The organism is Maritalea mobilis (assembly GCF_004363175.1).
GTDB lineage: Bacteria > Pseudomonadota > Alphaproteobacteria > Rhizobiales > Devosiaceae > Maritalea > Maritalea mobilis.
This window is the reverse complement of record NZ_SNYR01000002.1, coordinates 737873-853215: the sequence shown is the minus strand read 5'-3', so window position 1 is coordinate 853215 and position 115343 is coordinate 737873. Positions and strand designations below refer to the sequence as shown.

At 52.8% G+C, this 115343-nt stretch carries 108 protein-coding genes and 1 riboswitch (2 of these 109 running past the window's edge); of the genes, 68 read left to right on the top strand and 40 right to left on the bottom strand.

The window, feature by feature from the left end:
* The 3 genes from lanM to ATL17_RS11955 all read right to left on the bottom strand — a co-directional run.
* Positions 1 to 2793: the 5' portion of a type 2 lanthipeptide synthetase LanM gene (gene lanM / locus ATL17_RS11965; protein ID WP_133573022.1), read on the bottom strand. Its footprint begins 435 nt before the window's first position; the window shows 2793 of its 3228 coding nt (coding positions 1-2793); it begins with the start codon at positions 2791 to 2793; its stop codon lies off the left edge, out of view.
* Positions 2794 to 2847: 54 nt separating this feature from the next.
* Positions 2848 to 3072 carry a mersacidin/lichenicidin family type 2 lantibiotic gene (locus tag ATL17_RS11960; protein ID WP_166639018.1) on the bottom strand — a complete coding sequence of 75 codons (225 nt, stop codon included), beginning with the start codon at positions 3070 to 3072 and terminating at the stop codon, positions 2848 to 2850.
* A 241-nt stretch (positions 3073 to 3313) separates the two neighbouring features.
* A complete protein-coding gene (locus ATL17_RS11955; protein ID WP_133573020.1) occupies positions 3314 to 4000 on the bottom strand; it encodes a TetR family transcriptional regulator C-terminal domain-containing protein in 687 nt (228 codons plus the stop codon).
* 191 nt (positions 4001 to 4191) lie between these two features.
* On the opposite strand from ATL17_RS11955, the gene ATL17_RS11950 reads away from it, so the two are divergent.
* The 4 genes from ATL17_RS11950 to ATL17_RS11935 all read left to right on the top strand — a co-directional run bounded on the left by ATL17_RS11950 (position 4192) and on the right by ATL17_RS11935 (position 7976).
* Complete coding sequence (locus ATL17_RS11950) at positions 4192 to 5025, top strand: transporter substrate-binding domain-containing protein (RefSeq protein WP_133573019.1); 834 nt, start codon at positions 4192 to 4194, stop codon at positions 5023 to 5025.
* Positions 5026 to 5039: 14 nt separating this feature from the next.
* Positions 5040 to 5954 carry an amino acid ABC transporter permease gene (locus ATL17_RS11945; protein ID WP_246028695.1) on the top strand — a complete coding sequence of 305 codons (915 nt, stop codon included), beginning with the start codon at positions 5040 to 5042 and terminating at the stop codon, positions 5952 to 5954.
* A gap of 21 nt (positions 5955 to 5975) precedes the next feature.
* A complete protein-coding gene (locus ATL17_RS11940) occupies positions 5976 to 6626 on the top strand; it encodes a glutathione S-transferase family protein (protein WP_133573018.1) in 651 nt (216 codons plus the stop codon).
* Positions 6627 to 6761: 135 nt separating this feature from the next.
* Positions 6762 to 7976, top strand: coding sequence for a potassium/proton antiporter (locus tag ATL17_RS11935; RefSeq protein WP_133573017.1), 1215 nt, complete (start codon positions 6762 to 6764; stop codon positions 7974 to 7976).
* A gap of 7 nt (positions 7977 to 7983) precedes the next feature.
* On the opposite strand, the gene ATL17_RS16945 is transcribed toward ATL17_RS11935, so the two are convergent.
* Both ATL17_RS16945 and ATL17_RS11930 read right to left on the bottom strand, forming a co-directional pair.
* Positions 7984 to 8157, bottom strand: coding sequence for a hypothetical protein (locus ATL17_RS16945; RefSeq protein ID WP_166639016.1), 174 nt, complete (start codon positions 8155 to 8157; stop codon positions 7984 to 7986).
* 207 nt (positions 8158 to 8364) lie between these two features.
* Positions 8365 to 9054, bottom strand: a complete 690-nt coding sequence (locus tag ATL17_RS11930) for a Crp/Fnr family transcriptional regulator (RefSeq protein ID WP_208111192.1) — start codon at positions 9052 to 9054, stop codon at positions 8365 to 8367.
* Positions 9055 to 9391: 337 nt separating this feature from the next.
* Between ATL17_RS11930 and ATL17_RS11925 the strand changes: the two genes are divergently transcribed.
* Positions 9392 to 11974 (top strand): HWE histidine kinase domain-containing protein, encoded by a 2583-nt coding sequence (locus ATL17_RS11925; RefSeq protein WP_133573015.1) that lies wholly within the window; start codon positions 9392 to 9394, stop codon positions 11972 to 11974.
* Here ATL17_RS11925 and ATL17_RS11920 read toward each other — a convergent pair.
* Positions 11966 to 12322 (bottom strand): response regulator, encoded by a 357-nt coding sequence (locus ATL17_RS11920; RefSeq protein WP_166639015.1) that lies wholly within the window; start codon positions 12320 to 12322, stop codon positions 11966 to 11968. The two genes, ATL17_RS11925 and ATL17_RS11920, sit on opposite strands and share 9 nt — an antisense overlap.
* Before the next feature lie 91 nt (positions 12323 to 12413).
* Here ATL17_RS11920 and ATL17_RS11915 point away from each other — a divergent pair, with 91 nt between their 5' ends.
* From ATL17_RS11915 to ATL17_RS11875, 9 genes are all read left to right on the top strand, one after another.
* Positions 12414 to 12968 carry a biliverdin-producing heme oxygenase gene (locus ATL17_RS11915; RefSeq protein ID WP_133573013.1) on the top strand — a complete coding sequence of 185 codons (555 nt, stop codon included), beginning with the start codon at positions 12414 to 12416 and terminating at the stop codon, positions 12966 to 12968.
* Between the two features lie 285 nt (positions 12969 to 13253).
* Complete coding sequence (gene dctP / locus ATL17_RS11910) at positions 13254 to 14264, top strand: TRAP transporter substrate-binding protein DctP (RefSeq protein WP_133573012.1); 1011 nt, start codon at positions 13254 to 13256, stop codon at positions 14262 to 14264.
* Positions 14265 to 14273: 9 nt separating this feature from the next.
* A complete protein-coding gene (locus tag ATL17_RS11905; RefSeq protein WP_133573011.1) occupies positions 14274 to 14813 on the top strand; it encodes a TRAP transporter small permease in 540 nt (179 codons plus the stop codon).
* Positions 14813 to 16105: a TRAP transporter large permease gene (locus ATL17_RS11900; RefSeq protein ID WP_133573010.1), complete on the top strand. Its 1293-nt coding sequence runs from the start codon at positions 14813 to 14815 to the stop codon at positions 16103 to 16105. Before ATL17_RS11905 ends, ATL17_RS11900 begins: the two co-directional genes overlap by 1 nt.
* 13 nt (positions 16106 to 16118) lie before the next feature.
* Positions 16119 to 16517, top strand: coding sequence for an OsmC family protein (locus tag ATL17_RS11895; RefSeq protein ID WP_133573009.1), 399 nt, complete (start codon positions 16119 to 16121; stop codon positions 16515 to 16517).
* 45 nt (positions 16518 to 16562) lie between these two features.
* Positions 16563 to 17750 carry a cytochrome P450 gene (locus tag ATL17_RS11890; RefSeq protein WP_133573008.1) on the top strand — a complete coding sequence of 396 codons (1188 nt, stop codon included), beginning with the start codon at positions 16563 to 16565 and terminating at the stop codon, positions 17748 to 17750.
* Between the two features lie 84 nt (positions 17751 to 17834).
* Positions 17835 to 20327: a heavy metal translocating P-type ATPase gene (locus tag ATL17_RS11885; RefSeq protein ID WP_133573007.1), complete on the top strand. Its 2493-nt coding sequence runs from the start codon at positions 17835 to 17837 to the stop codon at positions 20325 to 20327.
* Between the two features lie 20 nt (positions 20328 to 20347).
* Positions 20348 to 20677, top strand: coding sequence for a hypothetical protein (locus ATL17_RS11880; RefSeq protein WP_133573006.1), 330 nt, complete (start codon positions 20348 to 20350; stop codon positions 20675 to 20677).
* Positions 20678 to 20724: 47 nt separating this feature from the next.
* A complete protein-coding gene (locus ATL17_RS11875; protein ID WP_133573005.1) occupies positions 20725 to 21204 on the top strand; it encodes a c-type cytochrome in 480 nt (159 codons plus the stop codon).
* A 40-nt stretch (positions 21205 to 21244) separates the two neighbouring features.
* Here ATL17_RS11875 and ATL17_RS11870 read toward each other — a convergent pair whose 3' ends face one another.
* Positions 21245 to 22024, bottom strand: a complete 780-nt coding sequence (locus tag ATL17_RS11870) for an IclR family transcriptional regulator (RefSeq protein WP_133573004.1) — start codon at positions 22022 to 22024, stop codon at positions 21245 to 21247.
* A gap of 172 nt (positions 22025 to 22196) precedes the next feature.
* Here ATL17_RS11870 and ATL17_RS11865 point away from each other — a divergent pair, with 172 nt between their 5' ends.
* From ATL17_RS11865 to ATL17_RS11850, 4 genes are read left to right on the top strand one after another with little or no spacing between them, the layout of a single operon-like run.
* Positions 22197 to 23912, top strand: coding sequence for an IlvD/Edd family dehydratase (locus ATL17_RS11865; protein ID WP_133573003.1), 1716 nt, complete (start codon positions 22197 to 22199; stop codon positions 23910 to 23912).
* Positions 23912 to 24682: an SDR family NAD(P)-dependent oxidoreductase gene (locus ATL17_RS11860; protein WP_133573002.1), complete on the top strand. Its 771-nt coding sequence runs from the start codon at positions 23912 to 23914 to the stop codon at positions 24680 to 24682. The genes ATL17_RS11865 and ATL17_RS11860 overlap by 1 nt, the downstream gene beginning before the upstream one ends.
* Before the next feature lie 11 nt (positions 24683 to 24693).
* Positions 24694 to 25695 carry an aldose epimerase family protein gene (locus ATL17_RS11855; protein WP_166639013.1) on the top strand — a complete coding sequence of 334 codons (1002 nt, stop codon included), beginning with the start codon at positions 24694 to 24696 and terminating at the stop codon, positions 25693 to 25695.
* Between the two features lie 18 nt (positions 25696 to 25713).
* Complete coding sequence (locus ATL17_RS11850; RefSeq protein ID WP_133573000.1) at positions 25714 to 27621, top strand: beta-galactosidase; 1908 nt, start codon at positions 25714 to 25716, stop codon at positions 27619 to 27621.
* Here ATL17_RS11850 and ATL17_RS11845 read toward each other — a convergent pair.
* The 6 genes from ATL17_RS11845 to ATL17_RS11820 form a co-directional block, all read right to left on the bottom strand.
* Positions 27618 to 28643, bottom strand: a complete 1026-nt coding sequence (locus ATL17_RS11845; protein ID WP_133572999.1) for a serine hydrolase domain-containing protein — start codon at positions 28641 to 28643, stop codon at positions 27618 to 27620. The genes ATL17_RS11850 and ATL17_RS11845 overlap by 4 nt on opposite strands.
* Before the next feature lie 4 nt (positions 28644 to 28647).
* Entirely contained in the window at positions 28648 to 29487 is an 840-nt protein-coding gene (locus tag ATL17_RS11840; RefSeq protein ID WP_133572998.1) for a carbohydrate ABC transporter permease, read from the bottom strand.
* A gap of 3 nt (positions 29488 to 29490) precedes the next feature.
* Positions 29491 to 30447 carry a carbohydrate ABC transporter permease gene (locus tag ATL17_RS11835; protein WP_133572997.1) on the bottom strand — a complete coding sequence of 319 codons (957 nt, stop codon included), beginning with the start codon at positions 30445 to 30447 and terminating at the stop codon, positions 29491 to 29493.
* Between the two features lie 4 nt (positions 30448 to 30451).
* Entirely contained in the window at positions 30452 to 31543 is a 1092-nt protein-coding gene (locus tag ATL17_RS11830) for an ABC transporter ATP-binding protein (protein WP_133572996.1), read from the bottom strand.
* A gap of 101 nt (positions 31544 to 31644) precedes the next feature.
* A complete protein-coding gene (locus ATL17_RS11825; protein ID WP_133572995.1) occupies positions 31645 to 32868 on the bottom strand; it encodes an extracellular solute-binding protein in 1224 nt (407 codons plus the stop codon).
* 226 nt (positions 32869 to 33094) lie between these two features.
* Positions 33095 to 33946, bottom strand: a complete 852-nt coding sequence (locus tag ATL17_RS11820) for a MurR/RpiR family transcriptional regulator (RefSeq protein WP_166639012.1) — start codon at positions 33944 to 33946, stop codon at positions 33095 to 33097.
* Between the two features lie 106 nt (positions 33947 to 34052).
* On the opposite strand from ATL17_RS11820, the gene murQ reads away from it, so the two are divergent.
* The 3 genes from murQ to ATL17_RS11805 all read left to right on the top strand — a co-directional run bounded on the left by murQ (position 34053) and on the right by ATL17_RS11805 (position 37741).
* Positions 34053 to 35003 carry an N-acetylmuramic acid 6-phosphate etherase gene (murQ, locus tag ATL17_RS11815; RefSeq protein ID WP_133572993.1) on the top strand — a complete coding sequence of 317 codons (951 nt, stop codon included), beginning with the start codon at positions 34053 to 34055 and terminating at the stop codon, positions 35001 to 35003.
* Positions 35004 to 35009: 6 nt separating this feature from the next.
* Positions 35010 to 35888: a glucosamine kinase nucleotide-binding domain-containing protein gene (locus ATL17_RS11810; protein ID WP_133572992.1), complete on the top strand. Its 879-nt coding sequence runs from the start codon at positions 35010 to 35012 to the stop codon at positions 35886 to 35888.
* 218 nt (positions 35889 to 36106) lie between these two features.
* The gene (locus ATL17_RS11805) at positions 36107 to 37741 is read left to right on the top strand and encodes a peptide ABC transporter substrate-binding protein (RefSeq protein WP_133572991.1); all 1635 of its coding nucleotides are present in this window, start codon (positions 36107 to 36109) and stop codon (positions 37739 to 37741) included.
* Between the two features lie 72 nt (positions 37742 to 37813).
* Here the strand turns inward: ATL17_RS11805 and ATL17_RS11800 are convergent, their stop codons facing one another.
* The 4 genes from ATL17_RS11800 to ATL17_RS11785 all read right to left on the bottom strand — a co-directional run bounded on the left by ATL17_RS11800 (position 37814) and on the right by ATL17_RS11785 (position 43748).
* Complete coding sequence (locus ATL17_RS11800; RefSeq protein ID WP_133572990.1) at positions 37814 to 38656, bottom strand: IclR family transcriptional regulator; 843 nt, start codon at positions 38654 to 38656, stop codon at positions 37814 to 37816.
* Between the two features lie 80 nt (positions 38657 to 38736).
* Entirely contained in the window at positions 38737 to 39852 is a 1116-nt protein-coding gene (locus ATL17_RS11795; protein ID WP_133572989.1) for an NAD(P)/FAD-dependent oxidoreductase, read from the bottom strand.
* 85 nt (positions 39853 to 39937) lie between these two features.
* Positions 39938 to 43093: a 2Fe-2S iron-sulfur cluster-binding protein gene (locus ATL17_RS11790; protein ID WP_246028694.1), complete on the bottom strand. Its 3156-nt coding sequence runs from the start codon at positions 43091 to 43093 to the stop codon at positions 39938 to 39940.
* A 205-nt stretch (positions 43094 to 43298) separates the two neighbouring features.
* Positions 43299 to 43748 carry a MarR family winged helix-turn-helix transcriptional regulator gene (locus ATL17_RS11785; protein ID WP_166639011.1) on the bottom strand — a complete coding sequence of 150 codons (450 nt, stop codon included), beginning with the start codon at positions 43746 to 43748 and terminating at the stop codon, positions 43299 to 43301.
* Positions 43749 to 43864: 116 nt separating this feature from the next.
* Between ATL17_RS11785 and ATL17_RS11780 the strand changes: the two genes are divergently transcribed.
* The 10 genes from ATL17_RS11780 to ATL17_RS11735 all read left to right on the top strand — a co-directional run bounded on the left by ATL17_RS11780 (position 43865) and on the right by ATL17_RS11735 (position 54826).
* Positions 43865 to 44881: a TRAP transporter substrate-binding protein gene (locus tag ATL17_RS11780; RefSeq protein ID WP_133572986.1), complete on the top strand. Its 1017-nt coding sequence runs from the start codon at positions 43865 to 43867 to the stop codon at positions 44879 to 44881.
* Between the two features lie 3 nt (positions 44882 to 44884).
* Positions 44885 to 45379 carry a TRAP transporter small permease gene (locus ATL17_RS11775; protein WP_133572985.1) on the top strand — a complete coding sequence of 165 codons (495 nt, stop codon included), beginning with the start codon at positions 44885 to 44887 and terminating at the stop codon, positions 45377 to 45379.
* Positions 45376 to 46680, top strand: coding sequence for a TRAP transporter large permease (locus tag ATL17_RS11770; RefSeq protein ID WP_133572984.1), 1305 nt, complete (start codon positions 45376 to 45378; stop codon positions 46678 to 46680). Before ATL17_RS11775 ends, ATL17_RS11770 begins: the two co-directional genes overlap by 4 nt.
* Positions 46681 to 46749: 69 nt before the next feature.
* Complete coding sequence (gene mnmC2, locus ATL17_RS11765; RefSeq protein WP_133572983.1) at positions 46750 to 47460, top strand: tRNA (5-methylaminomethyl-2-thiouridine)(34)-methyltransferase MnmC2; 711 nt, start codon at positions 46750 to 46752, stop codon at positions 47458 to 47460.
* A gap of 22 nt (positions 47461 to 47482) precedes the next feature.
* Positions 47483 to 47698, top strand: a riboswitch (cobalamin riboswitch).
* 45 nt (positions 47699 to 47743) lie between these two features.
* Positions 47744 to 48793: a cobalamin biosynthesis protein CobW gene (cobW, locus tag ATL17_RS11760; RefSeq protein ID WP_133572982.1), complete on the top strand. Its 1050-nt coding sequence runs from the start codon at positions 47744 to 47746 to the stop codon at positions 48791 to 48793.
* On the top strand, positions 48793 to 52506 hold the full coding sequence (gene cobN, locus ATL17_RS11755; protein ID WP_133572981.1) for a cobaltochelatase subunit CobN: 3714 nt from the start codon (positions 48793 to 48795) through the stop codon (positions 52504 to 52506). Before cobW ends, cobN begins: the two co-directional genes overlap by 1 nt.
* Positions 52503 to 53132, top strand: a complete 630-nt coding sequence (gene cobO / locus ATL17_RS11750; RefSeq protein WP_133572980.1) for a cob(I)yrinic acid a,c-diamide adenosyltransferase — start codon at positions 52503 to 52505, stop codon at positions 53130 to 53132. The genes cobN and cobO overlap by 4 nt, the downstream gene beginning before the upstream one ends.
* A gap of 22 nt (positions 53133 to 53154) precedes the next feature.
* Positions 53155 to 54051, top strand: coding sequence for an ornithine cyclodeaminase family protein (locus ATL17_RS11745; RefSeq protein ID WP_133572979.1), 897 nt, complete (start codon positions 53155 to 53157; stop codon positions 54049 to 54051).
* 74 nt (positions 54052 to 54125) lie between these two features.
* Entirely contained in the window at positions 54126 to 54419 is a 294-nt protein-coding gene (locus tag ATL17_RS11740; protein ID WP_133572978.1) for a GNAT family N-acetyltransferase, read from the top strand.
* 14 nt (positions 54420 to 54433) lie between these two features.
* Positions 54434 to 54826: a rhodanese-like domain-containing protein gene (locus ATL17_RS11735; RefSeq protein ID WP_133572977.1), complete on the top strand. Its 393-nt coding sequence runs from the start codon at positions 54434 to 54436 to the stop codon at positions 54824 to 54826.
* Here the strand turns inward: ATL17_RS11735 and ATL17_RS11730 are convergent.
* Both ATL17_RS11730 and ATL17_RS11725 read right to left on the bottom strand, forming a co-directional pair.
* Positions 54823 to 55665, bottom strand: coding sequence for a GNAT family N-acetyltransferase (locus ATL17_RS11730; RefSeq protein ID WP_133572976.1), 843 nt, complete (start codon positions 55663 to 55665; stop codon positions 54823 to 54825). The genes ATL17_RS11735 and ATL17_RS11730 overlap by 4 nt on opposite strands.
* A gap of 12 nt (positions 55666 to 55677) precedes the next feature.
* Positions 55678 to 56163 carry an Lrp/AsnC family transcriptional regulator gene (locus ATL17_RS11725; protein ID WP_133572975.1) on the bottom strand — a complete coding sequence of 162 codons (486 nt, stop codon included), beginning with the start codon at positions 56161 to 56163 and terminating at the stop codon, positions 55678 to 55680.
* 109 nt (positions 56164 to 56272) lie between these two features.
* Here ATL17_RS11725 and ATL17_RS11720 point away from each other — a divergent pair, with 109 nt between their 5' ends.
* Positions 56273 to 59662, top strand: coding sequence for an indolepyruvate ferredoxin oxidoreductase family protein (locus tag ATL17_RS11720; RefSeq protein WP_133572974.1), 3390 nt, complete (start codon positions 56273 to 56275; stop codon positions 59660 to 59662).
* 521 nt (positions 59663 to 60183) lie between these two features.
* On the opposite strand, the gene ATL17_RS11715 is transcribed toward ATL17_RS11720, so the two are convergent.
* The 6 genes from ATL17_RS11715 to paaA all read right to left on the bottom strand — a co-directional run bounded on the left by ATL17_RS11715 (position 60184) and on the right by paaA (position 64412).
* Positions 60184 to 60486 carry a nucleoside/nucleotide kinase family protein gene (locus ATL17_RS11715; RefSeq protein WP_342775940.1) on the bottom strand — a complete coding sequence of 101 codons (303 nt, stop codon included), beginning with the start codon at positions 60484 to 60486 and terminating at the stop codon, positions 60184 to 60186.
* A 266-nt stretch (positions 60487 to 60752) separates the two neighbouring features.
* The gene (locus ATL17_RS11710; RefSeq protein ID WP_133572973.1) at positions 60753 to 61832 is read right to left on the bottom strand and encodes a 2Fe-2S iron-sulfur cluster-binding protein; all 1080 of its coding nucleotides are present in this window, start codon (positions 61830 to 61832) and stop codon (positions 60753 to 60755) included.
* Positions 61833 to 61844: 12 nt separating this feature from the next.
* Entirely contained in the window at positions 61845 to 62357 is a 513-nt protein-coding gene (paaD, locus tag ATL17_RS11705) for a 1,2-phenylacetyl-CoA epoxidase subunit PaaD (RefSeq protein ID WP_133572972.1), read from the bottom strand.
* Between the two features lie 5 nt (positions 62358 to 62362).
* Positions 62363 to 63115, bottom strand: coding sequence for a 1,2-phenylacetyl-CoA epoxidase subunit PaaC (gene paaC / locus ATL17_RS11700; RefSeq protein WP_133572971.1), 753 nt, complete (start codon positions 63113 to 63115; stop codon positions 62363 to 62365).
* Entirely contained in the window at positions 63115 to 63399 is a 285-nt protein-coding gene (gene paaB, locus ATL17_RS11695; RefSeq protein WP_133572970.1) for a 1,2-phenylacetyl-CoA epoxidase subunit PaaB, read from the bottom strand. Before paaB ends, paaC begins: the two co-directional genes overlap by 1 nt.
* A gap of 11 nt (positions 63400 to 63410) precedes the next feature.
* Entirely contained in the window at positions 63411 to 64412 is a 1002-nt protein-coding gene (paaA, locus tag ATL17_RS11690) for a 1,2-phenylacetyl-CoA epoxidase subunit PaaA (protein ID WP_133572969.1), read from the bottom strand.
* A gap of 86 nt (positions 64413 to 64498) precedes the next feature.
* Here paaA and ATL17_RS11685 point away from each other — a divergent pair, with 86 nt between their 5' ends.
* Positions 64499 to 64933 (top strand): PaaI family thioesterase, encoded by a 435-nt coding sequence (locus tag ATL17_RS11685; protein ID WP_166639010.1) that lies wholly within the window; start codon positions 64499 to 64501, stop codon positions 64931 to 64933.
* Between the two features lie 367 nt (positions 64934 to 65300).
* On the opposite strand, the gene ATL17_RS11680 is transcribed toward ATL17_RS11685, so the two are convergent.
* From ATL17_RS11680 to ATL17_RS11665, 4 genes are read right to left on the bottom strand one after another with little or no spacing between them, the layout of a single operon-like run.
* Positions 65301 to 66164, bottom strand: coding sequence for a PaaX family transcriptional regulator (locus ATL17_RS11680; RefSeq protein WP_133572967.1), 864 nt, complete (start codon positions 66162 to 66164; stop codon positions 65301 to 65303).
* A gap of 5 nt (positions 66165 to 66169) precedes the next feature.
* Positions 66170 to 68209 carry a phenylacetic acid degradation bifunctional protein PaaZ gene (paaZ, locus tag ATL17_RS11675; RefSeq protein WP_133572966.1) on the bottom strand — a complete coding sequence of 680 codons (2040 nt, stop codon included), beginning with the start codon at positions 68207 to 68209 and terminating at the stop codon, positions 66170 to 66172.
* Between the two features lie 10 nt (positions 68210 to 68219).
* On the bottom strand, positions 68220 to 69437 hold the full coding sequence (locus ATL17_RS11670) for a cytochrome P450 (RefSeq protein ID WP_133572965.1): 1218 nt from the start codon (positions 69435 to 69437) through the stop codon (positions 68220 to 68222).
* Positions 69434 to 71467: an FAD-dependent oxidoreductase gene (locus ATL17_RS11665; protein ID WP_133572964.1), complete on the bottom strand. Its 2034-nt coding sequence runs from the start codon at positions 71465 to 71467 to the stop codon at positions 69434 to 69436. Before ATL17_RS11665 ends, ATL17_RS11670 begins: the two co-directional genes overlap by 4 nt.
* A 137-nt stretch (positions 71468 to 71604) precedes the next feature.
* Here ATL17_RS11665 and paaG point away from each other — a divergent pair, with 137 nt between their 5' ends.
* From paaG to ATL17_RS11625, 8 genes are all read left to right on the top strand, one after another.
* Positions 71605 to 72396, top strand: a complete 792-nt coding sequence (paaG, locus tag ATL17_RS11660; protein ID WP_133572963.1) for a 2-(1,2-epoxy-1,2-dihydrophenyl)acetyl-CoA isomerase PaaG — start codon at positions 71605 to 71607, stop codon at positions 72394 to 72396.
* Positions 72396 to 72830 (top strand): hydroxyphenylacetyl-CoA thioesterase PaaI, encoded by a 435-nt coding sequence (gene paaI / locus ATL17_RS11655; RefSeq protein ID WP_133572962.1) that lies wholly within the window; start codon positions 72396 to 72398, stop codon positions 72828 to 72830. Before paaG ends, paaI begins: the two co-directional genes overlap by 1 nt.
* Positions 72827 to 74029 carry a 3-oxoadipyl-CoA thiolase gene (gene pcaF / locus ATL17_RS11650; RefSeq protein ID WP_133572961.1) on the top strand — a complete coding sequence of 401 codons (1203 nt, stop codon included), beginning with the start codon at positions 72827 to 72829 and terminating at the stop codon, positions 74027 to 74029. The genes paaI and pcaF overlap by 4 nt, the downstream gene beginning before the upstream one ends.
* 20 nt (positions 74030 to 74049) lie before the next feature.
* The gene (gene paaK, locus ATL17_RS11645; RefSeq protein ID WP_133572960.1) at positions 74050 to 75360 is read left to right on the top strand and encodes a phenylacetate--CoA ligase PaaK; all 1311 of its coding nucleotides are present in this window, start codon (positions 74050 to 74052) and stop codon (positions 75358 to 75360) included.
* A 5-nt stretch (positions 75361 to 75365) separates the two neighbouring features.
* Entirely contained in the window at positions 75366 to 75968 is a 603-nt protein-coding gene (locus tag ATL17_RS11640) for a TetR/AcrR family transcriptional regulator (protein WP_133572959.1), read from the top strand.
* A 69-nt stretch (positions 75969 to 76037) separates the two neighbouring features.
* Positions 76038 to 77054: a TRAP transporter substrate-binding protein gene (locus tag ATL17_RS11635; RefSeq protein WP_133572958.1), complete on the top strand. Its 1017-nt coding sequence runs from the start codon at positions 76038 to 76040 to the stop codon at positions 77052 to 77054.
* Positions 77055 to 77125: 71 nt separating this feature from the next.
* Complete coding sequence (locus ATL17_RS11630) at positions 77126 to 77632, top strand: TRAP transporter small permease (protein ID WP_133572957.1); 507 nt, start codon at positions 77126 to 77128, stop codon at positions 77630 to 77632.
* A complete protein-coding gene (locus tag ATL17_RS11625; RefSeq protein ID WP_133572956.1) occupies positions 77625 to 78938 on the top strand; it encodes a TRAP transporter large permease in 1314 nt (437 codons plus the stop codon). Before ATL17_RS11630 ends, ATL17_RS11625 begins: the two co-directional genes overlap by 8 nt.
* A gap of 29 nt (positions 78939 to 78967) precedes the next feature.
* Here the strand turns inward: ATL17_RS11625 and ATL17_RS11620 are convergent, their stop codons facing one another.
* Entirely contained in the window at positions 78968 to 79702 is a 735-nt protein-coding gene (locus tag ATL17_RS11620; protein WP_133572955.1) for an HAD family hydrolase, read from the bottom strand.
* Positions 79703 to 79733: 31 nt separating this feature from the next.
* Between ATL17_RS11620 and ATL17_RS11615 the strand changes: the two genes are divergently transcribed.
* The 3 genes from ATL17_RS11615 (at position 79734) to ATL17_RS11605 (ending at position 81321) form a co-directional block, all read left to right on the top strand.
* Positions 79734 to 80270 (top strand): DUF1697 domain-containing protein, encoded by a 537-nt coding sequence (locus tag ATL17_RS11615; RefSeq protein ID WP_133572954.1) that lies wholly within the window; start codon positions 79734 to 79736, stop codon positions 80268 to 80270.
* Positions 80271 to 80348: 78 nt separating this feature from the next.
* Positions 80349 to 80771 (top strand): MerR family transcriptional regulator, encoded by a 423-nt coding sequence (locus ATL17_RS11610; protein ID WP_133572953.1) that lies wholly within the window; start codon positions 80349 to 80351, stop codon positions 80769 to 80771.
* A 22-nt stretch (positions 80772 to 80793) separates the two neighbouring features.
* Positions 80794 to 81321, top strand: coding sequence for a hypothetical protein (locus ATL17_RS11605; RefSeq protein WP_133572952.1), 528 nt, complete (start codon positions 80794 to 80796; stop codon positions 81319 to 81321).
* A 1-nt stretch (position 81322) separates the two neighbouring features.
* Here the strand turns inward: ATL17_RS11605 and ATL17_RS11600 are convergent, their stop codons facing one another.
* Complete coding sequence (locus ATL17_RS11600; RefSeq protein WP_133572951.1) at positions 81323 to 82090, bottom strand: GGDEF domain-containing protein; 768 nt, start codon at positions 82088 to 82090, stop codon at positions 81323 to 81325.
* Positions 82091 to 82377: 287 nt separating this feature from the next.
* Between ATL17_RS11600 and ATL17_RS11595 the strand changes: the two genes are divergently transcribed.
* Genes ATL17_RS11595 through cobM form a run of 7 tightly spaced genes read left to right on the top strand, consistent with a single transcriptional unit; the run spans position 82378 to position 88827 of the window.
* On the top strand, positions 82378 to 82566 hold the full coding sequence (locus ATL17_RS11595; RefSeq protein ID WP_133572950.1) for a DUF6732 family protein: 189 nt from the start codon (positions 82378 to 82380) through the stop codon (positions 82564 to 82566).
* Complete coding sequence (locus ATL17_RS11590) at positions 82566 to 83696, top strand: sirohydrochlorin chelatase (RefSeq protein ID WP_133572949.1); 1131 nt, start codon at positions 82566 to 82568, stop codon at positions 83694 to 83696. The genes ATL17_RS11595 and ATL17_RS11590 overlap by 1 nt, the downstream gene beginning before the upstream one ends.
* Positions 83696 to 84325, top strand: coding sequence for a precorrin-8X methylmutase (locus tag ATL17_RS11585; RefSeq protein ID WP_208111191.1), 630 nt, complete (start codon positions 83696 to 83698; stop codon positions 84323 to 84325). Before ATL17_RS11590 ends, ATL17_RS11585 begins: the two co-directional genes overlap by 1 nt.
* Positions 84322 to 85539, top strand: coding sequence for a precorrin-6y C5,15-methyltransferase (decarboxylating) subunit CbiE (gene cbiE / locus ATL17_RS11580; protein ID WP_133572947.1), 1218 nt, complete (start codon positions 84322 to 84324; stop codon positions 85537 to 85539). The genes ATL17_RS11585 and cbiE overlap by 4 nt, the downstream gene beginning before the upstream one ends.
* Complete coding sequence (gene cobI / locus ATL17_RS11575) at positions 85536 to 86240, top strand: precorrin-2 C(20)-methyltransferase (RefSeq protein ID WP_133572946.1); 705 nt, start codon at positions 85536 to 85538, stop codon at positions 86238 to 86240. The genes cbiE and cobI overlap by 4 nt, the downstream gene beginning before the upstream one ends.
* On the top strand, positions 86228 to 88024 hold the full coding sequence (locus ATL17_RS11570; protein WP_133572945.1) for a bifunctional cobalt-precorrin 5A hydrolase/precorrin-3B C(17)-methyltransferase: 1797 nt from the start codon (positions 86228 to 86230) through the stop codon (positions 88022 to 88024). The genes cobI and ATL17_RS11570 overlap by 13 nt, the downstream gene beginning before the upstream one ends.
* Entirely contained in the window at positions 88021 to 88827 is an 807-nt protein-coding gene (cobM, locus tag ATL17_RS11565; RefSeq protein ID WP_133572944.1) for a precorrin-4 C(11)-methyltransferase, read from the top strand. Before ATL17_RS11570 ends, cobM begins: the two co-directional genes overlap by 4 nt.
* On the opposite strand, the gene ATL17_RS11560 is transcribed toward cobM, so the two are convergent.
* Positions 88806 to 89546 (bottom strand): cobalt-precorrin-6A reductase, encoded by a 741-nt coding sequence (locus ATL17_RS11560; protein WP_133572943.1) that lies wholly within the window; start codon positions 89544 to 89546, stop codon positions 88806 to 88808. The two genes, cobM and ATL17_RS11560, sit on opposite strands and share 22 nt — an antisense overlap.
* Before the next feature lie 21 nt (positions 89547 to 89567).
* The gene (locus tag ATL17_RS11555) at positions 89568 to 90671 is read right to left on the bottom strand and encodes a cobalt-precorrin-5B (C(1))-methyltransferase (RefSeq protein ID WP_133572942.1); all 1104 of its coding nucleotides are present in this window, start codon (positions 90669 to 90671) and stop codon (positions 89568 to 89570) included.
* A gap of 46 nt (positions 90672 to 90717) precedes the next feature.
* On the opposite strand from ATL17_RS11555, the gene cobA reads away from it, so the two are divergent.
* The 4 genes from cobA to cbiB are packed head-to-tail and all read left to right on the top strand — an operon-like array spanning position 90718 to position 95292.
* Positions 90718 to 91548, top strand: coding sequence for a uroporphyrinogen-III C-methyltransferase (cobA, locus tag ATL17_RS11550; RefSeq protein ID WP_133572941.1), 831 nt, complete (start codon positions 90718 to 90720; stop codon positions 91546 to 91548).
* Positions 91548 to 92837: a cobyrinic acid a,c-diamide synthase CobB gene (locus tag ATL17_RS11545; RefSeq protein ID WP_133572940.1), complete on the top strand. Its 1290-nt coding sequence runs from the start codon at positions 91548 to 91550 to the stop codon at positions 92835 to 92837. Before cobA ends, ATL17_RS11545 begins: the two co-directional genes overlap by 1 nt.
* Before the next feature lie 6 nt (positions 92838 to 92843).
* The gene (locus tag ATL17_RS11540) at positions 92844 to 94325 is read left to right on the top strand and encodes a cobyric acid synthase (RefSeq protein WP_246028693.1); all 1482 of its coding nucleotides are present in this window, start codon (positions 92844 to 92846) and stop codon (positions 94323 to 94325) included.
* Positions 94326 to 94335: 10 nt separating this feature from the next.
* On the top strand, positions 94336 to 95292 hold the full coding sequence (gene cbiB, locus ATL17_RS11535) for an adenosylcobinamide-phosphate synthase CbiB (protein ID WP_133572939.1): 957 nt from the start codon (positions 94336 to 94338) through the stop codon (positions 95290 to 95292).
* Between the two features lie 9 nt (positions 95293 to 95301).
* On the opposite strand, the gene ATL17_RS11530 is transcribed toward cbiB, so the two are convergent.
* From ATL17_RS11530 to ATL17_RS11520, 3 genes are all read right to left on the bottom strand, one after another.
* The gene (locus ATL17_RS11530; RefSeq protein WP_133572938.1) at positions 95302 to 95682 is read right to left on the bottom strand and encodes a hypothetical protein; all 381 of its coding nucleotides are present in this window, start codon (positions 95680 to 95682) and stop codon (positions 95302 to 95304) included.
* Between the two features lie 140 nt (positions 95683 to 95822).
* A complete protein-coding gene (gene cobU, locus ATL17_RS11525; RefSeq protein ID WP_133572937.1) occupies positions 95823 to 96347 on the bottom strand; it encodes a bifunctional adenosylcobinamide kinase/adenosylcobinamide-phosphate guanylyltransferase in 525 nt (174 codons plus the stop codon).
* Position 96348: 1 nt separating this feature from the next.
* On the bottom strand, positions 96349 to 96729 hold the full coding sequence (locus ATL17_RS11520) for a DUF1636 family protein (RefSeq protein ID WP_133572936.1): 381 nt from the start codon (positions 96727 to 96729) through the stop codon (positions 96349 to 96351).
* Between the two features lie 180 nt (positions 96730 to 96909).
* Between ATL17_RS11520 and ATL17_RS11515 the strand changes: the two genes are divergently transcribed.
* The 5 genes from ATL17_RS11515 to ATL17_RS11495 all read left to right on the top strand — a co-directional run bounded on the left by ATL17_RS11515 (position 96910) and on the right by ATL17_RS11495 (position 102549).
* Positions 96910 to 97776: a glucosamine kinase nucleotide-binding domain-containing protein gene (locus tag ATL17_RS11515; RefSeq protein ID WP_166639009.1), complete on the top strand. Its 867-nt coding sequence runs from the start codon at positions 96910 to 96912 to the stop codon at positions 97774 to 97776.
* A gap of 50 nt (positions 97777 to 97826) precedes the next feature.
* On the top strand, positions 97827 to 99320 hold the full coding sequence (gene zwf, locus ATL17_RS11510) for a glucose-6-phosphate dehydrogenase (RefSeq protein WP_133572934.1): 1494 nt from the start codon (positions 97827 to 97829) through the stop codon (positions 99318 to 99320).
* An 8-nt stretch (positions 99321 to 99328) separates the two neighbouring features.
* Entirely contained in the window at positions 99329 to 100030 is a 702-nt protein-coding gene (pgl, locus tag ATL17_RS11505) for a 6-phosphogluconolactonase (protein ID WP_133572933.1), read from the top strand.
* A 48-nt stretch (positions 100031 to 100078) separates the two neighbouring features.
* Positions 100079 to 101905, top strand: coding sequence for a phosphogluconate dehydratase (gene edd, locus ATL17_RS11500; RefSeq protein ID WP_133572932.1), 1827 nt, complete (start codon positions 100079 to 100081; stop codon positions 101903 to 101905).
* Between the two features lie 62 nt (positions 101906 to 101967).
* Entirely contained in the window at positions 101968 to 102549 is a 582-nt protein-coding gene (locus tag ATL17_RS11495; RefSeq protein WP_133572931.1) for a hypothetical protein, read from the top strand.
* 1 nt (position 102550) lies between these two features.
* Here the strand turns inward: ATL17_RS11495 and ATL17_RS11490 are convergent, their stop codons facing one another.
* Genes ATL17_RS11490 through ATL17_RS11475 form a run of 4 tightly spaced genes read right to left on the bottom strand, consistent with a single transcriptional unit; the run spans position 102551 to position 106958 of the window.
* Complete coding sequence (locus ATL17_RS11490) at positions 102551 to 103318, bottom strand: class I SAM-dependent methyltransferase (RefSeq protein ID WP_133572930.1); 768 nt, start codon at positions 103316 to 103318, stop codon at positions 102551 to 102553.
* A gap of 3 nt (positions 103319 to 103321) precedes the next feature.
* A complete protein-coding gene (locus tag ATL17_RS11485) occupies positions 103322 to 104797 on the bottom strand; it encodes a hypothetical protein (protein ID WP_133572929.1) in 1476 nt (491 codons plus the stop codon).
* Positions 104798 to 104806: 9 nt separating this feature from the next.
* Positions 104807 to 105736, bottom strand: a complete 930-nt coding sequence (locus tag ATL17_RS11480; RefSeq protein ID WP_133572928.1) for a DUF6384 family protein — start codon at positions 105734 to 105736, stop codon at positions 104807 to 104809.
* 34 nt (positions 105737 to 105770) lie between these two features.
* Positions 105771 to 106958 (bottom strand): cell surface protein, encoded by a 1188-nt coding sequence (locus ATL17_RS11475; protein ID WP_133572927.1) that lies wholly within the window; start codon positions 106956 to 106958, stop codon positions 105771 to 105773.
* Between the two features lie 132 nt (positions 106959 to 107090).
* Here ATL17_RS11475 and ATL17_RS11470 point away from each other — a divergent pair, with 132 nt between their 5' ends.
* The 8 genes from ATL17_RS11470 to ATL17_RS11435 all read left to right on the top strand — a co-directional run.
* Positions 107091 to 107585, top strand: a complete 495-nt coding sequence (locus ATL17_RS11470; protein WP_133572926.1) for an SRPBCC family protein — start codon at positions 107091 to 107093, stop codon at positions 107583 to 107585.
* A 132-nt stretch (positions 107586 to 107717) separates the two neighbouring features.
* Positions 107718 to 108971 (top strand): ABC transporter substrate-binding protein, encoded by a 1254-nt coding sequence (locus ATL17_RS11465; RefSeq protein WP_133572925.1) that lies wholly within the window; start codon positions 107718 to 107720, stop codon positions 108969 to 108971.
* Positions 108941 to 110689, top strand: a complete 1749-nt coding sequence (locus ATL17_RS11460) for an ABC transporter permease (protein WP_246028692.1) — start codon at positions 108941 to 108943, stop codon at positions 110687 to 110689. Before ATL17_RS11465 ends, ATL17_RS11460 begins: the two co-directional genes overlap by 31 nt.
* Complete coding sequence (locus tag ATL17_RS11455; protein WP_133572924.1) at positions 110690 to 111334, top strand: ATP-binding cassette domain-containing protein; 645 nt, start codon at positions 110690 to 110692, stop codon at positions 111332 to 111334. It abuts the gene before it with no gap.
* 210 nt (positions 111335 to 111544) lie between these two features.
* Positions 111545 to 112561: a BMP family lipoprotein gene (locus ATL17_RS11450; RefSeq protein WP_133572923.1), complete on the top strand. Its 1017-nt coding sequence runs from the start codon at positions 111545 to 111547 to the stop codon at positions 112559 to 112561.
* A gap of 30 nt (positions 112562 to 112591) precedes the next feature.
* Positions 112592 to 114169 (top strand): ABC transporter ATP-binding protein, encoded by a 1578-nt coding sequence (locus tag ATL17_RS11445; protein WP_133572922.1) that lies wholly within the window; start codon positions 112592 to 112594, stop codon positions 114167 to 114169.
* Between the two features lie 23 nt (positions 114170 to 114192).
* Complete coding sequence (locus tag ATL17_RS11440) at positions 114193 to 115311, top strand: ABC transporter permease (RefSeq protein ID WP_133572921.1); 1119 nt, start codon at positions 114193 to 114195, stop codon at positions 115309 to 115311.
* 2 nt (positions 115312 to 115313) lie between these two features.
* On the top strand, positions 115314 to 115343 hold the 5' portion of the coding sequence (locus ATL17_RS11435; protein ID WP_133572920.1) for an ABC transporter permease. It continues 939 nt past the right edge of the window; 30 of the gene's 969 nt are visible here — the first part of the coding sequence; it begins with the start codon at positions 115314 to 115316; its stop codon lies beyond the right edge, outside the window.

Below are 115343 nucleotides of genomic sequence, written 5' to 3'. Positions count from 1 at the left end.
CCGCTCACCATCGAATTCGCTTTCGGGTCTAAACCGTTCCCAGTTCCCATGTTCGGGCGAATAAGCGCTGCGCTCATATATAAGTGCCGCGTTTGCCAGCGCCAAAAACTGATCATTTTGGGTGAAGCGTGCATATTCACTCAGAAACAATGCAAATCCGGATGAACCATGAGAAAAGCCAGCGAATGCTGGATTTTCTGGCGATGGGGTTTGCCCTTTGCTTGGCCAAACTGCACCGCCGTCGGGAAGCTGAATGGCCTCGCGCATTAATCTTTCAGCACATTCTGTTGCCAGCCTTAAAGCACCGGAGCCGGGGAAAACACATTCAACCGAAAGGCACGATAGTCCAAGACCAGCTAACCCGGAATAGATGTCGAACTCTGCCTCATGTTCAATAAGTTTTTGGGTCCGGTTTAGCCAATTGGGCAGGTGAGGGCGTAGATCAAAAATGCCAAGTTGATGCAGCCGACTGCCGACCCACAAAGCGCCCCCATTACCCGAATATCCGCCAGTCGACTCGGTTTCATGCAAGAACTCATTCACGATTGCCAAAAATGTGTTGGCGGCTTGCGCGGTCAAATCCGTTTCGGTGCCTGTGACCCGGTCATATTCAGCTAAGAAAAGCGCAATGCCTGCTATGCCGCGCTCCAGGCTTAGTCCGGAAAAAGCAGGCCCTTCCATCGTGGCAAGTGAAAGCCAAACCGTGTGTTTATCGCTTTGCAGCGCGCCATCGCGCAGCATTGTCACCACGTTGCTACATGCAGATAAAAGCCGGTCCTGCCTTGTGGCCCCCGTCACAGAAATGTGGTCACGATGCCGAAGCGTGGTTGGCGAGCGGTCATCTTTTATCGATTGAACGGTTTGCAGATCGTGATTATCCAAGAAAAATGATGACGCGATGAAGTCAATTTGTTGCGCTAAATCCATTTCGCCGACACGTGATAGCCGTTCCTTGGTATGATCCCATCCACTGCGTTGCAACACGCCTGAAATGCTTTTGCCGCGCGCATCAAAAATATCAGCTTCCGTTGGTTTTGCGCCAAACCAGGGAACATCGCCAGATTGAAGATCATCTAACTCCGACAACAGAACCTTTTCCAAAAAGGCGCTAATATTATTGGGGCTGATCAACTGGCTGAAATGCTTTTCCAGATCAAACGCATCCCGCAAAAGGGTGGGATGAGCAGTTTCAGATAGGACAACCGCATATGTTTTTGTATTTCTAATTAATATGCGGATATCGACGCCAGAAAGCGCGTCAAATACTTCGTTCAATGCGCCTGTTGAGAGCCCGTCAGCGAGCGATCTATAGGCAGCTTCGAAACCTGCAATAATGTCTTTAAGATGCGTTGCTGCGTAAACTGGCTTGCCGTTTAAGCGGATGATGTTTTTATTGTCTTCCATCTGAACAAGCGTGCGTTCATAGCGCATCTCATTCGTACCCACCTTTTGAAGCGTCTGGCTGATCATTTGACCGCCTTTATCGCTATCGGCAATGCCGGAAAGGCCACGCATAGATGATTCTTGCCCTACAGGAATGAGGCCCGTTGTCACTACGCTATCTCTGATAAGCGGCACAAAAGGTGCGTATACATTCGGAACGAGTTCCAAAGGCGGAGATAGGATTGTTTCAAAGTCAATAACGGCAGGAAATTCGCCAAGCGCCAGCATATTTTCATGATGCAGGTCCACAGCACCCAGAAAATTCATAACTGCGAGCAAATGGCCCACGCGCACATAATAGCGTTTGATCTGATCTTGCGTGGTGCAATCTACCGTGGATAAGAATTCAACCCAGCCATAGTCTGATCTCTCCAGCAGTGCCCAAGTTTTGAGATCAGTCACGCCCAATTTATTTGCAGCGCGAAAAACATCATGCACACGACGCTCAACTTCAATTGATCGCGGTTTGTAAACCACCCGCTGTCCATCGTTCAGATGTACAACAACAACGGATAGGCCACCTTTGTGCTTATCGCCAGAATCTCCTTCCACCTTCTCGATTTGGCTGTCTTTTGAGAAATGGAAAGTCTCGATCAACGCATCCCAATCATGATCAAGTCGCTGGATAAGCAAAGCCGTTGCGCGGACCCAATTTTCACAGCTGATGTCCAACCGCCGCGCGAGCACGGGAAAACGACCAAGTAGATCGGCTCTATAAGTAGCCGTATCGAGCATTTTCAAAAAGGCTTGATAGCGATCTATATCAGTTTCGCCTTCAAGCTGGCGGCTTAAATTCCGCGCTTGAAATTCCACAAGTAGAACGCGCGCTGATTGTGTAAGAAGTGTCTCGATTAAACCTTTTAGCGCGGAGGAGATTACACGCTCTTTTCCGTCTAAGTTTAAATCTTTGGTGTGTGCAAAAACACGCTGTGCAGCATGAAGCGCAAAAGCGCGAATGAATGGCATAAAATCTGCTGGCTCGACATGCCGCGCTGCAGCTTCGAAATCAAGTTCAAATCCAAGCGCGGGACAATCTAAGCTGGCCTGAATGCGTTCCACCCACTTTGGAGGGGCAACATCAACAGCAAGAAATTCTGGATCAATGCCAAGAATATCAATTGCCTCTGGCTGGCTTAAGCCGAGGACATTGAGGTAATTTCCGAGCAGGCTTTTTGGTTGGTCGCCAATCGATAAAAGACCACTATCCCAAGCAGCAATACGCTTGGTGCCGAGTTCAATGTCAGAAGATATGTCAGGATTTTTTTGTCTTAAAAGTTTGCGTTCTCTTAAATTTAATGCTGCTGGCCAAGTCTTATCCAACGATACAATCTTACTACGCGATGCATCCATTTTACTTCCAGTATAAATAAAAATGGCGCGCAAAACTGCGCGCCAAATAATGTGCTAGCCAGAGACTTTTGAATCGCCTTTTGGGCAACCAACAGTTGTCGAGTAGCAGCAAGCACAGCCAGTGCATGATGCGGCCATTCTCGCGCCTGAGACAGAGCCAAGCGCCGCCATAGATAGATCGATTGACCCGGCCGGATTCGCTGGAACTTCAGCTTTTTGCATGTCTGTCAGTGAATCGAAATACTCAGAATCGGTCCAGGCTTTAAATACATCAACCATATTGATCTCCTTAGTTTTAAAGTAATGCATAAAGAGCGAGCGCGAGTATATGCGAACGCTGCTTAATTCGATTATGAGACTAGATTGAGTTACAACTGTCAATGCAATATTTGAATCGAAATTGAACGGACGGAGATTGCGAAAATGCCGTTTGGTTTTGTAAAAATACTTATAAATTAGTTGCTTATGGGACGGAGTCCGGCACTTAGTTTTCCATGACCTGCCTTACCACAGCAAAAGCCTAGTCGTGATAAACGATATTGCGGCCTGCAGCGCGTTCTTGCAGCCATTGCTCGTTGGTGCCGCAGAATAGAAAACCGTCTAATAGGCCGTAGCAAGCCAGCTTGGCATCTTCGAGTGAAAAGCCTTGCGGGTTAACGCTGCGTTCAAGCCATAATCCATCAACCAACGAGGTGAGGCTGATGGCGACAAGGCCCGCGTCAACTTCGTCAGCATTGCCTTCAACTTGTGCGACCTGCTCGATCACTTCAATGAGTTCCTTGCGATATGCAGCGAACATTTTGGTGGCAGGGGCCCGAATTTCAGGTGTGTGGCGCAGCTCGCTCCAAAAGGCCAGCATCATTGCGAGGCGATGTTCCGATGAGCCATCAGCGCTAAAACACGCTTCAACAAAGGCAGCCAATCGCTCGCGCGGTTCTTTGTCACCTTCGCGAACAGCATCAAGCAAGCTCGCAATAAAGTCATTTAGCAATCGCTCATAAGCATGAAAGATGAGTTCAGCTTTGCCGGAGAAATGAAACCGCAACAGTCCTGGCGAAACCTCTGCACGCCGGCAAATTTCCCGCACCGTTGTCGCGGAATAGCCCACTTCGCCCACCGCTTCGATGGTCGCCAAAATCAATTTTTCGCGCCGCACCTCTGCGTCGAGGCGCTCATATTTCGGCGAATGTTTTGCTTTAGCAGGCAAGTCGCTTTCTCGCAGTTCAATCTAACAACATATCCAAACTATCAAGCTGCAATCAGTTTGCAACCTCAAACAATCTGAGCGGAAAACAATTCACTTATTATACAGATGTAAAATAATTCTTGCCAACCAAAACTGCCTCGCATAGTTTTAACGGTGGGACAAAGAAGAAGGCTGTTTTGGAAGAAATAAAAATGAAAAATCTAGCAAAATTGATGGCGGGCATTGTTGCCGCAGCGGCACTAACTTCATTCGCACAGGCGGGCGAAGTGTTGGATAAAGTTATGGCCGAAAAGAAAATGATCGTGGCGACGAACTCCGAATATCCGCCTGCATCATATTTGAATGCACAGGGTGAATTTGAAGGTTTTGACGTTGATGTAGCCAAAGAACTTGCTGAGCGCTTGGGCGTTGAAGTGAGTTTCATCAACCCAGCATGGGAGGCGATCACCTCTGGCAAATGGGGCGGGCGCTGGCAAGTGGCCATTGGGTCGATGACGCCAACGCCTGCGCGTGCTGAAGTGCTTAATTTCCCTGCCGTTTATTACTACACACCTGCCGCGCTTTATGTGCATAAAGATGCGCCTTACACCTCAGTTGAAGACGTAATGGGCAAGAAAATCGGCGCCAGCGCTGGCTCTACCTATGAGTCATATCTGAACCAAACCCTCAAACTCGACGAAGAATATTCGCCTGCGTTTGAGTTTCTCATCGAGCCAGGCGAAATCCGCACATATGAAACCGATACAAACGTAATGGACGATTTGCGTCTGGGCGATGGCGTTCGGTTGGATGCGGGCGTTTCTTCTGTGCCAAACATTATGGAAGCGGTGAAAAACAACTATCCTTTGCGCATTGTGGGCGAACCTTTGTTCTTTGAGCCATTGGCAGTTGTTGTTGCAAAAGGCGACGATGAGTTCTCGCAAAAAGTGGGCGCGATCATTGAAGAAATGCGCGCAGACGGCACATTGAAAGAGCTGTCAGTGAAATGGTTTGGTGCGGACCTTGTGTCCACACAAGCCGAATAATCTGGGGCACGCTTGTGGCTAGCCTCATTTCAATCATGCAACACGCGCTTGTTCGGCGCGTGTTGTTGTTTGCTGTTCTTTTCGCGGTGCTGATCAATTTCAGCTTTCCCGAAAGTTGGATCATTTCCGGCCCAATCGCAGCGGCGCTCATTGCAGCGCTGATTATGCTCAATGTGCACTTGGTACTCTTCTTGCCATTTAGGTGGCAAGTCATCGTGTTTTGGCTTGAGCTTTTAGCGCTGTTTTTGGTGTTCTTTTATTCGTTCAACCTGTCTTACACATTCATTGTTGAACGGTTGCCGCTGCTCATTTTTACAGGCGTTGGATACACTTTGCTGGTGTCGGGCCTGTCGATTACCATCGCCAGCATCATCGCCTTATGCGGCGCGCTTATGCGCCTTTCAAAAAATGGCGCAGCCTTTGCGATCTCAACATTTTACGTGTCATTCTTCCGGGGCACCCCTTTGTTGCTACAGGTCTATCTGATCTATCTTGGCTTGCCACAACTCGGCATTATTTTAGATGCCATTCCGTCAGGTGTGATCGCACTGTCCTTATGCTACGGCGCTTATATGACCGAAATTTTCCGGTCAGGCATTCAAGCTGTGCCGGAAGAGCAAACAGAGGCGGCTTTGGCGCTGGGGCTAAAACCATGGCAAATCATGCTGAAAGTTGTGTTGCCACAGGCCATTCGCATCATCATCCCGCCCACCGGAAACAATTTTATCGCCATGTTGAAAGATTCCTCCTTGGTTTCCGCCATGGGGATTATGGAGCTGATGTATTTGGCGCGCACTTTGGGTCGTTCCGAGTTCAAGCATTTTGAAATGCTGATCACTGCGGCGCTGATCTATTGGTTCATCAGCTTTGTGTTCGAGCTGTTCCAAGGGCGGCTAGAAGCTCATTTTGGAAAATCTGACAGACGCTAAGACCGAAATTTAAAGGATAATATGACCTACAAATTATACTGGTACGCTGGCAGCGCAGCCATGGCGCCGCACGCTATTTTGCACGATATTGGTGGCGAATTTGAGCTGATCAAAGCCGAAGGCGCTTATCTTAAAAGCGAAGCCTATCGCAAACTCAATCCAAACAGCACTGTGCCTGTTTTGATCCATGGCGATGGAAAAGCGATCTATGAAAGTGCTGCAATTTGCCAATTTCTGGCTGAACAACATCCAGAAACGGGCCTAAGCCCCGCCCCGGATGATCCACTTAGAGGGCAATATCTGCAATGGATGACACACCTCACCAACACGGTGCAGGAAGCTATGACAATTTGGTGGCATCCAGATCATTATACTGAGATTGAAGAGGTTCAGCAAAAGCTCGTACGTGAGTCTGAGGCACGTTTGGACAAGCTGTGGCAGGTGCTTGATCGGCATTTGCAAGAAAACGGACCTCACCTTTGTGGCGAACGGTTTTTTGCGTGTGATTATTACCTTGCCATGTTGATCCGCTGGACCCGTGAAATGGAGAAGCCGGGCGAACATTATCCGCACCTGAATCACTTGGTACACCTCGCCATGGCCCGTCCCGCCTATCAAAAGATGCTGGATGATCAAAATATCGATCAAAATTTGCTGCCCGATATGATTTGAAAATTGTGCAACTTCGCACAGACCAGTTCAGATTTAATGCGATAAGCGGCAAATGAATTGTGGCATACTGCGTGCAAAGGTTGGTAAAGGCTCAATTTCACCAACCCGACATGCTGGCCAAACTAGGGAACCGAAGTGTATCCAACTTTAACGCTGATCGCCTTTTTGATTTTGCTGAGCCTCATCGTCTTTCCATTGGCAAGACGCTCTGGCACACCATTTTTGTTGATCGTTTTGGCCATCGGCATGCTGGCTGGCGAAGATGGGCCGGGTGGTATTGAATTTAACGATTTTGGCCTTGCCTATGATCTGGGCAGTATCGCACTGGCCGTGATCCTTTTTGCCGGTGGCGTCGAAACCGAACGGCGCATCCCCAAAAAGGTGATTATTTCAGCGCTGCTTTTGGCTGTGCCGGGCGTGTTGATCACAGTTGGTGTTGTTGGTGGCTTAACCCATTTGGCGCTGGGCATCCCAATTTTAACCGCCCTCTTGCTGGGCGCTGTTGTGGCCCCAACTGATGCGGCTGCCACCTTTATGCTTTTTCAACACGGCAATGTTAGCGTGCCGAAAAAAGTCAAAGATACGCTGTTTTTAGAGTCTGGGCTAAACGATCCTGTTAGCATTGGGTTGACCGTGGCGCTCACGGCCTTCATTGCAACCTCCAATCATTTCGACACCAACAGCCTGTTGGGATCGTCCTATATCGTGATCGTGCAAATCGTCAGCGGCATCATTGGCGGTTTGATCGGCGGGTGGTTGCTCACCACTTTGATGAACAAGCTTCCGGTCCCCGTGGGGCTTTATCCGGTGCTGGCCTTCGTTGGTGGCCTATTTATCTTCGGCTTTGTGGGCATGCTCGGCGGTTCTGGTTTTATGGCAATTTATATTGCCGGCGCCGTTGTTCGAAACAGGCTCGTGCATCCGGTTGATCGGATTTTGAATTTCAGCGAAGGTTTGCAATGGATTGCGCAGCTTCTTGTGTTCCTGCTGCTCGGTTTGTTGGTGACCCCAAGCCAGCTCTCAACCACCCTTATTCCGGCTTTAATCTGCGCAGCAATCCTAATGTTTGTTGCGCGCCCCATTTCCGTGTTTGTCACCTTGGGCGCATCGCGCTTTTCGTTCAAAGAACTGACATTTATAAGCTGGATGGGCCTGCGCGGCGCGGTGCCGATCTTGCTTTCAATTTACCCGATCATCGAACCGGGGCCGATCTCTCAAGTGTTCTTCAATATCGTCTTTGTTGTCGTGGTCTCATCCTTGCTGCTGCAAGGCTTTACCGCATCTTACCTCGGCAAAAAACTCGCATTGGATCAGGAAGAGGATAGCCTCCGTTCTTCTCAGAACGACTAAGCAGACCTTAAATATCTGTCGGGGTTGAAATATCGAACACTTCTTCTGGCTTATTGCGCAACAGCAATTGAATTGTGTGCAACGCCCAAACCAAGAGGCCGATGACCGAGCAGGAAGCGACGATGAAGCCCGCCTTGGAAATTGTATCCAGCGATGAGTACATCGCCAGAAATGCAGTCATTGCAATCATGACCACGATGAATGCTATTCCGATGACGGATAAGCACTTTAAAAGCTTTTTGTTTTTCATGTTCTCAGCTCAAAGGGCGGAAATGAAACTATCTCAGGCTTTTAAAGTTAAATCAATCATTTAGATCATTGTCGGACAATTATTTTATGTTTCTGCGTGCCGCAAGATTTCGCAAAAAACGGTAAGCTATTGTCGATGTTACATTAAAGGGCGCACCATTATGTCTGGCTTCGCGTCCAGCTTGGCCAATTTACACAGCCCTTCATAGTCTTTCACATGCAGCACACCATCTTGCCAGGCGGCGACGCCTTGGTCCTTCAGTTTTTGCAGGGTCTTGTTGGTGTGCACCAAAGAAAGCCCAATGGCGTCCGCCAAATCCTGCTGGCGATAGGGGAGGGGCAGTTTATTTTCTTTCACCATGCCCAATGCAAAGGCGCGATCATGAACACGCACCAGCGCCCGGGCCACACGTTCTTTGCCGCTCATATGGCCAACAATGGCGAGACTTTCGCCCAACAGATGTTCCTCCACCGCAGAAATCCATGTGGGGTCATACGCCCGCTCAGGGTGATGCTCAAACAGGGTCCACAATTCGCTGCGATTAAAAACACATAATTTCATAGGAGTGGAAGCTTCAACCGAATGCTGCATCTCCTTCATCAAACCGGCTTGCAGGCCGATAAAATCACCGGGAAACACAAAATTGATGACCTGCCGTTTGCCGGTTTCCAGTGTTTTGTAACGCAGTCCCATCCCTTCAATCGGGGTATACATGTGCGGACTTGTAGCGCCCTCAAGCATAAGCGTTGCGCCAGCTTCCACTTCCAGCTCGCCAGATTTAAATCGTTCCATAAAACTCAGCTCGCGCCCAGTCATGGGCACAAACATATCCAAATCCCGAAGGGGGCAATGTTTGCAAGAGATCATCAATTTTCCCGTCCTGCTATGTCATAGTTTAATGCAGTACACCCAATTCTGTTCCATGGTGCCGCTAGGAAACACATAAAATTTAAGAGGTGTTTGGTCGGGTTAAGGCGTTAGGCATCGGGTTTTTGGCGCTAACTCGAATAGATTTTTGAAAATTCTACTCAGGCAATCGCTTGATTAATTCACCTTCAGGTGAGGTCTGCGCACACGGCAACGCCCCTGCATTTCTTATTTTCTCAATCAACACTGGACCATCTGCCAGATTTCTATCGCGCAACCGCGCACAGGAGAAAAATATATGGTGGACTCTTCAGAGCCACAAATGACGGTCGATTTAACAAATTGCGATCGCGAACCCATTCACCTGCTTGGTCGAGTGCAAACTTGCGGGTTTCTTGTTGCAACAACGGCTGATTGGTTGGTGAGCAATGTCTCGGCCAACATCTCCGATTTTGTTAAGGCGGATGTTAATACGCTCATTGGCGCTCACATTTCGAACCTTATTCCACCAGACATCATCCACACCCTGCGCAATCGGCTACAAAATCTAACAGCGAACGCCATTCCTGCCGTCGTCTCAAATATTGAACTGGCGGGGGCAAATCATCGCTTTGATATCAATATTCATATCTCTGGCAAAAAGATCATTTTGGAATTTGAGCCAGCGCTCGCCCAAAAGGATCTGGAGCGAGATTTGGAAACGGTGCAGCAATCGATAAATCGAATGTCTGCCCTGACAGATGTGAACGCGATTTTGAAATTCGCCACAAGATTTTGCGCCGCACTCACCGGTTATGACCGGGTGATGGCTTATGTATTTCGTGAAGATGATAGCGGCGAGGTGCGTGCCGAAACCTGTGCGCCAGATATGGAGCCATATTTAGGGCTGCGATATCCTGCGAGCGACATTCCGAAGCAAGCGCGGGAACTCTACAAACGCAGTCCGGTGCGCTCTATCAATGATAGTAATTCCATTGGCGTGCCGATTTTGCCGGCCCCAATGCATCAAGGCGATGCGGTTGACCTATCAAACGCCGTTCTGCGCAGCGTGTCGCCCATCCATTTAGAATATTTGCGCAATATGGGCGTTGCGGCCTCTTTGTCCATTTCGATTGTGGTGGAAGGCGAGCTATTCGGCTTGATCGCGTGCCATCACCGCAAGCCAAAACATTTGCACCAGTCGCACCGCAGTTCGATGGTGCTGTTTGCACAAATGCTCTCGCTGATCATTGAGGGCAAACTCACCGCTCAATCCAACAATTACAAAGAAGCAGCCAGCGATCTGATCAATAGCTTTTCGCGTTCCGCAACCACCACGGGCGACATCTCGACGGTGATTTTGGACCAATGTGATAAAGCCATGGAGTTAATGTCTGCTAACGGTATTGCAGTGGTTAGCGACGATACAATCAAACTCGCGGGCAAAACGCCGAGCGCGGATGAAGTGAAAATTTTGGCGAAGCGCTTGAACACACAGCCTTCCGGTAAAATTTTCAGCAGCCATGAATTGGCAACATTCTTGCCCGAAGCAGCAGATTTTGTGCCCCGTGCAGCGGGGATGCTTTCCATCCCGATTTCCAAAAGCCCGCGCGATTACATTATGTTTTTCCGGCAGGAGGTGGTGCAAAGCGTAAACTGGGCGGGCAACCCGGAAAAACCAGCCTCACTCGGCCCCAATGGTGTGCGCCTCACCCCGCGCAAAAGCTTCCAAACATGGCGCGCATTGGTGGAAGGGCAGTCAGAAGCTTGGACTACGTCTGAAATTGCGGCCGCAGAACAATTCCGCGTCACTGTTTTGGAGCTGGTGCTAAAGCTGGTGGATGACGCAGTTGTTGAGAAAAAGAAGGCGAACGAAAAACAAGAATTGCTGATCGCCGAACTGAACCATCGGGTGCGCAATATTCTTGGGTTGGTGCAAAGTCTTATTTCCCAAACCTCAAAAAAAGAAGCCACGGTAAGCGATTTTGCCAAAGTGCTGGAAAGCCGCATTCAATCTTTGGCCCGTGCACATGATTTGATCACCAAGCAAAACTGGTCGTCGGCCTCGTTTAAAGAGCTTATTCAGACCGAAACCAAAGCCTATCTGCATCAAAAATCAACCCGCGTGCAAATAATGGGGCCTGACATTGAAGTCGCGCCGGTGGCTTTTTCAACGCTGGCATTGGTGATGCACGAATTGATCACGAACTCGGCCAAATATGGCTCTTTGTCAGATCAAAGGGGCGCAGTGAAGCTGGGCATTTCGGTGCGGGATGATGGCTCGCTAGACATTAGCTGGCGCGAGGTCGGCGGCCCTGCGGTTAAGGCACCAACCCGCCGCGGCTTTGGCAGCGTGATCACGGAAAAATCTATCCCGTTTGAGCTGAACGGTGAAAGCAAGATTGATTATCATATCGCGGGTGTACGAGCCAAATTCTGGATTCCCGCATCCCACATCACCAAAGTGGTGCACGGTGCAGACCTGAGGCAGGCGGAAGCACCTGAAACCGACAGCGCAGAAACAGCCGTTAAGGAAACAGTGCCGTTCCCCAAAAATATCCTACTGGTGGAAGACAATATGATCATCGCAATGGACACGGAAGGTGTGTTGATTGAGCTAGGTGCGCAGTCTGTTCGGGTCTGCGCGGACGTTGAAACCTCGCTGGATTTCATCGGCAAATCCAAATTTGACTTCGCAATTCTGGATGTCAACCTGGGCAGCGAAACTAGCCTTGAGGTGGCCCACAAACTCAACGCGATCAACATCCCCTTCATCTTTGCATCCGGCTATGGCGAAAGCCAGATTTTGAATGCCTTCGACACCAAGGTCGACACTATCAGCAAACCTTATGACAAGGAGCGTTTGAAGAAAGCCATTTTAGACAATGCCAAATCAGGTTGAGGATAACAGTGTTTCCGCGATTTCGGCATAGTTCACAGGTTTGGTGAACACAGGTGCCTCGAACCCGGTCGCGGCGAGAATTTCTTGTTTGCTGCGGCCGCTGACAAAGCAAAATGGCGTGCCTTGTGTCGCCAATTGTTGGGCGATGGGCACACTGTTTTCCTGCTTCAAATCAAAATCGAGCAGGGCGCAAGAGCAGGGGCGAGATTGCAAGATGCTATCCGCACTTTCGCAATCGCTGGCCACAAGGCACTCCACGCCAAGGCTCGCCACGGCATCACAGGCGTCCATAAGCACAAACGGGTCGTCTTCAACGATAAGAACTGAGTTGCTGATAAAATTTGTCATGCACATTTAACGAAACCAAACCGAATTGGTTTCATGGAATAAAATAAAGGGCAAACATGCTTAAAAAAATAATAAAATTGTATCAGCCGCTATGAGCAATGAACTGATCAATATGCTCCGGCGGGCCACACAAGAATTGCATCAGCAATTGGATCGTGGATTTGCGACAGGTCACTTCGCCAATCGAGCCGCTTATGTTTCTTTCTTGCAGATGCATGCCCAAATCGTGCCGGACATTGAACAGCAATTGGCTATCCGCAGCGAGTTTCAAACTCTGGACCATTGGCAAGTAAGGCTAAGAAGCCCTGCTTTGTTGGATGATTTAAAATGTCTGTCAGTTGCACCACCGCCCATAGCACCGTTTGTCATGCCCTCTGCGCCGGGCAGCGTGGCGGGCATCACTTATGTTATGGAAGGCTCGCGGTTGGGCGGGCGCTTAATCGCCAAGCAACTTAATGAGGCTGGGCTTGGGCATTTGCCAGCTAGCTTTGTCACCCACGGGGCAGAACAACGATATTGGCAAAGCTATTTGTCTTGGTTGGCCGAACGGCCAACATTTGCAACTTATCAGCAAAACGCCATAGCGGGCGCCAAAGCGCTGTTCCAGCACTATATCAATATCAGTGCCTATCAACTCAGCGCTTAAGATTGTCAAAACAGTGCGTGCCGAAACTTCGCAATAATATTGGCAGAGTAAATTTCCCGTGAGGGAACCAGTCTAATCGAATTGCACTAAGTATGCCGATGAAGACTATGTTAGACTGCGGGCAGGGGATGAATGCTTCTGCCCACAAAACATTCAAATTTTGTGATCAGATCACAGCCATTTGTCTAAAAATTCGATCAAATGCATAAAAATGAATGGCATTTTTGATCATTTTTAGGAAAAAGTTTGTCCTCACCCAATGTACGATTCTTCAAGGAGGACATCATGAAGAAAATTATTCATACAGTTTCCGCAAGCCTTATCGGCTTGGCGGCGTCGCTGCAAGGCGGCATTGCTGAAGAATGGCGTTTAAACAATTTCTTGCCTGAAACACGGCCTGAAACTGCTGAGCTTGAGCAATTTGTAACCGAGGCTAATGCAGCCATCGAAGGTGACATCGAAATCAAGATGTATAGCGGTGGCTCTCTTGGCTTGCCCAACACAGACGCGTTGCGTTTCTTGCCACGCGGTGCGGTGGAAATGAGCTTGCTTTGGGCCAACTATTTGGGCCGCGACGCACCCGCATTGAGTTCTGTTGTGGTGCAAGGCACCATCGGCTCCATTGAAGATTTTGAAAAAGCCATCCCAGTGGTGCGCGAAATCTACGAAGAAGAGTTTGCAGATTGGGGCGTTAGCTCAGTTGGCTATGTGGCGATCCCAATGTTGTCAGTATCCGTATTCTGTCGCGACGAACCTGTGCGCACTTTGGAAGATTTGAAATCGAAAAAACTGCGTGTTTGGGCCCGTGATCAGGTTGAAACCTTCACCCGCTTGGGCGTTGCCGCACAAATCATCCCACAAGAAGAAATGTATGTGGCGATGAAAACAGGTGTTGTGGATTGCGCGCTTTACCCAGCGCTTTATGCTCACACTGTGTCGTTGCAAGAAGTGGCAAGTCACGCATCTTACCTCTATCCAATGGCATCTGGCCCATATGTAATTGGTGTGGCCACCGACAAATGGAACGCGACAGACGAGCAAACCAAAGCGGCGATCACTGCTGCTGCAGAAGATTTGTGGAACCGCACAAATCAGTATGAAGACGATTTTGCACGTGAGCTTGAAGCCCGTGAAAAATTGGCAGCTGATGGCATCAACTGGGTTGAAGACTTCTCAGAAGAAGACCGCGCAACTTTCGTCAGCTCAGTGACAGAAACTTGGGAAATGCTGGCGAAAGAAGCAGGCGGCAACGCACCTGCTTACCGTGAGCGTGTTCTCGAAGCGCTTGGTCGCTAAGCCAGCTTTATGTCAAAGCTTGGCAAAAAATACATTGCACAAGGGCTGGAAAAGCTAGCCCTTGTGTGTTCCTGGGCCGCTGCCCTCAGCATGGTGGGGATTGTGGTTCTCATCGTCACCAGCGTGTTGATGCGCAAAATTGCAAACACGCCCATTCACATAACTGAGGAAGTTGTGGGCCTTATGCTCACCGTCTCGCTTTTCTTGGGCGTGCCGCTGGTTACGCTTAAATCCAAACATGTCAAAGTCGCTCTGATTATCGACCAACTCAAAGGCCGCACCCGTACAGTTGTGCAAAAAGTCGCCATATTGATTGGCATTGCCTTTTTCATGTGGCTGATTTGGGAAGCCGTGCCGTGGTTGGAATTTGCGTTCAAACGCAATCTGAAAACTGAAACCAGCCGCATCCTGCTTTATCCATGGATGTCGACCATGTTCTTTTCCCTTGTGCTTACCTTGCTGGTGTTCATCGGGCGTTTATTCGGCCTGTTTGATGCGGATGCCGCGCGCGAGGAAGCCATGCCAACCCTTAAGGATGAGGTGTCCTAATGCTGTTTTGGGCAACATTAATCGGCGGTCTTATGACCACCGCTGGCACCAGTGTGGCTTTGGGGGCTGCCTTGGGTCTCACCGGATTGATCATCCTGCATTTCTTCTCCAACGGCGCGACCTCGCTGGCCGTTGATGCGATTTGGAATGTTTTTAACTCCTTCACCCTTAGTGCAGTGCCCATGTTTATTCTTCTGGGCGAAATCCTTTTGCGTAGTGGGATCAGCCAAAAAGCCTATTCCGCTTTTTCCCCGATCTTTCGAAGAGTGCCCGGCGGCCTACTTCACACCAACATTGCCGTTTGCACCTTGTTTGGCGCGGTCAGTGGCTCCAGCCTCTCCACCGCCGCAGCCATTGGCTCGGTCGCCTATCCTGAAATGACACGCCGTGGCTATGATAAAGACACGGTAGTGGGCAGCTTGGCCGGGGGTGGCACATTGGGGCTGCTCATTCCGCCCAGCCTCTCATTTCTGATTTTTGGCGCACTCACCGAAACCTCAATTGGTCGCCTATTCGCCGCGGGTATCATTCCCGGCTTGCTGGTTGGCTTTATGTTTATGGCCTATTTGTTTGTCAGATGCGTCAGAAACCCTGCCTTGGCACCAACCGACAATGAACGCACACCCTTTTGGGAAATCTTGGCGGGCTTCAAGCAAATTTGGCCGCTGCTTGCCCTCATCATTGCCGTGATCGGAAGCATTGTAGGCGGCTGGGCCACACCAACAGAAGCCGCAGGCGTTGGTGTTGTGTTGGCGGTGATCATCTCATCCATCTGGGGCGATCTCACCTTCGCCAAATTGCTCGAGGCGATCAAACAGTCGGTCCTGCTGTTCTCCGCCATTGGATTTTTGGTGCTCGGCGCAACCATTCTCGCGCAGTCGGTCAGCATCCTCGGCGTGCCACAGCAAATCCTAATTGCAGTAGCAGATAGCGGCTTAGGTACATATAGCGTGCTGTTGATTGTGGTCCTGATCTATTTGATTTTGGGCTGCTTCTTTGACGGCTTGTCGCTGATGATCATGACGCTTCCAGTAGTGTTTCCGCTGCTCACCGGCCTTGGGTTTGATCCCATCTGGGTGGGGGTAATCATCACGATTGTTATCGAAATCGGTCAGGTCACGCCACCGGTTGGTTTGAACCTATCGGTGCTGACTGCGCTAACCAATAATGAAGTGAGCTTGGGCCGCGTGGCCGTGGCGACGGTGCCATATTGGCTGATCCATTTGTTTGCGATCTTGATGCTCACAATTTTCCCCGCATTGGCGCTGTTCCTGCCCAATCTGCTTTTCTAACAGGGATTTTTAGATGGCTATGAAACTAAAACCAAAAACCTTTGGTCCGATCTATGTGTTCCATGACGGTAGCGACCAGATGAAATTCGCCTTTGGCGATCCGACACAAAAAACGGATCATCCGCCATATAACACACCAGTAGACACAATGATCTCATCGCTGGGATCATGCATTGTGAAATCGATGGTCTGGAGTGCGGCGCAACATAAAGCTGAGTTGCATAATTTCCACGTGATTGTCACTGCCGTCAAAGCCGCAGATTTGCCGTCACGCGTGGGTAAAATTTCGCTCGAAGTTGTGGGCAAATTTGTTGACGATGACGCGCTGGTGCCAGAAATCATCAAACAGGCAAAATCAGTTTGCACAGTAAGCAACAGCATGAATTGTGAAGTTGAAATCACAACTTCATAAGCGCAAACTGCGCGCCTATCAGATAAATATGTAACGTGAGAAACTATGACCGCGATTGATGTGCCAATTGATGAGACCATCACTTTTGAGATGCTGGATCGTGATCCAGCATCGGTCTATCAGCGCTTGCGACGCGAAAACCCAATTGTGCGCATCAAAGCGATCAACCGCATTGTGCTCACCAAAGCGGATCATGTTTATCTGGCCAAAACCGATATGGTGCATTTCGGGTCGGAAGATGACCAAACACCAATGCAACGCGCATTTGGTGGCCACACCTTAATGCGCAAAGATGGCGAAGCGCATTTGAAAGAACGCGCCGCGATGACGGAAACGTTCAAGGTCAATCACTGGGCGTGCGATTGGAAAAATCGATTTGCTACCCACATCGATCAGGTCTTGGACCAACTGCCAACATCAGGCGAACTAGAGCTGAGCGGAAAATTTGCCAAGCCACTGGTTGCGCGTATATTGAATGATCTGTTGGGTATTGAACCTGATAGCGAAGAGCAATTGTTCAGCTGGGCCAAATCGCTGATCACGGGTGCGATGAACGCTAGCTTTGACGAAAAGGTGTTCGCCATAAGCGATCAAGCCAATGCCGAAATGAATGCCTGCTTTGATCGGATGATTGAACAACACCGCGCTGCACCGAATCCATCAGTCCTCAGCGTAATGGCCAACGCGGAAAATCCGCTGCCCTTAAGCCAAATCAGAACCAACATGAAAATCTGCATTGGTGGGGCCGCCATCGAAATGCGCGATGCGCTGCTCACCGTGTTGCACGGGCTTTTGCAACATCCGGATCAATTGGCGTCCTGCCAGCAATCGCGAAGGTGGGATCTGGCATGTGAAGAAGGCTTGCGCTGGGTCGCACCTATTCAGGCTAGCCCCCGGATTGTGAAAAAAGAAATCGAGCTTGATGGCGTCCGGCTGCCTGCAGGGGAAACCATCATGGCGGTGCAAGGCTCCGCCAATTATGATGAAGATTATTGGCAGAATCCCGAGCAGTTTAATATGCACCGCCCCTTTGCCGCGCATCAAACCTTTGGCGCGGGCCCCCATCGCTGCATGGGCGAAAATATCTATCGCCGGATTATGAGCGAATTGATCCTACCAAAATTCTTTGCGCGATTCCCAAACGCCAAACCTGCGCAAAATAGCAAAGTTGAGTTTCGCGGCTTTGCCTTCCGTGGCCCGCTGGAATTACGGGTAAAACTGGCCGAAAATTAAGTGCAAATTTGGCGCTTGACCTTCCATTCACTGGAAGGATTACAGTGTATTCAGTCTTCAAGAATTTGAACTGAAAGTACGACCATGACCGCACAGGCTAAAAAAGACGATCAAGTCACCAAACTCACCATCTCAGGTTTAACCTGCGCTTCCTGCGTCAAGCGCGCGGAAGCTGCGATTTCAAGTGTGGAAAGTGTTTCGGATGTTTCGATCAATTTGGCGACGGAAACGGCGCATATCCAAATGGCAGATCGAAATGGCCTGCCAGCCGTTATTCAATCTATTGAACAGGCAGGCTATAGCGTTCCCACCAAAACAATCACCCTTGATATTGAGGGGATGACATGCGCCTCCTGTGTGAGGCGGGTGGAAGATGCGCTGAAATCGGTCGAAGGCGTTGTGAAAGCGAGCGTCAATTTGGCGACAGAGAGCGCACAAATTGAAGTCGCGTCCAACTTTTCAATTGGCGATGCCATTGCTGCCACACAAAAAGTGGGCTACCCGGCAAAATTGCAAGAAGGTACAAGCGACGCGCTGGAAGATCGTGCGGCGGCAAAAGAGGCCGAATATAATGGTCTAAAGCGCAACCTTACCATTGCCGCCATCTTTACGGTGCCGCTTTTTGTGCTCGAAATGGGGTCACACTTTATCCCCGGCATGCACGAATTGCTGATGCAGTCTTTCGGGCGGCAAAATCTTTATTATTTCTACTTTGTGCTGGCCACCATCGTACAGTTCGGGCCAGGCATGGTGTTTTATAAAAAAGGCATCCCAGCGCTCCTTCGCCTCGCACCAGAAATGAACTCATTGGTGGTGCTCGGCTCCTCCGCAGCATGGGGCTTTTCTGTGGTGGCAACTTTCGCTGCCTTCCTGCTGCCCGCGGGCACAGCCAATGTCTATTATGAGGCCAGCGCCGTGATCATCACGCTGATCCTTTTGGGTCGTGTGCTGGAAGCGCGCGCCAAAGGCCGCACCAGTGAAGCCATCACCAAGCTAATGCAGTTGCAGGCTAAATCTGCCCACGTGTCACGTGATGGTAACTTCATCGAAGTGCCTTTGCATGAAGTGGTGGCAGGTGACATTGTGCGCGTGCGTCCGGGTGAAAAAGTGCCCGTGGATGGCGAAGTGATCAAAGGCAGCAGCTTTGTTGATGAAGCCATGATCTCTGGCGAGCCCGTGCCCGTTGAAAAAGAAGTAGGCAGCGAAGTTATCGGCGGCACCATCAATAAAACCGGCAGCTTTGAATTCCGCGCCACAAAAGTGGGTGCTGACAGTGCCTTGGCGCAAATCATCAAAATGGTTGAAAATGCCCAAGGGGCGAAACTGCCGATCCAGGCCTTGGTGGACAGAGTCACTGCAATCTTTGTGCCCATCGTGATGCTGGTTGCAGCACTCACGGTTGGTGTGTGGTTGATCTTTGGGCCAGACCCAGCTGTATCTTTTGCCTTGGTCAATGGTGTCGCAGTTTTGATCATTGCTTGTCCATGTGCCATGGGCTTGGCCACACCAACTTCCATTATGGTTGGCACAGGCCGCGCCGCTGAATTGGGTGTATTGTTCCGGAATGGTGAAGCGCTGCAGGATTTGAAAAACACCGACATTGTCGCTGTTGATAAAACAGGCACCTTGACCCTAGGTCGCCCAGCACTAACAGACTTCACCGTGTTGAACGGCTTTGATGAAGGTGAGGCCTTGGCACTTGTGGCCGCTGCTGAAAATAATTCAGAGCACCCGATTGCGGAAGCCATTGTAATCGCCGCGAAAGAGCGGGGTTTGACTGTGCCAGAAACCACCAGCTTCAACTCAGTCACAGGTTACGGCATTGAAGCGGAAGCCAATGGCCGCAAGGTCGAAGTCGGCGCTGATCGCTATATGCAAAAGCTTGGCCATGATTTGAGTGCTCATGCGGATATTGCAAAACAATTGGGTGATGAAGCAAAAACCCCGCTTTATGCTGCGATTGATGGCAAATTGGCCGCCATTGTGGCTGTGGCCGATCCGGTGAAAGAAACCACACCACAAGCCATCGAAGCGCTACATAGTTTGGGGCTGAAAGTGGCCATGATCACTGGCGACAACAAAGCCACAGCTGAAGCCATTGCCCGCAAATTGGGCATCGACACAGTGATTGCGGAAGTGCTGCCTGCGGGCAAAGTGGATGCGATCAAGCAATTGCAGCAGAACAATACTCATGTGAGCTTTGTGGGCGATGGCATCAATGATGCGCCGGCCTTGGCGCAAGCCGATGTGGGCATTGCCATTGGCACGGGCACAGATATCGCCATTGAAAGTGCCGACGTGGTGCTGATGTCTGGCGATATGCGCGGAGTGGCGAACGCGATTGGCCTGTCCAAAGCATCGATCAAAAACATCCACCAAAACCTGTTCTGGGCCTTTGCTTACAATGCAAGCCTGATCCCGGTTGCTGCAGGTGTGCTTTATCCATTCACGGGCACCTTGTTGTCGCCCATGTTGGCGGCTGGCGCGATGGCACTTTCCAGCGTGTTTGTTTTGGGTAATGCGTTGCGATTGCGGCGCTTTAACCCGCCAGCGCAAACAGGGCTTGCAAAGGCGTAAAGTTTGGTCAAACTGGTCGAATGATACGATTTTTCACCTTTCTGACCATCATCACCTTGTTGGTTGGTCAACTGAACATTGCAACCGAAGCAGCGCAGGGTTTTTACCCTGCGTCTGCGCATGTTCAAGGGGTCGAGGCCGTGCATGGTTGTTGCGACATGGATATGTCGACCTATGCTATGGATGATTGCGCCAAATATTGCGCACAAGCGGTTTTGGCTGATGAACTTTCCAGCTTGTCCGCAAAACCGCGAGAAGTGATTACACAAGAAATTTTACCATTAAAATCTGTGTTGGATTGGCCCACTGGGCCACCACCCATTGTACGCCACACATCATTCGAATTTTAATCTAACTTTGCCAGCGCTTGCGTTTGGCACAAATAATGTGTGGTACAATGAAAAACACAAATAAATGGGCCCTAGCGGTCATATTCATATTGGTTTTGGCTGGCGGATATTGGGGATATACCCAATTTGCAACGCCCCAGGTAGACCAGAAAACGGGCCTTTTGGCCTATAAAAATCCGCGCGTGATCGCTGCGGGACAAGAGATCTATCAAGCCAATTGCGCTGCCTGTCATGGCGATAATTTGGAGGGCGAGGCCAACTGGCAGCAGCCCAAACCAACGGGGCGCATGCCTGCGCCGCCGCACAATGAAACAGGTCACACTTGGCACCATAGCGACGAGCTACTGTTCAACATCACCAAATATGGCATTGCACGGCTCAGCAACAATCCAAACTATCAAACCGACATGCCGATCTATGAAGACATCCTGTCGGACGATGAGATTGTCGCAGTGCTGGCCTATATCAAATCAACATGGCCGACCGAAGTGCAACAAAGGCACGACCAAATAAATGCGGGCAGCTAATTTGCCACTACAGGGGCGGCCATCTGGTCGCCTCTTTTCGTTAAACAGGCGCATGCCATGCCGCCGCCGCGTCACCAATCTGGGTGGCGGTTTTCAGCAATTCGGCTTTGTGAGCAGTTAGTTCCCCCAAGCTTTTTCGCGCAGTTGACGTGGCAATAGAAATCGCACCAAGCAATCGCTGGCCATGGCCAAAGATCGGTGCGGCGATGGAGATTGTGCCAACTTCATGCTCCTCGCGATCATAAGCAACGCTTTCTGCTTTGATGGTGCTTAACTCCTGCAGTAACGCGTCGGTGGATTGTAGCGTGGCAGGCGTAAAGGCGTGAAATGCTTGTTGCTGCAAAGCTGTTTGCAACTGGTGGGGCGGTAAAAATGCCAGCATGGCTTTGCCCACCCCCGTGCAATAGGCTGGGGCCACATTGCCAACCTGTGCCAAAGTTTCAAACCGATCATCGGCCTTGCGCTTATCAATATAAAGCACTTGCCCCGCATCAAACTGTGCCAAATGCACAATGTCACCTGTCTGCTGCGCCAGTGCGTCAACAAATGGCCGCGCCAACGGGGCCAGTGAGCTGGATTTCCATGCCGCATGGGCCAACCGCACCACCCGCAAGCCCACTTGATAGGTACCTTGATCCGCATCGAAGGCCAACATGCTTTGATGCACCAATGTTTGCAGCAAGCGATAAAGGGTGGCTTTGGGAAAAGGGCTCTGCTCAAGCAGCTGGTTGAACTTCACCGGCTGACCAAATGCCGCCACCATATCCAACACGCTAAGCGCTTTGCCCACGGTGCCATCGCCTGATGATTTCTCGCGCATCTAAACCTTGCCCCGGCCGCTGGATGATCTTGACAAAACTCGACCCATCTTCCAATATTTCAATAAATGGAAATAAGTTTCATTATTTGAAACTAAATTGCCAAAGAACTGATGTCAAGCGCGGGCCAGATATTGGTGGCGAATGTCTAGTTGGTGGGCAAAGGAGGCAGAATTGAGCGATAAGAAAAAACGCCGCAGCCAGGCATGGTATGGCAAGCAGGATAAGGATGGATTCATCCATCGCTCTTGGATGAAAAACCAGGGCTTCCCCGATCACGTATTTGATGGTCGCCCCATCATCGGCATTTGCAACACATGGTCGGAACTTACACCTTGCAATGCAGGGCTCAGAGATTTGGCAGAAGCCGTAAAGCGCGGCGTGTGGGAAGCAGGCGGTTTTCCAGTAGAATTTCCGGTGATGAGCTTGGGCGAAACCCAAATGAAGCCCACCGCCATGCTGTTCAGAAACCTCCTCTCCATGGATGTGGAAGAAAGCATCCGTGCTTATGGCATTGATGGCGTGGTGTTGCTGGGTGGTTGCGATAAAACCACGCCCGGCCAGTTGATGGGCGCGGCATCGGTCGATCTGCCCACCATCGTTGTGTCCTCCGGCCCCATGCTCAACGGCAAGTTTAAAGGTCGCGACATTGGCTCAGGCACCGATGTGTGGAAATTTTCCGAGGATGTTCGCGCAGGCGAAATGAGCCTGAAGGACTTTATGTCCGCTGAATCGGGCATGAGCCGTTCGGTCGGTGTGTGCATGACCATGGGCACCGCATCCACCATGGCATCGCTGGTGGAAGCGATGGGGCTTTGCCTGCCCACAAATGCAGCATTGCCCGCAGTTGACGCGCGCCGTGCCGCATTGGCTCACCTAACTGGTAAGCGCATTGTGGAGATGGTGGAAGAAGACCTCACCTTCTCCAAAGTGGTGAAAAAAGAAAACTTCGAAAATGCCATTCTCGCAAACGCGGCCATTGGCGGTTCCACCAATGCGGTGGTGCATTTGCTGGCCATCGCGGGGCGCGTCGGCGTTGATCTCACACTGGAAGATTTCGAACTGGGCAAGGATTTGCCGCTACTGGTGAACTGCATGCCGTCCGGCAAATATTTGATGGAAGATTTCTGCTATGCAGGGGGCATGCCCGCTTTGATGAAAGAGCTGGCACAACACATTCGCCCGTCCAACACGGTGCTGGGCAAAGACATCACATCCTACTTTGAAGATGCAGAATGCTATAATCGCGATGTGATTTTCGCCTATGATGCACCAATCAAGCCAAAGGTTGGCCTGCGCGTGCTCAAAGGCAGCTTGGCGCCAAACGGGGCCATCATCAAGCCGTCAGCCGCAACGCCAGAACTACTGCAACATGAGGGCGAAGCCTTTGTGTTTGAAAATATCGAGGACATGAAAGCCAATATTGACCGTCCCGATTTGCCCGTCACCAGCGAGACGATCTTGGTGCTTAAAGGGTGCGGACCAAAAGGCTATCCCGGCATGCCGGAGGTGGGCAACATGCCTATTCCGCGCAAACTGGTTGAGCAGGGCGTGCGCGATATGGTGCGGATTTCCGATGCACGAATGTCCGGCACTGCGTTCGGCACGGTGGTGTTGCACACCTCGCCCGAAGCAGAAGCGGGCGGGCCTCTGGCCCTTGTTAAAACGGGTGATCGCATTAAGCTCGACACTGAAAATGGTCAGCTTGAACTGCTGGTCCCAGAAGAAGAGCTGGCCGAGCGCCGCGCCAACTGGCAACCAACACCACCGCATTATAAGCGCGGCTATGCTAGCCTTTATATTGATCGGGTTTTGCAAGCCGAAAAAGGCGCAGATCTTGATTTCCTTGTGGGCAAAGATACACGCCCCGTCACGCGGGAGAGCCACTAATGCAAACCTATGCAACATTTCATGATTTGAAAGATAAAAGCGTATTCATCACCGGGGGCGGTTCCGGCATTGGCGCAGCGCTCACCGAAGGTTTTTTGGCCCAAGGCGCAAAAGTCGCTTTTGTGCAGCGGTCAGATGCCACCGCATTTGCTGAAGAGATGGGCGAAAAATATGGCCAAAAGCCACTCTTTTTGCCATGCGACATCACCGATATTGATGCGCTGAAAAAGGCAATGGCCGACAGCGCCGAAGCCCATGGCGATATAGCAGTGCTGGTGAACAACGCCGCCAATGATCAACGCCACAGTTTGGAAGAATATGGGATTGAGGATTGGGACAAATCTCTCAACATCAACTTGCGCCCGCATTATTTCACCGCCCAAGCCGCAGCGCCGGGCATGAAGAAAATGGGCGAGGGCGCCATCATCAATTTTTCTTCTGCATCCTACCTGATGGGCAACGCGGGCTATAGTTCCTATGTCGCGGCTAAAGCGGGCATAACGGGTCTCACCCGTGCATTGGCGCGTGAATTAGGGCCAGATAATATCCGCGTCAACGCGCTGGTGCCGGGCTGGGTGCTCACCCAAAAACAGTTGGACATGTGGGCAACTGAAGAAGGGCTTAAAGAACATCTCGAGAAACAATGTTTGAAAGAACATTTGGTTGAGCAAGACATTGTCGATGCCACCCTGTTTTTAGCCTCTAAAACCAGCCGCATGATGACCAGCCAAGCTTTGGTGGTTGATGGCGGTGTGGTGATGACCGGATAGAGGTAATAAAAGTGACTGTCGAGCTATTCGACAATTTACCCGATGGAAGCAAAGTAGATAAGATAGAGCTTCGCTCCGGTAATAGCCAATGTTCCATTTTAACTTATGGCGCAACAATACAATACTTGAACTTCGGGTTTTCTGATGTTTCTATTGTGGTGGGTGCAGACCATATTGCCCCGTACTTAGAAGAACTGAGATACTTTGGCGCCAGCATTGGACCGGTGTCTAACCGCATTGCAGGCGGGAAATTTGTACTTGCCAACAAAATATACCATTTAACTAAAAATGAAGAGGGCCGTCATTGCCTACACAGCGGCTCGAATGGTGCACACAATCGTCTGTGGAAGATTTTGGATAAAACTAGAAATGCGGTGCGATTGTGGACTCGTTTTGCAGATGCCGAAGATGGATTTCCGGGGGAACGGGACGTAACGGCTTCATTTGTTCTGGAAGATGGCGTGTTGGGCATCACTTATTGGGCAATCACAGATCAACCTACTCCTATTAGCCTGACCAGCCATGCCTACTTCAATTTGTCGGCAGACGAAACCATTATCGATCACCTTCTCGAGGTGAAAGCTCAGCATTACCTGCCCGTAAATGCAGAAAAAATACCAACTGGCGAAGTGTCCGTTGTTTTTGATACTCCATATGATTTTTCTGAACTGAGGCAAATTAGCGCTCGACCTTATGATCATAATTTTTGCCTACAAAAAACAAGCGGTGAGCTTTCACTTGCTGCTCGATTGGTAGCACCAGAAAGAAATGGGGGGATAGAACTTTGGACTACAGAGCCCGGTGTTCAAGTTTACACATATACACACGGGAAACAGGCTGAAAAAAAAGATGGTTTTTCCCACAAAATAGTACCTTATTGTTCAATTGCTTTGGAGCCTCAAAAATGGCCCGATGCAATCAACCAGCGAAATTTTAATTCGCCCGTTATAGTGCCTGGTGAGACTTACGAACATCAAATAAGGTTTAAGGCATTTACTGACAGAGATGATTGAGTTTTCGAAAGACACATTATGACCCAAAAAGGCCTCGGCGTTTGCTATTATCCTGAACAATGGCCCAGCCATATGTGGGCCAGCGATGCCCAGCGCATGGCTGAGCTCGGCCTCACATGGGTGCGCATTGGCGAGTTTGCGTGGAGCAAGATTGAGCCTAAACCCGATCAGTTGGAGTGGGCATGGCTCGATCAAGCAATTGATACCCTTGCAAATGCCGGGTTGAAGATTGTGTTGGGCACGCCCACTGCAACGCCGCCGCGCTGGATGCTCACCAAACATCCCGATATGTTGGCTGTTGATGCTGAAGGGCGACCGCGCAAATTCGGCTCCCGCCGACATTATTGCTTCTCCCACGAGGGCTACAAACAGGAATGCGCCCGCATTGTTGGCTTATTGGCCGAACGATATGGCGATCATCCTGCCATCTGCGCATGGCAGACAGACAATGAATATGGCTGTCATGACACAACCATTTCTTATTCTGACGCAGCACGCGACGCTTTTCAGCACTGGTTGAAAACCCGATATGGCACCGTCGAAGCGCTCAATCAGGCATGGGGCAATGTGTTCTGGTCGATGGAATATGGCGCATTTGATGAGGTGGATTTGCCCAACCTCACAGTCACTGAGCCAAACCCGGCGCACCAAATGGCGTTTCGCCGTTTTTCCTCAGATCAGGTGGTGGCTTTCAATAAGCTGCAAGTGGATTTAATTCGCGCGCAAACAGACGCGCCGATCATCCATAATTATATGGGCCGCATCACCGATTTTGATCATTTCAAAGTCGGCCAAGATTTAGACATTGCCAGTTGGGATTCCTATCCGCTGGGCTTTCTTGAAGATCGCATCAATGAAGACGAAGCGTTCAAAGCCGCTTATTTCAAACAAGGGCATCCTGACTTCCAGGCTTTCCATCACGATCTATATCGTGCGGTGGGTCGCGGGCGATGGTGGGTTATGGAGCAACAGCCGGGGGCAGTGAATTGGGCACCTTACAATCCTGCTCCCTTGCCGGGCATGGTGCGCCTATGGGCGACAGAAGCTTTCGCCCATGGGGCAGAAAGTGTGCTCTATTTCCGCTGGCGACAAGCGCCGTTCGCGCAAGAACAAATGCATACAGGTCTTTATCTGCCCAATGATCACCCAAACATCGCTGCCCACGAGGCGGAGCAAGTCGTTCGCGATTTGTCGATTTTGCAAACTGATCAAATCCAGCCTGCACGCGTGGCGCTCATGTTTGATTACGAAAGCCAGTGGGGCACCGAAATCCAACCACAAGGCCAAGGATTTGATTATTTCGACTTGGTCTTTCACCATTACAAAGCGCTTCGCCGCCTCGGCGTGAACATTGATATTGTGCCGCCCAACGCAGAGAACCTCGCCGCTTATGACATTATCTTCGCCCCCGGCGTGATGACACTTAGTGCCTCGCAACAAGCCGCATTGCGCGACAGCGGCGCCAAAGTGGTGCTCGGACCACGCACAAATGCCAAAACCGAAGAATTCGCCATCCCACAAGCGCTAGCGCCAGATATCGACGGCCTGCCACTGCGCATCACCAATATAGAAAGCCTGCGTCCTGGCGCTCTCGTCCCCCTCGCAAATGGCGGCAGCTTCTTGCATTGGTTCGAGCATCTGGAAGGCAAAGTCACCACTCTGCTGACCACAATGCAGGGCCAGCCTGCCATCGTGGAAAAAGACAATCTGATCTATTGCGCGGGATGGTTAGACGTTGGGTCACTTCAAGAATTTATCGGCACGCTCTTACAAGCCGCTGAAATCCGCACCCAACCTTTGCCCGATGGCCTACGCCGCCGCGAGACCGACCAGCACATCATCTACATGAATTATAGTGCCCACGCCGTCGCCCACAATGGCCAAACCTTCGCGCCAGCAGATGTCATCTTTAAGCGCAAAGATTAAAGGTGCTGTGCGATAGAGTGTAAATCAATGCGGAATTGACGCATGGCGGGAATGGTGCCGCGATAAGAAGAATAGACCCGGTTGGTGAGCGCAATCACAATCAATTTTGACATGGGGTCCAGCCAAAGCGAAGTGCCGGTAAAGCCGGTATGCCCAATGGCACCGTGAATAAAATTATCGCCACAGCTTGCGCCCGGAAAGCGCAAATCATGATATTCAAAACCGATTGTGCGCGGCGTTAGTCCAGACCGATTGCCATTTTCAAAAATCAGCGGGTCATATTGATCCAACAAATGAAGCGCGATTTTGTGTAGCTCTTCTGCAGTGGAGAACAGGCCTGCATTTCCCACTTTGCCGCCAAGGCAACGTGCGGTGCTGTCATTCACCATGCCGCGGATATAACCGCTTGGCCGGATGTTCGGTACAGTCGGCACAATCGGCGGCAGCTTGCCGCTCGCTTCCAATGGTGTGAACATTGTTTGCGTCAGCCCAAGCGGCTTCGCGATCATTTGCGCGAATGCCTCGTCAATTGGCATCTTGGTCACACGTTCAATAATTTGTCCCAACAGCAAATAGCCAAGGCAGGAATAGACCATCTGAGTGCCCGGCAGATAGGCCAATTCCATCTCGAATAGCGCGCGCCAGGCAGCATCAATGCTTGTGGCATTTTTCGCAAACGGATCGTCAGCCGCAAAGCCTGCTTGGTGCAACGCCAATTGCCGCACAGTAAACGCATGTTTTTGGCCTGCTTTGAGCTCAGGCAAATAATCACGCGCTGGCGCATCGAGATCGATTTGGCCCTTTGCCGCAAGCGCCACCAACAGCTGAGCTGTGGCCAGAGGTTTGGTCAAAGAGGCAAGGTCAAACAAAGCGCCCTTATGAAGGGGCGCAATGTCGCTGCCTTCCATAAAGCCATAGGCTTTGTGCAGGTCGATCCTTTGCCCATGGGCCACCAGCACTTCACCGCAAGGGAAAGTGCCGCTGGCCATATGTTGGTTTACCAGCCGATCAATGCTGTCCATGGGACTACTTAATGGCACCCGCAGTCATGCCCGCAATAAAGCGGCGAGACTGCACAATAAACACCAGCATAATGGGCAATGCAGCAAGCGTCAGGCCAGCATAAAGCACGCCATAATTGATCGAATATTCGCCAAAGAAAGCGGTCAAACCTTGCGCCAATGTTTTCCATTCTGGCGATTGAATAAAGATCAAGGGGAAGAAGAAATCGTTCCAGATCGGCACTGCGTTATAAATGCCTGCAATCACCATCGCTGGGGTGATCAAGGGCACCATAATTTCCACCATAATGCGGAATTCGCTTGCCCCATCCATGCGGGCACTGTCTTCCAATTCAGAAGGCAATGAGCGCAAGAAGCCAGTCATAATGAAAACGGTGGCCGGCAGGGACATGGCCGTATAAATGCAAATCAAACCCAAGAGATTGTCCACCAAACCAAGGGTTTTCAGCTGAATAAACAGCGGAATAATCGCCAAACGCAGGGGCAACATCAGGCCGCTCAAAAAGAACAGCGAGATCATAATATTGCCTTTGAATTTGTATCGCGACAATGCATAGGCGGCCATGGTCCCCACCACCAACAACACCAAAACCGAAAGCCCGGTCACAATGGTGGAGTTGATGAAATAACGCGGCACATTGGTTTCGTTCCAAATCACCGCAAAATTATCCAAGCTAAAGCTTTGCGGCAGGCTGAAGGGAGAGGAGAAAATCTCCTTATTGGTCTTAAAGCTCGAAAGCGCCATCATGATGATCGGATAGAGCATAATCACAGCATTTACGCCGAGAAAAATATGCATCAACCATGTGCCAAGGTCGCCGGATTTTTTGTTCATTGTGCTCATGATTTAGCTCAGCTCCACTTCACGGCTGGTGAGATAGCGCGTGGCGATCGTTGAGAAGGTGAAAATGAAGATAAAGATCAGAACGGCAAGGGCGGAGCCTGTGCCAAAGTCTGAATTGCCTGCGCTGACCGAACCAAACGCCGTGCGATAGAACAGCAGGCCCAACATGTCAGTTGAATAAGCAGGCGCGCCTTCAAGGCCACCCATAATGTAGGGAATTTCAAACCAGTTGAACGACCCGATAAAGGTCAACACCACGATGATGGTCACCGCAGGCGCCATCAAGGGCCAGATAATATCGCGGGCAATCATCCACTCGCTGGCACCATCAAGGCGCGCGGCTTCAATCAAATCTTTTGGAATGCGGTGAATGGCGGCGAGGAACACGAGGGTCGGAAAGCCCACCCAGTGCCAAGCATTCACCAAAATCATAGAACCAAGCGCCGTTTCAGGCAGCCCCAACCAAGGCATCGCCCAATCGCCCAAACCCACATTGCGCAGCAACGTGTTCACCAAACCAAAGATCGGGTTGAGGAACAGCTTCCACTGGAAGCCGATAATAACCGTTGAAAGGATCACCGGCAAAAAGAAGGCGATTTGATAAAAGCGATAGCCCTTTGGCTCGCGTGCCAACAGCAAGGCTAGGGTCAGCGCCAAGCCATTTTGAACAATCATTAAGGCGATAAACACCTTCACATTGTTGAAAAAGGCGTTGATCAAAAACTTGTTGTTACGTGCGTCAAACAACACTTCCTGGAAATTCGCGAGGCCAACAAATTCGCCACGCACGAGCCCGTCCCAATCATAAACCGAATACCAAACGGCCGATGCCATGGGCAAAAACACAAAGGTCAGCAAAATGGCCATGGCGGGAAACAGCAAAAAGGCAAGCCAGAGCTTGCGCAAATTGCGCCGGCGGGCCACGGCATTCTCATATGTGGTGTCGATCGCTTGGGCCATAATTTTATCCGTCAAACTCTATGCGTTGCTCGTCTGGGCCAAACAAATGGCAGCTTTCAAGGTTAAAGCTCACCTCGATCTCCTCGCCCGATTGCACGTCCAAATCCCCCGCATGGTGGATAATCATGCTCTCTTTGATTGGCGAGCTGAGATAGACATATGTCTGTGCGCCTAACCGTTCCACGGCGGTGGCTTTGCCAACAATTTTGCCCGAGCCGTCTTGGTTCGGTTGCAAATCTTCTGGCCGTACGCCGAGATCAATCTTGTCCTCAGCGTTCAAAAGGCCAGCCTTGGTTTTGAATTTAAATTGCGCGCCATTGTCGAGCTGGGCTTCATATGCCCCTTCATTTGCGCTGATGATTTTCCCTTGGAAAAAGTTCATTGCCGGAGAGCCGATAAAGCCCGCAACAAACTTGTTTACTGGCTTGTTGAACAATTCAAGCGGTGCGCCAACTTGTTCAATATGGCCATTGCGCATCACCACAATTTTGTCGGCCATGGTCATGGCTTCCACCTGATCGTGGGTCACATAAATCATGGTGGACTGCAATTGCTGGTGCAAATTGGTCAGCTCAATGCGCATTTGCACCCGCAATTTCGCATCAAGGTTAGACAAGGGCTCGTCAAACAAAAACACTTTTGGGTCGCGCACAATCGCCCGGCCAATGGCCACACGCTGGCGCTGACCGCCAGAAAGCGCTTTCGGCTTACGGTCCAGCAATTCAGTCAACTGCAAAATCTCTGCCGCGGCGTGCACTTTGGCTTCAATTTCCTGCTTGCTCTTTTTGGCAACTTTGAGCGCATAAGACATGTTTTGAAACACAGTCATATGCGGGTAAAGCGCGTAAGATTGGAACACCATGGCTAAGCCGCGCCGCGCTGGGGGCAAATGGTCCACGCGTTCGCCATCAATATGGATTTCGCCTGAGCTAAGTTCTTCAAGCCCGGATAAAAGGCGCAGCAATGTTGATTTGCCGCAGCCAGAAGGACCGACAAAGACCACAAATTCATTGTCTTCAATAGACAAGTTCGCGCCATGAATAACTTGTACACCGCCAAAGTCTTTGGTCACGTCGCGCAATTCAATTGTTGCCATTTTAGTCGCCCTGAAATTCTAATTTGGAATGGGGTGGCCGCCACATTGGGGCTTGGCCAGCAAAGCCAAAGGGGGCAATCCCCCTTTGGCTGATTAGTCGATTACTCAGCGCTTTTAATGCCAGCGCTAATATCGGCAGCCACTTCAGCAGCTGTCTTTTTGCCAGTGAACAATTCTTGCAAGCCATTTTGCAGCAAGGTTGAACCTGTTGGTGTGTTGAAGCGGAACGCAACCAACATGATGTATGGTGTTGCTTCCGCATGGAAGTCAGACACTTTCGCCAACATTGGGTCAGAAATGTCAGCACCATCAACCGCAGGCACGTTGGCCAGCTTGTCAGTCAACATTTGTGCAAATGGCTGTGTTGCAGTGAACTGGATGAATTTCAGCGCAGCTTCTTTGTTTTCAGAAGCAGCATTCACACCATAGCCACCGTCAAGCCAAGTTGCCACCATGCGTGGGCCACCTTCTTCAGCCGCAGGGCCTTGCATAATGTCAAAGTTCACGCCTGAAGAAACGAATGTTGGAATGTCGAAAGAACCGCCAACAAACATGGCCGCTTGGCCAGCGCTGAACAATTGCTTCATGGTTGCATAGTCAACGCCTTCATAACCTTGCGGCATGTAGTCTTTCAACGCAGCAAATTTCTCAAGCGCGTTTACAAAGCGCTCATCTTCAAAGTCTGTTGCGCCAGATGTCACTTCACCAAAGAAGTCTTTGCCATAGAAGTTTGGCAAGAACGCACCAGACATAATTTCCATGGTCCAGGCATCAGCCAAGCCGTTGGCCAATGGGATCACGCCTGCATCTTTGAACTTTTGCGATGCAGCCAAAAACTCGTCCCAAGTTTCAGGCAAGGCAACATCATGCTGTTCAAACAAATCTTTATTGTAGAAAACAACAATGGTTTGCGATGCGAAAGGCACAGCATATACATGGCCATCAGCGCGCAATGTGGTGCCCAAAAGCTCATCAGCGCTTAGAGCTGAAAGGTCAATTTTGCCATCAAGTGGCTCCAAATAACCTGGCGCCGCAATCGCTTCCAATGAACCATATGAGCGGGTGTGCATAATGTCTGGGCCCGCACCGCCGGCTAGGGCAGTGGTCAAAATGGTGTTGTAGCTTGTGGCTTCGTGCGCAGTGAACGTCACTTTAATGTCAGGATTTTGCTCTTCGAATGCAGCAATAATCTCATTATAGGCTTTCACATCTTCCTGACGCCAAGACCAAAAGTCCAGCTCAGTTTGGGCCAGTGCTGTGCCTGCATATGCAAAAGTTGCTGTGCTAAGCACCGCCATGCTGGCGATTTTACGAAGTGATTTCATATTCAGTTCCCTCCCTCTATGTGATTTTGGCGTTCGGGATGCCAATTGTTGGGGTGAAGAGAAAGGTCAACAGCGTCTGTTGCAAACGATCGTGCGGGAATTTTTTATTCCGATATGCCGATAATTATGCCGTAAGAAGCTGTCTATTCCTCCTGCTAGGAATATTAAATTCTAAAATGACAATGTCAATAATAAAAAATCACTGACCCGCTAGATGTGGAATAATCTATTTGATCCGATTGACCAGCGCTTGGCTGTCTTGAATCTTGCTTGGCATATCTTCTGCACGTTGTGCGAGCAGAATAAACAGCAGGTCGGTGATCGCCAATTGGGCAGTGCGGGTGGAGATAGATGAAGAGCGCACCAAATTCTCGCTGGCCACGCAGTGCAACTCCAATTCGTGGGATTCAGGTGTGATATTGGCACTTGGCCCCACAAGATAGATGGTGGGGATATTATGTTGTCGCGCATATTCTGCGGCGGCTAGCACTTCCTTTGACTTACCTGAATAAGAAATCAGCACCAACAAGTCATTCTCTGTGAAGCGCGCCAAGTTTGCGAGATGGATATGGGCATCCATGCCTTGCAACACGGCGGTGCCCAGCTTGGTGAGTTTGGAACCGAAATCCATCGCCACCAGCGCAGAACCGCCAACACCCAAAATGATAATGCGATCTGCAGCAACCAACCGATCAACAGCCGCGCCCAGTTGCGCACTTGTATTGCCTTTCAAGGTTTCCGACAGGGCGGCAACCTTACTGTTATACATCTTTTGCGCCACTTCACTCAGCGGGTCATCGCTGAAAATATCGCCGTGAATCTGCTCGGCATCCTGCGCACGGGCCACATCGGCGCTCAACGCGATCTTGAGTGCGGGAAAACCAGAAAGCCCGATCTTCTTGCAGAATTTGATGATGCTGGATTGGCTCACGCCGCATTGCTGCGCCAAATCCTGCGAGGTCATGGTCGTCACTTTTGATGGGTCGTTCAAAATCCAGTGGGCGATCCGCTGTTCATTCTGCGACAAATCCTCAACAATAGCGTTGAGATGGGAAATCAAATTTTGCGCATTTTGCATGAAACCCGTGCTTTCATTTCTTGATGTGTTGACCCAAGCGTGCAAAAGATGCATCTAAGAATAATAAATTCTTGACGTAAATTTTTTAGGAATACATAATTCCATCATGACTGCTGACCATAACAAACTCGCCCAAGATAATCTATTGCTTCTATCGTCAACCCTTGAAGGGCTGACCTCAGAAGGCATAAATGCCCGTTCTGAACGGCTAGATCAAATGTCGGCGCTGGAAATTGCGCAAGTGATGAACAGCGAAGACCAAACGGTGGCCAGCGCTGTTGAAAAAGTGCTGCCCCAAGTGGCCAAAGCCATTGATGCTGCCCATGCCGCACTGAAAGCAGGCGGGCGCATTATCTATGTGGGCGCCGGCACAAGCGGCCGCCTGGGCGTGTTGGATGCGTCAGAAATTCCGCCAACCTTTTCCGCACCGCCAAGCCTATTTCATGCAATTATCGCGGGTGGACAGCCTGCGATTTTTCAGGCGCAGGAAGGGATCGAAGATGATCGGGAGCAAGGTGCGTTAGATTTGGCCGATGCCCAAGTCAGCGAAAATGATCTTGTCATTGGTTTGGCCGTTTCTGGCCGCACACCCTATGTGTTGGCCGCGTTGGAAGAGGCGCATAAGCGCGGCGCTGTCACCGTCGGCATTTCATGCAATCCCGGCAGTGCGTTGGAAGAACTGGCAAAAATCGGTATCACGCCGGAAGTTGGGCCGGAAATTCTTGCAGGCTCCACCCGGTTGAAATCCGGCACCGCGCAAAAGATGGTGCTGAATATGATCTCCACGGGCGCCATGGTGCGCTTGGGTAAATGCTATCAAAACCGCATGGTTGATCTCAACGTCACCAATGAAAAGCTGCGTGCACGTGCGTTGAACTTGGTGCGCGAATTGACCGACGCTGAAAAAGAAACCGCATTGCGGGCCTTGGTTGCTGCCAATTGGGACGTTAAAGTCGCTATTGTTATTTGCAAAACTGGCATGGATGCAGCGGCAGCACAGTCTCAAATTGAGCAGGCGGGTGGCCATTTGCGCCAAGCCCTGAACGAGGCAAAATAGACCTTTATGACGCGCTCTGATTCTTGCGTGCTGTTGATCGATGGCGGGGGCAGTGGTGCCCGGGCGCGCTTGTGCACTTTGTCTGGCGAGGTGCTGGCCACTGGCACGGCAGGCCCGTCCAATATCAGCACAGATTTTGAAGCGGCAGCCGCCAATCTTATGGGGTTGGCCCATGCCGTCTATGCGCAAGCGGGTCGCGATATCACCTCCTTCGCAAATGATTATGCATTTGTAGCCTTGGCGGGCGCCGGAGCTAGCGCTCAGCGACAAGAACTCATTGATCGCTTTGGCTTTAGACGCATGATTCTGGCCACCGATATTGATGTGACATTGGCCGCCGCGCTCGGCACCGAGCAAGATGGTCTGGTGGCCATGTTGGGCACAGGGTCCTTTTTTGTTTGGCGAGAGCAGGGGCAAGTGCGCCGGGTTGGCGGTTGGGGCTTTATCTTGGGCGACGAATGCGGCGGCGCATGGCTGGGGCGCGAACTGCTGCGCGACACGATCAAAGCCTATGATGGGGTTGGCCCTTCCAGCAATCTGACGCAGAAAGTCTTGGATCATTTTGGCGGCACGCCGAAAAATATGGTGCCTTTCGCCCGTGACAGCAAAGCTGCCGACTTTGCAAAATTTGCACCTTGGATTACCGAAGCTGTTGCAGCTGGCGATGTTGTTGCACAGCAAATCGTGAATCGCGCCGTGCAGCAATTGTGCGACACCATTGGCCCAGCCCACAACGTGCCGCAACAACATCTTTGCTTCTTGGGTGGTCTCGGCCGCTTTTATCAAAGCCAAATGCCAGCGGAATATCAGGCCATCTGCCATTCAGCCAAGGGTGAGGCGCTAGACGGTGCCTTTTGGCTCGCTCAAAAAGAATTTGGTTTTTAGATACCAGCCACACATCGACCTGAAAAACCGATAGGCAGCACTAAGCTGCGCGGTAAATCACATAATTCCCCCATTCTACGAAAGTATGCGCCTTGAGCAGCCACAGGCGCAGAACACACCTTGTCAGGCTTAAATTATTTAAATACAATAATATATATTGCAATGTAATACATGCAATTAAGTGCTGATATAAAGCACGTACATAATCGGAGGGACATATGAATTTTTCAAAACTGTTTAAAACAGTGTCGCTGGGGGCATTGCTTGCCGCTGGCCTCACGATGACGGCCCATGCCGCTGGCACCCATCCAGAAACAGGCGAACAACTTGCTGAGGAACAAGTGTTCACCTATCGCTTGCTGGATGGCATTCCATCGCTTGATCCACAAATGATGGAAGACACCATTGGGTTCGCCTTTTCGCGTGACCTGTTCGAAGGCCTGCTCAATCAAGATGCAGACGGCAATTTGATCCCAGGCGTTGCCAAAAGCTGGGACGTGAACGAAACCAATGATGTTTACACATTCCATCTGCGCGACGATGCCAAATGGTCAAATGGTGATCCTGTCACCGCGCATGATTTTGTTTATGCGTGGCAGCGCTCAATCGATCCAGAATTGGCCTCGCCCTACGCGTGGTATGTGGAATTGATGGCCCTAGAAAATGCCAGCGAAATTCTGGCTGGCGAAAAAGACAAGTCTGAGCTTGGTGTGCGTGCAGTTGATGACCTCACTTTCGAAGTACGTCTCACAACGCCACTCCCATATTTCGCATCTATGACTGTGTTGGCCACCGTGTTCCCTGTGCACAAAGCAACTGTGGAAGCCCATGGCACAGATTGGACACAGCCAGAAAACATGGTTTCCAATGGCGCCTATAAATTGACCGAATGGGTGTTGAATGAGCGCACCGTGCGCGAGCGCAACCCATATTATTGGAACAATGATAAAACCATCATCGACAAAGTAGTCACCCATGTCATCAGCGAAGAAAATGTGGCCTTCACCCGCTACAATGCTGGCGAGCTAGACATGACAGCCGTGCCGTCTGGTCAGTTCATTCGCTTGAAAGCAGAACGTCCAGACGAAACTTTGTCACTGCCCTATTTGGGGTCATATTATTACAGCTTCAACATGGCGGAAAATGGCCCAGAAGCCTTTAAAGATGTGAATGTTCGCAAAGCATTGTCTTACGCCGTTGACCGTAAAGTCATTGTTGAAAACATCCTGCAAGGCGGCCAGCGCGAAGCTTATAATGTGGTGCCTTTGGCCACTGCTGGCTTCACCGATCCAGACACCGATTACGGCAATTGGACACAAGAAGAGCGCGACGAAAAAGCGCGTGAGTTGCTGGCAGAAGCGGGATATGGCCCAGACAATCCATTGGAATTCAAACTGCTTTACAACACATCTGAAACCCACAAAAAAATTGCAACTGCAATTGTTCAAATGTGGAAACAGAAGCTGAATGTGAATGCTGAGTTGAACAATATGGAATGGCGGACCATGCTGGAAACAGCACGCAACGATGAGTTTGACATGGTGCGCTATGCTTGGATCGGCGACTATAACGAAGCGTCCACCTTCCTTGATCTTTACACCTCAGACAGCCCACAAAACTGGGCCAACTATGAAAATCCAGAGGTGGATCAAATGATGGCAGACGCCAAAGTGTCCTCAAACCCGGGTCCGATCTACACAGATATTGAGAAGATTTTGGCGCGGGATATGCCTGTTATTCCAATCTACCACTACACCTCTGTGATCATGTTGAACACACAGGTGAAAGGCTGGCCAATGAATAATATTCAGCAAAACTGGTACAGCCGTGACCTTTATAAGGTCGCGCAATAGGTCAAGCACTCTCCCAAAGGGGCTAACCCAAAACTAACCCCCAAGGGGCCGGTCTTCGGACTGGCCCTTTTTTTAGCTGAAGTTGGGGTTGTTCGACACTGCTTCGGTGATTTGCCGGGCGGTATGCAGCAGCAAATCGCCATAGGTTTTGTCCACCTTCGCCATTGTCCAATCATTGCCATAAACGCAGATGTTCATCGAGGCGATCACACGGCCAAACCGATCATAAATCGGCGCCCCAATTGTCCGTTCGCCCACAATGCATTCCTGATCAGCGCTGGCAAACCCGCGCTGTCGCGCCACCTCAAGCGAGGCTTGAATATCTTCTAGTTCGGTCAATGTGTGTGGCGTGAAGGGTTGCAAGGGAGATTGCGCCAAAATCGCGTCACACTCTTCGCGCGGCAAGGCTGCCAAATAAGCGCGGCCGCTTGCTGTGCAGAACATGGGAACACGGCCACCAACTGGCGGGTTGCCATATGGGCTGTCCTCATAGGTTTGCCGCATCACATAAACAACGTCAGTGCCGCGCGGCAGCGCCAAGTTCACTGCCTTGTTGGATTTTTCGCGCGCCCGTAGCAGGAAAGGGGCCGCAGCAGAAATAATCGGCTCTGAAATGGAATAGCTGAAACCAAGCTCAAGCAAACGCACCGCAGGTTTCAATTGGCGGCTGCGCGGGTCGCGTTTTAAATAGCCCAGTTCAACAAGCGTATGGCAAAATCGTTGGGCCGCGCTTTTGCCCAAGCCGGTGGTGATGGCCACCTCAGAAAGACTAAGCGCGCTATGGCCACGAAAGGCTTCTAAAACCATAAAGGCCTTTTCAACTGAACCCACAAAAAGCGCATCACGCGGCTTGCTTTCTTGCGCCGGTTGTTGCGCGTTTTTGAGCCTGTGCGAAAGGCCGTCAGAATTGGTCATTTATACTTCCTGCTATTGGGCCTCGCCCCACGCGGCCCTAAAAGTGAATCCTATCACAGATGATTTTTCTGCCGCAAATATCATGCGCTTAATCTGTGGATGGGTTGAAATGGTTCTGGTATTTCAGGCGCTGTTGCGTCCGCGCAAATGCAGCCCAAAACGGATTGTGCCATCAAATGGGCAATCCCGAAGCTGATTTTGAAACCGCCCGTGGCCACATAAAGCCATTCTTTTTCTGGCAACGCGCCAACCAGTGGATCACGGCCTTGTGCCTGTGGTCGCACACCTGCCCAACGTTCAATCACGGGCGCGTCTTTAATCAATGGGCTAAGCGCTCGTGCTTTTTCGATGACCTCATCCAGCAAATGATCGGTTTCGCGACCGGCACTAAATTCTTTTTCGCTTGTCGAGCCAATGGCAGTGGTGCCGTCATCATGTACAATCAAGTAAACACCGTCAGAATATATAATCGGCAAATTCGGGTCCAAATTGGTGCCCAACACCGCCGCTTGGCCTTTCACCCCGCGTCCTGCGATGGTCGGGGCATAAGGGCGCAGCATATCAAAGCTAGCCAGCCCGGCGCTCACCAAAATTTTGTCGCCATGCAAAACACTGCCATCGCCTAAGGTCACCTGTTGTTCGCCTAAAAAGGCGGCGCGGGTGCCAAAGCGCATGTCGATGCTGCCGTGCAATGCGCCCGCCAGCGCCATGATCAATTTGCGGGGCGCAAGGCGTGCACTCAGATTATCAACCGCCACTCCAAATGGCATTGCAGCGGCAGCAGGCCAATTTTCCGCCAGGCCAGCTTCCATATGCTTCATGGCAAAATTGCCCGTCGCAGATTGCCAAAACTCCTGTGCACCTGCTGTGCGTTCAGTCACATCTTTTATGTGATGTTCTTTCAGCAGCGGCGCGATACGTCCAACCCGGCGATAGCCAACTTGCTGGCCGGTGCGGCTTTCCAACTCTTCCACAAGGCTTGGCAATTGCGTCAGTGCTTCAAACTGAAATTGCTTTTTGGCATTCCAGCGATCTGGCGTGTGGGGCATCAATGCCCCCAAAAGCCCGCCGCTCGCGCCGGCGGCAATGCCATGCTCTTCCACCAGCACTGTTTTCAGTCCGCGTTTGGCCGCAAAATAAGCGCTCCAAAGCCCAACAATGCCGCCGCCAATAATAATCAGGTCAAATCTTTCCATAGCATCAGGCAATGACCAGATATTTCCCAAATTGACAAGGCTTCATTGGATAAAGCTGCCCATAAATGCGTATGCGCCCCACTGATTACAAATCAACTTCCAACACACCACCCGCTTTCGCTGCGCGCGATTGACAAAGGATCACGCTGGTCGCTTGCTGTTTTTTCGACAGCACAAAATCGCGATGTTCCACCTCGCCGGAAACAATGCCGCATTTGCACACGCCGCAAATCCCGTCTGAACATTTCACGTCAATCTGAACGCCATTTTCCTGCAGCACATCCGTGGCGGATTTATCCGCTGGTACCACAAATTCGCGCCCCGACTTGGCCAGTTTCAGCGTGAAAGGATGATTTTCATATTCGGGCAGTTCCGGCACATTGAAATATTCAAGATGTCGTTCTTCCTCGGCAAAGCCCTGCCGCTCAGCGCTTTCCATCACCCCGGCCATAAACCGGTCCGGCCCGCAACAATAAACATGTTGCCCCGGCTGATAGTCTTTCAAAATCGCATCAAGGTCGGCCCGCGTGCCCTCATCACTAAAGTGATAATGCACCCGATCCGCCCATTCAAACTGCGCCAGATCATTCATAAATCCTGCAGTTTTGCGAGATGAGCAGCAATAATGCAGCTCAAAGTCCGCGCCAATCGCGTGCAGACGATGGGCCATGGCGATCATCGGGGTCACCCCAATGCCGCCGCCCATCAAAAAGCTCTTGCTGGCTTGTTCTTCTAAAGGAAAATGATTGATCGGCTTGGAGATAAAAATCTTCCGCCCTTCCGTGAAGATGCGATGCAGCAATTGCGACCCGCCGCGCCCTTCATCTTCGCGCAACACGCCGATCTGATATTTTGAATTGTCTGCCGGATCGCCGGACATGGAATATTGCCGCAAGAACTCTGGGGCCACCACAATGTCCAGGTGCGCGCCCGCAGTCCATTCGGGCAGGGGCGTGCCATCCAGCGTTTTAAACTCATATTTGGTAACGCCATCGGTCATCGCCTTGGCTTTACTGATCTGCACCCGGATCACTGGGGCGTCGCCCTCAATATGATACTCGTGCGCCAGCCCATCAGTTTCGCCCCGCGCCAGCTTCGCCTTATATTGATCCGCTGTGATCATCGCCTGATAGGCTTCAATGCCCTTTTCTCGATCCATGGGGAAGGGGAACGGCCAAGGATGCGGTGCCAAATTGGCGGGGTAAACCGCTAGGGTTTGATCCTCAAATTTTAGGTCCAAATCCTTTTGCAGATCGCGCTCATTCACCTTGTGCGGCGTTGGGCGATAGCCACCATCTTCATGCAGCTCAATGTCCCACCACCATTTCTTGATCAAATTCCGCTCACCATTGCCCACTGCATCATCCAGCTTGGCAAGAGCGGGCGCTGCCTTGGGAATATTCATCGCCGCCCAACGGAACGGCGCTTCCGCAAAGATGCCTTCCAGATTCCAAGGACATGTTTTCATGCAGCGGCCACACATGGCGCCACCCTCATTGGTGATCCGATAGGTGGTGCATTTCTGGCTATCCGATTTCCAAATCTCATAGCCATTAAACATCAGCTTCGGCCCAGCGGTGATGGCCCCGGAAGGACATTCGCGGGCGCATTTGTTGCAGCTCTCACAAAATTGCTGCAGGCCAAAGGAAATTGGCTTGTCGTGGGTCATGGGCAGCGTGGTCGTCACCACCCCAGATTTCAGCCGCGGACCCAAAAACGGATTGAGGATCACTTCACCAATGCGGCTCACTTCACCAAGGCCAGAAAGCAATAAGAGAGGCGGTTGCAGCACCTCACCATCCATCACTGTGTGTGCCCGCGCGCCATAGCCAAGCGAGCGAATTTGCTTGGCGACAATGCTGCCCAATATGGAAAAACGGAGATAGGCGCGCATTGATTGCGACACGGCAATCCAATCGTCGCCAGATGCGCCTTCCATCGTGTCATAGCCCTGGTCGATCACCATCGAAATGGCTTGATCATGGGGCGGGTCAATCGGGTCGCCCACAGCATCGTGAGAATACCATGTCCAGTCAGGACACCGCGAAATGCCCACAGCATCGACGCCCAAAAAATGCGACATCGCCTTAATGTTTTCCGCATTTTTATGCGCGTTCAGCGTGTTGGTGCTCGGCGCGGGCGCAGGCTCACCATCCTGCAACAAAACAAATGCACCCAATGCCCGGCGTTGGGCCATGGAAGGGGCAGACTTGCGCACATATTTTCCGCCGACCGAAGCTTGTTGGTTGCGCTTGCCCATGTCGCCAAACAGCGAGCGGGCAAACATGTCCGTGCGCTTGGGCACGCGCGGCACGCGATCTTCATCGATAAAGGTAGTCGGCTCTTCCACTCGTTTCAGCGTTTCAAACGGATGCGCCCCGTCCACAAACCGGCGCTTGGCATAGGGATCTGCATTTTTTGCACTTTTGCCTGTGCCATACCCGAGCTTCCACGCCCAACCTTTGAGTTGCGACTTTGGCTGTTCGGCAAGCGGTGCCAAGGGTTTGTCATGTGCAAAGTCAAAATCAGTCGTCACCGCTGCGATGGAGAAGTGTGACCCCAAAAATGGATTATGCAGGCAGCCATTTTCAACCGTCGCCAGACCCGCCTCAACAGCCAGTCGATTCAAATCCACATCGCTGGTGGAGTGAGAATGGGCGCGGGCGTCATGGCCCAAAAGCCGCATATATTGTGCCAACACCACGGCTGCCTCATTGGCCCGCAGGGCAGAGCGATGCGCCTGTGCGCCATTCAGCCAAGCTGCGCCCGGCTCGTCAGGCCAGATTTTGCGCGGGTGCTCGACCACAAAAACAAGGGCGTTCTGGTGATGCGTCATTTCTTGCGGCGGTGCGTTCATGGCATCGCGCAAATCCGCCATGATCATGTCCACGCCGGAGGCGAGCGACTTTGTTTGGTTGGTCCGCAGTTTTTGTGCCAATTGGTCAATGCCGGGATTGCGAAACGGCGTGTCCAACATCATATCAGGCGAAAAGGCACAAGTGCCCGCCATCGCCACATCCGAGAAATAGCCGAAGGCCTTTAGGTGATTTTGGCGCTCGACCAGATCGTCCGGCACTTCTGCCTTGGCCTTGTTCACCAGCCCATCTCGAATAGCATCCAGCATCGCTTGTGCCTCTGCCATTGCATTGATGATATTTTCGGGCGCCGCTTCATAGCTGAAATGCATCTGCTCGAACTTTGGCAGCTTGGCCAAATGCACCGCTTTATCAGTCCGCTTCAAACGCTCAAGCGGAAAAGTGCCCAGGTGAAATGGTCTGTTCTTATTGGAAAAATACTTCAACTCAGTCGCCCTTTATGCTGCGCAAGGATGCAGCTTTTCAGCGCACTGATTATGGTTTGTCTCACCTTTTAATGGTGCCGCCTGCACATTGATGTGCTTGATTTTCGTGTTGCCTTGCACGTGCGTCCATCCCCCCAGATCCGCGTTAAAGTCTCATCAGTTTTACATCTTCGCCTTCGGTCATCTGGTCGATGGCCTTCATCACAATTGCGTAAGTTTTATCGTCCAATTTGCCCGCAAAATGCTCGTTCAACTCCCGCACCAAAACATGGCATGCCTTCATTTTCTCTTCGCCCAATTCCGTCAGGGCGATGTCGCGAAAGCGCTTGTCGTCATCGATGCCGGTGCGCTCGATAAAGCCGCGCTTTTCCATGTCACGTAGCAGCCGAGAAACGGCCGGACGCGCAATGCATATATACTCTGCCAAGCCAGACGGCGTGCGCACATCTTCCATGCCCACCCCGCGCAAAACACACCACATCAGGCGGGTTACCCCATGCTCTGAGAGTTGCTTTTCTAGCTTCGCTTCCATAATCCGCGCCAACCGGGTCACTTTGAACCCAACGCGGTTATGCAATGTAAATTCTTCAGCCAATGATTGCCTCCAAAACAAACCAGTTGACTCATCATATATCATAATCTTTTATGTAGTTAACATGGATAACTACCTATGTTAAGTACTATTCAGAATTCAATTGAGGGGGAGAGAAAATGAGAGTTGAATTCAAGAAATTTAGGCAAATCGCAGTCTTTAGCATCGCTGCATTTGGCCTTATGGCGGGTGCGGCTTCCGTGCAGGCAGAAGAGTTGAAGCTGGCGCATTTCATGCCATCTATGCACCCGATGGACCAAGGGGTGATGACCCCATTGGCTGAGCAGCTCAATGCCGCAACTGATGGCGAACTGACCATTCGCATCTATCCATCAGGCGAGTTGGGCAAAGGCCCGGTGCAGCAATATAAACGGGTGGTGACAGGCGTGGCCGACATCGTTTTCGGCATTCCTGAATATACGCCAAATCAGTTCAGCAAGACCGCCATGGTGCACATTCCGGGTCTCTTCGCGAGCGGCACAGACGCGACGCACGCGCTTTGGGATAATCTAGAACTGATTGAAGACGAATATGCCCAAACAAAACTGCTTGGACTTTGGGCCAACAACCCATCTGTTTTGCTCACACGCGACAAGCCAGTGCGCACTGTCGCAGATATGCAGGGCATGAAAATCCGCACCCCAAATCCAGTGATGGCCGAGCTGGTGAAAGCATGGGGCGGCATTCCGGTGTCCATGCCAACAACTGACACCTACAATGCAATGAACACAGGCGTCATTGACGCCGTGATGATTGGGCCATCAGGCATACGGTCCTACAAGCTCAATGAAACCGCCAAATATGTCACCACCAACATCCCATCAGCGCTGGATAGCTTTTATCTTTTGATGAACAAATCAAGCTGGGACAAATTGAGCGATGAGCATAAAGCCAAGCTAACTGACCTGACAGGGCGTTATTTGAGCCTGCGCGGCGCGCAAGCCTTTTATGAAGCGGGACAATCCGGTTTGGATTTGGCACGTGAAAGTGGCGTGGAAGTGATCGAGATTGATAGTGCAGCCGACGCTGAGTTCCGCGAAAAGATGAAGGCCACTTTGGACCAATTCATCGATAAAGTAGGGCAAGAAAAGGGCGTGGATGCCCACGCACTTGTAGACGCTTTGGCTGGCAACTAAGCCATGGGCGAGCCACATATGGAGGCGCCGGCGCAGCACCAAGCTGCCTGGCGCCGTTGGGTTGAAGCGCCGTTGGTGATCTGCGGTGCTGCCCTTATTTTCATTCTGATGGGGCTGTCCTTCTCTGACGCTCTGTTGCGGTCCTTGTTCAACAAACCAATCTTCGGCGCAAATGATTATGCGCAGATTCTGCTGTCATTTGCCATCGCGATCAGCTTTCCCTTATGCGTTATGTCGGGCCGTCTTATCGCCATCGACACCATTACCGATATGATGCCCGCCCCGGTGCAAAAAATCTTAGATTGGCTCGTCACCATTATGGGCGTGGTCATTCTAAGCTATTTGTCGTGGCGCGCCTTCTCTAACGCGCTGGAAGCGGCAAGCTTTGGCGAGAGCACTTTGCTGCTGCAATTGCCGTTCGGTCCATCCTATTATGCAGTGGCAGCGGGCAGCGGACTTAGCGCACTCTTGTTGCTGGTGGAAAGGCTATTGCGATGAGCCCAGAACTCTATGGTGTTTTGGGCTTTGTCGCCCTATTTGTCTTTTTGGCCATGGGCGCACCAGTGGCCGTGGCGCTGTTAGTTGTTGGCTTTGTCGGCACAATCTTTTTGTCCGGCTTCCAAGCCGCCGCATTCACGCTAAGCGGGCAGGTTTTTGCCACCGTCACGGTTTATGAACTGACCATCATTCCCCTCTTTATCTTGATGGGTAACTTAGCGTCCGCTGCAGGCTTAAGCCGAGATTTGTTCGAAGCAGCGCACAAAATGATTGGACGGTTAAGGGGCGGGTTGGCCGCAGCCACCATTCTTGGTTGCGCTGGTTTCGCCGCACTGTCGGGCTCATCCATCGCCTCGGCCATCACCATGGGCAAAGTGGCCTATCCTGAAATGCGGCGGTTTAATTATGGGCCAAAGCTGGCCACCGGTGCCATCGCGGCAGGCGGCACTTTGGGCATTTTGATCCCACCGTCCACAGGCTTTGTGATTTATGCGGTGCTGACCGAGGAATCCATCGGTCGCCTGTTTATGGCGGGCGTGTTGCCCGGCATTTTGCTCACCACCATGTTTTTGCTGGCGATTGCTGTGGTCACCTTTATTTGGCCGGAAGAGGGGCCGCGCGGACCGCAATTCACCACCAAAGAAAAACTCGCAAGCTTGCTTCGGGCCACAGGCATTGGCGGTATTGTGTTGATCACCATTGGCGGCATTTACACTGGGTTGTTCACCCCTGTTGAAGCGGCGGGCGTCGGCGCATTCTTTGCGCTGGTGATGTTGATCGTTCGGCGCAAATGCACGTGGGCCACTCTTTACGATGTTAGTGCCGAAACACTTAAAACCACGGGCATGGCCTTTTTCATTCTGGTGGGCGCTAACGTGTTCGCGCCCTTCGTCGCGCTGTCCCATCTGCCAGCCACTATCGCAGCGGCTATGGCTGGGTTGGCATTGGGCACTTATGGCACTTTGGCGCTCATCCTGTTGGGCTATGTGATTTTGGGCATGTTCATTGAAGGGCTTTCCCTCTTGGTGATCACTTTGCCCATCGTGTTCCCGCTGGTGGTCGGGTTGGGCTTCGATCCCATCTGGCTCGGGGTCGTAATGGTGATCGTTCTAGAAATGGGGCTGATCTCACCTCCAGTTGGCGTCAATGTGTTCATTGTGAAAAGCGTGGTGCAAGATGTGAAAATCGAAACCATCTTTGCAGGCATTATGCCCTTCTGGCTGGCCATGATCGCCACTTTAGCGTTGATTGTCATCTTCCCAGAAATCGCGCTGATGCTGCCCAATGCGATGTTTGATTAGCCCTTTTCTTATCGTGTGATAAATCCTAAAACACCCGGTGTAACAGCCGGGTGTTTTGCGGAGAAAAGCATGGCAAAGCCAACATCACCAGATTTGGAGTGGCACGAAAACGATATGCCGTTTTCGCCCGAATTTGGCGACCATTTCTATTCCCACGACGATGGGCGGTTAGAATGTGATTATGTCTTTATCCAATCCAACAACATCCCAGATCGGTGGACGCAGAAGCATCAATTCGCAATCGGCGAACTTGGCTTCGGCACCGGGCTAAACTTTCTCGAAACCTGGCGCCTATGGCGTGAAGTGTGTAGCGAAAATCAATTGCTCCACTTCACCTCATTTGAACTTTACCCCATGACTGCAGACCAGATTGAGCGCGCGCTCCAACCGTGGCCCATGCTGACAGAATTGCGCGAACTTATGCTGGGCCATTGGGATCAAATTGCAGCTGGCGACGCGGTTGAAATTGAACCGGGCATAGTGCTTCAGCTCCAAATCGGTGACGTCACCCAAACCCTGCCCAAATGGCAAGGCAGGGCAGACGCATGGTATCTGGACGGTTTCGCCCCGGCCAAAAATCCAGCCATGTGGGGTGAAAAGTTGATGCAAGCGCTCGCGACTCATACCCATCCCGACGGAACGTTCGCGACCTATACTGCCGCCGGTTGGGTGCGCCGCAATTTGCAGGCAGCAGGATTCGAAGTGATCCGCAAAAAGGGTCATGCGGGCAAACGGCAGATGATGTGCGGCACATTGGGCGGCGCTCAATTGAATGATTGACGCTTCCGGCTGCACATGCAATTCATAAGGTTCACGCGACGGTCTTATGGGTGCAAAAGCACCTTATAAGTGAAAAGGGAACATGGTGAGTTCGACCCAATTCGGGGAACGAATCCAGGGCTGCCCCCGCAACTGTAAGCGATAAGATCGCAACCAATTTGCCACTGAAATTTCGGGAAGGCTGGTTGAGATCGTTCGAATCGCGAGCCAGGAGACCTGCCATCGCCAACATAACTCGAATGCCGTCGGGTGGACGGTGAGGCAAATGCCTCAAGGAGCAAAAATGAAAAAGATTCCAGCAACGGTGATCACCGGCTTTCTTGGCGCGGGCAAAACAACCCTTGTGCGCCATGTGTTGAACAATGCCAAAGGCAAGCGCATTGCGCTGATCATCAATGAATTTGGCGATGTCGGCGTGGACCGCGATGTGCTGCAAGGCTGCGGTGATGAAGCGTGCAGCGAAACCGATATGGTCGAGCTGGCCAATGGCTGCATTTGCTGCACCGTGGCCGAAGATTTTATCCCTACCATTACCGCGCTGCTGCAAAGCGACAATCGCCCGGATCATATTGTGATTGAAACCTCTGGCTTGGCGTTGCCGCAACCGCTTGTGCGCGCCTTCAATTGGCCAGAGATCAAAGCCGATGTCACCGTCGATGGCGTCGTCACCGTGGCTGACGCCTCCGCCCTCGCAGCGGGCCGTTTTGCTTCGAACGAAGCAGCGGTAGATGCCCAGCGCAAGCAAGACGAAATGCTCGATCACGAAACCCCGTTGGGCGAACTGTTCGAAGATCAATTGATCTGTGCCGATTTGGTGTTGCTCAACAAATCCGACCTTGTGTCACCGGAAGATTTGGAAAAAGTCGAAGCCGCTATCCGCAAAGAATTGCGTGAGGGCGTGAAACTGGTGCGCACCCAAAAGGGTGAGATTGATATGGCCGCCTTGCTCGGCATCGAAGCCGAAAGCGAGTTAGATATGGATGGGCGTAAGTCCCACCATGAACATCACCATGAGGGCGAAGATCACCATCACGAACATGATGATTTTGACAGCTTCTCCATCCGCCTGCCTGCTGCCGCAGACAAGGTGCAGTTGGGCAACGCAATCAGCAATGTGATCAAGGATTTCGACATTCTGCGCCTCAAAGGTTTTGCGGCGATTAAAGATGCACCCGCGCGGCTTTCAGTGCAGGCCGTAGGCCCGCGCGTCGACACCTATTTTGATCGACCTTGGACCAGCGACGAGGAAAAACAAACCTCGCTGGTGGTGATCGGCCAGTCTCCGCTGGACCGCGCAGCAATTTCAGAACGGCTCGAAAAAGCCTTTTCCTGATGCATTTATTATCAGCCCAAGCTGGGGCCATCCAGCAAGAGGGGGAGGCGATTGACTTAGGCCAATCGCCTGAGCTGCTGCTTATCCTATCCGCCGCTGATAGCGAACTGGCCGCCTTTGCAGGTGCAGTAGATGCTCAAGGCGCTAACGATGTGCGCCTCGCCAACACCATGCGCTTGAGCCACAATTACTCCATCGACCTCTGGCTCGATGATACGGCGCAACATGCCAAATTAATCGTGGTGCGTGTGCTCGGTGGCCGCGCCTATTGGACCTATGGCGTTGATCAGCTCACCGCCCTGTGCGCCGATCGCGGTATTGAACTGGCACTCTTGCCCGGCGATGCCAACCCGGACCCGGACTTGAAAAGCCGCTCGACCATCGATGGCGAAATCTACGAGCAGTTGCATCAAGCCTTTATCGCGGGCGGCGCACAAAATCTAAGTGCTTTACTCACTTATCTGCGCCACCGCGCTAGAGGTGAAACAGCAGAATTGCCCGCGCCACAACCGGCCCCCAATGCCGCCATCTGGCACGAGCGGCATTTGGTCAGCAATCTTGATGAAATCACCGTCGATCCCAACGCTAAATATACCCCCATCATTGCCTATCGCGCCCTCATGGATGGTGGCAATCTGCGCCCCATCGAGCGCATGGCGAGAGCATTGCATAAGGAAGGGCTCACCCCGCTAATCCTGCTGGTGACCAGCTTGAAACAGGCGGAACCTGTGCAGTTTGCCCAAAAGCTGTTCGCTCGGTTTGATCCGCAGGTGATCCTAAACGCCACCGGCTTCGCCTTGGGCATCAATGATCTCAGCGAAGCCGATAATCCCTTCGCCTACACCGACGCGCCGATCCTGCAACTGGTGCAGGCGGGCCGCGCTGAGGAAGTGTGGCAGGAAGATATTCAAGGCCTCAACACCAAAGATTTGGCAATGCAAATCGTGCTGCCGGAATTGGATGGCCGCGCGGGTAATATCCTGATTGCGCACAAGGCACAAAACATCTGGCACGATGCCAGCGAATGCCCGCTGTCGGTCAACGAGCCCCATGTGTCGGGAATCGACGCCGCTGCCAAGCTGGCGAAAAACTGGGTCACACTCCGGCAAAAGCAAGTCGCCGAGCGCAAGGTTGGCATTGTGTTGGCTAACTACCCAATCCGTGATGGGCGCTTGGCCAATGGTGTCGGCTATGACGCCCCGGCGTCAACGCTCAATATTTTGCAGTTTTTACAAGAGGCAGGATATGCCCTCGACCACTTGCCCGATAGTGGCAATGCGCTGATCGAAATGCTGCAAAACGGCCCCACCAATGCCGCCCCAAAACGCGGCACCAGTCAGGCGACTATAACTCTAGAAAATTATAGAAAACTCTATGAAATTCTACCTGAAACTCTAAAAAATTCTATTGAAGAAAGATGGGGAACTCCAGAAACAGATCCTTTCTTTCGCAACGATCATTTTGAACTGCCCGCCATCCAATTTGGTCATGCCGCGATCTTGATCCAACCCGCCCGTGGCTATGATCTGGATGAGGAAGCGATCTATCACGATCCCGATCTGGTGCCGCCTCATGGCTATCTCGCAGGCTACTTCTGGCTAAAGCACCAATTCGCCGCTGACGCGCTGATCCATAATGGCAAGCATGGCAATCTGGAATGGCTGCCGGGCAAGGCCGTGGCGCTTTCTGACGAGTGTTATCCGCATATGTTGTGGGCGCAACTGCCCCACTTTTACCCCTTCATCGTCAATGATCCGGGCGAGGGCACACAAGCCAAACGCCGCACCGGGGCGGTGATTATTGATCATCTGACCCCGCCGCTCACCCGCGCTGAAACCTATGGCCCGCTCAAAGATCTGGAAGCGCTGGCGGATGAGTTTTACAACGCCTCCGGCATGGACCAACGCCGCATCAAAGACTTGAAGCAGCGCATTTTCGATCTGTGTGCAGATACCGGCTTGGCTGCCGATATGGGGCTGGGCGATGCGCAAGATGATGATGCCTTGCAGACCATCGACACCTTCCTGTGCGAGCTGAAAGAAGCGCAAATTCGCGATGGATTACATATACTTGGCCAAGCGCCAGAGGGGCGATTGAAGTATGATCTGCTGGTGGCGCTCACCCGAGTACCGCGCGGCAGCGAACGCGATCAGGACCTCTCCATCATCCGCGCCCTTGCCGATGATTTAGGCCTCGGGTTTGATCCCCTGTCCGCAGAGCTGGGCAAAGAATGGACAGGCCCACGCCCTGCGATTTTGCAATCCCAACTGGACGACACTTGGCGGCACACGGGTCACACGGTGGAACGGCTGGAACAACTCGCCTTCGCGCTGGTCGCTGGCGAAATGGAGCCAGAGGCGGACTGGTCCGCCACCCGCACCATTCTCGATGCGATCCAAAGCGACATTTCCCCGAAGCTCGACCAGTCTGGCGCATTGGAAAAAACCAATCTGCTGCGCGGCTTAGACGGTAAATTTGTGCCCCCAGGCCCATCCGGTGCGCCAACGCGCGGGCGGTTGGATGTGCTGCCCACAGGCCGCAATTTCTATTCGCTCGACAACCGCGCGGTGCCCACGCAAACCGCATGGGAACTGGGCGTGAAGTCGGCCGAAAATCTGGTCACCCGCCATTTTCAGGATCATGGGCTCTATCTTAAATCCATCGTCCTGTCGGTGTGGGGCACCGCCAATATGCGCACAGGGGGAGATGATATCGCCCAGGCGTTGGCGCTGATCGGGGCCAAACCCAAATGGGATTTTGGCTCCACCCGCGTCAGCGGCTATGAGATCATCCCGCTGGCGAAAATGAACCGACCGCGCGTCGATGTCACCCTGCGCATTTCAGGCTTTTTCCGTGATGCCTTCCCGGCGCAGATCGAACTGTTCGACCGCGCCATCCGCGCTATCGGCGCGCTGGATGAGCCGGAAGATATGAACCCGATTGCCGCCCGCATGCGCAGTGATGCGCTGGAGCTGATGCAGAAAGGGCGTGACGAAGACGCTGCCGCGATGGAAGCGGGCTATCGCATCTTTGGCTCAAAACCCGGCAGCTATGGCGCGGGGCTGCAAGGCATTATGGATTCAGGCCGCTGGAACGAGCTGGGCGACATTGCCGAAACCTTCCTCAATTGGGGGCAATATGCCTATGGCACAAAAGCCAATGGCACCGTGGCGCGCGGCGCCTTGATCAACCGCCTTAAAAATATTGATGCGGTGGTGCACAATCAGGACAATCGCGAGCATGATCTGCTGGACAGTGATGATTATTACCAGTTTGAAGGCGGCCTAAGCGCCACCGCCAAGCACTTGCAAGGCGAGGCCCCGGCCAATTATCACAATGATCATTCACGCCCCGAACGCCCGGTGGCCAAGACGCTGGAGGAAGAAATCGCCAAGGTGATGCGCTCCCGCGTGGTGAACCCGAAATGGATCAATGGCGTGATGCGTCATGGCTATAAGGGCGCGTTCGAAATCATCGCCACCACAGATTATATGTTCGCCTTTGCCGCCACCACAGGTGCGGTAAAGTCGCACCATTTTGATCTGGCTTTTGAAGCCTTTGTGCTCAATGATGAGGTGCGCGATTTTATTCAGGCCAACAACAAATATGGCTATGATGAGTTGATTGATAAGTTTAACGAGGCGGTGCGGCGCGGTTTCTGGTCGCCAAAACGCAATTCGGTTTACGCATTTCTCGATGGAGGGAACGGATGAGCAAAAAAACTGACAATATGACAGAAGAAGAATTGAACGCCCGCCACGCGGAAAAAATGAAAAAGAAAAAGGCGGCGCGCGACAAAATCATCGCCACCAAAACCATCGAAAAAGGCCTGACCATCGTCCATACGGGCAAGGGCAAAGGTAAATCCACCGCTGCCTTCGGCATGGTGTTTCGCGCGCTGGGCAACGGCATGAAAGTGGCCGTGGTGCAATTTGTGAAAGGCAAATGGGGCACGGGCGAACGCAATGTACTCGATAAATTCCCCGACCAAGTCTCCCTCGCCACCATGGGCGAAGGGTTCACTTGGGAAACCCAAGACCGTCAACGCGATATAGACGCCGCCCGCGCCGCCTGGGAACAGGCCAAAACATTCATCATGGACAATGAACATGACATGGTCCTCTGCGACGAGCTGAACATTGTGCTGCGCTATGACTATCTGCCCATCGAAGAAGTGTTGGAAGTCCTCGAGCAAAAGCCAGAAATGAAGCATGTGATCATCACTGGCCGGAATGCCAAAGATGAGCTGGTCGAAGCCGCTGATCTGGTCACCGATATGACACAGGTGAAACATCCCTTCCGCTCAGGGGTGAAGGCGCAAGTGGGAATTGAGTTTTAGGCAACAGTTCTAGGCCACTGCCATGCGCATTCTGACAGAAGCCGAACTGAACAAAGTGCCTATGTCCATCTTGGTGGAGGCTGTGCGAGCCCAAATTGTGGCCGATGCTGAAGGGCGTGCAGTGGCACCGCCGCGTCATCATGTGGATTTTGGCGAGGGCGGGCTGACCTTTACTTGCGGCGGCAATGACGAACTGGCTGGGTTTCGTGTCTATGACACCTTCCCCAAGCCCGATGGCGTAGATGAAGATCAGGTCGTGATCGCATTTGACCGCGCAAGTGCAAAATTGAAGGGCCTGTTTATTGGCGAGCGATTGGGTGCGCTGCGCACTGGATGTTTGGGCGGCGTTGCCGCTGCGCTGATGGCGCCCGACCAACCCATCAAAAAGCTTGGCTTGATCGGCACAGGTGTGCAGGCCGAAACTCAATTATTGGCCATCGCCGCTGTCCGTAAAATCGAGAAAGTCTTCACCTTTAGCCGCAACGCGGAAAAGCGTTTAGCTTTCGCGCAACGCATGGCTGCGCAACTTGGCATTCCGGTTCACGCAGCAGATGATGCACAAACGGCTGTGGAGGGGGCAGACTTTGTGGTGCTGGCCACCAATTCTGCTGAACCAGTGATCAAGACCGAGTGGCTGGCCACTGGGGCGCACATCAACACGCTGGGGCCAAAATTCAAAGATCGCCACGAATTGCCGTTGGATATTTTGCAGCGCGTTCGCACCTGCGCATCAGATAGCCCACAGCAAATTGCAGCCCAAGGTGAAAATCATATGTTCCACGGGCAGGCGTTGAATATTCAACATCTGGGTGCCTATCAAGATGAGCGCAGGGTAGGGGATTTATCTCTATTTTTATCGGCAGGCTTGGCGGGCACTGAAGTTGCACTGCTGTCCGCCGCCATTGATGCCTTGGCATAAAACAAATGTGATGCAACGTCTGCAGCGCCCATGCGTTAGAATGTTGAACAGACATGCCGTTTAAGGAGATTACTATGGCCGATTTAGAATATGATGTGCAGTTTGAGCAATCTGGCAATCGGGGCCGCTTTTTTATCAATCTTGGCGGTGGGCATGAGGCGGAAATGACCTTTCATGATCGCGATGGCACTTTCGTTGTTGATCACACTGGCGTGCCCAAACCCTTCGAAGGCAAAGGGATTGCCCTTGAATTGGTGAAAGCGGGCGTTCAATATGCCCGGGAGCATGATAAGAAAATTCAGCCCGTGTGCCCCTATGTGGTGATGCAATTTAAGCGCCATAAAGACTGGGACGACATCGCGGCCTAGCGAAGGAATTCGGCATGAGATCAGCGATGGATTTGGTGAATGCCGCCACAGCAGAAATTGAAACATTGTCTGTTGACGCTGCCAAAGCCGCGGTGGATGCGGGTGATGCACTCTTCGTCGATTTACGCGATATTCGCGAACTCAATCGAGAAGGGCGCATTGCGGGCGCGGTGCACGTGCCGCGCGGCTTATTGGAGTTTTGGATAGACCCCACATCGCCCTATCACAAGCCCGAGCTGGCAACCAACAAAAAACTGATCTTCTTCTGCGCCGCCGGCTGGCGCTCAGCCCTTGCCACCAAAACGGTCAAAGATATGGGACATACCAATGTCGCCCATATGGAGGGTGGCTTTGGCGCATGGCGGGACGCTGAAGGCGAAATTATTGCGCCGAAGGATAAGGCTTAGCGTTTCAGCTGGCGCAGATTCACCATCTCAACTTCAATGTTGAACCCAATCTTCTTGTAAAGCTTAAATGAGGGTGCGTCGTCGGCGTCTGACGACAAAAACACGGCAGGTTTTTGTTCCAAAATTTTGTTGGTCAAGCGCCTGACCAAAGCGCTGGCTATGCCACGTCCCCTGTAGGCCGGAACGGAATATATGCTACTGACCTCACCAAATTTGCTGCCGACTTCGCCTAAATCCACTTTGCCTGCACATACGATTTTGCCGTTTGGAGTTCCCCAAACAAATAGTTTTTGGTTTGCGATGGCAGTTTCCACCATCACGTGGGCATCAAACGGCCTTTGCGTGTTCATCTCAGCCTGCATAGCCAAATACATATCAACAAGCGTGTCTTGATCACCGTCTTTTGCACATCGCAACTTGCCTTCAATTTCGGGTGGAATGTGTGGGCTAGCCGTTTCCCAATGCAATATTCGCTTCGCGACTTGGTAACGTACGCCACCAAGCCTGCTCAATGCATCTGCAAGGGCCAACCCTGCCTGTTGTGGGGCAAATATACCGGGAACGTGCAGCCTGCGTTGCACCAGATGCTCGGCAAGTAAAGGGATGGCTTCCTTTGGCATGGGTGACAAAATGATTTGATCGCCCGTTGTAAGGCAGGCAAAGCCTATAGGTGTGGTGCCAGCGCATACGGTGAAGCAAAGCCTTTCGGCTGCTGAGTTTGCAGGCAAGTGTAAAAAGGGGCGATGTTTCAGTTCTTCAGCCAGCCACGATGTCCGATGTCCAACTATAAATGCTTCAGTTTCAGTGGTCTCGATTTGTAACTGTGGATTGTCTGCCATCAGTAGTCAGCCTCACCCCTTCTTTACAATCGCTGGAATCGCCTTTTGAAACTTGATCTTATCCATCACCACCTGACTGTAGGTTTTGGAAATAAACGGTTGGCGCATTAGGCTGTTGCGGACGAAGCGGTGGAAGGCGCGCATGTCGGTGGCCAGGACTTTCAGGACATAATCATATTCGCCCGTGGTGGCATAACATTCCAGAATTTCGGGGATCGACTCCACCAGTTGGATAAACTGCTCGATATAGTCATCGCTGTGTCGCTGCAGGCTGATTTGCAGCAATATGGTTTCCTGATAGCCCATTTTTTCCGGGGAGACGGTGAGGCCGTAACCTTGAATAACGCCCGCTTCTTCAAGCGCATTGATGCGGCGCCAGACGGAGGAAACGGAGCTGCCCACCTGATTGGCAATCTCTTGGTTGGAGATGCGACTATTCTTTTGCAATAGCTCGAGTATCTTTCCATCAATTTGATCGATTTTGAGTGAGTTATTCAAAATTTAGCTCCAAAGCGAAAAGATTGTGCAAATTTGACCTTAATCACCTGCAAATCTGATCAGCTTTGTCAAGTAAAATAGGTGATAATGCCCCTGATTAGAGGGGGACATGATGGATTTAACAACGCTTGATCGCGATATTTTTGCTTATCCTGATTATGAACTGCGCCACGGCATGGTGCGCGAGCGGGTCTTTTTGTCTGGCACCGACATTCTGGTGCGTATTCCCATTGAGCAGGCGAAAATTGACCAAGCAAATGGCCTGAACACTGCAGGCTTTATTTCCGGCTATCGCGGCTCCCCCCTTGGTGCCTATGATCAAGCGTTGGGCAAAGCCCAAAAAGTGCTGGATGAGCACAAAATCGACTTTCTCCCCGCCATCAATGAAGACTTGGCCGCGACGGCGGTGATTGGCACCCAAGAAGTGGCCAGCGATCCGGAAAAGAATGTCGATGGCGTTTTTGGCATATGGTACGGCAAGGGTCCGGGCGTTGACCGATCTGGCGATGCCTTGAAGCATGGCAACGCCCTCGGTGCATCAAAACATGGGGGCGTGATCGCCTTTTTCGGCGACGATCATGGCTGCGTTTCCTCCTCCATGCCGCACCAATCTGATCAGGCCGGCGAGCATTATATGATGCCCGTGCTGCACCCAGCAGGCGTGGCTGACTATATTCCGTTTGGCCTTTATGGCTTCGCCGCTTCTCGCTACACGGGCGCATGGATCGGCTTTAAAACCATCTCCGAAGTGCTGGAAAGTAGCGCCGCCATCGAAGTGCCGGAACCACGTCGCTTTAAGGACCCAGAAGATTTCACCCCGCCGCCTTTCGGCTTAAACCATGACCCGGCCACAAGCTTTGGCCCGGTGCTGGAGCAAAAGCTGCTCGCCCGGCTAGACGCAATGCGCGCCTTTGCTAAAGCCAACCCGATTGACGAAGTGGCGTTCGGCGCCAAGCAGCCCCAAATTGCCATCGTTGCTGTGGGCAAAGCTTTTGCTGATTTAATGCAAACCCTGCGCGATTTGGACATTAGCGAAGCCAAAGCCAAGCGCATGGGGCTTGGGGTTTATAAGGTTGGGCTGGTGTGGCCAATTGAGCCAACAGGCTATCAACGTTTTTTGGCGAAAGCCGAAAAACTGCTGGTGGTGGAAGAAAAACGCGCGGTGGTGGAAACCCAGCTGAAAGAGCTGTTTTTCAACCAGCGCAACTTCACCATCATTGGCAAAAAAGACATTGAGGGCGACCCGCTTATCCCCGAAGCGGGTGAGTTGCGCCCCTCCATTTTGGCGCAGGTTGTTCATGAATATTTGGACCTTGAAGGCCTTCCTCCTTCCGCCTCACCTGCGCCAACTCTTGACGAGATCGACGTGGCGCGCCGGGTGCCTTATTTCTGCTCAGGCTGTCCGCACAATCGATCCACCAAATTGCCAGAGGGCAGCACCGCGCTACCCGGCATTGGCTGCCATTATATGGCGTCTTGGATGGGCCGCGACACAGGCGGCATCGTGCAAATGGGTGGCGAAGGCGTCAATTGGATCGGCATGGAAAGCTATACCGGCAAAAAGCACATCTTCCAGAATTTGGGCGATGGCACCTATTTCCATTCCGGCATGATGGCCATCCGCCAGGCGATTGCCGCCAAAGCCAATGTGACCTACAAAATTCTTTACAACCATGCCGTTGCCATGACCGGTGGTCAGGATGTGGATGGTGAGCTGAGCGTTGAATCCATCGTGGCGCAACTCAAAGCAGAAGGCGTGGAGCGCATCGCACTGGTGAGCGACAAGCCTGAGCGGTTTGGTTCCAGCCTGATGCGCGGCAAAGGCCTGAGCCTTGATCACCGCAAAAACCTCGACGCGATCCAAATGGAACTGCGCGACATCCAAGGCGTCACCGCGCTGATCTATGATCAGGGCTGCGCTACGGAAAAACGCCGCAAGCGCAAACGTGGGCTGATTGAAGACCCGAAAAAGCGCGTCTTTATCAACCCTGATGTGTGCGAAGGCTGCGGTGATTGCTCGGTGCAGTCAAACTGCATTTCCGTCAGTCCGGTGAAAACAAAGTGGGGCGTGAAGCGCACGATTGACCAATCCTCCTGCAATAAGGATTTTTCCTGCGTCGAAGGCTTTTGCCCCAGCTTCGTTACCATCGAAGGCGACGAGGAAAAGGCTACCGGAGACCAACATCGTTGCGACCATTTGCTCACCCATATTGCCAGCCTGCCAGAACCTAAATTTGCCAAAACTGGTGAGGTGTTGATTACTGGCGTTGGCGGCACGGGGGTGGTGACCGTTGGCGCCGTGTTGGCCATGGCCGCGCATCTGCAAGGCAAAGGGGCGTCCGTGCTCGACTTTATGGGCTTTGCCCAAAAAGGCGGCGCGGTGATCTCGCACCTGAAAATTTTGGAAAAGCCGGGGTTGGACACACCGGTGCGGATCGACAAGGGCGATGCCAATGCGGTGATCGCGTGCGATTTGGTGGTGGCCAATATGCCTGAGCCGATGGCGTGTCTTGATCCGAACAAAACCCATGTGATCGCCAACACCAAAATCCTGCCCACTGCAGATTTTGTGCTGCGTGGTTTGGCCGACTTCCAAGAAGAAATGCGTCTCAAAAAACTGAATGAAGGCGCAAAACAGGTCGACTATTTCGACGTGACCGATCTGTCGGTGGCGCTGTTTGGTGATAGCGTTTTCTCCAACATGATGCTCACTGGCATGGCGTGGCAAAAAGGCCAGATTCCGCTGGATGGCGATGCCATTCGCCGCGCGATCGAGTTGAACGGCAAGGCCATTGAGGCCAATTTGAATGCGTTTGAACTTGGGCGTTTGATCGCTGATCAACCTGAACTGTTTGTTGAAGATCAGGAAGATGATCTTGAACAAACATTGGAGCAATTGATCAGTGATCGCGCCGCTTTTTTAACCCGCTATCAAAACGCTCAATATGCCGACCGCTATAAAGACGTGGTGGGCAAAGTACAAGCCGCAGAAAATGCGCTCGGGAAAACGGGTTTGAGCGAAATTGTCGCGCACCAGTTAGCACGGGTTATGGCTTATAAGGACGAATATGAAGTCGCCCGCTTGCACCTTGAAACGGCCCATCTCAATGAGATGAAAGGGCGGTTTAAAGACGGCGCAAAAATGACCTTCCATATGGCCCCGCCGATGCTCAACTGGATCAAGGAGCCAAATGGCCGCCCGAAAAAGTTTGCTATTCCGGGTGCTGTCGCCCTGCCGAGCTTAAAACTCTTGAACGCCATGCGCCCCTTGCGCGGCACCGCTTTTGACGTGTTCGGCCTCAGCAAAGACCGCCGCGACGAACGTAAACTGCGCGACGACTATATTGCGCTAGTGGAAGATTTGGCGGCCAACCTGACCGCTGACAACCATAGCGAAGCGATGAAAAGGGCCAAGCTGATCGATATGGTCAAAGGCTATGGCGTGGTGAAAGAGCAGGTGCTGGAGAAGTATAACAAGGCGCTGGCGGAACTGGCTTAGGGGATAGGTCTGATTTGGGGTCGATAGCACCCGACCCTTAATCCCTCCCCATCAAGGGGAGGGAAAAGAGCGTCTGTTTGGGCAGGACCCTTCCTCACGCACAGAGTCTGCATTTGAGGGAGAGCATTTCGCCACACACAATGTCATCCTCGGGCTTGACCCGAGGATCCAAGCAGCGCTAACCAGGATGCACATCGCCCACCACTTGCCGCAAGGACAACCCCAATTAGATTCCCGCATGCGCGGGAATGATTGGGTGAGAGAAGGTATGAGGGTGCGTCATTCGCGACGCTTCCTTAAGCCTTCGACGTCATTGCAAGACTTGATCTTGCAACCCAATTCACTGTTCAACTTCGCACGCGCTTTTGGTATGGCATCGCACTATGCAATCCGGTCAACGTGAAATGGATCCCAAGGTCAAGCCTTGGGATGACGCCCGTGGGCGTTGCTGACGCTGGACACTTTATCTCGACAGGACCCATCCCGGCCTTGAGCCGGGATCAAACCAAGCGTGCCCAAAGCTAACCTTGCTGTGGTAAGCCGCAATGCGTCAGAATTTCATCTACCACTTGCTCAAGCGGTTGGGTCGCATCAATGCGGATACCATTCTTCGGCACATCGCCGCCAGAAGCGTGCAATTGGCGCACCATTTCGCGTTCGGATTCGCGACCGCCCCAATCGTCAGCGGAACGCTTGGCCAAGCGCTGATTGAGGGTTTCAAGATCAATCTCCAGCACAAAGACCTTGTCGAAATGATGGATGAATTTCTCAAAATTTCGGCTGCCGCCGCAGAAAAAGCTGGCATTGTGCTGTTGGTCTTTCACCACTTGCTCCACCCTCGCTATATCCCAGATATGAGTGTGGTGTCCGCCACTGGAAAGCGGCGCGCCTGTGGCGGGGTCACCGCAATAGGCAAATACATTGTCACCATTCAGCGCGTGATAGCCGCGTTGCGTGAGCAGCTGTCAAACTGATGTTTTGCCGGTGCAGGAAATGCCTTCAATCAAATAATTATAAGTACCCATTTTGCGAAGCTAGCAAATAGGGGCAAATCCATAAATAAAAAAGGAGGGCGATGCCCTCCTCAATTTTAGCTTTCATCGAAATCCAACGTCAGCTCATCGCTGGTGGGCCGGGTTTGGCAGGCTAGGGTGAAGCCGGCTTCGATTTCCCACGGTTCGAGTGAATAGTTCACATCCATCTCGGCGCTGCCTTTGGCCACTTTGCAGCGGCAGGTGCAGCACATGCCGCCTTTGCAGGAGAAGGGCAGTTCCAGCCCATGTTTATGAGCGGCTTCTAACACCGTATCTTCTGGATCGGTGAGGGTGAAACTGCGTTTGGTGCCATCCAGCACTACTTCGACCTTCACGCTCTGTTCTGCCGCTTCGCGTTGTGCCTTGGTGGGCGCTTTGCGTGGGGTTTGCCCATCGGCGGGGGTGAACAATTCATAGTGGATTTTGTCGTGCGCCACGCCCATGCCTTCTAGGCTTTCGCGGGCCACTTCAATCATTTCGCCGGGGCCGCACAAAAACACGCCGTCGGCGGCTTTAGGATCGATTGCACCGGTGTTCACCAACGCTTTGATTTTATCCGCATCAATGCGGCCATTCAAAATCGGCACGTCCTGATCTTCACGGCTGAGAATATGGATCAGCGTAAAGCGATCCATAAATCGATCTTTCAAAAACTCCAGCTGCTCGCGGAACATGATGGTGCCGGTTTCGCGGTTGCCATAAACCAGGGTGACTTCGGCGTCCTCGTCATTCTCCAGCAAGGACTGGGCGATCGACATCATTGGTGTGATGCCGGAACCTGCGGCGATCAACAGCGCCTTTTTCATGCCGCCAATATCGGCCACAAAACGGCCATCCGGGGTCATTACGTCAAGCTGGTCGCCCACCTTTAGATCGTTGGCCGCGAAGCTGGAAAATACGCCATCTTCCACCCGGCGGATGCCCACCGTGAGGTCATTGCACCCGAGCGGCGAGGAGACGGAATAAGACCGACGCACATCTTTGCCATCAATGGTGCTGCGCAGGGTCAGATATTGCCCCGGCTTGAACGCATAGGCGTCGCGCAGATCGTCATTCAGGGCAAAGCTGATCGCGCGTGCGTCTGGCGTCAGCTCTTCAATTTTTGAAATCGTCAGGGTGTGAAATTTAGGGGTCATCTTTTTAGGCCCTCAAATGCATTTGAAATAATCGAAAGGTTCACGACAGCTCGTGCAGCGATAATGTGCTTTGCACGCGGTGGACCCAAATTCAGATAGCTTTTCCGTGTCGGTGCTGCCGCATTTGGGGCAGGCGACAATGGTTTCGCCAAATAAAGCCAGCTTGGAGTTGGAGCCATTAACCGGGGGCGCAATGCCATAGGCGCGCAATTTCTCGCGGCCTTCATCGCTGATCCAGTCTGTGGTCCAAGGCGGGGACACAACACGCTCAATTTTCGGGTCAAACCCAGCTTCGCGCAGCGCCACCTCAATGGCCAATTCAATGGCCAACACAGCGGGACATCCGGTGTAAGTCGGCGTCACATAGGCCACCGCTTTGCCGTCTATCATTTGCACATCACGCAAAATGCCAAGCTCGGCCACATTGACGCACGGCACTTCCGGGTCGGGCACCAGAGCGGCAGCGTCCCATGCCTTTTGCGCGTCGGCTGAGCGGGTTGGCTTGAGTTGATGTACGTCCGCCATTGCCCTTACCAGCTCATATTCGGATAGGCGCGCTGCATATATTGCAGTTCGCTGAGCAGATGGCCCATCTCTTCGCCATGATGCCCGGTGCGGCCACCCAATTGCGGGTATTCCACCTCTGGCATGGTCAATTTGGCTTGGTCAAACACATTGGAAATACTGTTGGTCCATTGGGTGCGCATGGCTTCACGATCTGGCAAAGCACCCTTATCAGCCGCAGCTTGCGCATCGGCAGACATATGGAACAGCTCTTCCACATAGGGGTGCAGTTCTGTGACTGCATCCTGCATGCGCTTCGCACTTTCTTCAGTGCCATCGCCAAGCCGCACCACCCATTCGCCCGCATGGCGAATATGGTACGCCACTTCCTTGACGGATTTACCCGCAATGCCGCGCACGGTCTCATCGTTTGATTGCAGCGCCGCTTCCCAATAGGGATGCATAAAGGCCGCAAAATAAAGCTGCTTCAGCATGGTATGAGCAAAATCTTCATTTGGCCGTTCCACCAGCAGGCAGTTTTTGTACTCACGGTCATAGCGCAAATAGGCGAGTTGATCCTCGTCGCGCCCTTCACCTTCAATTTCACCAGCATAGGTGTAAAGGCTGCGGGCGGCGCCGATCATATCAAGCGCCATATTCGGCATCGCCAAATCTTCTTCCAGCAAGGGGGCGTGGCCGCACCATTCTGAAACCCGATGGCCGAGGATCAAATGATCATCTGCCAACTCGAGCAAAGCGTTGAACAAAGGCGCACTCATTACATATGCCCCACTTCTTCTGGAATGTCATAGAAGGTGGGGTGGCGATAAACCTTGTCGACGCCGGGTTCAAAATTCTCAGCCGTCTGATCAGGGTCAGAGGCGAAAATGGCCTTTGATGGCACAACCCAAATGGATACACCTTCGCCGCGGCGTGTATAAGTGTCCCGTGCAGCTTGCAGCGCCAAAACTTCGTCAGCCGCGTGCAAAGAGCCGCAATGCTTGTGGGACAAACCGTTGCGTGGACGGATAAAAACTTCCCAAAGTGGTGTTTCGTTAGACATAAAATTCCTCCCTATTCGGCGGCGTGTTGGGTTTGGCGGGCGGCGCGTTTTTCAGCGTGCGCCAAAGCGGCTTCCCGCACCCATGCACCATCGTCCCATGCTTTTTTGCGGTCTTTAATGCGGTCGCGGTTCATTTTGCCGTGGCCCTTCACCACGCGCCAAAACTCGTCCCAATCGATCTCGCCATGGTCATAACCGCCTTTGCCGTCATTTTTGTCCGGGTTCCATTTCAAATCCGGATCCGGCACGGTGAGGCCCAAATATTCAGCTTGGGGCACGGTCGCATCGATAAATTTCTGCCGCAGCTCATCATTGGAAAAGCGTTTGATTTTCCATTTCATGCTCTGTTCAGAGTGGCTGGACTCTGCATCATGCGGGCCAAACATCATCAAGGCGGGCCACCACCAACGATTGATGGAATCCTGCGCCATTTGCTTTTGTTCTTCAGTGCCGTTGCACAGGGAAATCAAAATCTCATAGCCTTGACGCTGGTGAAAGCTCTCTTCCTTACACACGCGGATCATCGCGCGGGCATAAGGGCCATAAGAACAGCGGCACAGCGGAATTTGGTTCATAATCGCCGCGCCATCAACCAGCCAGCCAATGGTGCCGATATCGGCCCAAGTTGGCGTGGGGTAATTGAAGATCGACGAATATTTCGCCTTGCCAGAAAGCAGCTCCTCGGTCATCTGCTCGCGGGTCACGCCCAGCGTTTCGGCAGCGGAATAAAGATAAAGCCCGTGGCCACCTTCATCCTGCACTTTCGCCAGCAACGCAGCCTTGCGGCGCAGACTTGGCGCACGGGTAATCCAATTGCCCTCAGGCAACATGCCGACAATTTCTGAATGGGCGTGCTGGCCGATTTGGCGCACCAATGTTTTGCGATAGCCATTCGGCATTGCATCATTGGGTTCAATCTTTTCTTCCCGGTCAATGCGAGCCTGAAACTTGGCCAGAAACTCTTCAGTTTCTTCCGTGGCGCCATCGGCACCAATCAATCCTTGTGAATACATATTGGCATCCCTCTCTCTGGATGTTAATAATACGTCACGAAATTTCACATATCAAGTAATTTTCGTAACATATTGGAGAGATGGGGATGGAAAATCGTTTAGATGCAGCAGCGCTGGAAGCGCTGATCGTCGAAATTTGCGCACCTTGGGTGCAAGAGCTTGGCATTAAAGTGTTGGACCTTGGGGAAAATGGCGCCCGATTCGTGATGCCAGCGACGGAAAAAATCTTGCGACATAAGGGGCCAAATGGCGGTTTAGTGAGTGGCCAGGCGCTGATGGCCGGGTCGGATACGGTCAGCTTTTTGGCCCTGAGCTACCTCAATGGCCGCTTCCGCAATTGCGTCACCGTCGACATGGCCACCAACTTTATGCGGCCCCTGCCCGAAGGTAATGTGATTTTCGACGCCAAAGTCCTCTCCAACGGCAAACGCCTAGCCACCACCCGCATCGACATTATGGCCGAAGGTAGCGAAAAAGTGGCAACCACCTCGACGGGCGTGTTTGCTTATATTGAGGAGTAAAACTGCCTTGCGGGTTTAAGGCACTGCCTAGACAACAAACCCAAACGTCATTACCGGACTTGATCCGGTAATCCATTTCACGCTTGCAACACGGCACTTAATGTAAGCATTTCGCTCTTCCGCATGCGGACAGGTGAATTGGGCCCCAAGATCAAGTCTTGGGGTGACGACTGAGGGTGGGGCGGGCGTTTCAGCGCTGCTACACCACATACGGCGTCACCCCGGACTTGATCCGGGGTCCAAGCAGTGTTGGCGATTAGACTCCGGCGCAATGGCAGACTAAACGGCTACATGGATTACCGGATCAAGTCCGGTAATGACGTGAGGGGGGGGGGCTGGCACTGTGCCAAGAAAAACAGTGCCTAATTTAAAACCGCTCAGCCAACACTATCCGTGCCTCAGCACCATTGCCGTTCGACCACCAATTCTCAGACGGCTCAATCAATTGTCGATAAAGCCCACTCACCAGATGGTGGGCGGCAGCGCCGGGCCAGTCTGCGGGCAATAAATGCGCGGGGAGGGGCGGTTGCTTCAAGATCAGCCGCCGCCATTCATGGATCAACAGAATACGGGCGCATAACGCATCAATCGGGGAGAGGGTGGCCAGTTGTTCGGCCTGCTCACCCAGCGGCGTGAAGCGATTGAGCAGGGCCTGATAATCTGCCTCAATCTCTGTCAGTTCCAACTTCTCCGCTACCCAGCGCGGCAATTCATCGAGGTCAGCGTTGATCAGCAAGAGATCGGCTTGCTGCAATTGCTGCAATAAGTGTTCGCTCGGGTCCGCAAACAGCGCTACTCCATTGCGCAGCGCCATGCCGCCAAATCCGGCCAGCAGCGCGTTCAGCTGTTCACGGGCGGTGCCGATCACATCGGGACCGATAGCAAATATCAGTTTTTCCGGTGTCGGTGCATATTGGGCACGGTAGATCTTTTCGGTGGCAGGGATAAAGCTTTTCAGCCCGGCGGGAGACAAGCGGTAAAAGCTGTTGCGGCCTTGGCGGTCGCGCGTCACCCAGCCTTCTTTCGCCAAGCGCGACATGGCGGTGCGTAGAGCACCATTTTCCACGCCCATATGGCCCAATATGGTCTGCAAATCGGCCATCGCGGCGGTGCCCCCATGCGGTTGCACGGCATCACCAAAAATGGTGATGACCACGGACCAAACGCGCAATCGACCATCTGAATGCAGATGGTCGATCAAAGGTGAAATCAGCTTATGCGGTGCACTCATGCACCTTATGTACGCTCAAACGCCACCATGGTCAAAAGCTCATATTCGGCAACTTGTTCATCATCCTGATTGAACATATTCACGTGCCAACGCACTTCGCCATATTCATCAGTCCGCTTGGTTTTGCGCTTTACGGTCAGCGTTACGCGCACTTCATCGCCCGGGCTCACTGGCTTCTGGAAGCTGAGACTATTCAGGCCGGTATTGGCCAAAACCGGGCCGGGGTCAGGCTGCACAAACAAACCCGCCGCAAAGCTCAAAAGCAAATAACCATGGGCCACGCGACCGGGGAAGAACGGATTGGCCTCCGCCGCTTCCTCATCCATATGGGCATAGAACGTGTCACCCGTGAAATGGGCGAAATGCTCAATATCTTCAAGCGTCACCGTGCGTGATTTGGTTTGGATCGTTTCGCCAATTTCCAACTCGTGGAAGGTGCGGGTGAACGGATGGGCCGGGCCTTCTTTAAAGCGCGCGCCTTTCACATAAGTGCCGCCAATGCCGGTCAACAGGTCCGGGCTGCCTTGCACCGCTGTGCGCTGCATATAATGGGTGACGCCACGCACGCCGCCCAATTCTTCGCCGCCGCCCGCGCGACCGGGGCCACCATGCACCATATGGGGCAGGGGCGAGCCATGACCGGTAGATTCCTTCATGCTGTCGCGGTTGTTGAAATAAAGTCGACCATGCCACGCCGCCGCGCCCATAGTCATCTCCCGCGCCACATCGGCGTCATGGGTGATGACAGAGGCCACAAGCGAGCCACCGCCTTTGTTCATCAACTCAATCGCATGACCGAGATCGCGATAGCCCATCACGGTAGCGACGGGGCCAAAGGCTTCAGTGCAATGCACGATGGTGGCGCTGTCCGGGTCTTTACAATGGAACAGCATGGGCGCAACAAAGGCGCCATTTTCTAAGCCTTCGCCATTCAGTTGCAAACTGTCCTGATCACCAAAAATAAGGTCGCACTCACTGCCAATTTCAGCGGCCTTTTCCAGCACATCCTTTTTCTGATCCAGCGATGCCAACGCCCCCATGCGCGTGCCTTCTGCGGTGGGATCGCCGATCACATTTTTGGCCAGCTTGGCGCTCAAGGCATCGATCACATTTTGCACCTGCGCGTCCGGCACAATCATCCGGCGGATGGCCGTACATTTTTGGCCCGCCTTGGCGGTCATCTCGCGCAAAACCTCTTTGACGAACAGGTCAAATTCTGGGGTCTCTGGCGTCACATCCGGCCCAAGTACAGAAGCATTCAAGCTGTCCTGCTCGGCGATAAAGCGCACGCCGTTCTTCTGGATATTCTCATTAGATTTGAGGTAGGACGCCGTGGCAGCGGAGCCCGTAAAGCTCACCACATCTTGGCAATCCAGACGATCAAGCAAATCGCCCGTGCCGCCCATCACCAATTGGATCGCGCCTTCCGGCAAAATGCCGCTTTCCACCATCATTTTCACGCACGCTTCGGTGACGTATGAGGTAGAGGTGGCGGGTTTTACAATGGCGGGTACGCCAGCCAACAGAGTGGGGGCGAGCTTTTCCAACATGCCCCAGACGGGAAAGTTGAACGCATTAATATGCACGGCAACGCCCAGCAAAGGCGTGCAATAATGCTGGCCCAAAAATGTGCCATTGCGTGACAGAATTTCAAGGTCGCCATCGGGGTAAATATGCGCATCGGGCATTTCCCGGCGGCCTTTGGAGGCGTAAACAAAAACAGTGCCAATGCCGCCATCAATATCGATCTTGCTGTCGGCCAAGGTGGCGCCAGTTTTATACGACAATTCATACAGCGGATCGCGGCGGTCATTCAGATAAGTCGCCAAGGCTTTCAGCATCCGCGCACGATCATGAAAGGTCATTTTGCGCAGCGCGGGACCGCCCTTTTGCTTGGCGAAATCGATCATCTGCTGGAAATCGAGCTTGTCCGAGCCTGCTTCGGCGATCTCTTCGCCCGTCACCGCCGAATAAATTTTGCGCACCTTGCCGGAAGGGGCCACCCATTGGCCTGCAGCAAAGCTTTCTAATTGCATCAAAGTCATTTTAAACCCTCTATTTTAATGTCGCAGGCAGTTTCGCATAGCCGCGGAAGCGGATGCGTCCGCCCTGCTCTGCTTCGCCTGTCAATTTGTAATCTGGATAGGCCTTAAGGAACCGGTTGACCGCGATGCGGCCCTCCATCCGTGCCAATTGAAAGCCGACGCAAAGGTGCGGCCCGCCCGCAAACGCCAAATGTCGATTTGGTTTGCGCGACAGGATCAATTGGTCAGGCTGATGGAATTGCGCCGGATCGCGATTGGCTGCGCCAATGGCCAAATGTAGATTGGTGCCCTTGGGGAACTTAAATCCGTCCAACTCAATATCTTCGGTGGTTTCGCGGTTGCCAAACTGGTTGGGCGACAAAAAGCGCAAAAACTCATCAACCCCGGTTTTGATCAAATCCGGGTCCTGTTTCAGCGCCTGCATCTGATCCGGAAATTCGTGCAGCACCGCTAGGGCATTGCCGATCAAATTGGTTGTGGTTTCGTGCCCGGCATTGAGAATGAAAATACAGTTTTGCAGTAATTCTGTTTCAGACAATTGCCCTTCTTCGCTCTCAATCAAGCGGGTCAACACATCGGTTTCCGGATCGCCGGGATATTTGCGCCGATGGTTGGCCAGGTCTTTCAGATAAAGCTTGAAGTCTTTGACTGACTGGTTGCCCCACGCTTCCTGCTCGGGAGTAAGCGTTGGCTCCAACGCCCCCAAAATCGCCAAAGACCAGTCCCGCAAAGGTTCCCGATCTTCCATCGGCATATTGAACATATTGCCAATGATCTGGATGGGGATTTTACTGGCAAAATCTTCGATCAAATCCACCTCATTGCGATCCGCCATATCGGCCAACAGCATATCGATGGTCTCGATCAGCCCCGGCTCCATATTGGAAATGGCGCGGGCATTAAGCGCGCCCACCATGATTTTGCGTACGCGCGTGTGCAAAGGTGGGTCGTTAAACACCAGCGACGTGGTGTGATGTTCATAAAGCGGCGCATCGCCGCCAAATTTTGGCAGAAAGGCCTGCTTCTTGTCCGACGAATAAAGCGTGGTGTCACGATAGATGCGATCCAGATCGGCAAAACGCGACAGAATAAAAGAGCCGTCCGGCTGCGGCAAAATCGGTTGATGTGCCAACATGGTACGATAATAAGGAAACGGATCTTGAATAAACCCGGCAGGGGGATGGTTCAGGTCAAACCCTTCAATCAGGTCCCGGCCAATCTCGCTCATGAAAGCCTCCCCGCCACGCGCCAGCTATTGGGGCTTTGCGCCACCACATTGGCCATAGCATGTTTCACCTTGTCCATGCCGATCTGTTCGCCATAATGCATGGGGCCACCGCGCCATCGCGGAAAGCCATAGCCATGAATTTTCACCAGATCGACATCGAGATCGCGCTCGGCAATGCCTTCTTCAACAATCAGCGCGCCTTCATTGATCATCACCGCCATCAGCCGATCGACAATCTCCTGATCGGTAAAGTCGCGGCGGGTGAGCCCCACACTGGCGGCTTCTTCAACAATCAAATCGGTGACAAAAGGATCATCCTGCGGCGTGCGGTCGCCCTCTTCATATTTGTACCAGCCTTTTTGGCTGCGCTGGCCAAACCGCTCTGCCTCGCACAGCAAATCGCCAATGCGGACATAGCGCTCTTCCGCAGGGCGGGTAGCCGCCTGCCGTTTGCGGTTGGCCCAGGCGATTTGCAGCCCGGTCAGATCTTGCAGCTCATAAGGCCCCATGGGCATGCCAAAATCGCGCATGGCGCGGTCAATCTGGCGCGGGGTGCACCCATCCATCAGCAAATAATCTGCCTGCCGCCGATAAGCGGAGAGAATACGGTTGCCGATAAAGCCGTCGCAAATGCCAGACAGCACGCCGACCTTGCGCAGGCGCTTGCCCAGATCAAAGCCCGTGGCCAGCACATCTTTTGACGTCGTGGGCAGTTTGACGATTTCCAGCAGTTTCATGATGTGCGCGGGCGAGAAGAAATGCAGGCCGATTAAACGGGCCGGATTGTCGATGCCCTCAAAGATTTGGGTCGGGTCGAGATAGGAGGTGTTGGTGGCCAAAATCGCGTCTTTGCGCATATGCGCCGCCAGCGATTGGAACACCGCCTGCTTCACCGCCAAATCTTCAAACACAGCCTCAATTGCCAGATCAGCAGGCGCTGATGCGGCATAATCTGATGATGCGGAGAGCGCTGAGCGCAGCTTCGTCGCTTTTTCTTCTGAAATTTTGCCGCGCTTAATGCCGCCCTCGATCAGGCCTGCAATGCGGTCCTGCCCAGCTTTCGCAGCGTCATCATCCCGCTCAATCAAAATCACCTGATAGCCCGCTTGCAAGCAGGCAAAAGCGATGCCTGCGCCCATCAGGCCGCCGCCGACCACACAGATTGTGGTGATTTCAATCGGCGTGCCGCCCTCAATGGCTTTTGGCTTGCTCACCGCGCGTTCCGCAAAAAACACATGCCGCAAGGCCTGGCTTTGGGCGCTGTCGCGCAAATCCAAATGTAACCGCCGCTCCTTGGGTTGGCCTTCAGCAAATGGTAGCGTGGCAGCCCATTCAATGGCCTTCAGATTGTCGAGCGGCGACGATTGGCCCTTGGCGCGTTTTTTGATCTCGGCTCGTTTTTGAGCGAAATAATCGCTATTCACCGGCGCAACCTCGCGGGCGCTGACTTTGGTGGGCCGTACGGGCAAATCGGCCGCAAAAGCGATGCCCGCTTCCAGCGGATCGCCGTCAAAAACGCCGTCTAATCCACCTAGCTCTTTTAGCTCGGCGGCATCAATCATTTTGCCAGTGGTCGCCAGATCAATTGCAGTATCCACACCAATCAAGCGCGGCAAGCGTTGCGAGCCCCCCGCACCGGGCACTAGGCCCAAATTCACTTCCGGCAGGCCAAAGCGGGTGCCTTTTTGCGCCAATCGGAAGGCGCAGGCCATGGCCAGTTCAAAGCCGCCGCCTAAAGTGGTGCCATGCACCGCCGCGATCCACGGCACGCTGCTGTCTTCAATCGCTTGATACACATCTGGAAGGTGTGGCAATTGCGGTGGCTTGCCAAATTCTGAAATGTCGCCGCCCGCCACAAAAGTGCGGCCCGCGCCATAAACAATGGCGGCTTTCGCCCCAGCCTGTTCGATCTGCGCCACTGCATCCAGTAGCCCTTGGCGCACGGCTTGCCCCGTTGCGTTCACCGGCGGATTATTGATCTCCACCCGCGCTACCTGATCCTGAATATCGACCCGTACCACGTCAGACACTAATTTGCTCCCCCACTGTCGATCTTCGTTGAAACATATATTGACCAACCAGTCGGTTTATGTAAAGCTAATTTTCAAATGGAGATTGTTCTCGCTGGTCCGAAACGGAAAAAAGTGAGTTCTTAAGGGAGGTTAGCGTGAGCGATACAATCATCGTCACCAAAAATGAGACTTGGGTTGAGATCGCGCTCAACCGTCCAGACCGTCTAAATTCGTTCAACGACGAGATGCATGAGGCGCTGCAAAAGGCGCTGAATGAGGCAAAAAATGACGATGCGGTGCGGGCGATTCTGCTCACTGGATCAGGTCGTGGTTTCTGCGCTGGACAGGATTTGGATGCCCGCGATCCACGCAAAATGACTTCGCCGCCTGACCTGCAGGCCACCATCTCCAATTTCTATAACCCGCTGGTGCGTTTGATCCGCTCGATCAACAAGCCAATCATCTGCGCCGTAAATGGTGTCGCGGCAGGAGCCGGGGTCAATATCGCGCTGGGCTGCGACATCGTGCTGGCGGCGGAGAGCGCAAAATTCATCCAAAGCTTTGCCAAAGTCGGGCTGGTGCCTGATGCCGGGGGCAGCTGGATTTTGCCACGCCTGATCGGCGAAGCACGTGCCAAATATATCTGCATGACAGCAACGCCCGTTATGGCCAAGCAGGCCGTGGAGTGGGGCATGATCTGGCAAGCCGTGGCTGATGACCAATTGATGGATGAAGCCCGCAAGCTGACCGCCCAAATGGCCGAAGGCCCAACCTTTGGTTTGGGGCAAATGAAGCAAGCGCTGCAAACCTCGCATGACCATACGCTCGACGAGCACTTGGACATGGAAGCTGAAATGCAGGGCCGTTGTGGTCGTTCAAAAGATTATGCCGAAGGGGTGAGTGCCTTTTTGGACAAGCGGCCCACCCAATTTGGGGGCATTGAATAATGAGCCCTCAGGAGCGCGCTGAACGCGCAGCCAAAGCCATGTGGGATAATGATTCCGCTTCCCAACGGGTCGGCATGACATTGGATCATGTAGGGCCGGGCACGGCCACCTTGTCGCTGCCTTTGAGACCAGAACATTTAAACGGCCATAAAATTTGCCATGGCGGCTATATTTTCATGTTGGCCGATAGCGCCTTTGCTTTTGCGTGCAACAGCTACAATCAGTTGGCTGTAGCCTACCAAAATTCAATCACCTATGTGCAGCCCGGCATGGAAGGCGACGTGTTAACCGCAAAAGCGGTGGAAGTCAGCAAAGCCGGGCGTGCTGGCATTTATGATGTGACCATCACCAACCAGAACGGCGAGGCGTTGGCGCATTTTCGCGGCCATTCGCGCACCGTGAAGGGAACCCATTTTGAGGAGAATGAGGCGTGACAGAAGCCTATTTGTGCGAAGGATTTAGAACGCCAATTGGCCGTTTTGGCGGCACCCTAGCGGCGGTGCGGCCAGACGATATGCTGGCGCATGTGATCAAAAAGACCATCGAGGCAGCGCCCGGTTTGGACCAGAGCGCCATCGATGATTGCTATATGGGCTGCGCCAACCAGGCGGGCGAAGATAACCGCAACGTGGCACGCATGGCGACACTTTTGGCGGGGCTTTCAACTTCAGTGCCCGGCACCACCATCAACCGCTTGTGCGGTTCTGGCATGGATGCCGTGGGCATGGCGGCCCGTTCCATCAAGGCGGGTGAAGCCGAGGTGATTTTGGCCGGCGGCGTGGAAAGCATGAGCCGCGCCCCGTTTGTGATGCCCAAGGCTGACACAGCCTTTTCACGCAATGCAGAAATTTACGACACCACCATCGGCTGGCGCTTCGTCAACAAGCTGATGAAGGCGCAATATGGCATCGATTCTATGCCGGAAACTGGCGAGAATGTTGCTGAGGATTTCAACATTTCCCGCGAAGATCAGGACGCCTTTGCCCTGCGCTCTCAGGAAAAGGCTGCCAAAGCCATCGCCTCTGGCCGTTTGGCACAGGAAATCGTGGCGGTGGAAATTCCACAACGCAAAAAAGACCCGATCGTCTTTGATACAGACGAGCACCCGCGCCAAAGCACGCTGGAAAAACTGGCCAGCCTACCCACACCGTTCCGCGAGGGCGGTTCCGTCACTGCCGGCAACGCGTCAGGCGTCAATGACGGCGCGGCGGCCATGATCATTGCGTCTAAAGCGGCGGTTGAAAAATATGGATTGACCCCGAAGGCACGGATCACGGGCCTCGCGACGGCAGGCGTTGAACCGCGCATTATGGGCATTGGCCCCGCACCAGCATCGGAAAAGCTGCTGGATCGCTTGGGGCTTAAAATCACCGATGTGGATTTGATCGAGTTGAACGAAGCCTTCGCCTCGCAGGGCATTGCTGTGTTGCGCCAATTGGGCGTGGCGGAAGATGCGGATTTCGTCAATCCAAATGGTGGGGCGATTGCCCTCGGTCACCCGTTGGGGATGAGCGGCGCGCGCCTGGCGCTAACTGCAGGGGTTGAGATGATGAACACAGGTGCTAATCGCGCTTTGTGCACCATGTGCATCGGTGTTGGCCAAGGCATTGCCTTGATGTTGGAGCGCCCATAGGCGTTGATGGGGGGAGAGAGATGAAAGATTTATCGCCAAAGAAAGACGATCTGGAACCGATTGAAATCGCCTCGCGCGATGAAATCAGCGCGCTACAATTGGAGCGGATGAAGAAAACACTCGCCCATGCTTATGAGAATGTGCCGTTCTATAAAGCCAAATTCGACGAAGCAGGCGTGCATCCCAGCGATCTGAAAAGCCTCAGCGATCTGTCAAAATTCCCGTTTACGGTGAAAACAGACCTGCGCGACAATTATCCTTTCGGTATGTTTGCCGTGCCGCGCGAAGAGGTGGTGCGCATTCACGCCTCGTCTGGCACTACGGGCAAGCCAACCGTTGTCGGCTACACCAAAAACGATATCGACGTGTGGTCCGATGTGGTGGCGCGGTCTTTGCGGGCAGCGGGCGTGCGCAAAGGTGATATTTTGCACAATGCCTATGGCTATGGCCTGTTCACTGGCGGTTTGGGCGCCCATTATGGCGCGGAGCGCTTGGGCTGCTCCGTTGTGCCTGTGTCTGGCGGCATGACCGCACGGCAGGTGCAATTGATCGAAGATTTTAAGCCAAGCGCCATCACAGTAACCCCATCTTACATGCTGGCAATTTTGGACGAGTTTAAAAAGCAAGGCATCGACCCGCGCGCCAGCTCGCTGCAAGTCGGCATTTTCGGCGCTGAGCCATGGACAAACGCCACCCGCAAGGAAGTGGAAGACGCGTTCGACATGCATGCGGTGGATATTTACGGCCTGTCCGAAGTGATGGGGCCGGGCGTCGCCAATGAATGTGTGGAAACCAAAGATGGGCTGCATATTTGGGAAGACCATTTCTACCCTGAAATCATCAATCCGGAGACGGGCGAGTTGGTGGAAGACGGCGAAGAGGGTGAGCTGGTGTTCACTTCGTTGACCAAAGAAGCACTGCCGATCATCCGCTATCGCACCCGTGATTTGACGCGGCTCTTGCCGGGCACTGCCCGCTCCATGCGGCGGATGGAAAAGATCACTGGTCGCTCCGACGATATGATCATTTTGCGCGGCGTGAATGTGTTCCCAACGCAAGTTGAAGTGCAGGTATTGGCCGTTGCTGGCCTTGCCCCACACTTCCAGATCGAGCTGACCCATCAGGGTCGTATGGACGAAATGACCATCCATGTGGAAGCCACAGTCGATGCGGCGACGGAAGAAAATCGTGCGCTATTGAGCAAAGCGTTGAGCAAGAAAATCAAAGACAATATTGGCGTTTCTGCCCGCGTTGTGGCCAATGAGCCAGGCGGCGTGCCACGCTCGCAAGGCAAGGCTGTGCGGGTGATCGACAATCGAGATAAGGGATAAGCCAAGTGGTTAGGACCATTGCCAAAGATCATGGCGAAAAGCGCGAAGCGATTTTGAAAACCGCTGCAAAATTCTTTGCAGAAAACGGCTTTGATCGTGCGTCGATGAGCCAATTGGCAAGCGAATGTGGCATCTCCAAAGCCCTGATCTATCACTATTATGCCAGCAAGGAAGTTTTGCTGTATGATATCATCCACACCCACTTGAAAGATCTTGTGGAAGCAGTGGAAGCGGTGGAGCCAGTGGATGATCCCAAAACCCATTTGCGCAATTTGGTTCATGCCATTTTGACCCAATATCGCGACGCAGACGCTGAGCATAAATTGCAGCTGGAAGCGACGAAAGTACTACCAAAGGTTGATCAAGATCAGCTTGCCGATTTACAAAGGCAGTTGGTAGTTACATTTTCAACTGTCATAAAATCAGTGTCACCTGACTATTTTGAGAATCGTCAGGAAACGCTTAGGCCGGTCGCCATGTCTTTGTTTGGCATGCTCAACTGGTTTTACATGTGGTATCGGCGCGGTAAGGGGATGACGCGTCCGCAATATGCCGATCTCGCAACGGATTTATTATTGGGCGGCATCAAGGGCTTGGAGGAGCAATAACCTTGATGCGCTAAGGAATTCTCGGCCATCCGGTCGAGTGTGGAGGAAGGTTCATTTAGGGAGGAAGAAATGAACAAGTTTTTTAAACTCGCTGCAGCTGCAGCCATCGCCGTAACCACCAGCACCAGTGCATGGGCGGCAGACTATAACCTCACTATCTCAAGCTGGACCGGGCCAAACCATGGCATCAATGCGCTTATGTGGCCGGGTCTGATCAAGATGATTGAAGAAGCCACAGACGGTAAAGTGACCGCTGAGGTGAAGTTGGGCATTGCCCCACCACCAGCTCAAATGGATTTGGTGATGGACGGCGCTGCCGACATGACCATCATTTTCCATGGCTATCAACCTGGCCGCTTTGTGGCACCAAAGCTGATCGAATTGCCCGGTTATGAGGGCAATGCAGAAGCGGCTTCTGTTGCTTACTGGCGGGTGTTCGAAAAGCACTTGGCAGCGCTTGATGAGCACCGCGGTGTGATTGTGATGGGTCTTTCAACCCACGGTCCGGGCCAAATTCACTCCAACAAAGAAGTGAAAACACTTGCTGATCTGGATGGGTTGAAAACGCGTCTCCCTGGTGGCGTAGCAAGCGACATTGGCCGCGAATTGGGCATGATCGGCATTCAAGTGCCAGCACCAAAAGTGTATGAAACTTTGGCATCTGACGCTGCGGATGCGGTGGCCATGCCTTATGAAGGCCGTGAAGGCTTCAAGCTGACCGAAGTGGCCAAGAATGTTTATGAAATGCCTGGCGGTTTCTACCGTGGGTCATTCGCATTCTTGATGAGCCAAGAAACTTTCGACAGCTTGCCTGCAGAATTGCAAACAGCTTTGCAAGAAAAAGTGTTTGGCGAACCAGCCAGCCGCATGTTGGGCCAAGCTTGGGACGAAGTCGACCGCATTGGTCGTGAAGTCACTGAAGCTGCTGACGACAACACCATCACTGTTGCTTCAGAACAAGATCAACAGCTTTACAGCCAATATGCCGACCTGATCACCAAGCAGGTTTTGGCAGAATTGACCGAAGCTGGCATCGACGCTCAAGCAGCATATGACATGGTGAAAGCCGAAATGGCGGCGCAATAGCGTCACCCTAAGTCGAATTGGAGCGGGGCTCTTTGGCCTCGCTCCACCCCACAAGGTGCTTAGGAAAACATATGAATTCTGCCCTAAAACTTATTCGACAGCTCTCCAAGCTACCCATCATCATGGCCTCTATCGCGCTTTTCGCCTTGATGGTGATGATTTTTGCAGACGTGATGTTGCGCTCTGCTTTCAACGCGCCCATTGAAGCCGCCACTGAGCTTACCCGCTGGTTTATGGCCATCATCGTGTTTTTGATGTTGCCGATTATCTCCGGCACGCAAGAACATATTGTGGTGGATTTGACCGACGCATTCTTCACCAATAAATGGGCCGTTCGCATCCGCGATGGTCTCATCAATTTGGCATGTGGTGTCATGCTTATCTGGCCTGCGCAACAAGTGGTGGTGCTGGCGGAGCGTGCCCGGTCTTACGGTGATGTAACTGAATATCTTGCCCTGCCTCAATTTTATATCGAGTGGTTTATCGCGATCATGACCTTTGTCACCGCCGCTGTGTTGGTGGTGCGTGGTTTGATCACCCTGATTGCCCCGCAACTTTTGGAGCCGTCAAATGATTGAAGCCGCTATTGGATTTGCCATTGTATTGGTGCTGGTTTTACTGCGCATGCCCATCGCCTTTGCCATGGGCTTGGTTGGCATGGTCGGCTATATGTACGAAACAAGCTTCCGTGGCGCTTTGTCCATGGTCTCCCGCTTGATCATCGACACTTCACAAGATTACGGCCTGTCCGTTATCCCGCTTTTCATTTTGATGGGCCTTTTCGTCAATAAGGGCGGCATTTCACGAGAGCTTTACCGTGTCTCATTTGCATTCTTAGGGCATTTGCGCGGCGGTTTGGCTATGGCCACCATCGTTGCCTGTGGTGGTTTTGCGGCCATTTGTGGGTCATCATTGGCCACTGCCGCCACCATGTCGAAAGTGGCAATGCCTGAAATGCGCAAATATGGCTATGCAGATAGCCTTTCCACCGCATCCATCGCGGCTGGGGGCACGTTGGGCATTTTGATCCCGCCATCTGTGATTTTGGTGATCTATGGCTTGTTGACCGAAACATCTATCGGCAAGTTGTTTATCGCGGGCATCATTCCCGGTATTTTGGGGATCGTGTTTTACATCTTCGCCGTAGGTTACACGGTCGGCCGCAATCCAGATGCTGGCCCGGCAGGCGAGCGGACAGATTGGAAAGGTCGCTTTGCTGCATTGCGCGGCGTGTGGGCCGTTTTGTTGCTCTTCTTCTTGGTCATTGGTGGTCTTTATGGTGTGCTCAATGTTTGGCCCATTTATTTGACCTTCTCACCAACCGAAGCGGCTGGCATGGGTGCTGCGGGAGCGTTTTTGATCGCGCTTTTCCGGGGCAACCTCAACTTTAAAGCTGTCAGTGAAGTGCTCAAAGAAACGGCAATCACGACCGCCTCTTTGTTCAGCGTTTTGATCGGGGCTTGGATTTTTTCCAACTTCGTCAATATTGCAGGTCTCACCGAAGGCCTTCGCGATATGATCGCCGCGCTTAATTTGGCGCCATGGATGGTGATGGCGATCATTTTGATGATCTACATCCTGTTGGGCATGATCTTTGAAAGCCTATCCATGCTGTTGCTGACAGTGCCGATTTTCTTCCCGCTGGTTATTGGCCTTGGGTTTGATCCGGTATGGTTCGGTGTTGTTGTCGTGGTGGTGACGGAGATCAGTTTGATCACCCCGCCGGTGGGCCTCAATGTGTTCATATTGAAAAATGTGGTCGGCGATGTCACCACAGGCACCATCTTTAAAGGGGTAACCCCATTCTGGGTGGCAGACATTATCCGCCTTGCCCTTTTGGTTGGCATTCCAGCTTTGTCGCTGTTCCTACCCAGCCAAATGTAGCATCAAAGGGTCGCCAATTGGCGGCCCTTTTACTTTTGCGCAGCAGGCGCGAAAAAGTGATCCAACTCAATTTTGAAATGCAATAGTGATGGCATGATTGCCGCACAGCGCTGGGCAATTTCATCAATTGGCTGCAAAATATCCGGCACCATAATGGTCGCCATGCCTGCACCATGCGCGGCCCGCACCCCATTGTGAGAATCTTCGAACGCAATGCAGTTTTCTGGCGCAAGGCCAAGCCTTTTGGCGGCGGTCAAAAACGGCTCAGGGTTGGGCTTGCCATTGCTCACATCATTGCGGGTCACAATATGATCGAAGTGCGGTTTCAACCCGGCTTGATCCAAAAACCGATGCGCCATATCGCGGCCAGTTGAGGTGGCCACGGCGATGGGCACATCGCGCAAGCTCAATTGCTCCACCAGCAATTTTGCGCCAGGCTTTAACGGCACAGCCTCTTCGCAGGCAAGCGTGATCCGCTCAAAGCACAAAGCGTTAAACGCATCTACATCGAAAGCATCGCCATAATGATGGTGATAAATCTTTGCGCTTTCATTTGAGGGGATGCCCACCAATGAGATAAATATCTCATCGCTCATATGCAGTTCCCACTCAGTGCAAATCTCAATCATTACCTGTTTGTATAAACGCTCAGTGTCCAGCAGCAGCCCATCCATATCAAACACAACCCCTTTAATTGGGTGCGGCCAATCGGCCAGATGGGGCGTTTGAATGATCGTGTCGATTTCGGATGCAGTCTGTGACATAAATGGCTTTCTGAAGAGGCGAGGCGGGTAGATGATTTATATTGCTTTATTTCGTGGCTTAAATGTGGGCGGCAATCACAAAGTGAAGATGGCCGATTTAGTGGCCTTTCTCAACCACCAAGGCGGAGAAAAGACAAAACACTACATTCAGTCTGGCAACTTGGTGTTTCATCATGATGAACAAGCGGCCCCGCTTGCTGAAAAATTAGAAACCGCATTTACGCAAAAATTTGGCTTTGAAAGCCAGATTATTTTGCGCTCATTGCCCGATCTCCAAGACGTGCAAAAAGCCTATCCGTTTGAGCAGGATGATCGCGAACAAAAGTTCATGATGACTGGATTTGCCCGCAAAACCCCAAATGGAGATGCACTAGATGTGCTGAAACAATTGGCGACTGACGATGAACTTGTCGCCCAACAAGGTGACGCATTCTTCTTTTACTTTGGCGGTGGATCAGCTCGATCTAAAATGGCCAATCTCAATTATGAGAAGAAATTGGGCACAGCGCTCACCGTGCGCAATCGGCGCACCATCGATAAACTGATCGACATCGCACAAGACCTTTAAGCCTCTTGATCTTCACAACATTAAATGCTCTAGTCTTTAGAGCTTTTGGAGTTGAGTGGCACGACAGGAAAATCTCAAATGGTGAAGGAATATTCGATCGGGCAATTGTCCAAACTGTGTGACGTGAAGGTGCCCACCATCCGCTATTATGAAGAGATTGAGTTGCTCGACCCGCCGGGGCGCACCGCAGGCGGACAGCGCCGCTATCCTCAGGCCGCGCGAGATCGATTGTCCATGATTGCGCATGCGCGCGATTTGGGCTTTTCAATTGATTCAATTCGCGAATTTATCCGCATGGCCGACCACCCGTCAGCCCCTTGCGAAGATTTGGATTTGATTGCCGAAAAACATCTAAGCGATGTGCGCAAACGCATAAAACAATTGCAAGCGTTGGAAACCGAATTGACCGCCATGCTGAAATCTTGTGATCATGGCAGTGTTGCAGAATGCCGAATCCTAACCGTGCTATCTGACCATGATCAGTGCAAAACCCAGCACTAAGGTTGAATTTTAGGGGGCCTATATGACCGCGCTTGTTTCCATTTCCGATATTCACAATGGCCCGGATATGGATCATTGCCTCGCAGGCTTTCTCGCTGCGAAATATAATCTTTCCCACAAGCGGTTTTCACTGCCTGAGTTGGCAGGCAATCCAGATCTATCTGCCGAGGAGTTGCACCAAACCCTGTTTGAAGGCGGAGCGGCAATTGATGCGGCGGAGCGGTTGATTGCGCAGGTCGACGTGCCGTCTCTATTGATTGGCTATAGTGCTGGGGGCACTGTGGGTGCCATGGCCAACAGTGTTGTGCAAATATTTGAAGCGCAGCTCTTCGTGTCATCCACGCGGTTGCGGCATTTGACCGCGAGCCATTTTAAAGTGCCATCGCTGTGTTTGTTCGGCGAGCTGGATGAACATCAGCCCAAGCCAGACTGGCATAAGGAAGCAGGCGTTGAACGCTATGAAGTGGCCGAACATGGCCATGACTTCTATCAGCAGTTACAAGCTGAAAGCTGGGCGCCTTTGGCGGAACAATTTTTCGAGCTGACCTAAGCTAAGCCGCCACGCAATTTCGCCCGCGACTTTTGGCGATGTAGAGATTTTTGTCGGCGGTTTTCATAAAGTGTGATGGCTTTTCGCCCGCTTCATGCGTTGCCACACCAATGGAAACAGTAAGCGTAAACCGCTTCTTTTTATTGTCGAATGTCAGCAGCGTTACATCTTGGCGAATATTCTCAGAAACATCTTCCGCCAGTTTCTGGTTGCCGCCTTCCAGATAAACGCCAAATTCCTCACCACCTAAACGACCTGCAAGATCGCTGCGACGCATATTTTGATTGATCACCTTGCCAATAAACTCAATGGCCTCATCGCCAGCCGCATGGCCAAACTCATCATTGAGCTGTTTGAAGTGATCGGCATCAATATAAAGGAATGCGCCGCGGCCTTCCGGATTGGTTGGATGCGAAATACGATCACGCATGGCTTGAATAAAGCTGGTGCGGTTCAACAAGCCAGACATTTGATCAACGCTGGCCATGCGGGCCAACTGCACGCTCAAACTGTTCAGCTTTAGCCGCTGCACTGACAGATAAACCGCAATTGGGAACGCCACCACCACGGTGATAATGCCCGTCAATAAGAGGTTGACCAGAACATAGTCCCAAGTGGATTTGGCGATATATTGATAATAAACAAAGGTCAGAATTTCAGCGCCAAGCAAAGCCAATAGGGTGATGCTTACCGCCTTGCGAAATGCGGGTTGAACAAAATTGCGGTCAGCAAGATCAATGCCTGTCAGTGATTTAATTTGTCGCAACATTTCTACTTACCCCGTACTCAACATAACCCTCGCCCCACATCCAATATGCGGCAACCCGTTTAAATATTATGAGCGGAACTAGATAAAATTTTATCTATCTCGAATGGCCGTGTTGACGGTTTAAAACGCAACCCCTAAGACTATCGCCCTGCGCAGCGTTCCAATGAAGGAACTGAAAGCGATTCTGGTGAGGCTGACCCAAACAGGGAGCCAAGCCCGGAGCTGCTCGACGTTGATTTTTTGCGAACTCTGCCTCTCCCGATTTTAAAAACCGAAGAGGTAGAATAATGAAATATTTCCTAGCATCCATTTTTGCCCTGTTGCCCAGCTTTGCGTTGGCACATCCTGGCCACACTGAAGAAGTGGCGGGCCACACCCACACTTTGATGGATTTGGCAGCTTATGGCGCCATCCCAGCGGCGCTCTTCGTGGCTGCAGTTTTCGGCTATGCCATTTACCGTCGCGGCGATAAATAATGAATTTCACATTGGATAAAGACACAGCGGTGATGCTGTGTGGCCATGGCAGTCGTAACAAGCTGGCCGTGGATGAATTCGCACACCTTAAAGATCGTTTGAAACAACGCTTGGGCGATGTGCCAGTTGAATATGGCTATCTGGAATTTGCCGATCCAGTGATTCATCACGGCCTCAACCAGCTTAAAGAGCAGGGCGTGAAAAAAGTGATCGCGGTGCCGGGCATGCTGTTTGCTGCGGGCCACGCGAAAAACGATATTCCCTCAGTGCTCAACACCTATCAGGCGCAAAACCCTGACATGGAAGTGATCTATGGCCGTGAGCTAGGTGTGGATTTGAAAATGATCCGCGCCGCGGGTGCCCGCATTGAAGAAGCCTTGGAGCAAGCTGGCGGCGATGTGCCACGCGAGGAAACTTTGCTGGTGGTTGTGGGCCGTGGTGCTTCTGATCCAGACGCAAACTCCAACGTGGCAAAAGTGATGCGCATGTTGTGGGAAGGTATGGGCTTTGGCTGGGCCGAAGTGGCCTATTCCGGTGTCACATTCCCACTCACCGCACCGGCGCTGCAACATGCAGCTAAGCTGGGCTATAAGCGGATCGTGGTGTTTCCTTATTTCCTCTTCACCGGCGTGCTGGTGAAGCGGATTTACAAATATACCGATGAAGTGGCCGCCGAACATCCCGATATTGAATTTATCAAAGCGGGCTATTTGAACGACCATGACATGGTGGTGGAAACCTTTATCGACCGTATCCGCGAAGTGGTGGACGGCGAAAACAATATGAACTGCCAGATGTGTAAATATCGCGAGCAAGTTCTGGGGTTTGAAGCCGAAGTGGGGCTGGCACAAGAAAGCCATCATCACCATGTGGAAGGCATTGGCGGCGGCATGGAAGATTGCCCCTGCAATGGCGATTGCGATGCATCCTGCCGTGATGAGGAGTTCTGCAAAAAGCACGGGCTGCCCTTCACCCCGGTGCATAAGCATGACCACGATCATCATCATGATCACGGCCATTCGCATGACCATGGCGATGGGCACCACCATCATCATGATCACCATCACCACCCTTATCCGTTTAAGGACCATCCATTGGGTCCGAAAACCATGGAGAAAAAGGGGTCCTGATGGACTATTTGCGTGACCCTAAAGCCATTTACGACATGAGCTTTAAGATCATCGAAAAGGAGGCGGCACTGGATCAGTACCCGCCTTCTTTGCGGCCCGTTGTCGTGCGCATGATTCATGCGTGCGGCATGGTGGATTTGACCGAAGATATCGCCTTTCGCGGCGATGTGATGGCCGCCGGGCAGGCGGCGCTTGCCGCAGGCAAACCGATCCTGTGCGACTGCGAAATGGTTCGCTCTGGTATTACCAAACGGTTTTTGCCCGAAGTGGAACAGGCACAGTGTTACCTCAATCATGAGCGCACCCCAGCTTTAGCCAAAGAGCTGGGCACCACCCGTTCGGCAGCACAGGTTGAGCTGTGGGGCGACGCGGCAGACGGCGCAATCATTGTGATCGGCAACGCGCCAACCACTTTGTTCAAGGTGATCGAGATGGTTGAGGCCGGGCACATGCAACCTGCCGCCATCATCGCCACACCGGTTGGCTTTGTGGGCGCGGCAGAATCGAAAGATGCACTCACCCAAACCCGTGTTAGTGTGCCCTATATCACCGTAACGGGCAGACGCGGCGGCTCGGCCATGGCCAGCGCCGCGATCAACGCGATTGCACTGGGAGGGCAGCAACGATGAGCAAATGGTTAGATGTGGTGGGCGTCACCGCCAAAGGACTGGCGTCGCTCAATAGCGAACAGCAACAAATGGTCGACGAGGCCGAAATTGTGGTTGGCCCGCCCCGCAGCCTGCCGAAATTGCGCGGCGATGATCCGCGCTATGTGGAATGGCAGGCCCCGCTCGACAATATGATCGAGCAAATCCTGTCCTTCAGTGGCAAAAAGACCGTGATTTTGGCCACAGGCGACCCCACTTGGTACGGCATTGGCGCAACGCTCACCCGCTATATCCCGCTGGATGAGTTTGAAATTCACCCTGCGCCTTCGGCCTTCTCCTTGGCCGCTGCCCGAATGAAATGGCCCTTGCAAAACACCGCCTGCGTCTCGGTGCATGGCCGCCCCGTTGACCTGTTGAATGCTCATATCGTGCCGGGCAACCGGATTTTGGCCCTCACCAGCGATGCAACCACAATTGAGGCGATTGCCAAATTGTTGGTGCAACGCAAGTTCGGCCAAAGCCATCTAACGGTGCTGAACGCCATGGGCGGCGATACCGAAAGCAAGGTAGAGTTCACCGCCAACACCTATGAAAGCCACGGCATCGGCAACCTCAATACGGTAGCCATCGATTGTGTGGCCGATGAGGACGCTGCCCTGTTGCCGCCATTGCCGGGCTTGCCAGACAGCGCGTTTGTCTCCGACGGTCAGTTGACCAAACGCGAAGTCCGCGCGGCAACTTTGGCCAAACTGGTGCCATTGATGGGACAGCATTTGTGGGATGTTGGCGCGGGCTCCGGCTCTGTCGGCATTGAATGGATGCGCGCCGCCCCCCGCGCCACGGCCACAGCTTTTGAGAAAAGCACCGCCCGTATCGACATGATCAAAAAGAACCGGGACGTGCTGGGCACGCCCGGCCTCAAAATCGTGGAAGGCGAGGCGCGGGCGCATTTGAACGAAGCGCCGCCAATGCCCGATGCGATTTTTATGGGCGGCGATGTGGGCAACAAAGAATTGTTTGACGCGCTTTGGGCAGCCCTGAAACCCGGTGGCCGCTTTGTCGCCAATGCGGTGACACTGGATGGGGAAGCCGCGCTCCTCGATAGACTGGAGCAAAAAGGCGGCGACTTGGCCCGCATTGATGTTTCCCACCTCGACCATGTGGGCGCTCACAAAGTGCTGCGCCCCAAAATGACCGTGACCCAATGGTCCATCGTGAAAAAGGCAGATGAATGAGCGGCACGCTTTATTTAATCGGCACCGGGCCGGGCGATCCTGAATTATTGACCCTGAAAGCCGCGCGTGTGTTGAGTGCGCTGGATGGTGTGGCCTATCCGCAAAAGCCAGGCACCACATCGCAAAGCCTTGCCATTGCCGAAGCGCATTTAAACGACAATGTCGAGCATTTCGCCTTTGACGTGCCGATGGCCGTGGATCGGGGCCCAGCGCAAGCCGCCTACGATCAAATGGCGGGGCAGCTCGCACCCAAACTGGCCGCCGGACAAAACATTGGCTATCTGTGCGAAGGCGATCCGCTCTTTTATGGTTCAGCCATGTATTTGCTGCACCGCTTGCCGGACGCGCACATCGAAATCATTCCCGGTATCACGTCATTGACCGCCGCCGCCGCCGAAATCAAACGGCCACTTGCGGCCCGCAATGAGCGCTTAAAAGTTCTACCCGCACCAATGGAAAGCGCCGCGCTGGAAACCGAACTTGCGGCCAGCGAAGCCGTGGCGCTAATCAAGATTGGCCGCCATTTTGACCGGGTGCGCGAAGCGCTCAACAAAAGCGGGCATGGCGACAGGGCGATGGTGGTGGAATATGCCACCCGCGAGACACAAAAAATCACCAAACTGGCCGACTACCCGCAGGGGGAACGGCCCTACTTTTCGATCATCCTCAGCTATAAAGGCGACGAAGCATGGGGCAGCTAAACCAAAACCCGCCATTGGTGATTTCTTTTTCTGAAAGTGGCAATGAGGTCGCTGAGAAAATCGCGACCGCGCTTTCAGTCGAAGCACAGCCTTATAAAAAAGGCGAAATGGACCCGGCCCGCGCCGCTGTCGAACGGGGCTTTCAGCAGGGCCGTCCCATCATCGGCATTTGCGCCGCGGCGATCCTGATCCGCTTTCTCGCGCCGTTTTTGGCCGATAAAAAGACCGATCCACCGGTGTTGGCGGTGTCCAGCGATGGCAAAAGCATTGTGCCGCTCTTGGGCGGGCACCATGGCGCCAATCAATTGGCCAGTGATCTCGCACATGATTTGCACGCCCATGCGGCGATCACCACCGCCAGTGAAAACATTTTTGGCGCGGGGCTGGATGAAGTGCCGTTCGGCTGGAAATTGGTCAACCCCAAATCCGCCAAGCGGGCCATGGCGTCGCTGTTGGCAGGGGCGAAATTTCATATTAAGGGCGAAGCCGACTGGTTGGCCAAACACCCGGCCTATGATCCCGAGGGCGAGGTGCAATTGCTCGCCCATATCCATCATCATGAGGAACAGGACGCGCCGCATTATGTGCCGCAAAAGCTGGTGGTCGGCGTGGGCTGTGAACGCCATTGTCCGGCAGACAAAATCATTGAGTTGATCGAAGCAACGCTCAAAGCCAACAAGCTACACCCCAAAGCCATCGCGGCGCTGGCCAGCATTGACCTGAAAGCAGACGAGAAAGGCTTGCAACAAGCCGCAGCCCATTTCGGCGTGCCATTGCGCGTGTTCACCGCAGAAGAATTGGCAGCGGAGCGCGAGCGGGTGCCGAATCCTTCCGCTATTGTGGAACAGGAGGTAGGTACGCCTTCAGTAGCAGAAGCCGCCGCATTGAAGGCCGGGTCTTTGCTGGTGGAAAAGCAAAAGAACACGCAAGCCACCTGCGCCATTGGCATCGCCGACGAGGTGATCGATCCGCAGCTTTTAGGCCGCGCTTTGGGCACAGTTTATCTTGTTGGCCTTGGGCCGGGCACCGCAACTTTGCGCACCCCAGATGCAGACCGCGCTTTGCGGGTGGCAAGCGATTGGGTTGGCTATGGCCTCTATCTGGATTTGGCGGCAGATGCCAAAACCCATCAGACCGAACATCGGTTCGATTTGGGCGAGGAAGAATTGCGCGTGCGTCACGCTCTGGAACTGGCGGGCACTGGCCGCGACGTGGCGCTAATCTGCTCAGGCGATGCGAACATCTTTGCCATGGGCGCGCTGATTTATGAATTGCTGGTGGCCGAGGGCGACCGTGCCATTTCCGATGCGGCGAAGCGCGTGGCGATTGAAACCTGCCCCGGCATTTCCGCGTTCCAAGCAGCGGCGGCCAAGTCTGGCGCGTTGATCGGCCATGATTTCTGCTGCATTTCGCTGTCAGATTTGCTGACCCCGCGCGACGATATTTTGAAACGGCTGGAAGCGGCAGCGACTGGCGATTTTGTCACCGCCTTTTACAATCCACGCTCCATGCGCCGGACCGATCTGATCGAAATCGCGAAGGAAAAATTCCTCGCTGAACGGCCAGACAACACCCCCGTGATCATCGCCTCCAACCTTGGTCGCCCGGCGGAAAAAGTGCGGGTGGTCACATTGGCCGAGTTCAATCCGGAAGAAATCGATATGCTCACTATCGTGCTGTTCGGGTCTTCCCAATCCAAAAGCTTTGTGCGCGGTTCCGGCGAACGGGTCGCCTATACCCCGCGCGGATACGCCAAAAAAGCAGCAAAAGAGGCGGCACAATGACTGTTTATTTTATCGGCGCAGGCCCCGGCGCACCTGATTTGATCACCGTGCGCGGCCTGAAATTGATCGAAAACTGCAAAGTCTGTCTGTTTGCGGGCTCATTGGTGCCCACTGAGATTGTAGAAGCCGCGCCGCGCGATGCCTTGGTAATGGATACAGCGCCCATGCATCTGGATCAGATCATTGAAGAAATCCAAAAGGCGGATGCCGATGGGTTGGATGTGGCGCGGGTGCATTCGGGGGACCCTTCGCTTTATGGCGCGATTGCCGAACAGATGCGGCGGCTGGATGAAATGGGCATTGATTATGAAGTCGTGCCGGGCGTACCCGCTTTCGCCGGGGCGGCGGCGCGGTTGAAAACCGAGCTGACCTTGCCCGAAATTGCGCAGACCGTGATCGTTACCCGCACCAGCGGCAAAGCCTCGTCCATGCCCGAGCATGAAACGCTGGAGATTTTGGGCCAATCGCGCGCAACCTTGGCAATCCACCTCTCAATTCGCAATCTCAAATATATCGAAGAAACGCTTAGCCCTTATTATGGCGAAGACTGCCCCGTGGTGGTGATCTATCGAGCCACATGGCCGGATGAGCAGATCATCCAAACCACGCTAAAAGATATGCGCGCTGATGTGCGAGCCGCGAAAATCACCCGCACGGCGTTGATCTTTGTGGGCCGTGTGTTTGATGCCAAAGGCTTTAAAGATAGCGAGCTTTATTCCGCCGACTTTGCCCACGTGCTGCGCAACAAGGGCAAAAAGAAGGACCGCACCAAGACCAAAGGTCAGGCGGCAGAGGCGGAATGATCGGCCACAAACTTCAACGCGCCGTCAACCGAAAACACTTCCGGTGCCGTGGGCAGGGCGGGGCGCTCGATCATGATCACGTCGACGCCCAATTGCCGCGCGGCTTCAAGCTTGGCCACCGTCTGATCACCGCCTGCATTTTTGGTCACCAAATGGGTGATCTTATGCTGCTGCATCAACGCCATTTCGCCCTCAAGGCTGAAGGGCGGACGTTCCAGCATCACCGTCACGCGCGGCGGCAACACCATTTCGGGATGCTCAATGGCGCGCAGCACGATAGTGCAATCATCGCGCAACACAAAGGGCTCCACATGCTGGCGTCCGATGGTCACCAAGGCGCTGGCCCCTTCGGGCAATCGCTCTGCCGCTTGCGCCAAGTCTTCCACATGCTGCCATTCATCCTCCGGCCCCGCACGCCACGGTTGCCGCGTCAGGCGCAAATGACTTTTATTCAGCTGTTCGCACGCTTCAACAATGTGGTGAGACATATTGGCCGCAAAAGCGTGGGTCGCATCAATCATCAGCTGAAAGTCATTGCGACCAATATAATCCTTCAGCCCGTCCACGCCGCCAAAACCGCCACGATGCACATGCCCATTGGGCAGGCGCGGCTTGCGGGTGACTCCGGCGAGGGAGGTAGTGACTTCATGCCCCTGGCGCACCAGCGCGTTGGCCAAATCAATCGCTTCGCCTGTGCCGCCAAAAATCAAAATGCGCATAAAATTGCCTCCCGTTTGGTGTTAGCTTTCGGCGATTATAACGCCTTTTCGGTCTGTCACCAAAACGCTGACACGGATGTCATTGTTCCGCAACTTTCCCTGCGCCACTTGTGCAGCAAGTATGGCGATTTTTTCCGCAATTGGAATTTGCGCATCGGTACACAATTCCAACACCTGCTTCGCCGTATTGGCCGCGCGAATGTCGCTGCACAACGCCTCATCCGCACCAAGGCTTTGCGCCTGTTCAGCCAACCAATCAAAGCCAACTTGGGAGCGGCCTGAATGCAGATCCAAATGCCCTTCCGCGAGCTTGGTGATTTTGGCAAACCCGCCGCAAATGGTGAGGTTGGGCACGGGGTTGGCTTTCAGATATTTCAGCAAGCCACCCGCAAAATCGCCCATATCCAAATAGGCTTCCAACGGCAGACCAAGACGCTTTTGTGCCGCTTTTTCCGAGGCATCGCCGGTGGAGCCGACCACATGGGTCAACCCTTCGGCGCGCGCCACATCAATGCCACGATGGATCGAGTGTATCCATGCGGCACAGGAAAAGGGCACAACAATGCCCGTTGTGCCCAAGATGGACAGGCCGCCCACAATGCCCAAGCGCGGGTTCCAAGTTTGCTGCGCCAGCGCTTCGCCATTATCCACGCTGATGGTGATTTCAATGTCGGCCCGCGCGCCCAGTTCGGCGCAGATTTTTTCGCAATGCTCAATCATCATCTTGCGCGGCACGGGGTTGATCGCGGGCTCGCCGGGCGGAATGGGCAGGCCGGGCTTGGTCACCATGCCAACGCCTTTGCCCGCTTTAAACTGAACGCCGCTGCCTTTGGGCAATTGCCGGACCGTCGCGCGCACCATCGCGCCATGGGTCACATCCGGGTCATCGCCCGCATCTTTCACAATGCCGCACATGGCAAAATCATCACCGCGCTCTTCGGCCGCGAGGGCAAAGTCGGGCGTTTGGCCGCCGGGCAGGGTGATTTGAATGGGGTCTTTAAACGTCTCGGAAAACAGGCCATAAAGCGCCGCGCTGGTGGCCGCGGTGGCGCACGCGCCAGTTGTCCAGCCGCGTTTCAGGGCCGTACCTTTTTCATTGACGCTATCTTGTGTGGACGCAACCATATATTCTCTATAGGTCACGCACCTTTAAAGGCAAAGGGCTAATTAAATGCGCGATTGGTTTAAACACCTCTTTGGCAAAAAATGGGATCACTTTGCACGGCTCGATGCGCGCGCTTTTCCAACCTTTGCGCCGGGCAGTGTGTGGCTGGTGGGCGCAGGGCCGGGCGATCCGGGCCTGATGTCGCTGCACGCCTTTTATGCCCTCGGCCAAGCCGATGTGATCGTTTATGACGCGCTGGTGGGCGAGGAAATTCTCACTTACGCCAATCCACAAGCTGAATTGCACTATGCAGGCAAGCGGGGCGGCAAACCTTCGCCGAAGCAAAATGACATTTCGCTCAAACTGATCGAGTGGGCCAAACAGAATAAGCGCGTGCTGCGCCTTAAGGGCGGCGATCCGTTTATGTTTGGCCGTGGCGGTGAGGAAAGCGAAACGCTGCATAATGCTGGGGTGAAGTTCCGCATCGTGCCGGGCATCACCGCGGGCATTGGCGGGCTCGCTTATGCGGGCATTCCGGCCACCCACCGCGACACCAATCAGGCCGTAATTTTCCTCACCGGACATGACGAAACAGGCAATGTGCCGCAAGCAGTGGACTGGCATGCGGTGGCTACAGCGGCCCCTGTAATCGTGATGTATATGGCGGTCAAACATTTGCCATCGATCGCACAAAAGCTTGTGGAAGGTGGACGCGACCCACACGACAAAGTGGGCATCGTCTCCAACGCCACCTTGCCGCATCAAAGCCTAATGGTCACCCAACTTGGCGAGGCGGGTGATTTTGTCCAGCAAAACGAAGTCCCCACCCCGGCCATCGTCGTTGTCGGGCCAGTGGTTGATTATGCCAAAATTCTAAACTGGCAGGAGAAGGACTAATGGCCAAGGGATTGATCATCGCCGCCACCCAGTCCGGCTCCGGCAAAACCTTGCTCACCACCGCGCTTTTGGGCGCACTGAAAGAGCAGGGCATGAAGGTCGCCTCGGCCAAAACCGGACCAGACTATATTGATGGGCAGGTGCATGGTCTTGCCACCGGCCAAAGCGCCATCAATCTCGACCCGTGGGCGATGAGCCAATCGCGCCAGCGCAGCCTGTTGAGCCAGCAAGCCAGTGGCCATGATCTGGTGCTGGTCGAAGGGGTGATGGGCCTGTTTGACGGGTCCGCCAGCGGCAAAGGTTCCACCGCCGATTTGGCGAAAAATCTGCAATTGCCTGTGGTGCTTGTGGTGGATTGCGGCTCCATGGCCCAATCAATTGCCGCCCTGGTGTATGGCTTTCAAAATCTGCGCACCGATATTGATGTGGCCGGGGTGATCCTCAACCGTGTCGCCAGCGACAAGCACGAGAAAATGCTAAAATCAGCACTCGCCAAGCTCGATATTGAAGTGCTGGGCGCCTTGCGCCGCAATGCAGAGCTGGACATTCCTTCGCGCCATTTGGGCTTAACACTGCCGGAGGATTTCGCCAAAAGCCGCACTGTGGCGGCGCTGGCCATTAGCGAGGTGAAAAAGCGGTTGGATTTGGATGGACTGCTGCATTTGGCTAAACCGATCTTGGCCGCGCAAGCCAGCCCTAAGCTGGCGCCGCTGGGCCAAAATATCGCCATCGCAAAAGATGCAGCTTTCGCCTTTCTCTATCCACATCTGCTGGCTGATTGGCAGGCGCAAGGCGCGCAATTGCACTTTTTCTCGCCGCTCGCCGATGAAGCACCCGCTTCGGATGCCGACGCCGTTTTTCTGCCTGGCGGCTATCCGGAACTGCACGGCGCGCAATTGGCGAATGCCGGGAATTTTAGAAAGGGCATGCGTGGGGCCGCCGACCGCGATGCGATGATCTATGGCGAGTGCGGCGGCTATATGGTGTTGGGTGAAAGCCTCACCGATAAGACGGGTAACACATTCGAGATGACGGGTCTTTTGCCGCTGCAAACCGCCATCAACAGACCCCGTCGCCAATTGGGCTATCGCCGCCTGAGCCATAAGAGCATTTTGCCCTGGCCCAGCGATTTGCTTGGCCATGAGTTTCACTATTCGACCGAGCTGAAACGCGAAGGCGACACACTGTTCCGCGCCAGCGATGCGGAAGCCAATGCGGTGGGGCAAATGGGCTTGCACCGCAACCGCATTTTGGGCTCCTATGCCCACATTATCGATGTGCGGGAGTAGCGGCGCGTGACGGCTAAAAGCATGATGTTTATGGGCACCGGCTCGGATGTGGGCAAAAGCCTTGTGGTCGCCGGGTTGTGCCGTCTGTTGCACAATCGCGGCTTTTCCGTTGCGCCCTTCAAACCGCAAAACATGTCCAACAATGCCGCCGTGACTGCTGATGGTGGTGAGATAGGCCGCGCTCAGGCGCTACAAGCTCGCGCCGCCAAGATTGCACCGACAACCGCCATGAATCCCGTGTTGCTCAAGCCAGAGCATGAAACGGGCGCGCAAGTGGTGGTGCGCGGCCAGCGCGTCGCGTCCATGAGCGCGCGGGAATATTTCAAGCGCCGCATTGAATATCTGCCCGAAGCCATCAAAGCCTTCCAGAAACTGAGTGCAGCTCATGATTTTGTGCTGGTGGAAGGCGCGGGCAGCGCGTCTGAGGTAAATTTGCGTGATAGCGACATCGCAAATTTCGGCTTTGCCCAAGCACTCAATTTGCCCGTGACGCTGATTGGCGATATCCACCGCGGGGGCGTGATCGCGTCAATCGTTGGTACGTTCGCCGTGGCCCAGCCCGAAGATGCCGCCCTGATCAAGGCAAGTCTGATCAACAAATTCCACGGTGATCCATCGCTCTTTGACGAGGGCAAAGCCTTTATCGAAACGCACACAAAGCGCCCCTGTTTTGGTCCATTGCCTTTCCATGCGGATGCAAAATTGCTGCCGCCGGAAGACGCCTTGGCGTTGGATGACACCGACCTGGTCAAGAACGATGGCCTGAAAATTGTCGTGCCGCGCTTGCCACGTATCTCCAATTTTGATGATTTGGACCCGCTAAGGCAGGAAGCCAATGTGAGCGTTGAGATTGTGCAGCCCGGCAACGCATTACCCCGCGATGCCGACCTGATCCTGCTGCCCGGCTCCAAAGCCACCATCGCTGATTTTGAAGCGCTGAAGGCCCAAGGCTGGGATATCGATATTCTCGCCCATGCCCGCGCTGGCGGGGCTGTGCTGGGCCTGTGCGGCGGATATCAAATGCTGGGCAAAAAAATTCACGACCCGGAAGGCGTCGAAGGCGCACCCCGCTCTATTGATGGGCTCGGCCTGCTGGACATTGAAACCACGATGGCCAGCCAGAAGCAGCTGCGTGAAGAAGAAACTCTCCATTTGGCGACCCAGCAAACCGTGCGTGGCTACCATATGCATATGGGCGAAACGCAAGGGTCAGATCGAGAGCGGCCCTTCAGCCAGATTGGTGATGAAACGGACGGAGCCATGTCCGTCAGCGGCAAGATCATGGGTACTTACTTGCACGGCCTATTTGCCAGCGACCAGTTCCGCCGCGCCTTTTTGCAAAATTTAGGGGCCGTGCTGCAAGCAGACCTTGAATATGAGGCACGCATTGACCAGATTTTAGACGGATTTGCCGATCATATTGAGCGCCACATTGATGGCGACAAATTGATCAGCCTGTTCGCCACCCCGCGTGATCTGACTTTTTAGGAAATAGACCATGAGCTTTGCCATCGCCTTTCTCGCCATGCTGTTGGAACGAATGGTGGGCTATCCCCGGCAAGTGCTAGACGCCATCGGGCATCCGGTGATGTGGATGGGCAAACTGATCGCCATTTTGGAAAAACGTGGCAACCATCCCGATTTGCCAGATCATCGGCGGCGGCAGAATGGATATGCCATGATCGGGTTGGCATTGGCGGCAACCCTGCTGATCAGCCTGATCATCATGTCCATCACCCGCAGCGCGCCCTTCGGCTGGGTGTTTGAAATCATTTTCGCCAGCACCTTGATCGCTCAAAAAGAATTAGGCCGCGCCGTAAAAGCAGTCGGTGAGGGCTTGCGCAGTTCGCTCGACGAAGGCCGTGAAGCAGTGTCCCACATTGTGGGGCGCGACCCAGAACGTCTGGATGAAGATGGGGTGGCGCGCGGCGCCGTGGAATCGCTGGCGGAAAACGCCTCCGATGGCATTGTCGCCCCCATCTTTTATTTGATGCTGTTCGGCTTGCCCGGCATCGCGCTATATAAAATGATCAACACAGCTGACTCGATGGTGGGTCACAAAAATGAGCGCTTTAAAGACTTTGGTTTTGCCAGCGCCAAGCTAGACGATTGGGCAAATTATGTGCCGGCGCGGATTACTGCTATGTTCTTCACCGTCGCGGCCAAGTTCAAAGCTGGCTTTGATGCCAAGGCGGCGTGGCGTTCTGCCCAGCGGGACGCGAAATGGCATAAATCACCCAATGCAGGCTGGCCAGAAGCGGCCATGGCAGGCGCCATCGGCGTAAAGCTTGGCGGCCCGCGCGACTATGATGGAGAAACGGTGGAACTGGCTTATATGGGCGAGGGCAAGGAGCATGTGGATGCGGATGATATTGACCGCGCCCTGTCACTCTATTGGTTTGCCCTCACGCTGATGCTCGGCACTTTGTTGGTGCTGGCAGCGTTTTTCAACTAGATCAACGCGTCAACTTTTCGGAAACTGATAAAGCAATGTGATGGCTGTTGGAAACATAAAGCCACGCAGATAGGAAAAGGCCGACCGCCCCTCAGTGAAGGCGGCATCGTAGAAGCCGAAATGCGCGCCATATTGTGTCAGGACAAGAGCTGTTATGCTCGCCCACATGCTGACCAAACCAAACTTTTTGCCGAGGATGACCAGCAGCAAACTGATGATGATCGCTACTGAAAGCAGCGACTGAATATTGGCATAAATATCAGCGCTGATTAGATCTCCGCTCTTAAATGTATCCCAAAGTCCGGCGACATGCAGCAGGATCAAAAATCCACTCAGGAGTGTGACCAAAATCTTCCGACTGTTGGCAAATCGTCCGTCCATGTCGCGCATCCTCTTTCCCTAGCGGCGTCAACAAGTCTGTTGCATATGGCGCGCTTGGTCGGAAATTCAACGCATACAGCAAACAAAAGGGCGCAGCCTATCTGGTGCGCCCCCAAAACATATTTATTCTGCAAAGAAGTCGGATGTGGCTACGCCAAATCGCCCTTAAGATTTTGCGGGATACCTGAAGTGACAAACACCACATTTTGACAAATGCGGGCCAGCTCCTGATGGGCGATGCCGGCATGGTCCACAAATTCGCGGGCCATCTTATTGTCTGGGATAACGCCTTGGCCGACTTCATTTGAAACCAGAACCACCATCAAATCGTCATTGGTGCTCAGCCAGTGGGCGAGGGCTTCAACGCTTTCATCCACATCATAGTCTGCCATCATCAAATTGGTGATCCACAGTGTGAGGCAATCCACTAACACGCGATCATATTTGCCCCGCGCACGCTCAAGGGCGGAGATGAGGTTGATCGGCTGTTCAACTGTATCGAAATGGTCGCCCCGCGCTTGTTGGTGGGCAGAAATGCGCAGTTTCATTTCTTCGTCATAAGCGCGGCCAGTGGCCACATAAAGGGGCTTCTTGTTGCCGCGCAGAGCAACGCCTTCGGCAAATCCAGTTTTGCCTGATTTCGCGCCGCCAAGAATAAGGGAGTGATTGATCATTTTATTTTTCTTTCTTAATCGCAGGGAGGCGCGCAATAAAATGCCCTTTCATGGCATCCGGCCATTCAGCAAATGGCACTTCGCCATTTGCTGTGCGTTGATGCGCTGCCGCCCAATCTATAATGGCCGATGCTGTGGGTTGGTCGGGAGTGAACCCACCAGCATGATAGCCCGTTCTATTTTCATCTTGTAATTGAATGGCACAAGATTGCTTGCAGCTCCAAAGGCAGGCATGGCGCACAATTGTGAGTTCCATTTGCCGTTTGTCGCGTTCTGCTTCCACCATATTGGCCAGCAATTCCCCTCCGGTTTCGCCCTTTTCATTAAAGGCGCTCACCGAGCTGAATTTGCAGGTTGAACATATGATTAGAGTTTGTGCCAATTCATCACCATTTCAAACGAACGCCTTGCTTAAATCAAGCCCGTTCCCTTGCCAATGGCCCACAAATGCATTTTTGCCAAAAAACGGGCGAATTTGCGCGGATTAATACTTTCGTATAAGAGCAATTGTGTTTATGGTCCGGCCAAATTTCAATGTTTTGAGCAAAAAAGGATAGGCTGCGTGCAAAATCTGTTTCTCGGAATCGATGGCGGCGGCACCAATTGCAGAGCACGTTTGACCGATGCGGATTTGAATGTGTTGGCGCAGGTGCGCGGCGGCCCGGCAAACACCACAATTGGCGATGGGTCGCAAGCCTATAATTCGATCATTGAAGTGAGCCACAAAGCGTTTGAAGAGGCTGGCTTAGGCCAATCTGATATGGCCCGCACCATTGCCTGCTTGGGCCTTGCTGGCGCGCATTTGGAAAGCTCAAGACGCGATTTCGCCGCGCGCGATTATCCCTTTGCCAAAACCTTGGTGCATAATGATGTGGAAACCGCCCGCGAGGGCGCACATCTTGGAGAAGATGGCGCGGTGTTGATTGTGGGCACAGGCTCCGCCGGTCTCGCTAAAGTTAAAGGCGAATATTTTCCAGTTGGCGGATGGGGCTACCATATCTCAGACACTGCGTCCGGCGCGATCTTGGGTCGGGCATTGGCACGGCGGTCAATTGAAGTGTTGGATGGATTGAGCGAAGGTTCCCCGCTCACCAGCGCCGTGATTGAGCATTTGGGCGGAAGCCAAAACAGCCTCATGGCATGGTCGTTCAAAGCATGGCCGAAAGATTTTGCCAGCCTCGCGCCATTCGTGGTCGAATATTTCGAAAAAAATGACCCCATTGCGCTTGAGTTGATGCAGTTTGAATTTGATCAGATTGAGCAATTTATCAACTGGTTCAAAGCCCGTGGGGCGCAAAAACTGGCCATTGTTGGCGGTTTGGGCGAACGCTTGATTCCCATTCTGGCAGAGCGGTTTGGCGATTATGTACAAGCCGCGAAGTCTGACGCCCAAAATGGGGCATTATTAATGGCAAAAAAGGCGGCATAGGCCCGCCCTTGTCAGCGCACCAAATGGTGTGAAACACGAAAGGAAACTCTATGTCCGCCCGTATTATTCCGGTCGATCCTTTTGACTATGTGGTGTTTGGCGCCACTGGCGATCTTTCTCAGCGCAAGTTGATCCCTGCGCTTTATTACCGCTTTTATGACGGACAGTTCGACACCAATTCGCGCATCATAGGTGTGTCGCGCACGGAGATGAGCGACGAAGAGTTTCAAAAATTCGCCCGCGATGCAGTGACCGAATTTGTTGATGCGGATCATATTGAACAACAAATGCTGGATGATTTCATCGGCTGCTTCTCTTACATCGCCAACGATGTGACAGACCGTGAAGGCTGGGCAGAACTCAGCGATTCCTTGCGCAACGATCCTGAAGTGGTCCGCGCTTTCTATCTCGCCGTTGCCCCATTCCTGTTCGCACCCATTTGCGATTATCTATCGAGCCAGAATTATTGGACGCCAGATGCCCGCGTGGTGCTGGAAAAACCATTGGGCCGCGATCTTCAATCCTCCATTGAGATCAACGACACGGTGGCAGAAGTTTTCCGCGAAGATCAGGTTTACCGGATCGACCATTATTTGGGCAAGGAGACCGTACAAAACCTCTTGGCTTTGCGCTTTGCCAATGCCTTGTTTGAGCCAATTTGGAATTCTGCCCATATTGATCATATTCAAATCACTGCCGCAGAATCTGTGGGCGCTGGTGGTCGTTCCTATTATGAAAAGTCCGGCGCGTTGCGCGATATGGTGCAAAACCATTTGCTTCAGCTTTTGTGCTTGGTGGCCATGGAGCCGCCTGCCTCCGATGAAGCTAATGCGTTGCGCGACGAAAAACTGAAAGTTTTGCGCGCCCTAAAACGCATTGAGGGCGACGATGTGCACAAGAACACAGTGCGCGGCCAATATCGCGGCGTGAGCTCTGAAGACACAAAAGTGCCGGGCTATCTGGAAGAATTGGGCGAAGGCGCAACCTCCAACACAGAAACCTTTGTGGCCATCAAGGCAGAAGTGGAAAATTGGCGCTGGAATGGTGTGCCGTTCTATATGCGCACGGGCAAGCGCATGGCGCGCCGGGCATCAGAAATTGTCATCCAATTCCGCGAAATTCCGCACTCTATCTTTTCCCGCACCCAGGGTGCGCCAACGCCAAACCAGTTGGTGATCCGTTTGCAGCCTGATGAAGGTGTGAAGCTGTTCTTGATGATCAAGGATCCCGGCCCCGGTGGCATGCGTTTGCGCCAAGTGCCATTGAACCTTAGCTTTGCTGACACGTTTACCCAGCGGACCCCAGAAGCTTATGAGCGGTTGCTCATGGATGTAGTGCGCGGCAATCAAACTCTATTTATGCGTCGCGATGAATTGGAAGCCGCATGGGCTTGGATCGATCCGATCCGCGAAGCATGGGATACTGATGCAACGCCTTTGCATGGCTACACCGCGGGCACTTGGGGGCCAACCAGCTCTGTTGCGCTGATCGAGCGCGATGGCCGCACTTGGCATGAAGAGTTGGACGACCCAAAAGCATTATAGGTGACAGAATGGCAGATTTAATCGACCATAATTTTGACAGCAAAGACCAACTGGCGCGCGCCTTGGCCTTTCGTGTGGCCACGGAGTTGAAGCGCGATATTGAAGCCAGCGGCAAAGCCAGCATGCTGGTTTCAGGCGGCTCAACGCCCAAAGCGTTTTTTGCTGCGTTGAGCGAGGAAGAATTGGATTGGACCCGTGTGACCATTTCTTTGGTCGATGAGCGCTGGGTGCCGCCAAGTTCTGATCGCTCAAACGCGAAACTGGTGGGTGAATATCTGCTGCAAAATAAAGCCAATGGCGCAGCCTTTATGCCGCTTTATGTGGATGGCCAATCTGCGCAAGAAGGCGCAAAATCTTTGGGTGAGCAGTTTGCTGCCATGCATAAGCCCTACACGGTTGTGATTTTGGGCATGGGCACAGACGGGCACACAGCATCCTTTTTCCCAGAAGGTGACCAGCTGGCCGAAGCCATTGATTTGAAAAATCAAAACACATTCACGGCAATTGAAGCCCCCGGCGCTGGCGAGCCGCGCATCACCTTCACATTGCCGCAATTGTTGCAGTCTAGCTTTTTGGCACTGCATATTGAAGGCGATGAGAAACAGGACGTGTTGAAAACTGCGATGGGTGAGGGCGATGTTGCCGAAATGCCCATCCGCGCCGTACTGCGCCAAACATTGAAAGAACTGAACATCTTCTGGTGTCCCTAATATCCTTTGCCCTCAGGTCGCACGGATAAATCCAAAGGAGAAGAACCCATGAGCGTCAATCAAACGATCCGCGAAGTTACTGAGCGTATCACCAAACGCAGCGAGAGAACCCGGCGGATTTATCTGGACCGTATGGATGCGGCAGCTAAGCAAGGCGTGCACCGTACGGCCTTGTCTTGCGGTAACTTGGCGCACGGCTTTGCCGCTTGTGGTGTTAGCGACAAAGCAAAGCTAAGCGATGATGTAACGCCCAATATCGGCATCATCACCGCCTATAACGATATGCTGTCCGCCCACGCGCCCTATAAGGATTACCCTGATCAGATCAAAGCAGCCGCAGAAGAAGCAGGCGCCGTGGCCCAAGTCGCCAGTGGCGTGCCTGCCATGTGCGATGGGGTGACCCAAGGCCAACCCGGCATGGATTTGTCGCTGTTCTCGCGTGACGTGATTGCGCTGGCCGCAGGCGTTGGCCTCAGCCACAATATGTTTGATGCGGCCATGTTCTTGGGGATTTGCGATAAAATCGTCCCCGGCTTGGTGATCGCCGCGCTGACATTTGGGCATATCCCAGCGGTGTTTGTGCCAGCTGGCCCCATGCCGTCTGGCCTTCCAAATGACGAAAAAGCGCGCATCCGCCAACTCTATGCCGAAGGCAAGGTGGGGCGTGATGAGTTGCTGAAAGCGGAGAGCGAGAGCTATCACTCGCCGGGCACCTGCACCTTCTATGGCACCGCCAACACCAACCAGATGTTGATGGAAATTATGGGTCTGCAATTGCCCGGTTCAAGCTTCGTCAATCCGGGCACCCCAATGCGGGATGCCCTGACCAAGGAAGCGACCCGCCGTGCTTTGGCGATCACAGCGTTGGGCAATGAATTTACCCCAGCCAGCCGTGTGGTGGATGAAAAAGCCATCGTGAATGGCATGATCGGCCTGCACGCCACAGGCGGCTCCACAAACCACACCATCCATTTGATCGCCATGGCGGCTGCCGCGGGCATTCAAATCACATGGCAAGACATGTCTGACCTGTCAGACGTGGTGCCATTGCTGACCCGCGTTTATCCAAATGGCATGGCCGATGTGAACCATTTCCACGCTGCGGGCGGCATGGGCTTCTTGATCGATCAGTTGCTGAACAGCGGCTTGGCCCATGATGATGTGAAAACAATTTGGGGCTCAGGTCTGCATGTTTATGCGCAAGAGCCAAAATTGATTGACGACCGCATCAAAATGGAACCCGCTGCCAAAGAATCTGGCAATGAAAATGTGCTGACCCCATGCAACAAGCCTTTTGCCAAAAATGGCGGGTTGAAATTGCTTAAAGGCAATCTGGGACAATCGGTGATCAAAATTTCAGCGGTGAAGCCGGAACATCGTGTGGTGGAAGCGCCAGCAAAAGTGTTCCACTCGCAAGATGAATTGAACGACGCCTTTAAGGCAGGCGAACTGAATGAAGATGTGATTGCTGTGGTGCGCTTTTCAGGGCCAAAAGCCATCGGCATGCCAGAGCTTCATAAACTGACCCCACCATTGTCCGTGCTGCAAAATCGCGGCATCAAGGTTGCGTTGGTCACAGATGGCCGTATGTCAGGTGCTTCTGGCAAAGTGCCAGCTGCAATTCATATGACCCCTGAGGCTGTGGATGGCGGGCCAATCGCCAAGATCAAAGATGGCGACGTGATCCGTCTTGACGCAGAAGCAGGCGTGTTGGAAATCTTGGTGGATCAAGCTGAATTTGATGCCCGCCCCGTGGCAACGCAAGATTTGAGTGCATCGCACCATGGTTTGGGCCGCGAGCTCTTTGCTGGCATGCGGCAGCTTGTCGGCGCAGCCGATCAAGGTGCCAGCGCGCTCGGTGAATTAATCAAATAAAACTTGAATTTTTTAAAATAAAAACTAAATACTCTCTCATTGAAAGATGAGAGGGTATTTTCATGTTTAAGTCTACCCGATTGGCGGTTTTGCTGCTGGCACCATTTGCACTCAGCGCTTGTGTGTCGCTCAGCACCATTGGCACCATTCAAACCATGTCGAAACTTGATGTGGTCAATGATCCTATCGAAGATATGGTGTTTGCGGTGGAAGCTGACAGCAGCCTGAAACCGGTGACGGAAAAGACATTTTTCGTGTTTTCACTAACGCCAGAAGGCGGCAAAACACAAAAAACATATGTGGGATTACGGAAAGCGGAAGCAGGAGAAATCCCCGGCGCAAACATGAACGTGCCAGCGGGGCAAAACCTGCATGTATTTGTGTTCCCAGACGTGGAAAAATCAAAGTTAAAAACCATTCAGGCCGAAGTGCGCAGGCTTAAATCTGAGAAAATTCAAGGCAGCTTGGCCATTGGTGTCGAACCAGAATTTTGCCGCACCACACCGCAAATTGCGTCAAACTCAAAGTTCAGCATCTATGTCGCTCGCAACCAAACGGAAACATTGATGCCATTACTTGCTGATATGAAGGTGAAAGAGCTGGAAGCAAAAGGTGGCCCAAACTTCTTGGCGCCGTGTAAATAGACTAAAGCCGTGTCGCGCTGAACGCCTCAGTCACATAGGGGAAAGAAACTTGCTCTTTCCCTTTCAGCGCGTCATGTGTCGCCGTTAGTTGCCGCAGCTGTTCAGCAATCTCAGCTTGAACCTCTTCGGGTTGCGCGGCGATGAAGCTGACAGACAAGAAGCGATTAACGATCACTTCCTCCGCTGGGCCGTCATGGCTTTGCATAAAACTTTGCTTTTCCAGCGGTGAAAAGTGAGGTGAGGGGAGCGGCTTTTGCCAATCCCCTTTATAATAACGCGGCGCATCTCCCTCATAGGGCGTGATCAGTTTGGTGATTGCCGCCACCCAATCCACATTTTCGTCGCGTACATTCCAAATCAAACCCAGTTTGCCGCCGGGGCGAAGCACGCGGGCCATTTCATTCACCGCAAGATCACTGGCAAACCAGTGGAAGGATTGTGCGCAAATTAATGCATCGACACTTTGATCCGGCAAAGGAATGTCCAACGCGTTACCCTCAGGCGTTTCAACTTGCGGCAGGTTGGCCTGGAGCGTCTCGCGCATGGCAGCCACTGGCTCCACTGCGATCACATGGTCTGACACTTCGCAAATCCGTTTGGTGAACTTGCCTGTGCCGGCGCCTAAATCCACAACTTTGCTGTTTTTGCCCACAGCCAAAGCGTCTCGCATCCAGTCCAAACTCGCCGCCGCATAATCTGGTCGCCCAGATTGATATTTATCGGCATTTTTCTGATAGCCGGTGCTGGCGCTTTGGTGAATGCTGGTCATAAACTAGAACTTGCCGCCAGTTTTAAAGCCGCCGTGATCGCGTTTGCCTTTTGATCCGCGCGGCGTGCTGCGTGGACGGGAAAACTCCGATGAGCTAGACCCGAATGTGCCGTAATCTTTCGATTTGCGGCGCTTCTTTGAGCTATAGGATTTGCTGCCCCATGGATTACTATATTGATCCTTGGAGCGGCTGCGTTTTGGACCGCGATATTTTTGTGCCTTTTGCCATTGGCCCCAATAATTGGAAGCGCTGATGGCACCCTTCAAAAACTCTCCCAAAAGGTCTTCCACCAGATCATCATCAAAATCAAATGATGGGCGGTCATAGCGCTTTTGCTTGAATTCCCATTCAATATCTTCGAGCTCGCGCCGCCGAACTGCAAGTGTTTTCAGTCGATCTTTGCTGGCATTGATCTCCGTCTCCAACGCAACGATTTCAGTGCGCACCGCATCGATCTTGCGCACAATCTGGTCATCTTCGCGGGTGGAGGTTTGCCGGGCAGCCGCATAAAGATCTTCTAACCCTTCGCGCTGCAGGCCAGAGGCAAGCAAATCTACAGCTTCACGATAGGCTGGATTTTTGCCTTCAGAGAATTTCCGCTGCCGATGCACCAACTCGTCCCGTTGGTCCTCAAGCTCAACCAGCCGTGCATCAATAGCAGCAATAATCTCTTCTGAACGATCTGCGGTTTCGCGGGCCGCTTTGCCGCCATGGGCATCAAACGCTGCATCCTCAAGCGCATCCAGCTTTTGCCGCTCGGCATCAATTTCATCTTGCAGATGGTCCGCATGCTCGCGCAAGCGCATGGGAATTTCGTTCAGAATAACAAAATTAGGCTTGGCATCGTGATAGCGCACCATGCGCGCCACCCAACCATCCAACATGCGGGTGATGTTGCTCGCTTTATAGGCATTGGTGTTATAGCCACGCTCAAAAAGATACATAAACAGCGGATCGTTGCGATAAGGCGCGCCTTTTTCTTCGCGATCTTTTTCTGCAACGCCTGCTTTTTCGTCGGCGTGGTTAAAGGTGGCCACAGCGTCATCAACCGCTTGTTTCTGTACTTGATATTTGGCGTCCTTATCAAGGTCGGCAAAAACTTCAGCGCTCAATTGGTCTAGCTTTTTCTGCGCGGCCTCATAATCGGCCATGGCCGCATCGCGCTTGTCGCGTGTGGCTTCAATGTCTTTATCCACATCCGCCAAAAGTCCAGAAAGCTCATCCAGCTTGCTGGCATGGCGTTGCAAAATCTCGTTGGCTTCCTTTTCCGCGCGCGAAATATAGTCGGTGACTTCTGTGCGCTTTTGCGGGTCAAGCCGCACCTTCGCAAGCGCGGAAAATTGCTCGCTTTCCACTTCGCGCAGCCGCGCAATCTTGGCCGATGCATCGGCGGAAGATCGGGTGAGCGAACGCTCTTCATCGCGAATGTCGCGCATTGAGCGATCGAGCCGACGCAGTGCTTCTGGACCTGATACCATGCTAATGCCCTACCACTTTGTTATCGCGCCGCCCAAAACTGGCTGCGTGTAATCCACATTGAGATAGCCAAATTCTTTCAGGCCCATAATGTTGTTTTGAATGATTCCATCATCCAGCTTGTCGTCGCGAATGGCTTCAAACTGCACTTCACTTACGCGCACACCCCATTGCTCAACTGTTTCAGCAAGGCCAGATTCTTCGTTGGTGATGCTCTGGGGTAAAATATTGCCGTCAGGCCCAATGGCCTCAACAATGATGTAATAATTGCGTGCGTCTTGGTTCACGTCTGGATAAGTCCAAACGCCAGTGTCTGCGCCTTCGCGGTTCACCACTTGCACGCGATATTCGCTTTGCAATGTGGAAAGCAATACGTTGAGATCGCTAAGGAATTTCTCTGCCGCAACTTGATCGCCAGCGCTTGCGGCCAACTTGCCGCGGTCGGCCAGCTCTGCCGCTTGCGTGTTCGCTGCGTCAACCTTTGCGGTGGCTTCAATCTGCGTCACAAGTTGATCAAACTGGGCAGGCAATTCTGTGCTCAAATAGGTTTGCGTTGCCGCCGCTTGCCCTGCTTGCATGGGCTGATAAACCAGAAAATAGCCAGAAAGGCCAATGCCGAGCGCCAGGCCGACGCCCAACACCCATTTGCCCCAACGGCCGCGTGACACATAGGCACGCGCAAGCATATATCCAAACCCGCCCGTGGGCGGGTTGTAAGTGAAACGAGATTCTTTGAGTGCGTTCACGCCCTCTTGCAAAATGTGATCGGGCACATCAATGCCCTGCTGGTGATAGATTTCGCGCAAGCGATCCACCAATGTGGAGGCTCGGTTCTCTTCATTCAGTTCCCGCGCCACCAGATCATTGCGATGGCGCAGTGTGTCCACCACGTCCATCGCCATCATTACATCGTCAAGCGGTAAAGACTTGTCTTTGTTCAAAACGCTTATCCCGTTTCGTCTCTATGCCGTTTGCTTAGCTTTGCTTTTGTTCAACCAAAAGCGTGTTGCCTTCGGCGGCCAATTTCGCCAAACGTTGCTTGCCATCTTCAACAGCATCGCGGATTTCGGCTGAGTTTTTGGTGGATTGCTCACGCATCTCATTGATGATTGTGCGAGACTTCTCTTGGAAGTTTACAACACTATCCACCAGCTTTTTCACTGCATCAGCGCGAATGGTTGGGCCGTAACCAGCTTTAAGTGCTTCTTCTTGCACGCTGTCGCCAATCTCCGCCAAAGTTTCAAGGCTTTTAGACATGCCTTCCTTCATCGCGTTCAAGGTTTCAGTGCTTTCATGCAAGCCAAACAGGCCGGTGAAAGACGCGCTCAATGCGGTCAACACAGTCTCGTTGGTTGAGAAGAAGGAGATGGATTGCTGATAAACCCGCTCTTTGGCGTTGGTGGTTTGCATCAAGCGCGCCATGATCACTTCTGACGTGTTGTAAGAGATTGTCAAATTGTCAGAAAGGTCTTTCGCAATCTGGTAACGACGCTCTTCTTGCTGCATTTCGCGCAACCGTTCGTCGCGTGCCATTTCCAACCGAGCACGGTCAGCCGGCGTGCCATCAGCAAAGTTTTCCAACTCTTTTGTGGCATTGCTCAAATGCTCTTTGCGCTCATTCAGTTTGGCTTCTGCTTTTTCAAGCACTTCAAGCGCCATCACTTCAGATTGCTTCAGCGCACCGCGGAAATCGCGGTAGGCTTCCAAAATAGTATGTTCGCGATCAACTTGATCTTTCGTGTCTTTGGTGACTTCAAGATAAGTGGTGCGGATTTTGTCAAAGCGAGTTGGAATGTCGCCGCGTGTCACTTTCATCCAAACGTTGGATGCGCGCTCCAGCAAGTCCAACTTGCCATCTTCTAGCTGGTCCACCATGCCTTTGGCATCGTCGCGGATGCTGTCAAAGCCATTGGTGATGTCTTCATAGCGCTGGCCAATATTCATGGCCGCAATTTGTTCGCGCACAACTTCGTTGAAAATGCTCGCTTGGTTCAACGTCCGGCCAATCAAAATGACGCGGGTTTCATCCAAATCGGTGATTTCTTGCAGAAGGCCGGTAATCGGCGCCTCTTCAACAGTTTCTGGCCAAAGGCCCATTTCGCGGATCGCGCCCACTGCCTTGTCTAGATATTGCAATGGTTTTTCAGCGAGTTCATTAGCCATAATTGTTTCCCCATTCAGCCTTGGAACCAAAAGTGTTAGACAATTCTTTTATCTTCATCAATTGACACAGTGCAAGCATGTTACCATGTGTTGAAGATATTGGAATTGTTTCGCTTGAGGTAAAGGCCTTTTATGAAATTTGTTGGACATTACCGCATCACAGCCCCAAGATTGTCGGTCTGGGAAGCGCTAAATGATACAGACGTGCTTAAGGCCTGCATCCCCGGTTGCGACCGGATTGAGTGGGTGGATAGCGAAAATCTGGAAGCCTCAATCACCGTAAATTTGGGCCTGATGAAACCGACATTTGTGGGCGATCTAAGTCTGTCGAATGTGGAGCCTGCCCGGGCTTACACGCTTTCAGGCGGCGGTCGCGGCGGGCTTTTGGGCCTAGCGCGCGGCGCAGCAGATATTGAATTGCAAGATTGGGGATTGGCCAACGAGGCCTGCATTTTAAAGTTTGAGGCCCATGGTGAAGTTTCCGGTTCTATCGAAAAACTAGGCTCAAAAATCGTAGGTAAAAGTGCCCAAGGGGTGATTGATCGGTTCTTCAGCCGCTTCGCTGCGCAAATTGACGCAGAAGCCATCCCGGTGGAAACGGAAGAGCCCGCCGCATCGGATCAATAAAAAGATCAAGTATATTCTCACACTTATGTGAGCAAGAGTTGTTGCCCTAAGGGGCTGTACTTCTCGCGCCAATCGCGTATCAAATATCTGCAATTGTTCGATCAATAAGCACTCACGTGCGAAGGATATTTTATGCGTAAAAATCGGTTTTTCCGTTCCCCCGCCGCAAAGCAATTGGCCCTTGCATCAATTATTGCCTTAGGTGCGCCTACCCACGCTTTGGCGCAGGATCAAGCGCCAGACCCTGCAAATTGGGAAAGCGTTTTGGAGCAAGCTCAGGGCCAAACCGTTTATTTTAACGCGTGGGGCGGGGCGCCAAACATCAATAATTATATTGCTTGGGTGGGCGACAAGCTGAAAGCCGAATATGGCGTCACCCTCGAACATGTAAAACTTGAAGACACTGCAACCGCCGTCAGCCGTGTGATCACGGAAAAAGCTGCGGGCCGCGATTCTGGCGGCTCAGTCGATCTTATTTGGATCAATGGCGAAAACTTCGCCGCCATGAAAGAGCAAGGCCTGCTCATTGATGACAATTGGGCTGAACAACTTCCCAATTATCAATATGCCGACATTGAGGGTAAGCCGACCCTGACCTACGATTTTACCGTGCCAGTTGAAGGGCAAGAAAGCCCATGGGGCATGGCGCAATTGACCTTCTATTATGACAGCGAGATTTTGCCGGAGCCGCCAACCTCACTTGAGGGCCTTGCAACCTGGGCCGAAGAAAATCCTGGGCGCTTTACTTATGCCGCCCCACCAAACTTTATCGGCACTACATTCTTGAAACAGGTGTTGTATGGTGTGGTGGATGACCCATCCATCTTGCGCGAGCCTGCCACCAAAGACGTGTTTGACGAGGCAACAGCGCCGCTTTGGACCTATTTGGAAGAGATCAAGCCGCACCTTTGGCGCGATGGTGCAATTTACGCCAAGGACACAACCCAGTTGAAAAATCTGCTGGCCGATGGCGAAATCGATATCGCAATGACCTTTAATCCCGGCGAAGCATCATCAGCCATCAATGCTGGTGAATTGCCGCCAAGCGTGCGGTCCTTCGTTATGGACTATGGCTCTATGGGCAACTCACATTTTGTCACCATTCCCTACAATGCCAACGCAAAAGCAGGGGCCATGGTGGTAGCAAACTTCCTGCTTTCCGCAGAAGCACAGGCGCGCAAGGCTGACGAAAATGTTTGGGGCGACCCATCTGTTCTGGCCATCAATGCCTTGCCTGCAGAACAAAAAGCCTATTTTGACGCATTAGAGCTGGGCGCGGCCACTTTGCAAGGCGAGGAGTTTGGCAAAACCTTGCTCGAGCCTCACGCAAGCTGGGCGACCATGCTTGAGGAAGAATGGTCAAAACGCTTCATGCGCGATATGTAATGCACATGACCAATCGGGCGCTGAACATCTTATTTTGGGCAGCGCCCTTTCTTGTGATCCTCCTGCTCACCGCGCCGCTTTTGGCGGGCTTGCTAGGTGTCGCGGCACCAGCATTAGGCTATTTCCCAACATTGGGCGGGCTAGAACTTACTTGGGATCATTTGCACAAAGCCATGCATGTGCCTGGCTTTTGGCATTCCGTGCATCTGTCCATATGGATCGGTTTGGCCACCACGCTTATTTCCTTTGTGATCGTGGTTGGCTTTTTCGCGGCCTTTTGGGATGCGCCGATATTCGGCAAAATCACGCGTTTTATCTCCCCGCTTATGTCGGTGCCACATGCCGCCGCCGCATTTGGCTTTGCGTTCCTGTTCGCGCCCTCTGGCTGGCTGATCCGGATTTTGTCGCCTTGGGCTACAGGCTTTGACCGCCCGCCAGATTGGCTGATCATCAATGACCCGCTGGGTTATGCATTGTTGGCAGGGTTGGTGCTGAAAGAAGTGCCCTTTCTGTTTCTCATGTGCCTCACTGCCGCGTCCCAAATCAATGTGGACCAACGGCTGAAGCTGGCCCGCACGCTGGGCTATGGCCGCATTTGGGCGTGGCTCACCGTGGTTATGCCCGCGCTCTATCGGCAAATCCGCTTGCCGATTTTTGCCGTGATTGCTTTTTCCAGCTCGGTGGTGGATGTCGCCCTGATCCTTGGTCCAAACTTGCCGCCAAGTTTGCCCGTACAGATTTTGCGCTGGATGAACGATCCTGACATTGAAATGCGCTTCGTCGCCGCTGCGGGCGCCGTGTTCCAGCTGGCCGCAACACTGGTCGCCTTGCTCATCTGGCGGTTGCTCGAAATGCTATGCAGCTATTTGATGCGGCAAATGCAAACCAAAGGCATGCGCCACCAAAATGATCAGATTTTGCGCGGCCTGTTCAGTGGCACCATGCTCACGCTCGTGCTGATTTCCATGGCCAGCCTGATCATTCTCGGCATTTGGTCTTTGGCGGGTTATTGGCGTTTTCCAGAAGCCTTGCCACGCAGCATGAATTTTAGCCGTTGGATGGAAAATGCACCCTATTTCTGGGGACCAACATTTAACGCCATTCAGATCGGCATTGTGGCCACATTGATTTCTGTCGGCCAGACGCTGATCTGCCTTGAAAATGAATGCCGCCACAATATCCGGCTGACCCAAAAAGCGTTGCGGCTGATCTATCTGCCGCTGATTGTGCCGCAAATTGCCTTTATCTCTGGCATTTCCATTTTGCTGGTGCGCTACGGGTTAGATGGCAGCTTTTGGCCCGTTGCACTGATGCATGTGGTGTTTGTGTTTCCCTATACCTATCTGGCGCTGGAAGCGAGTTTTCATGATCTGGACCCGCGCTATATGCAAACCGCTGCAGCGCTTGGCAAATCGCAAAACCGCATTTTCTTTCAAATCAAATTGCCCATGTTGCTGCGGCCAATTTTAACGGCGTTGGCGCTAGGCTTTGCTATTTCAGTCGCGCAATATCTCCCAACCTTGTTGATCGGGGCAGGGCGCGTACCCACCATCACCACAGAAGCGGTGGCCTTGGCTTCCGGCGGGGATCGGCGTTTGATTGGCATTTATGCGTTGGTGCAAACCTTGCTGCCAGCGGTCGGGTTTGCGTTGGCATTGGCCTTGCCTAAACTGCTTTATCCCAACAAAATTTACTTCGCCAAACAGCGGGAGGCCTAAATGGTCGAACATAGTCTACACCTGAAAGATTTGCGCATCTCGCTGGGCGATGAATTGCTGTTCCATCTGGACGCTGAAATCAAAGCTGGGGAAGTGTTGAGCGTTATGGGGCCATCCGGTTCGGGCAAATCGACTTTGCTCAACGCCATTTCAGGCTTCCTCTCGCCACGTTTTACGTGTGAAGGGCAAATACTTCTCGATGGGCAGGATGTAACCCATCAAGACCCAAGCTTGCGCAAAATCGGACTGATGTTTCAGGACCCGCTTCTTTTCCCTCATATGAGTGTGGAGGACAATCTGCTTTTTGCTTTGCCCCGTGGCGGCAGCAAGCATGAGCGGTGCGAAAAAGTGCGTGAAAAATTGCGGGCGGTAAATCTGGAAGAGCTTGGCCCGCGCGATCCGCTCACCCTTTCTGGTGGCCAACAATCGCGCATTGCGCTAATGCGTTTGCTTCTATCAAACCCACGCGCTTTATTGCTGGATGAACCGTTTTCTTCGCTCGATGTAGAGTTGCGGGCGCGGGTTCGGCAGTTTGTTTTTGCACAGGCGCGCGAGAATCGACTGCCGGTTTTGATGGTTACCCACGATCAGGCGGATGCAGAGGCTGCTGGCGGGCCAATTATTAACCTCTTGAATCATAAATAAAAATTTCTTCCGTTCGGTCAAAAATGCAATTATTTTTACCAACTGGTTAAAAAAATCTTGAACTTTTTGTAGGGGATAGGTAACGATTGCGTGGGGATTTAGGCGTTTTTACTTGCGGAGGGACCAAGAAAACGCTTGAATTAAAAACACCACATTTAGACCCTAGGGTTGGTCTTGTTACGTGTGGATAAGTTGACAAGGGAGATATTCATGTCAGTCCAGAAGAAGAAGTTCACCGGCGCGAAAGCCGTTCTCGGTACAGCCGTATTCGCTGCATTGATGACAGGCACCGCATTGGCAGAACCTGCATTGATTTATGATGCTGCCGGCAAAAACGATAAGTCATTCAACGAAATGGCTTGGAACGGTGCCGAAGCATACGCAAAAGAAACTGGCGAATCTTATCGCGATTTTGAAATTCAAACTGATGCCCAGCGCGAGCAGGCTTTGCGTCGTTTCGCACAGCAGGGCTCTAGCCCAATCGTTGTGCCGGGCTTCACATGGGCCGAGCCATTGACCGTTGTGGCGCAGGAATTCCCAGACACACACTTTGCAATCATCGACTCTGTTGTTGATCTGCCAAACGTGCGTTCTGTGTTGTTTAAAGAGCAAGAAGGTTCATACCTTGTTGGCGCTTTGGCAGCCATGAAGTCTGAATCAGGCACAATCGGCTACGTAACAGCGTTTGACTTCCCATTGTTGCAAGCATTTGGTTGCGGCTATGTGCAAGGTGCAAAAGCTGTAAACCCAGACATCGAAGTGCTTCAAAACTTCATCGGTACAGACTTTGGTGCGTTTAACGACATCAACACTGCTGGCGAAGTTGGCCGTTCACAGCTTGAGCGTGGTGCGGACGTGATTTACGCCGCTGCTGGTGCTGCTGGTGAAGGTGCGTTGCAAGCTGCAGTTGATGCTGGCAAATACGGCATCGGTGTTGACAGCAACCAGAACTATTTGTTCCCAGGCAACATGCTCACTTCAATGGTGAAGCGCGTTGACGTTGCGGTTCAAAATGCATTCAACGACGAATTGAATGGCAACTGGTCTTCAGGCGTTCAAACACTTGGCCTTGCTGAAGGCGGTGTTGGCGCAGCTATGGACGAGTACAACGCAGAACTTGTGACTGACGAAATGATGGCGAAGATCGAAGAATTGTCTGCAAAGATCAATTCTGGCGAAATTCAAGTTCATGATTACCGGTCAGACAATTCCTGCCCAGTTTCTTAAGTCGAACTAAGAACGGAATGGTAACTCGACATGGTTGAGAACCAAACGAGCTCTGCCCAGCAGCCTGCAAAGGCTGCTGGGTCAGCACATGCGATTGACTTGAAAAAAGTGTCCAAAGCATTTGGGCCCGTTCAAGCCAACAAAGACATTGATTTGACCGTTAAGCGCAATTCAATCCACGGCATTGTGGGGGAAAATGGCGCGGGTAAATCCACCCTCATGTCCATCCTTTATGGGTTTTACACCGCTGATAGCGGTGAGATTTGGGTCAATGGTCAATTGGTGAAAATCAAAGATTCCAGCCACGCATTGGAATTGGGCATCGGCATGGTGCACCAACATTTTATGCTGGTGGAAAATTTCACCGTTTTAGAAAACATTATTCTTGGGGCAGAAGGCGAATTTCTGCTCGATTCCAGCAAAGCCAAGGCGCGTGATGAACTAACGCGACTGGCCAAAGATTATGGGCTGGATGTAGACCCAGATGCGCTGATTGAAGATCTGTCTGTGGGGCAAGAACAGCGCGTGGAAATTCTTAAGGCACTTTATCGCGGCGCCGACGTGTTGATTTTGGACGAGCCGACTGGCGTGCTAACGCCAACCGAAGCCGACCAATTGTTCCGCATTTTGGAGCAGCTGCGCGATGAAGGCAAAACCATCATTCTGATCACTCACAAATTGCGGGAGATCATGGCGGTAACGGACACAGTTTCTGTGATGCGCCAGGGTGAAATGGTGGGCACCATCGCCACAGCAGACACATCACCTGAGCAACTTGCTGAAATGATGGTTGGCCGTCGCGTTTTGCTGCGTGTGGATAAAACGCCAGCCAAACCTGGCGATGTTGTGCTGGAAGTCAAAAATCTCTCTGTGACGGACGAGATTGGCGTGCCGCGGGTTAAAGATGTCAGCTTTAATGTAAAAGCTGGCGAGATTGTCGGCATTGCGGGCGTGGCTGGTAATGGTCAATCGCAACTGCTGCGCGCGATTTCCGGCATGGAAGCGCCGCTTCTTGGCGACGTGCGCATCAATGGCGAGCTGGTCCGTTTTGAAGGCGACGATAGTGCTGCAAAAGTGCGCGAAATGGGCCTCGCCCACGTGCCAGAAGATCGGTTGAAAATGGGATTGGTGACCCAATTCCAAGAGTGGGAAAACTCGCTGCTCGGCTATCACGATTCCGAAAAATATGGATCAGGTCCATTCCTATCCGTAAAGGATGCCATCGCAGACGCTGAAAAGCGGATCGAAATGTTTGACATTCGTCCGCGTAATCCACGGTTGAAAACTGCCAATTTCTCTGGCGGTAACCAGCAAAAAGTGGTGTTGGCGCGCGAGATGGATCGTGAACTGGATGTTCTGGTTGTTGGCCAACCAACGCGCGGCGTTGATATTGGCGCGATCGAATTTATCCATAAGCAAATTATTGAACTCAGAGACCAAGGCAAAGCTGTGCTGCTTGTGTCTGTAGAGTTAGATGAAATCCGCGCCCTATCAGATCGGGTGCTGGTGATGTTTGATGGGGAAATAGTCACAGAGTTGGCGCCAGACGCCACAGAACGTGACTTTGGTCTTTCTATGGCCGGGGTTGATCCCAAAGAGGGGGCTTAACAAATGTCCGGAGTTTGTAAGAAATGAGTGCGCGTCAGCCATTGCCCAATTGGGTAACAATTGTGTTGATGCCAGCGCTCAATGTGTTGTTGGCATTTATTATCGGCGGCTTGGCCGTGGCCATGATCGGGGAAAATCCGCTCGATGCAATGTGGGCGCTGTTTTATGGCGCATTCGGCACAGGCATGGGCTGGGGCTTCACGCTGCATTACGCCACAAACTTTATCTTTACCGGCCTTGCGGTTGCGGTGGCATATCATGCGGGCATGTTCAACATTGGCGGCGAAGGCCAAGCCTATGTGGCGGGCCTTGGCGCGATTGTTGTGGCGCTGTGGCTTGATCAAACCCACTGGACCTTGGTGCTGCTCGGTTCAACTGCTGCGGCCATGGTGATGGGTGCCCTCTGGGCGATCATTCCAGGCTGGTTGCAGGCCAAGCGCGGCAGCCATGTGGTGATCACCACCATCATGTTCAACTTCATCGCATCTGCCTTTATGGGCTATATGCTGGTGCAAGTCATCACCGCGCCGGGTGCCAATGCGGAAACCCGCACCATTGCAGAACCGGGCCGTTTACCCTTGATGTCTGACTGGTTTGACGCGTTCCAATATTCACCGCTGAACATCACGTTCTTCTTCGGCATCTTGGCATTGATCTTCACCTATGTGCTGATCTGGCGCACGAAGCTCGGCTATAAAATCCGCACCTTGGGCGCAAACCCGGAAGCGGCCCGCTATGCAGGCATTTCTGCCGTCGCTGTGATCATCATTGCAATGGCCATCTCTGGCGCATTGGCAGGTTTGATGGCGGTGAACGAGGCGGTTGGCGTGCAAAAGCGCCTTGTGGTTGGCTATGTGGCAGGTGTTGGCTTTGTGGGCATCGCGGTGGCCTTTATGGGCCGCTCACACCCCGTAGGTATTGCCCTAGCGGCATTGCTGTTCGGTGCGCTTTATCAGGGCGGGCAGGAGCTGGCATTTGAATTGCCGGCCGTGCCGTCAGAACTTGTTTTGATCATTCAGGCTTTGGTGATCTTGTTCACTGGTGCCATGGGCGAAATGTTCCATCCTGTGTTGGAACGTATATTTGCTAAAAAGATTGAAGCCGCGCCTGAAGAAGCGACAACCTCAACCGGGGAGGCATAATCATGGACGCAACAGATATCATTCTATTGCTC

Coding starts and splice junctions, on each gene's coding strand:
- ATL17_RS11960 (WP_166639018.1), bottom strand. CDS start 3,072: ATGGTTGATGTATTTAAAGCCTGGACCGATTCTGAGTATTTCGATTCA.
- ATL17_RS11950 (WP_133573019.1), top strand. CDS start 4,192: ATGAAAAATCTAGCAAAATTGATGGCGGGCATTGTTGCCGCAGCGGCA.
- ATL17_RS11940 (WP_133573018.1), top strand. CDS start 5,976: ATGACCTACAAATTATACTGGTACGCTGGCAGCGCAGCCATGGCGCCG.
- ATL17_RS16945 (WP_166639016.1), bottom strand. CDS start 8,157: ATGACTGCATTTCTGGCGATGTACTCATCGCTGGATACAATTTCCAAG.
- ATL17_RS11930 (WP_208111192.1), bottom strand. CDS start 9,054: ATGTTTGTGCCCATGACTGGGCGCGAGCTGAGTTTTATGGAACGATTT.
- ATL17_RS11925 (WP_133573015.1), top strand. CDS start 9,392: ATGGTGGACTCTTCAGAGCCACAAATGACGGTCGATTTAACAAATTGC.
- ATL17_RS11920 (WP_166639015.1), bottom strand. CDS start 12,322: ATGACAAATTTTATCAGCAACTCAGTTCTTATCGTTGAAGACGACCCG.
- ATL17_RS11915 (WP_133573013.1), top strand. CDS start 12,414: ATGAGCAATGAACTGATCAATATGCTCCGGCGGGCCACACAAGAATTG.
- dctP (WP_133573012.1), top strand. CDS start 13,254: ATGAAGAAAATTATTCATACAGTTTCCGCAAGCCTTATCGGCTTGGCG.
- ATL17_RS11905 (WP_133573011.1), top strand. CDS start 14,274: ATGTCAAAGCTTGGCAAAAAATACATTGCACAAGGGCTGGAAAAGCTA.
- ATL17_RS11900 (WP_133573010.1), top strand. CDS start 14,813: ATGCTGTTTTGGGCAACATTAATCGGCGGTCTTATGACCACCGCTGGC.
- ATL17_RS11895 (WP_133573009.1), top strand. CDS start 16,119: ATGGCTATGAAACTAAAACCAAAAACCTTTGGTCCGATCTATGTGTTC.
- ATL17_RS11890 (WP_133573008.1), top strand. CDS start 16,563: ATGACCGCGATTGATGTGCCAATTGATGAGACCATCACTTTTGAGATG.
- ATL17_RS11885 (WP_133573007.1), top strand. CDS start 17,835: ATGACCGCACAGGCTAAAAAAGACGATCAAGTCACCAAACTCACCATC.
- ATL17_RS11880 (WP_133573006.1), top strand. CDS start 20,348: ATGATACGATTTTTCACCTTTCTGACCATCATCACCTTGTTGGTTGGT.
- ATL17_RS11875 (WP_133573005.1), top strand. CDS start 20,725: ATGAAAAACACAAATAAATGGGCCCTAGCGGTCATATTCATATTGGTT.
- ATL17_RS11870 (WP_133573004.1), bottom strand. CDS start 22,024: ATGCGCGAGAAATCATCAGGCGATGGCACCGTGGGCAAAGCGCTTAGC.
- ATL17_RS11860 (WP_133573002.1), top strand. CDS start 23,912: ATGCAAACCTATGCAACATTTCATGATTTGAAAGATAAAAGCGTATTC.
- ATL17_RS11850 (WP_133573000.1), top strand. CDS start 25,714: ATGACCCAAAAAGGCCTCGGCGTTTGCTATTATCCTGAACAATGGCCC.
- ATL17_RS11845 (WP_133572999.1), bottom strand. CDS start 28,643: ATGGACAGCATTGATCGGCTGGTAAACCAACATATGGCCAGCGGCACT.
- ATL17_RS11840 (WP_133572998.1), bottom strand. CDS start 29,487: ATGAGCACAATGAACAAAAAATCCGGCGACCTTGGCACATGGTTGATG.
- ATL17_RS11835 (WP_133572997.1), bottom strand. CDS start 30,447: ATGGCCCAAGCGATCGACACCACATATGAGAATGCCGTGGCCCGCCGG.
- ATL17_RS11830 (WP_133572996.1), bottom strand. CDS start 31,543: ATGGCAACAATTGAATTGCGCGACGTGACCAAAGACTTTGGCGGTGTA.
- ATL17_RS11825 (WP_133572995.1), bottom strand. CDS start 32,868: ATGAAATCACTTCGTAAAATCGCCAGCATGGCGGTGCTTAGCACAGCA.
- ATL17_RS11820 (WP_166639012.1), bottom strand. CDS start 33,946: ATGCAAAATGCGCAAAATTTGATTTCCCATCTCAACGCTATTGTTGAG.
- murQ (WP_133572993.1), top strand. CDS start 34,053: ATGACTGCTGACCATAACAAACTCGCCCAAGATAATCTATTGCTTCTA.
- ATL17_RS11810 (WP_133572992.1), top strand. CDS start 35,010: ATGACGCGCTCTGATTCTTGCGTGCTGTTGATCGATGGCGGGGGCAGT.
- ATL17_RS11805 (WP_133572991.1), top strand. CDS start 36,107: ATGAATTTTTCAAAACTGTTTAAAACAGTGTCGCTGGGGGCATTGCTT.
- ATL17_RS11800 (WP_133572990.1), bottom strand. CDS start 38,656: ATGACCAATTCTGACGGCCTTTCGCACAGGCTCAAAAACGCGCAACAA.
- ATL17_RS11795 (WP_133572989.1), bottom strand. CDS start 39,852: ATGGAAAGATTTGACCTGATTATTATTGGCGGCGGCATTGTTGGGCTT.
- ATL17_RS11780 (WP_133572986.1), top strand. CDS start 43,865: ATGAGAGTTGAATTCAAGAAATTTAGGCAAATCGCAGTCTTTAGCATC.
- ATL17_RS11775 (WP_133572985.1), top strand. CDS start 44,885: ATGGGCGAGCCACATATGGAGGCGCCGGCGCAGCACCAAGCTGCCTGG.
- ATL17_RS11770 (WP_133572984.1), top strand. CDS start 45,376: ATGAGCCCAGAACTCTATGGTGTTTTGGGCTTTGTCGCCCTATTTGTC.
- mnmC2 (WP_133572983.1), top strand. CDS start 46,750: ATGGCAAAGCCAACATCACCAGATTTGGAGTGGCACGAAAACGATATG.
- cobW (WP_133572982.1), top strand. CDS start 47,744: ATGAAAAAGATTCCAGCAACGGTGATCACCGGCTTTCTTGGCGCGGGC.
- cobN (WP_133572981.1), top strand. CDS start 48,793: ATGCATTTATTATCAGCCCAAGCTGGGGCCATCCAGCAAGAGGGGGAG.
- cobO (WP_133572980.1), top strand. CDS start 52,503: ATGAGCAAAAAAACTGACAATATGACAGAAGAAGAATTGAACGCCCGC.
- ATL17_RS11745 (WP_133572979.1), top strand. CDS start 53,155: ATGCGCATTCTGACAGAAGCCGAACTGAACAAAGTGCCTATGTCCATC.
- ATL17_RS11740 (WP_133572978.1), top strand. CDS start 54,126: ATGGCCGATTTAGAATATGATGTGCAGTTTGAGCAATCTGGCAATCGG.
- ATL17_RS11735 (WP_133572977.1), top strand. CDS start 54,434: ATGAGATCAGCGATGGATTTGGTGAATGCCGCCACAGCAGAAATTGAA.
- ATL17_RS11730 (WP_133572976.1), bottom strand. CDS start 55,665: ATGGCAGACAATCCACAGTTACAAATCGAGACCACTGAAACTGAAGCA.
- ATL17_RS11720 (WP_133572974.1), top strand. CDS start 56,273: ATGATGGATTTAACAACGCTTGATCGCGATATTTTTGCTTATCCTGAT.
- ATL17_RS11710 (WP_133572973.1), bottom strand. CDS start 61,832: ATGACCCCTAAATTTCACACCCTGACGATTTCAAAAATTGAAGAGCTG.
- paaD (WP_133572972.1), bottom strand. CDS start 62,357: ATGGCGGACGTACATCAACTCAAGCCAACCCGCTCAGCCGACGCGCAA.
- paaC (WP_133572971.1), bottom strand. CDS start 63,115: ATGAGTGCGCCTTTGTTCAACGCTTTGCTCGAGTTGGCAGATGATCAT.
- paaB (WP_133572970.1), bottom strand. CDS start 63,399: ATGTCTAACGAAACACCACTTTGGGAAGTTTTTATCCGTCCACGCAAC.
- paaA (WP_133572969.1), bottom strand. CDS start 64,412: ATGTATTCACAAGGATTGATTGGTGCCGATGGCGCCACGGAAGAAACT.
- ATL17_RS11685 (WP_166639010.1), top strand. CDS start 64,499: ATGGAAAATCGTTTAGATGCAGCAGCGCTGGAAGCGCTGATCGTCGAA.
- ATL17_RS11680 (WP_133572967.1), bottom strand. CDS start 66,164: ATGAGTGCACCGCATAAGCTGATTTCACCTTTGATCGACCATCTGCAT.
- paaZ (WP_133572966.1), bottom strand. CDS start 68,209: ATGACTTTGATGCAATTAGAAAGCTTTGCTGCAGGCCAATGGGTGGCC.
- ATL17_RS11670 (WP_133572965.1), bottom strand. CDS start 69,437: ATGAGCGAGATTGGCCGGGACCTGATTGAAGGGTTTGACCTGAACCAT.
- paaI (WP_133572962.1), top strand. CDS start 72,396: ATGAGCCCTCAGGAGCGCGCTGAACGCGCAGCCAAAGCCATGTGGGAT.
- paaK (WP_133572960.1), top strand. CDS start 74,050: ATGAAAGATTTATCGCCAAAGAAAGACGATCTGGAACCGATTGAAATC.
- ATL17_RS11635 (WP_133572958.1), top strand. CDS start 76,038: ATGAACAAGTTTTTTAAACTCGCTGCAGCTGCAGCCATCGCCGTAACC.
- ATL17_RS11630 (WP_133572957.1), top strand. CDS start 77,126: ATGAATTCTGCCCTAAAACTTATTCGACAGCTCTCCAAGCTACCCATC.
- ATL17_RS11625 (WP_133572956.1), top strand. CDS start 77,625: ATGATTGAAGCCGCTATTGGATTTGCCATTGTATTGGTGCTGGTTTTA.
- ATL17_RS11620 (WP_133572955.1), bottom strand. CDS start 79,702: ATGTCACAGACTGCATCCGAAATCGACACGATCATTCAAACGCCCCAT.
- ATL17_RS11615 (WP_133572954.1), top strand. CDS start 79,734: ATGATTTATATTGCTTTATTTCGTGGCTTAAATGTGGGCGGCAATCAC.
- ATL17_RS11610 (WP_133572953.1), top strand. CDS start 80,349: ATGGTGAAGGAATATTCGATCGGGCAATTGTCCAAACTGTGTGACGTG.
- ATL17_RS11605 (WP_133572952.1), top strand. CDS start 80,794: ATGACCGCGCTTGTTTCCATTTCCGATATTCACAATGGCCCGGATATG.
- ATL17_RS11600 (WP_133572951.1), bottom strand. CDS start 82,090: ATGTTGCGACAAATTAAATCACTGACAGGCATTGATCTTGCTGACCGC.
- ATL17_RS11595 (WP_133572950.1), top strand. CDS start 82,378: ATGAAATATTTCCTAGCATCCATTTTTGCCCTGTTGCCCAGCTTTGCG.
- ATL17_RS11590 (WP_133572949.1), top strand. CDS start 82,566: ATGAATTTCACATTGGATAAAGACACAGCGGTGATGCTGTGTGGCCAT.
- ATL17_RS11585 (WP_208111191.1), top strand. CDS start 83,696: ATGGACTATTTGCGTGACCCTAAAGCCATTTACGACATGAGCTTTAAG.
- cbiE (WP_133572947.1), top strand. CDS start 84,322: ATGAGCAAATGGTTAGATGTGGTGGGCGTCACCGCCAAAGGACTGGCG.
- cobI (WP_133572946.1), top strand. CDS start 85,536: ATGAGCGGCACGCTTTATTTAATCGGCACCGGGCCGGGCGATCCTGAA.
- ATL17_RS11570 (WP_133572945.1), top strand. CDS start 86,228: ATGGGGCAGCTAAACCAAAACCCGCCATTGGTGATTTCTTTTTCTGAA.
- cobM (WP_133572944.1), top strand. CDS start 88,021: ATGACTGTTTATTTTATCGGCGCAGGCCCCGGCGCACCTGATTTGATC.
- ATL17_RS11560 (WP_133572943.1), bottom strand. CDS start 89,546: ATGCGCATTTTGATTTTTGGCGGCACAGGCGAAGCGATTGATTTGGCC.
- ATL17_RS11555 (WP_133572942.1), bottom strand. CDS start 90,671: ATGGTTGCGTCCACACAAGATAGCGTCAATGAAAAAGGTACGGCCCTG.
- cobA (WP_133572941.1), top strand. CDS start 90,718: ATGCGCGATTGGTTTAAACACCTCTTTGGCAAAAAATGGGATCACTTT.
- ATL17_RS11545 (WP_133572940.1), top strand. CDS start 91,548: ATGGCCAAGGGATTGATCATCGCCGCCACCCAGTCCGGCTCCGGCAAA.
- cbiB (WP_133572939.1), top strand. CDS start 94,336: ATGAGCTTTGCCATCGCCTTTCTCGCCATGCTGTTGGAACGAATGGTG.
- ATL17_RS11530 (WP_133572938.1), bottom strand. CDS start 95,682: ATGCGCGACATGGACGGACGATTTGCCAACAGTCGGAAGATTTTGGTC.
- cobU (WP_133572937.1), bottom strand. CDS start 96,347: ATGATCAATCACTCCCTTATTCTTGGCGGCGCGAAATCAGGCAAAACT.
- zwf (WP_133572934.1), top strand. CDS start 97,827: ATGTCCGCCCGTATTATTCCGGTCGATCCTTTTGACTATGTGGTGTTT.
- pgl (WP_133572933.1), top strand. CDS start 99,329: ATGGCAGATTTAATCGACCATAATTTTGACAGCAAAGACCAACTGGCG.
- edd (WP_133572932.1), top strand. CDS start 100,079: ATGAGCGTCAATCAAACGATCCGCGAAGTTACTGAGCGTATCACCAAA.
- ATL17_RS11495 (WP_133572931.1), top strand. CDS start 101,968: ATGTTTAAGTCTACCCGATTGGCGGTTTTGCTGCTGGCACCATTTGCA.
- ATL17_RS11490 (WP_133572930.1), bottom strand. CDS start 103,318: ATGACCAGCATTCACCAAAGCGCCAGCACCGGCTATCAGAAAAATGCC.
- ATL17_RS11485 (WP_133572929.1), bottom strand. CDS start 104,797: ATGGTATCAGGTCCAGAAGCACTGCGTCGGCTCGATCGCTCAATGCGC.
- ATL17_RS11475 (WP_133572927.1), bottom strand. CDS start 106,958: ATGGCTAATGAACTCGCTGAAAAACCATTGCAATATCTAGACAAGGCA.
- ATL17_RS11470 (WP_133572926.1), top strand. CDS start 107,091: ATGAAATTTGTTGGACATTACCGCATCACAGCCCCAAGATTGTCGGTC.
- ATL17_RS11465 (WP_133572925.1), top strand. CDS start 107,718: ATGCGTAAAAATCGGTTTTTCCGTTCCCCCGCCGCAAAGCAATTGGCC.
- ATL17_RS11460 (WP_246028692.1), top strand. CDS start 108,941: ATGGTCAAAACGCTTCATGCGCGATATGTAATGCACATGACCAATCGG.
- ATL17_RS11455 (WP_133572924.1), top strand. CDS start 110,690: ATGGTCGAACATAGTCTACACCTGAAAGATTTGCGCATCTCGCTGGGC.
- ATL17_RS11450 (WP_133572923.1), top strand. CDS start 111,545: ATGTCAGTCCAGAAGAAGAAGTTCACCGGCGCGAAAGCCGTTCTCGGT.
- ATL17_RS11445 (WP_133572922.1), top strand. CDS start 112,592: ATGGTTGAGAACCAAACGAGCTCTGCCCAGCAGCCTGCAAAGGCTGCT.
- ATL17_RS11440 (WP_133572921.1), top strand. CDS start 114,193: ATGAGTGCGCGTCAGCCATTGCCCAATTGGGTAACAATTGTGTTGATG.